This window comes from Microcoleus sp. M2_D5 (assembly GCF_036701935.1).
Lineage (GTDB): Bacteria > Cyanobacteriota > Cyanobacteriia > Cyanobacteriales > Microcoleaceae > Microcoleus.
In genome coordinates, this window is sequence record NZ_JAUBRP010000006.1 from 71526 (window position 1) to 161807 (window position 90282).

At 45.2% G+C, this 90282-nt stretch carries 84 protein-coding genes and 1 tRNA gene; 41 read left to right on the forward strand and 44 right to left on the reverse strand.

What is annotated here, in order from left to right; genetic code table 11:
• Positions 1-224 precede the first annotated feature (224 nt).
• Genes QUA50_RS04425 through QUA50_RS04435 form a run of 3 tightly spaced genes read left to right on the forward strand, consistent with a single transcriptional unit; the run spans position 225 to position 3750 of the window.
• The gene (locus QUA50_RS04425) at positions 225-1928 is read left to right on the forward strand and encodes a hypothetical protein (protein ID WP_333260471.1); all 1704 of its coding nucleotides are present in this window, start codon (positions 225-227) and stop codon (positions 1926-1928) included.
• A 3-nt stretch (positions 1929-1931) separates the two neighbouring features.
• Entirely contained in the window at positions 1932-2693 is a 762-nt protein-coding gene (locus QUA50_RS04430; RefSeq protein WP_333260468.1) for a glycosyltransferase family 2 protein, read from the forward strand.
• On the forward strand, positions 2686-3750 hold the full coding sequence (locus tag QUA50_RS04435) for an NAD-dependent epimerase/dehydratase family protein (protein ID WP_333260466.1): 1065 nt from the start codon (positions 2686-2688) through the stop codon (positions 3748-3750). Before QUA50_RS04430 ends, QUA50_RS04435 begins: the two co-directional genes overlap by 8 nt.
• Before the next feature lie 84 nt (positions 3751-3834).
• Here QUA50_RS04435 and QUA50_RS04440 read toward each other — a convergent pair whose 3' ends face one another.
• Entirely contained in the window at positions 3835-4524 is a 690-nt protein-coding gene (locus tag QUA50_RS04440; protein WP_333260463.1) for a methyltransferase domain-containing protein, read from the reverse strand.
• A 49-nt stretch (positions 4525-4573) separates the two neighbouring features.
• On the opposite strand from QUA50_RS04440, the gene rfbC reads away from it, so the two are divergent.
• The 4 genes from rfbC (at position 4574) to QUA50_RS04460 (ending at position 8990) form a co-directional block, all read left to right on the forward strand.
• Entirely contained in the window at positions 4574-5119 is a 546-nt protein-coding gene (gene rfbC / locus QUA50_RS04445) for a dTDP-4-dehydrorhamnose 3,5-epimerase (RefSeq protein ID WP_333260460.1), read from the forward strand.
• 2 nt (positions 5120-5121) lie between these two features.
• On the forward strand, positions 5122-5994 hold the full coding sequence (rfbD, locus tag QUA50_RS04450) for a dTDP-4-dehydrorhamnose reductase (RefSeq protein WP_333260456.1): 873 nt from the start codon (positions 5122-5124) through the stop codon (positions 5992-5994).
• Between the two features lie 146 nt (positions 5995-6140).
• Positions 6141-7922: a hypothetical protein gene (locus tag QUA50_RS04455; RefSeq protein ID WP_333260453.1), complete on the forward strand. Its 1782-nt coding sequence runs from the start codon at positions 6141-6143 to the stop codon at positions 7920-7922.
• Positions 7923-8015: 93 nt separating this feature from the next.
• Positions 8016-8990, forward strand: a complete 975-nt coding sequence (locus QUA50_RS04460) for a glycosyltransferase family 2 protein (protein ID WP_333260450.1) — start codon at positions 8016-8018, stop codon at positions 8988-8990.
• 279 nt (positions 8991-9269) lie between these two features.
• Here QUA50_RS04460 and QUA50_RS04465 read toward each other — a convergent pair whose 3' ends face one another.
• The 6 genes from QUA50_RS04465 to smc form a co-directional block, all read right to left on the reverse strand.
• Positions 9270-11102 (reverse strand): DUF6798 domain-containing protein, encoded by a 1833-nt coding sequence (locus tag QUA50_RS04465; RefSeq protein ID WP_333260448.1) that lies wholly within the window; start codon positions 11100-11102, stop codon positions 9270-9272.
• A 12-nt stretch (positions 11103-11114) separates the two neighbouring features.
• Positions 11115-13346 (reverse strand): hypothetical protein, encoded by a 2232-nt coding sequence (locus QUA50_RS04470; RefSeq protein ID WP_333260446.1) that lies wholly within the window; start codon positions 13344-13346, stop codon positions 11115-11117.
• A gap of 256 nt (positions 13347-13602) precedes the next feature.
• Entirely contained in the window at positions 13603-14628 is a 1026-nt protein-coding gene (locus tag QUA50_RS04475) for an SGNH/GDSL hydrolase family protein (protein WP_333260442.1), read from the reverse strand.
• 107 nt (positions 14629-14735) lie between these two features.
• Complete coding sequence (locus QUA50_RS04480; protein WP_333298506.1) at positions 14736-14900, reverse strand: hypothetical protein; 165 nt, start codon at positions 14898-14900, stop codon at positions 14736-14738.
• A gap of 291 nt (positions 14901-15191) precedes the next feature.
• Positions 15192-16220, reverse strand: coding sequence for a PRC-barrel domain-containing protein (locus QUA50_RS04485; RefSeq protein WP_333260440.1), 1029 nt, complete (start codon positions 16218-16220; stop codon positions 15192-15194).
• 68 nt (positions 16221-16288) lie between these two features.
• Positions 16289-20131 (reverse strand): chromosome segregation protein SMC, encoded by a 3843-nt coding sequence (gene smc, locus QUA50_RS04490; RefSeq protein WP_333260437.1) that lies wholly within the window; start codon positions 20129-20131, stop codon positions 16289-16291.
• 365 nt (positions 20132-20496) lie between these two features.
• Here smc and murA point away from each other — a divergent pair, with 365 nt between their 5' ends.
• From murA to QUA50_RS04530, 8 genes are all read left to right on the forward strand, one after another.
• On the forward strand, positions 20497-21912 hold the full coding sequence (gene murA / locus QUA50_RS04495; RefSeq protein ID WP_333260435.1) for a UDP-N-acetylglucosamine 1-carboxyvinyltransferase: 1416 nt from the start codon (positions 20497-20499) through the stop codon (positions 21910-21912).
• 122 nt (positions 21913-22034) lie between these two features.
• Entirely contained in the window at positions 22035-22904 is an 870-nt protein-coding gene (locus tag QUA50_RS04500; RefSeq protein ID WP_333260626.1) for a M48 family metallopeptidase, read from the forward strand.
• A tRNA-Leu gene (locus QUA50_RS04505) sits at positions 22883-22964 on the forward strand. The genes QUA50_RS04500 and QUA50_RS04505 overlap by 22 nt, the downstream gene beginning before the upstream one ends.
• Before the next feature lie 279 nt (positions 22965-23243).
• Positions 23244-23486 carry a hypothetical protein gene (locus QUA50_RS04510; protein WP_333298505.1) on the forward strand — a complete coding sequence of 81 codons (243 nt, stop codon included), beginning with the start codon at positions 23244-23246 and terminating at the stop codon, positions 23484-23486.
• Positions 23487-23870: 384 nt separating this feature from the next.
• Positions 23871-24023: a hypothetical protein gene (locus QUA50_RS04515; protein ID WP_333260432.1), complete on the forward strand. Its 153-nt coding sequence runs from the start codon at positions 23871-23873 to the stop codon at positions 24021-24023.
• Positions 24016-27363: a hypothetical protein gene (locus QUA50_RS04520; RefSeq protein WP_333260430.1), complete on the forward strand. Its 3348-nt coding sequence runs from the start codon at positions 24016-24018 to the stop codon at positions 27361-27363. The genes QUA50_RS04515 and QUA50_RS04520 overlap by 8 nt, the downstream gene beginning before the upstream one ends.
• A gap of 292 nt (positions 27364-27655) precedes the next feature.
• The gene (locus tag QUA50_RS04525; protein WP_333260427.1) at positions 27656-28531 is read left to right on the forward strand and encodes a DMT family transporter; all 876 of its coding nucleotides are present in this window, start codon (positions 27656-27658) and stop codon (positions 28529-28531) included.
• Entirely contained in the window at positions 28528-28770 is a 243-nt protein-coding gene (locus tag QUA50_RS04530; protein ID WP_333298504.1) for a hypothetical protein, read from the forward strand. The genes QUA50_RS04525 and QUA50_RS04530 overlap by 4 nt, the downstream gene beginning before the upstream one ends.
• Before the next feature lie 164 nt (positions 28771-28934).
• Here the strand turns inward: QUA50_RS04530 and QUA50_RS04535 are convergent, their stop codons facing one another.
• The 5 genes from QUA50_RS04535 to cysC all read right to left on the reverse strand — a co-directional run bounded on the left by QUA50_RS04535 (position 28935) and on the right by cysC (position 37346).
• Complete coding sequence (locus QUA50_RS04535; protein ID WP_333260421.1) at positions 28935-30572, reverse strand: acetolactate synthase large subunit; 1638 nt, start codon at positions 30570-30572, stop codon at positions 28935-28937.
• Positions 30573-30726: 154 nt separating this feature from the next.
• The gene (locus QUA50_RS04540) at positions 30727-32094 is read right to left on the reverse strand and encodes an NAD-dependent succinate-semialdehyde dehydrogenase (RefSeq protein WP_333260418.1); all 1368 of its coding nucleotides are present in this window, start codon (positions 32092-32094) and stop codon (positions 30727-30729) included.
• A 491-nt stretch (positions 32095-32585) separates the two neighbouring features.
• A complete protein-coding gene (locus QUA50_RS04545; RefSeq protein WP_333260415.1) occupies positions 32586-34910 on the reverse strand; it encodes a polysaccharide biosynthesis tyrosine autokinase in 2325 nt (774 codons plus the stop codon).
• A 143-nt stretch (positions 34911-35053) separates the two neighbouring features.
• The gene (locus QUA50_RS04550; RefSeq protein WP_333260411.1) at positions 35054-36784 is read right to left on the reverse strand and encodes an SLBB domain-containing protein; all 1731 of its coding nucleotides are present in this window, start codon (positions 36782-36784) and stop codon (positions 35054-35056) included.
• A 37-nt stretch (positions 36785-36821) separates the two neighbouring features.
• Positions 36822-37346: an adenylyl-sulfate kinase gene (cysC, locus tag QUA50_RS04555; protein WP_333224077.1), complete on the reverse strand. Its 525-nt coding sequence runs from the start codon at positions 37344-37346 to the stop codon at positions 36822-36824.
• Positions 37347-37674: 328 nt separating this feature from the next.
• Here cysC and QUA50_RS04560 point away from each other — a divergent pair, with 328 nt between their 5' ends.
• From QUA50_RS04560 to hetR, 4 genes are all read left to right on the forward strand, one after another.
• Entirely contained in the window at positions 37675-39465 is a 1791-nt protein-coding gene (locus QUA50_RS04560; RefSeq protein ID WP_333260408.1) for an FAD-dependent oxidoreductase, read from the forward strand.
• Positions 39466-39573: 108 nt separating this feature from the next.
• Complete coding sequence (gene patX, locus QUA50_RS04565; protein WP_333260405.1) at positions 39574-39801, forward strand: heterocyst-inhibiting protein PatX; 228 nt, start codon at positions 39574-39576, stop codon at positions 39799-39801.
• 603 nt (positions 39802-40404) lie between these two features.
• Complete coding sequence (locus tag QUA50_RS04570; RefSeq protein ID WP_333260402.1) at positions 40405-40632, forward strand: hypothetical protein; 228 nt, start codon at positions 40405-40407, stop codon at positions 40630-40632.
• Positions 40633-41492: 860 nt separating this feature from the next.
• The gene (hetR, locus tag QUA50_RS04575) at positions 41493-42398 is read left to right on the forward strand and encodes a heterocyst differentiation master regulator HetR (RefSeq protein ID WP_333034952.1); all 906 of its coding nucleotides are present in this window, start codon (positions 41493-41495) and stop codon (positions 42396-42398) included.
• Between the two features lie 306 nt (positions 42399-42704).
• Here hetR and QUA50_RS04580 read toward each other — a convergent pair whose 3' ends face one another.
• Positions 42705-43586, reverse strand: coding sequence for a TIGR00297 family protein (locus tag QUA50_RS04580; protein WP_333260399.1), 882 nt, complete (start codon positions 43584-43586; stop codon positions 42705-42707).
• Positions 43587-43623: 37 nt separating this feature from the next.
• Positions 43624-44829 carry an RNA-guided endonuclease TnpB family protein gene (locus QUA50_RS04585; protein ID WP_333260396.1) on the reverse strand — a complete coding sequence of 402 codons (1206 nt, stop codon included), beginning with the start codon at positions 44827-44829 and terminating at the stop codon, positions 43624-43626.
• Positions 44830-44897: 68 nt separating this feature from the next.
• On the opposite strand from QUA50_RS04585, the gene QUA50_RS04590 reads away from it, so the two are divergent.
• Entirely contained in the window at positions 44898-45329 is a 432-nt protein-coding gene (locus tag QUA50_RS04590) for a VOC family protein (protein WP_333098932.1), read from the forward strand.
• 256 nt (positions 45330-45585) lie between these two features.
• Here QUA50_RS04590 and QUA50_RS04595 read toward each other — a convergent pair whose 3' ends face one another.
• Both QUA50_RS04595 and QUA50_RS04600 read right to left on the reverse strand, forming a co-directional pair.
• The gene (locus QUA50_RS04595; protein ID WP_333260392.1) at positions 45586-46197 is read right to left on the reverse strand and encodes an alpha/beta fold hydrolase; all 612 of its coding nucleotides are present in this window, start codon (positions 46195-46197) and stop codon (positions 45586-45588) included.
• Between the two features lie 2 nt (positions 46198-46199).
• A complete protein-coding gene (locus QUA50_RS04600; protein WP_333260389.1) occupies positions 46200-46817 on the reverse strand; it encodes an alpha/beta fold hydrolase in 618 nt (205 codons plus the stop codon).
• 316 nt (positions 46818-47133) lie between these two features.
• On the opposite strand from QUA50_RS04600, the gene QUA50_RS04605 reads away from it, so the two are divergent.
• Positions 47134-47595, forward strand: coding sequence for a hypothetical protein (locus QUA50_RS04605; protein WP_333260386.1), 462 nt, complete (start codon positions 47134-47136; stop codon positions 47593-47595).
• Between the two features lie 104 nt (positions 47596-47699).
• Here QUA50_RS04605 and QUA50_RS04610 read toward each other — a convergent pair whose 3' ends face one another.
• The 6 genes from QUA50_RS04610 to sir all read right to left on the reverse strand — a co-directional run bounded on the left by QUA50_RS04610 (position 47700) and on the right by sir (position 53893).
• Complete coding sequence (locus QUA50_RS04610; RefSeq protein WP_333260383.1) at positions 47700-48860, reverse strand: tetratricopeptide repeat protein; 1161 nt, start codon at positions 48858-48860, stop codon at positions 47700-47702.
• Between the two features lie 201 nt (positions 48861-49061).
• Entirely contained in the window at positions 49062-49814 is a 753-nt protein-coding gene (locus QUA50_RS04615) for a hypothetical protein (protein ID WP_333260380.1), read from the reverse strand.
• Positions 49815-49867: 53 nt separating this feature from the next.
• Positions 49868-50308 carry a lysozyme inhibitor LprI family protein gene (locus tag QUA50_RS04620; RefSeq protein WP_333260378.1) on the reverse strand — a complete coding sequence of 147 codons (441 nt, stop codon included), beginning with the start codon at positions 50306-50308 and terminating at the stop codon, positions 49868-49870.
• 95 nt (positions 50309-50403) lie between these two features.
• Positions 50404-50634 (reverse strand): hypothetical protein, encoded by a 231-nt coding sequence (locus QUA50_RS04625; protein WP_333260375.1) that lies wholly within the window; start codon positions 50632-50634, stop codon positions 50404-50406.
• 252 nt (positions 50635-50886) lie between these two features.
• A complete protein-coding gene (locus tag QUA50_RS04630) occupies positions 50887-51660 on the reverse strand; it encodes a 16S rRNA (uracil(1498)-N(3))-methyltransferase (RefSeq protein ID WP_333260372.1) in 774 nt (257 codons plus the stop codon).
• A 241-nt stretch (positions 51661-51901) separates the two neighbouring features.
• The gene (sir, locus tag QUA50_RS04635) at positions 51902-53893 is read right to left on the reverse strand and encodes a sulfite reductase, ferredoxin dependent (RefSeq protein WP_333260369.1); all 1992 of its coding nucleotides are present in this window, start codon (positions 53891-53893) and stop codon (positions 51902-51904) included.
• Positions 53894-54179: 286 nt separating this feature from the next.
• Between sir and QUA50_RS04640 the strand changes: the two genes are divergently transcribed.
• Positions 54180-54428, forward strand: a complete 249-nt coding sequence (locus QUA50_RS04640) for a chlororespiratory reduction protein 7 (protein ID WP_333260367.1) — start codon at positions 54180-54182, stop codon at positions 54426-54428.
• Between the two features lie 298 nt (positions 54429-54726).
• Here the strand turns inward: QUA50_RS04640 and QUA50_RS04645 are convergent, their stop codons facing one another.
• A complete protein-coding gene (locus QUA50_RS04645; protein WP_333260364.1) occupies positions 54727-55107 on the reverse strand; it encodes a hypothetical protein in 381 nt (126 codons plus the stop codon).
• Positions 55108-55350: 243 nt separating this feature from the next.
• Entirely contained in the window at positions 55351-56754 is a 1404-nt protein-coding gene (locus tag QUA50_RS04650) for a glycosyltransferase family 4 protein (RefSeq protein ID WP_333260361.1), read from the reverse strand.
• Between the two features lie 540 nt (positions 56755-57294).
• Between QUA50_RS04650 and serS the strand changes: the two genes are divergently transcribed.
• Positions 57295-58575 carry a serine--tRNA ligase gene (gene serS, locus QUA50_RS04655; protein WP_333260358.1) on the forward strand — a complete coding sequence of 427 codons (1281 nt, stop codon included), beginning with the start codon at positions 57295-57297 and terminating at the stop codon, positions 58573-58575.
• Between the two features lie 202 nt (positions 58576-58777).
• Here serS and QUA50_RS04660 read toward each other — a convergent pair whose 3' ends face one another.
• Both QUA50_RS04660 and QUA50_RS04665 read right to left on the reverse strand, forming a co-directional pair.
• Positions 58778-59794 carry a hypothetical protein gene (locus tag QUA50_RS04660; RefSeq protein WP_333260355.1) on the reverse strand — a complete coding sequence of 339 codons (1017 nt, stop codon included), beginning with the start codon at positions 59792-59794 and terminating at the stop codon, positions 58778-58780.
• Between the two features lie 914 nt (positions 59795-60708).
• The gene (locus QUA50_RS04665) at positions 60709-60846 is read right to left on the reverse strand and encodes a hypothetical protein (RefSeq protein WP_333053409.1); all 138 of its coding nucleotides are present in this window, start codon (positions 60844-60846) and stop codon (positions 60709-60711) included.
• A gap of 318 nt (positions 60847-61164) precedes the next feature.
• On the opposite strand from QUA50_RS04665, the gene msrA reads away from it, so the two are divergent.
• The 4 genes from msrA (at position 61165) to QUA50_RS04685 (ending at position 63353) form a co-directional block, all read left to right on the forward strand.
• Positions 61165-61818: a peptide-methionine (S)-S-oxide reductase MsrA gene (msrA, locus tag QUA50_RS04670; protein ID WP_333260623.1), complete on the forward strand. Its 654-nt coding sequence runs from the start codon at positions 61165-61167 to the stop codon at positions 61816-61818.
• Between the two features lie 129 nt (positions 61819-61947).
• Positions 61948-62271, forward strand: a complete 324-nt coding sequence (locus QUA50_RS04675) for a hypothetical protein (RefSeq protein ID WP_333260352.1) — start codon at positions 61948-61950, stop codon at positions 62269-62271.
• A 121-nt stretch (positions 62272-62392) separates the two neighbouring features.
• Positions 62393-62734 carry a YtxH domain-containing protein gene (locus QUA50_RS04680; protein WP_333260349.1) on the forward strand — a complete coding sequence of 114 codons (342 nt, stop codon included), beginning with the start codon at positions 62393-62395 and terminating at the stop codon, positions 62732-62734.
• A gap of 37 nt (positions 62735-62771) precedes the next feature.
• Positions 62772-63353 (forward strand): DUF948 domain-containing protein, encoded by a 582-nt coding sequence (locus tag QUA50_RS04685; RefSeq protein WP_333260346.1) that lies wholly within the window; start codon positions 62772-62774, stop codon positions 63351-63353.
• A 17-nt stretch (positions 63354-63370) separates the two neighbouring features.
• Here the strand turns inward: QUA50_RS04685 and QUA50_RS04690 are convergent, their stop codons facing one another.
• The gene (locus tag QUA50_RS04690; RefSeq protein ID WP_445243137.1) at positions 63371-65116 is read right to left on the reverse strand and encodes a cellulose-binding protein; all 1746 of its coding nucleotides are present in this window, start codon (positions 65114-65116) and stop codon (positions 63371-63373) included.
• Between the two features lie 217 nt (positions 65117-65333).
• Positions 65334-65819 carry a DNA-binding response regulator gene (locus tag QUA50_RS04695; RefSeq protein WP_333260341.1) on the reverse strand — a complete coding sequence of 162 codons (486 nt, stop codon included), beginning with the start codon at positions 65817-65819 and terminating at the stop codon, positions 65334-65336.
• A gap of 2 nt (positions 65820-65821) precedes the next feature.
• Between QUA50_RS04695 and QUA50_RS04700 the strand changes: the two genes are divergently transcribed.
• The 3 genes from QUA50_RS04700 to QUA50_RS04710 are packed head-to-tail and all read left to right on the forward strand — an operon-like array spanning position 65822 to position 66600.
• The gene (locus QUA50_RS04700; protein WP_333260338.1) at positions 65822-65947 is read left to right on the forward strand and encodes a hypothetical protein; all 126 of its coding nucleotides are present in this window, start codon (positions 65822-65824) and stop codon (positions 65945-65947) included.
• A gap of 60 nt (positions 65948-66007) precedes the next feature.
• Complete coding sequence (locus QUA50_RS04705) at positions 66008-66232, forward strand: DUF433 domain-containing protein (RefSeq protein ID WP_333260335.1); 225 nt, start codon at positions 66008-66010, stop codon at positions 66230-66232.
• Entirely contained in the window at positions 66232-66600 is a 369-nt protein-coding gene (locus QUA50_RS04710; protein ID WP_333260333.1) for a DUF5615 family PIN-like protein, read from the forward strand. Before QUA50_RS04705 ends, QUA50_RS04710 begins: the two co-directional genes overlap by 1 nt.
• A gap of 97 nt (positions 66601-66697) precedes the next feature.
• On the opposite strand, the gene QUA50_RS04715 is transcribed toward QUA50_RS04710, so the two are convergent.
• The 3 genes from QUA50_RS04715 to QUA50_RS04725 form a co-directional block, all read right to left on the reverse strand.
• Positions 66698-67042 carry a DUF5615 family PIN-like protein gene (locus QUA50_RS04715; RefSeq protein ID WP_333260331.1) on the reverse strand — a complete coding sequence of 115 codons (345 nt, stop codon included), beginning with the start codon at positions 67040-67042 and terminating at the stop codon, positions 66698-66700.
• Positions 67039-67332, reverse strand: a complete 294-nt coding sequence (locus QUA50_RS04720) for a DUF433 domain-containing protein (protein WP_096828231.1) — start codon at positions 67330-67332, stop codon at positions 67039-67041. Before QUA50_RS04720 ends, QUA50_RS04715 begins: the two co-directional genes overlap by 4 nt.
• 78 nt (positions 67333-67410) lie before the next feature.
• On the reverse strand, positions 67411-67584 hold the full coding sequence (locus QUA50_RS04725) for a type II toxin-antitoxin system VapB family antitoxin (RefSeq protein ID WP_333260325.1): 174 nt from the start codon (positions 67582-67584) through the stop codon (positions 67411-67413).
• 484 nt (positions 67585-68068) lie between these two features.
• On the opposite strand from QUA50_RS04725, the gene QUA50_RS04730 reads away from it, so the two are divergent.
• The 4 genes from QUA50_RS04730 to QUA50_RS04745 all read left to right on the forward strand — a co-directional run bounded on the left by QUA50_RS04730 (position 68069) and on the right by QUA50_RS04745 (position 70818).
• Complete coding sequence (locus tag QUA50_RS04730; protein WP_333260321.1) at positions 68069-68407, forward strand: hypothetical protein; 339 nt, start codon at positions 68069-68071, stop codon at positions 68405-68407.
• Complete coding sequence (locus tag QUA50_RS04735; RefSeq protein WP_333260318.1) at positions 68404-68592, forward strand: PIN domain-containing protein; 189 nt, start codon at positions 68404-68406, stop codon at positions 68590-68592. The genes QUA50_RS04730 and QUA50_RS04735 overlap by 4 nt, the downstream gene beginning before the upstream one ends.
• Before the next feature lie 12 nt (positions 68593-68604).
• Positions 68605-68793: a hypothetical protein gene (locus tag QUA50_RS04740; RefSeq protein WP_333260315.1), complete on the forward strand. Its 189-nt coding sequence runs from the start codon at positions 68605-68607 to the stop codon at positions 68791-68793.
• A gap of 1101 nt (positions 68794-69894) precedes the next feature.
• Positions 69895-70818 (forward strand): fused MFS/spermidine synthase, encoded by a 924-nt coding sequence (locus QUA50_RS04745; RefSeq protein WP_333260313.1) that lies wholly within the window; start codon positions 69895-69897, stop codon positions 70816-70818.
• Positions 70819-71126: 308 nt separating this feature from the next.
• Here the strand turns inward: QUA50_RS04745 and QUA50_RS04750 are convergent, their stop codons facing one another.
• The 4 genes from QUA50_RS04750 to QUA50_RS04765 form a co-directional block, all read right to left on the reverse strand.
• Positions 71127-71288 (reverse strand): hypothetical protein, encoded by a 162-nt coding sequence (locus QUA50_RS04750; RefSeq protein ID WP_333380119.1) that lies wholly within the window; start codon positions 71286-71288, stop codon positions 71127-71129.
• Positions 71264-71692 carry a heavy metal-responsive transcriptional regulator gene (locus tag QUA50_RS04755; protein WP_333260310.1) on the reverse strand — a complete coding sequence of 143 codons (429 nt, stop codon included), beginning with the start codon at positions 71690-71692 and terminating at the stop codon, positions 71264-71266. The genes QUA50_RS04750 and QUA50_RS04755 overlap by 25 nt, the downstream gene beginning before the upstream one ends.
• Before the next feature lie 103 nt (positions 71693-71795).
• Complete coding sequence (locus QUA50_RS04760) at positions 71796-72089, reverse strand: hypothetical protein (RefSeq protein WP_333260307.1); 294 nt, start codon at positions 72087-72089, stop codon at positions 71796-71798.
• 763 nt (positions 72090-72852) lie between these two features.
• The gene (locus QUA50_RS04765) at positions 72853-73023 is read right to left on the reverse strand and encodes a hypothetical protein (RefSeq protein ID WP_172186391.1); all 171 of its coding nucleotides are present in this window, start codon (positions 73021-73023) and stop codon (positions 72853-72855) included.
• A gap of 167 nt (positions 73024-73190) precedes the next feature.
• On the opposite strand from QUA50_RS04765, the gene QUA50_RS04770 reads away from it, so the two are divergent.
• From QUA50_RS04770 to speA, 3 genes are all read left to right on the forward strand, one after another.
• A complete protein-coding gene (locus QUA50_RS04770; protein ID WP_333053430.1) occupies positions 73191-73781 on the forward strand; it encodes a DUF3611 family protein in 591 nt (196 codons plus the stop codon).
• A 134-nt stretch (positions 73782-73915) separates the two neighbouring features.
• Entirely contained in the window at positions 73916-75067 is a 1152-nt protein-coding gene (locus QUA50_RS04775; protein WP_333260304.1) for a helix-turn-helix domain-containing protein, read from the forward strand.
• Positions 75068-75379: 312 nt separating this feature from the next.
• Positions 75380-77389, forward strand: a complete 2010-nt coding sequence (speA, locus tag QUA50_RS04780) for a biosynthetic arginine decarboxylase (RefSeq protein ID WP_333260301.1) — start codon at positions 75380-75382, stop codon at positions 77387-77389.
• 253 nt (positions 77390-77642) lie between these two features.
• Here speA and QUA50_RS04785 read toward each other — a convergent pair whose 3' ends face one another.
• The 8 genes from QUA50_RS04785 to QUA50_RS04820 form a co-directional block, all read right to left on the reverse strand.
• The gene (locus QUA50_RS04785) at positions 77643-78806 is read right to left on the reverse strand and encodes an NDP-sugar synthase (RefSeq protein WP_333260298.1); all 1164 of its coding nucleotides are present in this window, start codon (positions 78804-78806) and stop codon (positions 77643-77645) included.
• 317 nt (positions 78807-79123) lie between these two features.
• Positions 79124-79939, reverse strand: coding sequence for a segregation/condensation protein A (locus QUA50_RS04790; RefSeq protein WP_333260294.1), 816 nt, complete (start codon positions 79937-79939; stop codon positions 79124-79126).
• A gap of 87 nt (positions 79940-80026) precedes the next feature.
• Entirely contained in the window at positions 80027-80416 is a 390-nt protein-coding gene (locus QUA50_RS04795) for a lipopolysaccharide assembly protein LapA domain-containing protein (RefSeq protein ID WP_333260292.1), read from the reverse strand.
• 201 nt (positions 80417-80617) lie between these two features.
• Complete coding sequence (locus QUA50_RS04800) at positions 80618-81442, reverse strand: DUF3153 domain-containing protein (protein WP_333260289.1); 825 nt, start codon at positions 81440-81442, stop codon at positions 80618-80620.
• Positions 81443-81591: 149 nt separating this feature from the next.
• On the reverse strand, positions 81592-82896 hold the full coding sequence (locus tag QUA50_RS04805; RefSeq protein WP_333260286.1) for a TldD/PmbA family protein: 1305 nt from the start codon (positions 82894-82896) through the stop codon (positions 81592-81594).
• A 347-nt stretch (positions 82897-83243) separates the two neighbouring features.
• Positions 83244-83849, reverse strand: a complete 606-nt coding sequence (locus QUA50_RS04810; protein ID WP_333260284.1) for a hypothetical protein — start codon at positions 83847-83849, stop codon at positions 83244-83246.
• Between the two features lie 175 nt (positions 83850-84024).
• Entirely contained in the window at positions 84025-84546 is a 522-nt protein-coding gene (locus QUA50_RS04815; RefSeq protein ID WP_333260621.1) for a tetratricopeptide repeat protein, read from the reverse strand.
• Between the two features lie 47 nt (positions 84547-84593).
• Positions 84594-84953, reverse strand: coding sequence for a single-stranded DNA-binding protein (locus tag QUA50_RS04820; protein ID WP_333260282.1), 360 nt, complete (start codon positions 84951-84953; stop codon positions 84594-84596).
• A gap of 330 nt (positions 84954-85283) precedes the next feature.
• Here QUA50_RS04820 and QUA50_RS04825 point away from each other — a divergent pair, with 330 nt between their 5' ends.
• The 3 genes from QUA50_RS04825 (at position 85284) to mreD (ending at position 87752) form a co-directional block, all read left to right on the forward strand.
• Positions 85284-86291, forward strand: a complete 1008-nt coding sequence (locus tag QUA50_RS04825) for a rod shape-determining protein (RefSeq protein ID WP_333260279.1) — start codon at positions 85284-85286, stop codon at positions 86289-86291.
• 91 nt (positions 86292-86382) lie between these two features.
• Complete coding sequence (mreC, locus tag QUA50_RS04830; RefSeq protein WP_333260276.1) at positions 86383-87189, forward strand: rod shape-determining protein MreC; 807 nt, start codon at positions 86383-86385, stop codon at positions 87187-87189.
• Positions 87186-87752 (forward strand): rod shape-determining protein MreD, encoded by a 567-nt coding sequence (gene mreD, locus QUA50_RS04835; RefSeq protein WP_333260273.1) that lies wholly within the window; start codon positions 87186-87188, stop codon positions 87750-87752. Before mreC ends, mreD begins: the two co-directional genes overlap by 4 nt.
• Before the next feature lie 251 nt (positions 87753-88003).
• Here the strand turns inward: mreD and QUA50_RS04840 are convergent, their stop codons facing one another.
• Complete coding sequence (locus tag QUA50_RS04840) at positions 88004-88792, reverse strand: HAD family hydrolase (protein ID WP_333260270.1); 789 nt, start codon at positions 88790-88792, stop codon at positions 88004-88006.
• A 246-nt stretch (positions 88793-89038) separates the two neighbouring features.
• Between QUA50_RS04840 and argB the strand changes: the two genes are divergently transcribed.
• Positions 89039-89950: an acetylglutamate kinase gene (argB, locus tag QUA50_RS04845; protein WP_333070242.1), complete on the forward strand. Its 912-nt coding sequence runs from the start codon at positions 89039-89041 to the stop codon at positions 89948-89950.
• The last annotated feature ends 332 nt before the right edge of the window (positions 89951-90282 follow it).

The window sequence follows — 90282 nt, forward strand, 5'->3', positions numbered from 1 at the left end:
AACCGGGTTTTTCACCCAGATACGCGCCCCAAGCAGTCAATTTCAATAAAAACCCGGTTTCTTGAGTCTCAGAGTAGGGAACACCAGAAACCGGGTTTTTCACCCAGATACGCGCCCCAAGCAGTCAATTTCAATAAAAACCCGGTTTCTTGAGTCTCAGAGTAGAAAGTATTTAAGTCGGTTTGATATAAAATGGTGATGGCAATCGGTGCGATCGCACATTCATGAAAAAAATCATATTATTTACTTTATATCTAATTCCTGTCTTCTTATTAATCGGATTTGTAGCGAATTTTAGCGTTAACGTTCCCGTTGATGACGAGTGGAGGTTAGCTAGCCTTTTTGAAAAAATAGCTCAGGGAAATGTAACTTTTAACGATTTTTGGGCTTTGCACAGCAACCACCGCATACTTTTCCCTAAAATAATTATTGCGGTGCTGGCTTTTGCTTCCCGATGGAATATTAATTATCAGTTGTGTTTCAGCATAGGTTTGGCTGCGATAACTTTTATCGCTATGTACAAGTTATCCTCAATGCAAGTTAAGAATGTTGCGGATGATTTGTGGCATTTAGCTAATATTTTAACTTGTATTTTGCTTTTCTCTCTAGTTCAGCACGAAAACTGGCTTTGGGGATTTCAATTAGCGTGGTTTTTCGTAAATTTGTGTTTTGTCGCTGCGGTTTATGCGCTGGTTTTAAATCACAAATTATTGCCTAATATTAGAATCTCTATTGCTGCTGTATTCTGCTTTGTTGCGAGTTTTTCGCTGGCTCAAGGTTTGTTGTCTTGGTTGGCTGCGATTCCGGCTGTGGTGGCTTTGGAGGGAAATGCGGTACAAAAAAGAAAAAGATTGATTCTATGGATATTGCTGTTTGTAGCAACTTGTGCTGTTTACTCAATTGATTATCATCCGACTCGCAAAGCAAGTATTATTTCATTGTTGAATAAGCCGTTTGTGGTGATTGATTACTTTTTGAGTCTGTTGGGTTCGCCAATTGTGCGATCGCCGGGAATTTCAGCATTAGTTGGATTGCTAATATTTGCAACTTTCTTATTTCTGGGATTCCACTTTGGGAGAAAGATTACCGAGCATCGTGAGGCTTTACCTTGGCTGTCAATAGGTTTGTTTTCGGTTTTATCGGCTCTGTTTATTACGGCTGGTAGGGCAGAATTTGGGGCAATTCACGCGATCGAGTCGTCGAGATATACGACTAATTCGATTTTGCTGTTAATTGCTGTGGTTCAGCTAGGTCAATTGTTTGCCAGAGGCAAGAGTGCGGCGCTAAAGCGCAACTACAAACTTGTTTATCGGGTGTTGGCTGGGCTGTTAATTGGGATAATTATTGTTAACTCCCAGCAGGCGATCGCCCAAACTATATCTGCAATTATTTACAAACAAGGTGCTCAAGATTGTTTGCAGTTAATTAACTATCTGGAACCCTCGGATTTTTTTAATAATTCGCCGGAAAGCTGTTTGAGGGTGCTGAGCAAAAAAACTTGGCTGGTGAGAGAAGGCGCTGCAATTATTGACAAAATAGGTTGGAGAAAGTTCGCGAAAAATGTAGAGTTTATTTCTAATACGGAGAAAGTTTACGGTTATTTAGACAAACCTCAAACTAGCGATAAATCCTTGGCTGTTAAACCAAATGATGCTGTCAAGGCTGCTGGTTGGGCGGTTTGGCCAGAAAAATTGCAACAGCCGAACATTGTACTGCTATCTGTGGGCGACAAAAAATCTTTTTTTGCTAACGCTTATGTAAATTTGGACAGTCCCGACATCGCTAAGAGTTTAAAATCTGATTTGTACAACAATGCAAGGTGGGCTGTTGATTTGTCGGATAATAATTTGCCGATCGCCCAAACAGGAATTAAAGCTTGGGTGTATAATCCTGTTGACAACCAGTTTGTCCAGTTGCGCGGAGGATGAGGAGTGAAAATTTCTGTGATTATACCAGCCCACAATGAGGAGGGCTGTTTGTACGGTACTGTGCGGGCGATCGCCCAGACGCTGGATTTAGAAGGCATTCCGCACGAAATTTTGATTGTGAATGACAATAGTGTCGATCGAACTATTGATATTTGCCAGGAGTTGTCAGAGACTTTTGGCACAGTTAGATACATCAACAATCAACCTCCCAACGGTTTCGGATTTGCCGTGCGCCGGGGATTGGCGGAATTTGACGGAGATGCTGCGGCAATTGTGATGGCGGATGCTTCCGACGATCCGATGGATTTGGTAGCAGGATACCGCAAGTTGCAAGAAGGATATGATTGCGTTTTCGGTTCCCGCTTTATCAAAGGTGGCTTTATAGTTGATTATCCAATTCACAAGTTAGCAATTAACCGCTTAGCAAACTGGTTTGTCAAAAGTATTTTCGGCTTGCGGTACAGCGATGTCACCAATGCTTTTAAAATTTACCGCAGAGAAGTAATTGAAGGCGTACAACCGATTTTGAGCCATCATTTTAATTTGACAGTGGAACTGCCTTTAAAAGCAATTGTTCGGGGTTTTTCCTATACGGTAATTCCTCTGAGGTGGTACAATCGGACTGCTGGTATTTCTAAGCTTAAAATCAAAGAGATGGGCAGTCGATATTTGTTTATTGTCTTGTATGTATGGCTCGAAAAACATCTGTCTCGCGGCGACTACCACCGGACTAGAAAGATAGCAAAATTAAAAGTCAATGCCTGAGAGAATTTTAATTGTGGGCGGGGCGGGTTTTATCGGCAGTTGTTTGGCAATTGGCCTGAAGAAACTGCACCCGGAATGGCAAATAATTTGTTTAGATAACCTGCGTCGCCGGGGTTCAGAATTGAATCTGCCTCGGCTTAAAAGTTGGGGGATTCAGTTTGTTTACGGGGATATTCGCACAGCGGCAGATTTAGATCCAGTTGCACTGAATGCTGACTGCATTATAGATTGTGCTGCGGAGCCTTCTGTGCTGGCTGGTTTTAGTTCGCCTCAGTACGTTTTGCAGACGAATTTACTGGGCACTGTGAATGTTTTGGAGTTGGCGAGACAAACGGGTGCGAGTTTGCTGTTTTTGTCTACGAGTCGGGTTTATCCGATCGCCAGTGTCAAATCTGTTAAGCTGCTGGAATTGCCGAATAGATTTGCGATCGCCCCTGAGCAAACTTTACCCGGTATATCCGAGTTAGGCATATCAGAAGACTTCCCATTAAAAGGACACCGTTCGCTTTACGGAGCAACTAAATTAGCTTCGGAATTGCTGATTGAGGAATACAGGGAAGCATACAATGTACCCGCAATTATTAACCGCTGCGGGTTAATTACCGGTGCTTGGCAAATGGGTAAAGTCGATCAGGGAGTTTGCGGTTTGTGGGTGGCGGCTCACTATTTTCAAAAGTCGCTGAGTTATATCGGTTTTGGCGGCAGCGGGAAGCAAGTTAGGGATTTGCTGCACGTTGAAGATTTGTTGAGGTTAGTTAATTATCAGTTAGAAAATTTTGCTAAATTTGATGGCGAAGTTTTTAATGTAGGCGGCGGTTTTAGCAACAGTCTTTCTTTGGTTGAGACAACTGATTTGTGCCAAAAGATTACGGGTAAATCGATTTCAATTAATCCTGTTTTGGAGGAACGTGCGGGGGATATTCCGATTTTTATTACTGATTCTTCTAGGGTGATGGAGAAAACTGGATGGCAGCCTGTTATTGGGCCGGAAGCTGCTTTGCAGGATATATGTGATTGGATTGCTGCTAATGAGGTGGTGTTAAGTTCGATTTTGTAGGGATTTTTGAACCGCAGATGTAGGGAGATAAACGCGGATCAACGCAGATGTATCTCTCTGCCTGTATACGACTGGGAATGCCTCTCAAGAGTCTCTGCCTCTATTGTTTTGTTTCGATGCTTTAATAAACATTTGACCTCCCAAAAATAGCCACAAAAAAGGCAATTTCAAGTAAACTTTTAAAAGCCAGGGCGATGCTGGTCTGCCTTTGGTTGAAAATGGCAAAAATCTGGGTATAATTAGGTCAATTTCAAAGCCGACGGTTTGTAAAAGTTCTTGCAGCGATAAGTGGGTAATCGGTAATTGATGATCTATAAAGTCGTAATACTCTTTGAAAGAATATTTAAAATTGGGTTGGACAACTAACAGAGAACCCCCTGGCTTAAGCGCCTCAAAGCAAAATGAAATAATTTGGATGAGTTCTTCTTTATTGCGGAGATGTTCAAAAAAGTTAGAGATAAATATGCGGTCAAATTCTTCGCTAAAATCAGGTTTATCGCCACAATTAAACACATCAATATTAAGCACATTCACATCAGCGTTAGCAAACAACTTTGAATCGGGATTAAGATCAATTAAATATTTTTTTTTAGCCCGAATTTGATTTATAAACTCGCAGTAACCGCCGCCTATATCTAAAACCGCTGATTCGGGAGGAACATAATCTTGTAAGAAGTCGTCAATTAAAACTTTCCATAGTGCCACCTTGGCTTGCAGTTGTCGGGAATCAAATCGATTGGCATACAATTTTTTGAGATATGCGTCGGCTTTCATAGTAAAATAGCAAAGACTGAGTATGAGTTTATCACTTTGACAGCTAACTATGAATGTTATATCTACCGAAATACCGGAAGTTCTGATAATTGAGCCGAAAATTTTTGGAGACGAGCGCGGTTTCTTTTTTGAGAGTTTCAATCACAAAGCTTTTGTCGAAAAAACAGGCGTGACAGCCGAATTTGTGCAAGACAATCATTCCAAATCCTCTAAAAATGTGCTGCGAGGTTTGCACTACCAAATGCAGCAGCCTCAAGGGAAATTGCTGCGGGTAGTTGCTGGCGAAATATTTGATGTAGCAGTGGATATTAGAAAAAGTTCGCCGACTTTTGGGCAGTGGGTTGGGTGTTTGCTTAGTTCAGAAAATAAACGGCAATTTTGGGTGCCGGCGGGATTTGCTCACGGTTTTTTAGTGGTTTCCGAGACGGCTGAAGTTTTGTACAAAACTACAGATTATTACGCACCGGCACACGAGCGGTGTATCCTGTGGAATGACCCCGATTTGGCGATCGACTGGCCGCTAGATGGTGCCCAACCAATCTTATCAGCTAAAGACCAAGCTGGACAAACCTTCAAAAAAGCTGAAGTTTTTTAACAATGAAAATTTTACTCGCAGGTGGCAGCGGACAGCTAGCTCAAGAATTGCAGCCGATTTTATTATCTTCGGGAGAGGTAATTGCGGTCGATCGCACTCGCCTCGATTTATCCCAACCCGAAAGCATCCGTCAGGCAATGACTGAAATTCTACCGGATTTAGTCGTCAATGCGGGTGCTTACACTGCGGTAGACAAAGCGGAAAGCGAACCAGAATTAGCACACGCAGTCAACGGTATTGCACCCGGAATTCTTGCAGAAGAATGCGAAAAACAGGGAGCAACTTTGATTCACTTTTCCACTGATTATGTATTTGACGGCAGCCACGGTTCTGCTTATTTGGAAACAGATTCTACGAACCCGCTGGGAAGTTACGGCAAGTCGAAATTAGCAGGCGAGGAAGCAATTCGGAAAGCGGGGAACCGACATATTATTATTAGAACCGCGTGGGTTTACGGCAACGGTGGCAAAGGTAATTTTGTCAAAACCATGCTGAGGTTGGGAAAGGAAAGAGAAGAAATTCGAGTAGTAGCAGATCAGATCGGAAGTCCTACTTGGACTCTGGATTTAAGTGCGGCGACTTCGCAAATTATTCCTCTCCTCGGGCCAGAAACTTTTGGGACTTACCAGTACACTAATAGCGGTGTTTGTAGTTGGTACGATTTTGCGATCGCCATTTTTGAGGAAGCAGCCAAACTCGGCCTTCCCCTAAAAGTTCAGCGCGTAATTCCCATCACCACCGCCGAATATCCGACACCCGCAAAACGTCCGGCTTTTTCAGTTCTCTCTACGGTAAAAATATCAGCACTTCTGGGTACGCATCCTCCGCACTGGCGGCAAGGGCTCAGAAAAATGCTGGCAAGAGAAGTGAAATGAAAAATTGAGTGTAAAGTAGCCAGAAACCGGGTTTTTTCACAAACTACTTGGTTCAAACCCTCGATCGAGTAAAAAACCCGGTTTCTTTAATCCCAGCGCGTACAACTTAGCCCAAATCGATTAAAAATATCGCAATTTCCCAATCCATGAAAATCAAGCAACAATATATTTTAATTGCCGCCTCAGTTCTCGGCATCCTAATACCAGCTTCATATATTTTGTACTTGATATCGCAAGCGGGAGACTTGTCTAATTTTGATTATTGGTGGATGACGTGGAATTTTTATTCAGTAGACGGTTTCTCTACAAATCCTTTTAATTGGATATTTCGGGCCAACGAGCATTTTGTCTTGATTCCGGCAATTATTTATGGCTTGAATATAGCTGTCACCCAAGGTTCAAATATTGGTTTGTGTTTAGTTGCCTGGTTCTTGGCTTGGATTCAGTGCCACGTATTAATTGCTCTGCTGCCGTTAAATTTGAGGCGTTTTCCGCTGCAATTTATCTCGCTACTCCTTTGCATTTCTATTTTTAATTTTACTCCGGCCGCCGCTCACAATTGGATGCGGGGATTCAGCGGCGTTCACTGGATAATTGCTAATTTATTTGTGATTTGTTCGATATATTGTTTGCAATCCTATGTGACAGATTTATTAAAGAAAAGGGAGGCAGAGCCTGGTAACGAGTTGGTAGGGGCGGTGCCCCCGTGCCCGCCCCCGCATTTACAAAATAAGTGGGTAATTGGCAGCATTATTTTTGGCGTTTTAGGCTGTATTAGTTACAGCACTCCTTTAGGTTTGTGGCCGATATTGTGTGCTGCTGCGGTTGTGCTGCGGTTTCCCAGGCGAATAACTTATTTGTATTTCATTGCTTCGATTGCAGTGATGGGGATTTATTTTTTAACTTATAAAACTCCATCTCATCACCCTTCTTTAACTAAAATTAACCCGCTCAAAACTCTCGAATATATTCCCACTTATCTCGGCGGTATTTTTAGCGAAAATATTATTGTTGCTTCAATTATTGGTATAATTGGTTTGATTGCAGCGACGGGTTTTGTGGGTTATTGGCTATTTATAAAAAAGGTCGATCGCCCGGACTGGCTGCCTTGGCTATCAATCCAACTTTACACGCTGCAAACGGCGTTAATGGCCGCTGTCAGTCGATCGGGATTTGGAGTCGAACAGGCCACCGCTTCCCGCTACGCCACACTCCCAGCCTTGTTTTGGATGAGCACAATTGTCCTCACAGTGTTGTGGGTGCGGGAGTTGCAGCCAACACCCAGAATTCAACGGCGTTGGCTGACACCGCTGTTTGCAGTCGCCACAGTCGCGGTTATTTTAATGTACGGGGTGGGAGGCGAAACTGCAATGGCGATCGCCCGCAGAGCAACCTATCAACCGTTAGTAGCATTATCACTGCAACTAGGCATCACCGACGTAACCCTAATTAAAGACCGCGTAGGCAACAAACCCGCCGCTTTTGTCGGCTTAATCGACGCCTTAAAAACTAACAACTTAGTGCCATTTAACCGAGACATCAAAAAACACAATTTTTGTGCAGCATTAGACACAAAACTCGACGCAAATTTACTGTCCGCGCCCAAAGACGGAGTACCCGGATATTTTGATACAGTAACTAAACTCGCACCCGCCGCCTCCAGAGTAATTGGCTGGGTAGGAGACCCCGAAAACAATGTAAAATGTATTGCCATTCTCAACCAAGAAAATATCGTTCGAGGTTTTGCCATGTCAGGATTTCCCCGCCCAGATTTAGTTAAATTATTTGGCCCTTCCTACGAATTCGCAGCTTGGAGAGGATACATTCAAACATCACCAACAGATAAACTATTGACAGCCTATGCCTCCTTTAAAAACCGCAAAGGTTGGGTAGCCTTGCGAAACTCCCAAGTGATCGATAAAAACTAAAAAATCTCTCTTTCTCCTCCTCTGCGCCCTCTGCGCCCTCTGCGGTTAATAATAAAAATCTCATTAACAACAAAAATGAAATAGAATATCCCTATGCCAAAACACCTCAGCTTCGTAATCCCAGTTCACAACGAAGAAGCCACCCTAAAATTGCTGTTTGACAAAATCAAAATTGTCATGTTCCAAACAGAAATTGACAGTTACGAAGTCATCTTCATAGATGACGGTAGCCGCGATTATTCCTGGCAAGAAATCACAGATTTAGCCAGCAAACATCCCAAACTAATTAAAGCAATTAAAATGCGCCGCAACTTTGGCAAATCCGCCGCGCTTTCAGCAGGATTTCGCAATGCAGCAGGGACAATTATCTTTACTCTTGATGCCGATTTGCAGGACGACCCCGCTGAAATCCCCAAATTTTTACATCATTTAGAATCGGGATTTGATTTAGTTTCCGGTTGGCGAAAACAGCGGAACGACCCGCTTTCTAAAACTTTACCTTCCAAGCTGTTTAATGCCGTTGCGTGTTTGCTGACTGGCGTGAAAATGCACGATATGAATTGCGGTTTTAAAGCTTACCGTAGAGAAGTTTTGCAGTCGATTAAATTGTACGGGGAATTGCACCGATACATTCCAGCTTTAGCAAACAATTTAGGGTTTAGAATTGGCGAAGTAGTTGTCGAACATCATCCGCGCAAGCACGGAAAATCGAATTACGGCTGGGAACGTTATGCGCGGGGTTTTATTGATTTGTTGACGGTGTTAGCCACGACGCAGTATTTGCACAAGCCGGGTCATTTGTTTGGGGGTTTGGGATTGTGTTTTGGCTTAGTTGGAACTGTTTCGCTGAGTTATTTGATAGTTATTTGGTTTCTGAATTTGGCGGGGATGAATTTTGGGCCGATCGGCAATCGACCTTTGTTATTTTTTGGGATTTTGTGTACAATTCTGTCGGTGCAGTTGATTTCTTTGGGAATTTTAGCTGAGTTGATGGCGCGGAATGTGGATGCTGATTATGTGGACAAGCAAATTAGCGAAATTATTGATGATTCTGGTTTTGATATTTAACCGCAGATTAAGGCGGATCAACGCTGACTAACGCAGATAAATCGGATGTTGAAATTGCTTATAGACAAGCAAAGTCTGTGTCGGCCGACTAAGATAAAAGTCATATTTGGATTTAACAAGTTTTACCAATTACCTATTAGCAATTACCTATTATATCATGTCCGGTCGAGCGACCGCGATTTTTGTAGGGGCCCGTGAGCCCACAATATCTGCCCACAATCTCCCATCTCAAAAACCCGCCCCGACCGGGATATTATGGTTAATCGTGAGGACATGATATTACCTAATTTTATACAGTATCCATTTGCCTTGTTTGTCGGCGATTTCCCCTTGAATATTTGGATGCCAGTCAGTACGAGTCAGGATATAATCGGCATGATAGTTTTTGGCTACTTTGACTAAATCCGCACTGCTGCGGCGGATGAAAAAGTCATTTCCTCCCCAAATCATTTGCGGGTTTAAGGGAACCCCTAAAACAGCTTCCATGCGATTTTGCCATTCTTTGATGCCTTTTTCGGTAAAGGGGAAGTTTTTGAAGTTGACGACAATCGCCCTTTCGGAGAAAAACTGGAAGCTGGTAACTGAGGGTGGAATTAATACGAGTGAATCGGGGCTGCTACTTTGCGAAAATCGCACAGCTAATTTGCTTAAGTCGTCTCTGGGAACGGCATTGATATTAACTCTTGTTTGAAATACATTTAATATAGGTTTGGGCAGAATTCCTGCTACTCCAAAAACTAAGGTGGCGGTAGTTATTAAGGCTAATGTGTGAGTTACAGTCTGTTTGATAGATGTAGCTAGGGATGTTTTTTCTAAAATGAATGGGAAGGCGAGGATTGAGAAAAAGATTGGGATGCTAATTATTCGATCGCCAATTATTTCCCATGAATCAGCCAGCGGATATATCAAGCTGAAAATTACCGTTAGTGCTGCTAAAATCCACAACAATATATTATATCGTTTGGGAAATAAGTAATTTTTTGTCTGCCAAACTGATAATCCTAAAAAAAGGATGCCCCTAAAAGGTAAAGTTAGTACAGCTAACAGCAACAAGCTAATAGGTATTTGTTTTTCTCGGTAAAGTTGCTCGACAGTCAAAGCAACAGCAATAAATATAATTAGTTGAGCAAAAGGTACAGTTCTTGCTAACTGTAGTTTGGCGATAAAAGCCACAGGATAAACTTCGACAAATACGAAATTGAGAAATAGTCCAAAAATTGATGTGCCAACAATTACCGAAAAATTAATCTTGTCTTCTTTTGGCAATAAATCGGAGTTTTTGATGCACAGCAAGCCACCAATTATGAAACATATAAAGTTGAACCAATTCCCGACATCCCAATTTGACGGGAGGATGTGGTGGGGGTTGCGGACTTTTGCGTGAATGTAGACAAAATCGGCGTTGTCGATAGTGTGAGTGCTGGTAGTACCTGTTAATAGCATCGGTACGTAAACGATACTTGCCATTGCTGCTAAAAGTGCGATCGCCAAAATCAATGTTTTGAACTTCCGCTGTTTTACAGATTGAATTACCAAAACGGGAACCATCATCAATCCCGGCAACAAACCAACTAAAAATTGCAGCAAACAACCCAGCCCAAAAAAGAAATATCCCGTCAGCCATTTCTGGCGCAAACTAAAGTAAATTCCCCAGATTGCGAAACCCATTGCGAAGGTACTGGGTACTGATTTGGTGGAAAATATCAGCGTGTTACCAACATCTGTAAATGAAGCGGCTATACATAAAAAAGCCATCGCTGCGGCAGGCAGTTTTGAATTAGTATAAATATTGATAATTGCGTAGCAAGCTAGGATAAATGAACCGAAGGCTAGGAATTGATAAATAAAGTGCGCTATGGGAATGCTGGTTCCTATTTGGGCGAGTAAATAGATGATATAATAATAGTAATATCTCGGATTAAACTTAACCATTTCCTGAACGTAATAGTCATTTTTATATAGTTCAGGATTTAACATAAATTGAATTGGTGGCACTTCCGGGAAATTGCCTCCAATGGGGAAAATATAGCCAGTGGCCATCAGGGAGCCGATGATGGCAAAAGTATATAGAGATAGATTAAAATACCAGTGGGATTTTTGATGTTTCTGCATTGACGGTTCAATTTACCTACTGACACCTAAATTGTTAATCTCCAGTTGGCATTGGTTTGTTAAATCCTGTTTGCTGCTACTCAATACCTCAAGCAGCAGATAAATCGGATTTTTGCCCTCAACTAATAGATTTAAGGCGAGATCACTTTTGTGACCGTAAGCCATCTCTGCTGAGTCTATTAATTTACCTTGCTTGTCCCACAAAGTCAAGCGCAGGGCAACTCCCGGACATTGTTTGTTAGGTAAATTGAGTTTGCCGGTAACTTTTACTTTGTCTGAGATGGAACCTAAATACAGAAAAGATGTATCTAGTTTATTGCTGTTTTTAATTGGATGAGTTACAATATTATATAGGTTATCCGATTCTTGACTGACTGAATAATTGGCACTTGTGTAGATTGATTGATGCAAACTAATCCAATCTAACTGCGTGCCCGGTCGATCGACTATTTGCCGCTGCATCGCCTCCAGAGTCCTAACTGCCGTTGCTGTATCAGTCGGCCGCATCCTCCGGTAAACGCTGACAGTCACGCCGTTTTCTAGTTTAAACTGTTCAGGTAGCAATTGGAAATCGCGGGCAATTTCCCAGTTTTGAGTAAAGGCATCGTACACAACTTTAACAACATCTTGTTCGTGCGATCGCAAAACTTGTTCGTCAGTCGGTAACACCTGCTGAAAAGGTACAGCAACCACCGCATATTGTGCCTGCAACAACTCCGGTAGCGGGTAAGTATCGCGCGAGTCAATTTGCGGCCTCCCGATTGTATTTAATCTCCACCAACCCTCCGGCGGGTTTAATTTTCGGTTGGCTTGTCTGAGGATATTAGCATTAAAACTGTTAGAAGCACCGGCAATAAAAATTGGTTCTTCATTGGGTGCTAATTTTCGCAGAAACTCTACTAATTTTACAACTTCGTAGTAGTCCGATCGCACTAACGGCGGAAAATTACCCACAAACAGTCTTGGCAAATCAACCTTGAGAGGAATTAACCCGACTGCGGCATTCAAAACCAGGTACAAACCCGCCGCGCCCAGCATGAAATACCGGATTTTTCCCTTGAGTGTCAGCCAAGTTGTCCAGAAAAATGTGGATAGTCCCAAAAGTGCGATCGGTGTAATATGAATTGTATAGTGCAAGTAGCCGTAACGCAACACTAACAGCCATTCAATCAGCGACAAAACCCCAAACAACGAAACAAAAATAGCCGCCGCCGGAACCAGGATTCGGGTGAGAATTCCCGCCGAAAAACCAATCAGTACCAGCAGCCAAGTTCCCAAACCGTAAAAATCCGCATAACGAGTTAAAATATCATTTACAGGCAAACTCCAAGCAACATACAAATTGCGGTAGTCAACCGTCAGAGCACTGCGAGTAAAATCCCCCGCTACCAACATTAAAATAATCAAGCTAGTTACAGCTATCAAGCCCAATTTTACAGCGGATTCAAACAAATTTTTCCAACCTTTGTTTTGAATACTTTGAAATAGCAATCCTAAATGAGTTGTGGGATGGGCTTCTAGCCCGTCCCGGCTAAAAGCCGGAACCATGTTGATAACTGATTTGGGATTGCTATACTGTACTATAAACTCGATGAAAGCCTGTAAAGTTGCAGCACCAAAAAATGCGATCGCACTATAAGCAAAATGGCGCCGCAACAGAATCGCCGCCGCCAGCAAAAACCCAATTAACGGGATTTTCCACCAAGATTTCAGCTTAACATCCTGCAAATAAACCAAAATTGCCAAAGCTACAAACACACAGCCACCAGTATCCAAATATCCCCGCAGAGTCGGTATCCAACTCATCGGAATTAATAAACTCAGCAGCACAGTTGACCAAAACACCCGGCGGGGATAAACTGGAATTAGCTTTGCAGAAATTGCCCCCAGCAACAGGCGAAACGGCAGCACGTAAATCAGGGATACGCTGAGAATGTAACTCAGCCGAGACTCGCCAAATAACAAAATAAATGGCACTAACGGCAGAGAAATTAACAGGTTTTTTTCTTTAGATAGCGATTCTATAACTCCGCGCCATGCTTTATCTGGCGAGTCTCGAAATAAATTTGCCGTGTTGACTGTAGCGGTGTTGTAGCCCGCGTAATCCCACCAATAAAAAGTATGTTCGCTGGATACATAGATTGATGTTACTGCAACTGTTACGAGAACAAGTAAAAACAGAAAAAAACCATCAATTAGAAATTTTCGAGGCAACTTAAAAGAAACAAACTCAAATAATTCCATCAGTCTAGCAACCCTAAATCAATTGTATAGTCCTGGACGCACGGGTAGTCAGAAACCGGGTTTTTTTGCCAAAATATTGCATCAAAGCCTTTAATTTCGGTAAAAACCCGGTTTCTTTGGTATGGATGCGCGTCCAAGATTGTTACCTTGACGCACGGGTACTCAGAAACCGGGTTTTTTTGCCAAAATCTTGCATCAAAACTTTTAATTTCGGTAAAAACCCGGTTTCTTTGGTATTGATGCGCGTCCAAGATTGTTACCTTAAAACAGTACCTTGCAAAAAACCTTCCAACTTTTCTGCATATTGCAGATTGGCGATCGCACTTGGATGAAGGTCATGAGGTAAATTATTATTGGCAGGTATTTTCAAATCAACAGAAATATCCGCCGTAGCAATTCCCTCCTGACTTAACTCCTGCAACATCTTAGCAGAACCCGCATTAATTCCCGCCACCACTAACTTAACACCGTTAGCCTCAGCCACACGGTTAAATTCTTTAATAATTGCCTTAGAAACATCGTGACTTTTGTACAATCCCTCTTCAAATTGATTGTAATTCACCTCCAAAAAATGGCTTAATGCAGAAACCCGCATCAGCGGGAACTCGCGATATTCAAGTTTTGCCATTTTGTAGGTAAAATTATTTTCTCCATTCAGCCTAGCATCGGGCTGGAATAAAATACCGAGTTTATTCCAAGCAGCCATTTGCTTTCGTCTCGCCCTTAACAAAGTATTGCGGCGGTCGTGAAATCCCGCATAAGCAATCACCGCAATTTTGGGTTTATTTCGTTGTTTGAGTGCTGCTTTAAATTGAATCAACGAGTGCAGAGTGCCGTAGCCGTTAACGCCAAAATTAACTATTTCATACTTGGGTAATTTCTCTTGCAGCAACCAAGCATAAGTTTCGCTGTCATTCAATGACCAACCGTAGGTAAAGGAACAGCCAAAGAGCCAAATTTCCGGTTTTTTTGAGGATAAATTGTAAGTATTGAGGGGATGTGTTATTCTGAGACTATTATTGAGATGAGTTGCATTAAATGAGTAATTGCCGTTAAGTGTCACCTTGAATTTACCCGGCAAATGCTTGTAGCCGAGTTCCGAGTCTTTGGTAAAAAAGTTACCTTTGGGTTCGACGGCAACATCAACATTTTCTATTTGCCAGGGTTTGTATCCCGCAACTCGCAAGACAATTTCAGCGGTGGTGGTGGATAAAAAAATTGGAAAAATTAGATATGTTATTAATCTGAAAGCAACATTTTTAGCAATATTTTTTTCGCTCATTAACATAATATGAAACGTCAGCAAAAGTATAGTAAACTGCCATGCCAGTATTATCTAGTTCATGGCTCTAATTTAATTAGATTGAGCGCACCAATATCAGCAACGGGCTAGAAGCCCGTTCCACAAGAAATAAACTTGATTGTGGAACGGGCATCTAGCCCGTTAAGCGAGAATAGTGCCACATCTGAGTTTAAACCCACATCTTGCACCAATATCAGCAACGGGCTAGAAGCCCGTTCCACAAGAAATAAACTTGATTGTGGAACGGGCATCTTGCCCGTTAAGTGAGAATGGTATAGCATCTCAGTTTAAACTCACATCTTGCATAACTATCAGCAACGGGCTTGAAGCCCGTTCCACAAGAAACAAACTTGATTGTGGAACGGGCATCTTGCCCGTTAAGTGAGAATGGTATAGCATCTCAGTTTAAACTCATATCTTGCATAACTATCAGCAACGGGCTTGAAGCCCGTTCCACAAGAAAATCTACTCTTTGTGGAACGGGCTTCTAGCCCGTTCTTAAGAAGAGTGCAAAATATTGGTTTGAACTAATTGATTAATTCCTAATAATTCGCTTCCTCCTCGTACTCAGGAGTCTTAGTCTTCTCAGGGATATTCACCCGAGGAGCCTGGTAAGGCTTCGGTGCCTCATCGTCAGCCCAAGCATCAGCCTCCACATCATCTTCGTACTCCACCACCGGCTGCTTCGGGCGAGAAATCTCGGCGCGAGTGTATTGCGGCTTCTCCTCGTACTCTTCCTCCTCATAATCGTCCTCCTCGCCGCCCCAATTATCCTCTTCGTAATCCTCGTAATCCTCGTAATCCTCGACTGGCTGCTGCTGTACTTGCACCGCGCGCATAGGCGGCTGGCGAACCGCAGGCCGATTCCACTCTAAATCCTCATCCCAAGGAACTTCTTCCACCGCAGGCGCAGCTACGCGGCTCCGCATTTCCGGTGCAGGTATCCGCACGCCCGGGCCCAATTGATTTCCCGTAGCCACGGGTTTCGGATAATAACCTGCCTCGTCCTCTTCTCGTTCCCAAGGTGCTTGGCCCAAACCGACGCGCTCCAGCAAACCGACACTAAGCTGTCTGAGCCTTTCCTCGGAACCTTCAAACACAATTAAGCGATTCGGGCCGCTGCTGACAATTTCTTCAATCCCCAACTCGTAAGTGCTGAGAACTTGGTCGGGGATTTGGGGGATTCCCAGGGAAGCGATAATTATAGAAACTAACTTACCGTCTTCGGGGTCGAACCTAAAGCCCCGCACCCTACCTAAAAGTTCGCCGGTTTCGGTAATAACTTCGCTGTTAATCAAAATGCTGTAGACTTCAACATCAACATCATCTTCGATCGCGCTCTCATCTTCCACCAACAGCACGTCGCCGATTTCGCTGACATTGCTGAGGAACATAAACCTCGGCATTCCAGCGACCGCAAATATATTATCACGCAGACCGATCGCCACAACTTCCCGCCGATCGATGTCCACCCACAATTGACTAACCACCCCCAAGCGTTTACCTCTGTCGCGGGTGATGACCTGAGTGCCTAGAATATCGGAGCGTTGGCAGATTTGTTCGGATGTCATTCTAACTTTAATCCTGATTTATTAAGTACATATATCACTCAACACGAGCGTTAACATAAACTCCGGGACTACAACTTCAGCCCTATGACTTGAGTATAAGCTCCCCGCGCTTGAGTAACGCCAATTGTACGCTCAGCCGATTGAATCATAGGTCGCCGCAAACTCACAACAATAAACTGGGCTTGTTCAGACTGTCGTTTTATCATTCTAGCTAATCGCTCCACATTTGCCCCATCCAGAAACATATCCACTTCATCAAAAGCGTAGAACGTAGACGGGCGGTAGCGTTGCAGCGCAAAAATAAAACTCAGCGCCGTCAGCGACTTTTCGCCTCCAGACATGGAAGCCAGCCGCTGTACGGGTTTGCCCTTCGGGTGAGCCACCAAATTCAAGCCGCTGCTGAAGGGGTCTTCCTGGTCATCTAGCTGGAGATAGCCATCGCCTTCGGAAAGTTCCGCAAAGATAGTCTGGAAGTTCTCGTTAACCGCGTCGAAAGCTTCTTTAAAAGCGCGCCGCCTGAGTGTGGTAAAATTTTCGATTCTCAACAGCAGTTCAGTGCGTTCTCCTTCCAATGTCGTCAATTTTTGACTTAATTCTTGAAGGCGTTCTTGAGTGCGGTTGTACTCTTCCAAGGCTAGCATATTGACAGGTTCTAAAGCTTGAATGCGTTTGGCGATCGCCTTTACTTCCTGCTGCAATTCCGTCAAATTGGCTTTCTCGACATTTTCAGGAATCGACGGCACCGGGTCGGGCATTTCCGCCCGCTGCGTTTCCAATAGAGTGCGGACTGCGGCTAATTGTTCCCGGCGTTCTTGCTGAGTTTCGTGCAGTTTTTGCAACTGCCACTGTAACTGTTGTTTGGCTAAATGCTGTTCTCGCAGTTGAGATTCTGCCCGATCGCGCTCTTCCTTTTCCACGCCCAATTTTTCCTCAATTTCCCCCAAAGCTGCTTTAGCTTCCGCAATTTGCCGGTCGAGTTCTAACTGCTGCGAAACAATGCGATCGATCGCCTCCGCCCCCGCGTTTTGCTGCACTTGCCAATCCTGCAATTTCTCGCTGCCTTCCTTAATTTTGTCTTCCAAACGCCCGAATTGATTTTCCAAGTCTACAAGGCGCTGCTGGACGTTTCTGTGAGCCAATTCTCGCTCTTGCAGTTGCGCTTCCAGAGCGCGCAAACCCGATTGCATTTGCTGCCATTCGCTGTGACTGTTCGACTCTTCCAACTGCGCCAAAGTTTGGCGGTACTGCTGCAATTGAGTTTCCTGTGCGGGCAATTCTCTCTCCAGCAACTGCAATCTCGATCGCGAATCAGTTAATTCCTGTGTATTTTTCGCAATTTGCGATCGCACTTGTTCCTGTTGCGCGTGCAAATTCTTAATTTCTGAATCCAACTGTTCCAACCGCAACTGATGTTCGCGCAAATTTTGTTTCGCTTCCATCAATTCTTGGCTGCGAGTTTTGACTGCAACAGACGCGCGATCGATCGCAATTTTGCACCGTTCCAAAATCCGCTCAATTTCCTCCAACCTTTCTTGTAAAAAGGCGATCGTCCTGGCTTCACTAGCAGCCTCGCTAGCCTCAACCGTGCCAAAATGCAAGGTAGATCTATTAGTAGAACTTCCCCCAGTCATCGCCCCGCTAGTTTCCAAAATTTCCCCGTCCAAAGTGACAATCCGGTACTGTCCCAAATAGCGGCGGGCGTCGCTGAGGTTGCTAAACACAACCGTACTGCCAAAAACGTAAGCAAAAATTTCCTGATACCGCGAATCGCAGTCAATTAAATTAACAGCCGCATCCACAAACCCAGCCGCGCGCCGCAAATTTTCATTCACCGAATACCTGCCGCCCCTAATCTTATTCAAAGGCAAAAACGTCATCCTTCCCGCCCGTTTTTGCTTCAACAATTCGATCGCAGCAGCAGCCACGCTGTCATCTTCCACCACCATATTTCCCATGCGCCCGCCCGCCGCAATTTCCAGGGCCAACTGATAGCGCGGTTCTACCCTGCCGAGTTGAGCCACCAAGCCGCAAACTCCGCCAATTCCGCTTTGCGCGACAATTTTTGCAGTAAACGTTCCCGTCGCTTCTTGCAGTGCTTGAAACTGCACTTCTAGCTTGTCTAATTTGCGCTGTCTTTCCCGCTGTTCTTCCAACAAACGAGTTTGAGTTTCCTGTTGCAGTTGCAATTCTTGTTCGGCTTCGACTAAAATTTGATTCAGCGATTCTACTTGCAAAGATGCAACGCCTTTGGTTTCCACAAGGCGAGATTGCTGCTCTTTTTTCGCTGCAATTTCCTGTTCCAATACTTGCAGCGATTGGTTTTGTTCTTGAATTTGACTTTGCAGGCGATCGGCTCTTTCTCCGATAGTAGCTTGTTCTGTACGCTGCGGTTCCAAAGTTTGTTGAATTGTTTCAATTTGGCGGTGCAGTTCCGTTTGCTGCTGTACCCAAGCTTCGGCCGTCGAGGCGATCGCATTTGCAACTTCCCGACTTTCATCTAAACTTTGCTTGGCTGCATCCCGCTGTTCCTGAAAACTCGCCTGCTGAGACTTAACATAAGATATTTCAATCTCAATTTGCTCCAAACTTTGCTTAAATTGCCGAACTTCTGACTCGGTTTGTGCTATATTAGCCGCGATTTGTCCAGCAGTTTTTTCCAAATCCTGTTTGCGGTTTTGCACTTGCCGCCGTTCCGCTTCCTGAGTGGCAATCGTCGCTTGCAAAGCCAACAGTTCCGACTCTCCCAAAGCTTTAACGCGGGCATTCAGCGCGTCAAGTTCGGCGGTTGCTGCTTGAATTTGGGTGCTAATTGCTTGCAGTTGTTCGGTGAGAGATGCCGAAGTGCGATCGCCCGTTTCGATTTGTTCGCGCAGTTTCCATTCTTGCTTTTGCAACTGGCGGAATTTTAGGACAATTTCCCACTGCGACTTTTCTTGAAATTCCGCCCGCAATTTTTGATATTTTTCCGCTTTTGTGCGATCGGAAGCAAGTCTATCGCGCTGAGAAATCAGCTCTTTTTCCACAATCCGGCTGCGTTCTTCCACCTCTTTAACTTCATCCAACTTCTGCCTAGCTAAAGAGATTTTGCGATCGAACTGAGCGACACCAGCCAATTCGTCAATGATTTCTCTGCGTTCCTTAGAATTCATCGAAATAATGCTGGTAACGTCTCCTTGCAGGACGACGTTATAGCCTTCGGGATAAATTCGCAAGCGGTTGAGTTGTTCGTGAAGTTGAGTCAGCGTGCAAGGTTGGCCGTTAATGTAATAAGTTGAAGTGTAAGTACCTTGGCGAGTTACCCGAAGTTTGCGGGTTACACTCCACTCATCCGGTTTTGGATTTTGGATTTTGGATTTTTTATTAGTAGCGAGTAGTTGTCCGTTATTGTCTTGAGTTGCGGCGATTTCAATCTCTTCTACGTCTTCAACAGATAACTCTTCCGATTTTGGATTTTGGATTTTGGATTTTCGATTGGATGATTGTCCGTTGTTGTCTTCAGTTTCTGTAATTTCGATTGCTTCTACGTCTTCTGCTTCCACAGATAACTCAGCCGATTGTGGATTAGCAGCAGATAGTTGTTCGTTACTCTCTTGAGTTTCTGAGATTTCCTCCTCATCTTCATCCTGGGCGAACCATTCCTCCCCCACATCTTCCAGCGCAAAAGTCGCAGTCACGCTAGCTTCGATCGTACCGCGTTTGTTTTGGGCGCTGTTCACCAAATCCGGCAAACGTTCAGCCCGCATTCCCTTAGAACTCGAAAGCCCCAGACAAAACAGCAAAGCGTCGAGGATGTTGGACTTCCCAGAACCGTTGGGCCCGGAAACCACAGTAAAACCGGGCAGCACGGGAATGGCCGTCGTGCCGCCAAAAGATTTAAAGTTAGTCAGTTCGATCCGTTTAATGTGAACCATGTGCTAGGAGTAGCTTTGGCTCTAGGTTGTTGTCACAGGGTAGCACAGGCAATGGGGCGATCGACAATGTGTGAACTTTCTGGCATTGTCGATCGAACCGATATATTACACCTTTGTCAACCACCCCGCCGACTTTTACTTAAAAAGTTGGTTGACAAACGTACAACATCTGCATTCCGAGCGACCGCAACAAATAAACGTAAATTTTGATACAGATAATTTCATGAGACTCGATCGGGATTATTTGTGCGATTAAACCTAAAAGCCTTGTCCCTATTGAATTTCAGTAAATACAAGGCAGAAAATTCTTCATGTTACCCCTAGACATATAAAAACTTTCCGGTAAAATCGAACCAAAATTAATAATGTATAAAGTAACGAAGCGCATTATGGAGGGCAAACCCATTACACCAGCTCAGAACTCATCTAACCTGCCAGCTTCACCTGAAAGCGACCAACAAGTATTGCAAATTTGGGGTCGCGAACCCCTTAAAGGACACGTCAAAATCAGCGGCGCCAAAAACTCGGCCTTAGTAGTCATGGCAGGAGCCCTGCTATGCCCAGAGGATTGCCGTCTCCGCAACGTTCCCGGTCTAGTCGATGTCGCCCGCATGGGGCAAATTCTCTCGGCTGTAGGAGTCAAATTACAGCAGAACGGCGACGTTTTAGACATCAACGCCAGCAACCTCATAGACGCTCAAGCCCCCTACGAATTAGTCAGCCAACTGCGGGCGAGCTTCTTCATCATCGGCCCGCTGCTAGCGCGTTTGGGATTTGCCAAAGTGCCCTTGCCCGGTGGGTGCGCCATCGGTGCCCGACCCGTTGAACTCCACGTTCGCGGTCTGCAAGCCCTCGGTGCCGAAGTCCACATCGACCACGGCACCGTTCACGCTTACGTCAAAGGGCCAAACCGCCGCCTGAAAGGAGCCAAAATTTATTTGGACTACCCTAGCGTCGGCGCAACTGAAACTTTGATGATGGCGGCGACTCTGGCTGAAGGAGAAACCGTGATTGAAAATGCGGCTCAAGAGCCGGAAGTCGCAGATTTGGCGAATTTCTGCCGCGCTATGGGAGCAAAAATTCAAGGCGCTGGCACGAATACGATCGTCATTTCGGGAGTTCCCAAGCTGCACGCGGTAGACTATTCAATTATTCCCGATCGCATTGAAGCCGGAACATTTTTAGTAGCAGGAGCCATCACTCACTCCGAAATCAGTTTGTCGCCGGTAATTCCCGACCACCTGACCGCAGTCATCGCCAAATTGCAGACAATTGGGGCGAAAATTATTGCAGAATCCCCCGATATTTTGCGGATAGTTCCCGGCCAAACTCACTCGGCCACCGACATCGAAACTCTGCCTTATCCCGGTTTCCCCACAGATATGCAAGCTCAGTTTATGGCTTTGCTGACACTGAGCGAAGGCGACAGCTTGATCAAAGAAACCGTGTTTGAAAATCGCTTGCGCCACGTAGCAGAACTCAACCGCATGGGCGCCGACATTCGCCTTAAAGGCAATGTCGCGATTGTGCGCGGAGTGTCTCAACTGTCGGGTGCGCCGGTAGTGGCCACAGATTTGCGGGCTTCGGCGGCGTTAGTGCTAGCGGGACTTGCAGCCGATGGTGTCACCACCATCAGCAGCTTGCAGCACTTAGACCGCGGCTACGAGCAGTTAGAGGTGAAACTGCAAAAATTGGGAGCGAATTTGCGACGCGTCAAAGAGGGTACAGACCCGGCGACTGCTGAGGCTCCTGTCAATCCCGTGCGATCGGGTTTAAAGTAGTCAGAAGGAAGAAGGAAGAAGGAAGAGGAAAAAAGGAAGAAGCAAAAGAATTCCCCATGTCCCATTCCCCATGCCCAATTCCCAATTCCCAATTCCCAATTCCCAATTCCCAACTGACTAAAATGTCGAACATACCGCTCATCGGTTTGAAAGCAGACCAGTTTCGCCACCCGCTAGACTTGGAAGCCACCAACACTCTCAAACAACTGCCCGGCCTGGATTTGATGGTGCGGCAGTTGCTGGGACAACTGGGCGAACAGTTTTTTATGCTGGAAAATCTGGCTTCCAGCGTCCAAGTCGGCGAAAATCAATTGCCCCACCTGCATCAATTGCTGTTGGATGCCTGCAAAACTCTTGATTTGGAACCGCCGCAGCTTTATGTCCGCCAGCATCCGATGCCAAATGCTTACACCTTTGCGATGCGGGGAAAACAGCCTTTTGTGGTGATGCACACTTCTCTGATTGATTTGCTCACAGACGAGGAGGTTAAGGCAGTAATCGCTCACGAGTTGGGGCATTTGAAGTGCGAGCACGGAGTTTACCTGACTCTGGCTAATTTAATTGTGTTGGCGGCCGGTCAATTTTCGCCTGTGGGAACCGTGCTCGCGCAGGGTTTGCAGGCGCAAATGTTGGAATGGTTGCGGTGTGCGGAATTTACGTGCGATCGTGCCGCCTTGCTCGCCACTCAAGACCCAAAAGTGGTAGCATCGCTGTTGATGAAACTGGCCGGAGGTTCGCCGACTTTAGCTCCGAAACTGAATGTCGATGCGTTTTTGGCGCAGGCGCGGGCCTACGATGACCTCAGCAGCACTCAACTGGGAGAAATGCTCAAACAAGCTCAAACGGCTCAGTTGTCCCATCCTGTACCAGTATTGCGCGCCAGAGAGATCGATCGCTGGGCAAGTTCAAAAGATTATGAATCTTTGCTTGCAAAAAATCGATCGGTGTGTTATGATGGTGAAACGAAAAAGGGCGGGTGGCGAAATTGGTAGACGCATCAGACTCAAAATCTGACACCGAAAGGTATGAGAGTTCGATTCTCTCCCCGCCCACTGCTAAAAAAGCTAGTGATGTATTAATAAACAACTGTGTGCTAGGTAGCCCAGTAGCTCCAAGTGCATATCTCATCACTTGATATCCCCCTTCCTGGTGGCTGTCGTTGCTAGCCGAGTATTTTCCCAAATCCAGTTGAAATAACTGGTGAGCAACCGCACTATTACTTTTGTCTGCTTTATGTAATAAAAACAGAAAAAATGAGTAAGCTGTTGCGCGTTTAAATTGCATATTCGGGACGGGCTCGCGTGCCCATCCCACAATAATTTGAGTGATTTTTGATACACAATTTAAATGGAGAACAGCTTAATCAGGCCAGCAATATACCTTCTGGGGATTTAGCTATGGTTCCAGGGACAGTGTATATCCAAGATTGTGTCTCAAATCAGTTAAGTAAACTGTATACTCTTGATTTAGCCACAGGTAAAGCAACATTCATCGGTGAGATCATTACAGAAGTTTATGATATTGCCTCTGTTGATTCACAACTCTATGGCATGGAGCGAGTACGAGCTCGATAAAATGCTCGTTGCTGCTGACTTCGCACCACTGAAAGATGAGAAAGATATATGCGCTCAATAATTCGGGGCGGACTACCACTCATGAACGATTTTGCGTCATTTGAGGTGCATCGTTGAGCGATTTACTCCGGATTATTGAGCGGATACAGCAAGATGTTACGCTTTATTACGAAAAAAAAAATTATCTACCGCTCTAGATAGACTAATAGTCATTCCCGGAGCGGTCAAACTTGCGACCAATTTTAGCAGATGCTGAGTTTATCAGCACTAAGGGAAATAGCGTCATCAGCAACCTCGATTATGATTTCTTAACTGTTTGGCAAAACAAGTCTAATAGCAGATATCACATTAAGTGATTACCAAAAACTGAATGTAGACGAGTTTTTGGCGCAGGCGCGAGCCTACGAGGATCTCAGCACGACTCAACTCGGAGAAATGCTCAAACAAGCTCAGACGGCTCAGTTGTCCCATCCTGTACCAGTATTGCGGGCCAGAGAGATCGATCGCTGGGCAAGTTCAAAAGATAAAGATGAGTAATCCGGCAAGCAATATATCTTCTTTGGATTTAGCTATGGTTCCAGGGACAGTGTATATCCAAGATTGTGTCTCAAATCAGTTAAGTAAACTGTATACTCTTGATTTAGCCATAGGTAAAGCAACATTCATCGGTGAGATCATTACAGAAGTTTATGATATTGCCTTTGTTGATTCACAGCTCTATGGCATCGATCGAGAAGGCGATACAACGCAGCTCGTAAAAATTGACATCAAAACGGGCGATACGGCTGTCATTGGGGATACGGGCTTTGCTACAGCCGGATTGGCTTATAATGCCCAACGTCAAACCCTTTATGCCACCACAGCTAAACAACTGATTGCCCTCGATCTCAAAACAGGAAAAGGTACACCAGTAGCTACCGTAGCTAATAAAGACTACAACTGTGGCGAAGTTGCCTTTGATAGCAATGGCATAGCATATATCACATTAATTGGTTACGAAAAGAAGAAATTACTTGCTAGATGCAATCTCGCTACTAGCGAAGTTAAAACGATTGGTGATACCGGATTTCCTGGTATTGGCAGTATGGAATTTGTTGGAAATGTCCTTTATGGCGTTACTGGCAGATTTTTTAACTTAGGAAAAGACGGTCAATTAATCCGCATTAATACCAAAACAGGTAAAGGCACATTAGTGGCTCAAACCAAGCCTAGCGGTCGTTGGGCAGGAATTGCGGTTTATCAACCAGCAGCAGAAGTGAGCGCAACCGTTACTTCAAAAGTTAAGACTGAAGGTACACAAGCTGCACAAACAACTACTACAACGAGTGAGGAAACTATGCAACTGTTAACGATTGATACCAAAGAAAACTGTTACGTTATCAATACCGCTCAGATGAATAGCTTGCAACAAAATGTTGCTAAGTCTCTGACATTAGACAAAGGAACTTTTGACATCCAAATTACCAGTGGTAGCTACAGTTATAGTGCCGACAATACCGTCGGTGAGCCTTTTGTTTTTCTATGGGTTTATGGACTTGATGGCAGTACATTTATCAACACAAAGACAGGTGTTGAGACAGGTGGAACTTGGGCAACTTTAAACGGCTATAACGACAAATTGCAGTTAGACATCAAAGAAAAAGCTGTAGTCTGTGCTTTGTTCTTTGATACCTATAGTGGTGACAATCAAGGACAAGTCACTGTTTCAATCACTGGCAATCAACAGTTTAATCCCCAAACTTTAACCGTTGATAGCAAGGAAAACTGCTATTCGCTTGATGGCAATTATCTCTCCACTCTTAAAAAAGCCAATGCTAATTCTATCGAGTTAGCCCCAGGGAACTATCGCGTCAAGATTCGGGAAAGTAATGCCACTTATGGAGCAGAAGCAAAAAATTTCCAATTAGAACCTTGGGCCTTACTGTTGATTCAAGGGGGAAAATTTATCTCCAAGCTGACAGGAATTGAACTTAGCGAAAGTTGGTGTTCCTTAAATGGCTTCAAAGATGACGTTATTTTTGAAGTCAAACAAAAAACCACCATCTCCGGCTTCTTTTTTGATACATACATAGAAGATAACGAAGGGCAAGTTGTTTTAGAAATCAACAACATCAGCGATCTAGAAGTAGCTCAAGAATATGCACAGTCATCAGTAAAACCTGGTACGGGCAGCAGCGGAAGCACTGGTAGTACGGGCAGCAGCGGAAGCACTGTTAGTGTAGTGGGTGGTGGTAGCACAACTAGCTCTGGTAGTACAACTAGCTCTAGTAGTACAGTAGTTACCACTGGTGGTACAACTAGCTCTAGTAGTACAGCAGTTACCACTGGTGGTACAACTAGCTCGGGGACTCAAGATATCGATATTAGCAGTGGATTTAACTTCAGTTTTGACCAAGATCAGATGGAACAAATGTGGCAGCAAATGGCAGCCCAAATCAATAGTTCCATCACAGTAACAGGAGACCCGAACGAGAAAAAAGAAGCTTATTGGGACAATTTGGAAAAATGGCTGCTTAAAGGCTATCAAACTCAAGCTAAAGACTTAGGGATGAAGGTAGCACGGCTTGAGTTTATGCTTAAGACTCTTACCCAACAAATGGAAGTTAGTTTTAATCAGAATTTCCACAATTGGTCGGGGTACTTCAACAAAAATCTCAACGACTTATTTATTTCCCGAATCCCCCGCATTGTTAGTGAGCAGGTGAATTTAAGAATCTCTGAACAAACCCAAGAGATTAAAAACTTAGTGCTGCAACAAATGCAAACCGAACTCAATGAGCGTGTTGAGTCCGTCGTTAATCTCAAAGTGTCTAATCAGACTCAAGAAGTTAAGAACCTAGTAGTTCAGCAAATGCAAACTGAACTTGAGCAACGGATTGAGAATGTAGTTAATATCAAAATTGCCAATCAGTCTACAGAGATTAATACCCAAGTAATTAATCAAATGTCGGCTGATATTGATGAGCGCATTAGTAACTCCGTTAATGTCAAAATCGCCAATCAATCTCAAGAGATCACTAATCAGGTAATTCAGCAACTCCAACATACTATCGATCAGCGTGTTGAGAATGTGGTGAGCATCAAGATTTCCGATCAAACCCAGAATGTGAAGAATCTGGTGATTCAGCAAATGCAAACTTACATCGATCAACGCATCGATAATGTTGTGAACCTCAAAGTGTCTAATCTCTCTCAAGATATTAACACTCAAATTGTTCAACAAATTCAACACGACATAGATCAGCGGATTAATGCGGTAGTTAATCTCAGAATTGCTGACCAAACCCAAAACATTAAAAATCTTGTCATTCAGCAGATTGAAGCTAACATGGATCAACGCATCAATACGGTTGTTAATCAATCTAGCAATCACAACGTGCAGTTAGTGACTAATAATATTGTCAACGATCTTGACAATCGCATTAATACTAGCTTGGATAACAAGATTCTCAACTTCCGTAATGATGTCTCTGCTATCGTCAATAATGAGCTGAACCAAAACTTTACGCAGAACCTCAAAAATACGATTTTTGCAGAATTGAAACAGCAACAATTCTACCTGGATATGAACTTGATCAAGTCAGAAGTTGAGAACTTCTACTCTAATCTGGCACAGTTTGAGAATCAGTTCTATTTACGGATTGAACAAGGAGACACTCAACTGTATAACTGGACGCTGGAACAACTTATTGCTCTCCAAGGTTGCTTAACAGATCGTCAGGCTTTAGTGGATATGTTTGAATCTTTCGCCAATAAACTCAAAGACGAATTAGAGAATGCTGAATGCGTTCGTCCCGATCGTTTTAGTTCTTGGGTAAGAACAGATATGCGGTCACAATTTCAACCTACGCAATCTCCGGGATTACCACAAGGTTAATCAGTAGGTAGACATATATCTTGGGTGCCCGAAGAAAGGAACGAAGCAACCCCAAACTGCAAGGGAATTGCTTTGTTCATCTATTCGGACATGATGGTATTGATTTATGTTCACCGTCCACTGCTAAAAAAGCTTAATAAATCTAGGGTTCCAGGTATGCCACCGGGAACCCTAATTTATATGGCACGGGCAATCGGGCATGGGGCATCGGGCATCGGGAATTGGTAACAACAGTCATTAGTCATTAGTCAGTCAACATTCAACAGTCAACCGTTAACAGTCAACAGATTTTATGGGTGAAATCGCCGCTTTAGGCGCTGCATTTGTCTGGGCTCTATCTTCCACAATCTGGCAGCGAGTGGGACAGCAAATCCCCGCAGTGGTGCTAAATTTGCTCAAAGGTGCGATCGCCCTTTTCATGCTCCTTGCCACTGTACAAATTTTAGGTAAACCTTTACCCGCAATCAACCCTAATATTTTAGCAATGCTGCTGATCGGCGGCGCCCTAGGAATTGGCGTCGGAGACACCGCTTTCTTTATCGTCTTAAAATATTTAGGCGCGAGGCGAACGCTGCTTTTAGAAACCCTATCTCCCCCTTTAACAGCTTTATTGGGCTTAATATTTTTGCAAGAATACTTATCCCCAATTGCTTGTACTGGCATTCTTTTAACAATCTGTGGGGTAGCGTGGGTAATTGCAGAACGAACAGCCGAAACAACCTTACCATCAAAACATCTTTGGCAGGGATTAGCCATTAGTTTATTAGGACAAACAAGCCACGCCATCGGAGCTATTTTATCCCGCGCCGCCTTCACTCAAATAGATATCGATCCCCTGTGGACTGCGGCTTTGCGTTTGAGCGGCGGCATGGCAGTCATGCTATGTTTTTTGAACCCCGAAAAACTTGACAGTTTCAAACAATTAAAAGCACCCAAACTATTAGGTGCAATAACTCTAGCAGCTTTTTTAGGAACCTATCTCGGAATTTTCCTGCAACAGATTTCGCTGAAATATGCACCTGCAGCAATCGCTCAAGCACTCAGTTCTACCAGTCCCCTGTTTATACTGCCTTTAGCCGTGCTGGCGGGCGAAAAAGTGAGCATTCGGGCTGTTTTGGGGGTGGTTGGTGCGATCGGCGGAATCGCCTTATTATTGGGTTTGAAGTGATTAGATTTGATATCAATTCCGGTGCCACCGGAATGACTGTTGACTGTTGTCTGTTGACTCGATTAGGCACGGCGCCGTGTCGAAAGCAGTGGGTAATACTAATTCCGATGCTACCGGATTTGATATCACAACTCCGACAAGTGGAAACAAAACTCTACGGAGAGATTGAGAAGCAAATTTCAAACGCTCGCCAGAAGGAAGAGGAAGTTATTTATGCTTCTCATGCTTGGGTAAAATAATTGGCAGAAGTACATTGCCGAATGTCTAGAAGTGCCCACAGTTGACCAAGGCGAAACCATAGAATAAGCGATCGCCAATCTTAAACAAGCTACAAAACTCTATCTCGAATAATGTCCATTATTAGAACCCCGACTTATTAAAAAAGTCGGGGCTCTAGCTACTCTTACAAATTGCAACTCATATCCCCAGATAATTGACTGAAACGCGCATTTTCCCGATAGTCTACCGGACAGTCAATCACGCAAGGGACATCTTGAGCAAGGGCTTCTTTCAGAATCGGAATGAAATCCGTTGCAGATTCCACTCGATATCCTTTTAAACCCATACTTTCGGCAAATTTCACAAAGTCGGGATTGCCAAATTTGACGAAATCGGAATGACCAAAATAATCTTGCTGCTTCCATTCAATTAACCCGTAACCGCCGTCATTAAATATCAGCGTCACAAAATTAGTACCGACTCGCAAAGCAGTTTCTAACTCTTGGCAATTCATCATAAAACCGCCGTCGCCGGTGGCTGCTATTACTTTGCGATCGGGATAAACGAGTTTTGCAGCTACCGCACCCGGAATTGCAATTCCCATCGCCGCAAATCCGTTGGAAATCAAACAGGTATTGGGGCGATCGCAATGATAGTGCCGCGCGATCCACATTTTGTGAGCTCCCACATCAGATATAAGAATATCTTCCGGGTCCAGAACTTGCCGCAAATCGTAAATGAGTTTTTGTGGCTTGATCGGGAAACCGTTGTCGGCTGCATATTGTTCGTACCCAGCGCGAATATCCGCCCGCAATTGCTTAGCAAAAGGGTCTACTTTCTCCATGCGATCGGCACGCTGCAAAATTTCATTTAGGGAATCAGAAATATCCCCCACAACTTCTATAATAGGAATATAACTGCTGTCAATTTCTGCTGGCAAAGATCCAATGTGAATAATCGGAATTTTTCCTTCGGGATTCCACTTCTTCGGGGAATATTCAATCAAATCGTAGCCAACAGCAATCACTAAATCCGTTTCTTCAAAAGCACAGCTAATGTAATCCCGTTTTTGCAATCCCGTCGTCCAAAGCGCCAAAGGATGAGTGTAAGGAATCACACCTTTGCCCATGAAAGTATTAGCTACAGGAATATTCAATCGAGTAGCAAATTGGGTCAAAGCATCGCTGGCGTTAGCGCGGATCGCGCCGTTTCCTACTAAAAGCAGAGGACTTTTTGCCTTGGAAATTGCCACAGCGGCTTTGTTCAAGCTTTGGTAAGCGCCAAAAGTTTTTTCGCGGTTGTCTTTGGCGAGCGGCTGTCCTTCTGCAGGCATTGCTGCAATGTTTTCAGGTAAGTCAATGTGAACTGATCCCGGCTTTTCACTTTGAGCTACTTTAAAAGCTTTGCGGACAATTTCTGCCGTCGTGCTGGGGCGAACAATTTGAGCATTCCACTTAGTAACTGGCGCAAACATGGCAACCAAATCTAAATATTGGTGCGATTCTATGTGCATCCTGTCTGTGCCCACTTGTCCGGTAATTGCTATTAAAGGAGCGCCGTCTAAGTTGGCGTCAGCAACTCCTGTCATTAAGTTAGTTGCGCCTGGGCCCAAGGTGGACAAGCAAACGCCGGCTTTGCCGGTGAGACGACCGTAAACGTCTGCCATGAATGCGGCGCCTTGTTCGTGGCGAGTAGTAATAAATTTAATTGAAGAGTTTCTCAGGGCTTCTAGAACTTCTAAATTTTCTTCTCCGGGAAGTCCGAAGACGTATTCGACGCCTTCATTTTCTAAACATTTTACCAATAGTTGAGCTGTGTTCATTTCCGTTTCTCTCCTCGGTTAATGGTTTGTTTTGGTCTTTTTCAACCGATCGCAAAAATACTAAATGGGAATTTTTAACCGCAGATAAACGCAGATAAACGCAGATAAACGCAGACTGATATAGATTTGTGCGAGCGGTTGATAGAGTGGGAGCTTATTTCACCCACACTGTTTTTATGTTAACAAATTCGTGCATTCCCTGGATGCTCAATTCGCGTCCGTAACCGGAGCGTTTGATGCCGCCGAAGGGCAATCTAGGGTCGGATTTTACTAAACCGTTGATGAATACCGCGCCCGCCTCTAGTTCGGAAATAAATCGATCGCTCTCTGAGTTTACTGTAGTCCAAGCTGACGCACCCAAGCCAAAAGATGTGCTGTTTGCCAGGGCGATCGCCTCATCGATGCCTGCAACTCGGAATACTAAAGCTACGGGCCCGAAAAATTCTTCTTGACGGGCAGAGGCATTCGGCGGAATATCTGCCAAAATAGTTGGCAAGTAGAAATTGCCGGCATTCTCTGACAGTGGGCGGCCTCCTGTCAGAAGTTTCGCTCCCGATTGGATGCAAGTTTGCACTTGATTGTCCAACTCTTTGAGGATGGCTGGAGTAGCTAAAGGGCCGATATCGGTTTCTGGCAACATCGGATCGCCTACTTTTAATTGCTCGAATTTTTCGACAAATCCTGTGATGAATTCGTCGGCAATCTCTTCGGCTAAAATAAAGCGTTTGGCGGCGATGCAAGATTGACCGTTATTGAGCATCCGGGATGTCACAGCAGTTGATAAAGCTGCTGCTACATCGGCGCTGGACATCACAATAAAGGGGTCGCTTCCTCCCAATTCCAGCACTACTTTTTTCAAATTTTTGCCCGCATTTGCTGCCAAACTTTCACCCGCTGGTTCGCTACCGGTGAGAGTTGCTGCTTTTATGCGATCGTCCGCAACGATATCGGCTACTTTGTCGGCGCCGACTAACAAAGTTTGGAAAACTCCTTCGGGAAAGCCAGCTTCCCTGAAAATTTCTTCGATTTTCAAAGCGCACTGAGGCACGTTGGAAGCGTGTTTGAGCAAGCCCACATTGCCTGCCATCAGCGCCGGCGCGGCAAACCGAAAAACTTGCCAAAATGGGAAATTCCACGGCATGACGGCTAAAATAGCGCCCAGCGGTTGGTAGCGGACAAAGCTGCTAGTAGCGTCGGTGGTTGCCGGTACGTCTGCCATAAATTGAGCGGCATTTTTGGCGTAATACCGACAAACTAAGGCGCATTTTTCCACTTCGCCGATCGCAGATTTGAGCGTTTTACCCATTTCCAGAGTCATCATTTCAGCGTAAATTTCGCGATCGCGCTCCAAGATGTCCGCAGCTTTCTGCATCCACAGAGCTCGCTGCTCAAACGGCAGTTGGCGGTATTTTTTAAAAGCTTGCTGTGCTAATTCCAGCTTAGCTTCGATTACCTCATCCGTTATTGGATCGAAAGTTTGCAGCGTTTCTCCCGTTGCCGGGTTGATAGTAGCAATAGCCATTGTTTCATCTCCTGTGTGAAAAACACAAAACTCCCTGCTAGTTTTGAGCCGAGGCAGGGAGTTGTATCAATGTATTACAAAATAGGAATTTACCAGCCACGTTTTCTTTCAGATATTGTTAAGTTGCAAGTGCCGCGATTTGTTTAAATTTCTCTACTTTTTATTATACTTCAGAGTCTCGATCGCAAATCTTAAGAAAATTTGTCTTTATCTTGCTTGGAGCCGTAGGGTGCGTCGCCATCAAAAATCCTCAAAAAAAGCGAAAATCTCGCAGCGACGCACCTTACTAAATATTTGTGCCCGTAAAGTTTGCCGTCTCAACCACAAAAACCGTAGGGTGCGTCGCCATCAAAAATCCTCAAAAAAAGCGAAAATCTCGCAGCGACGCACCTTGCAAGAATTTGGCACAAGGTGCGTCGCCATCAAAACTTCCCAAAAAAAGCGAAAATCTCGCAGCGACGCACCCTATGATAATTAGCGATTCCCCTACCTCAAACAGACTGTTCCTGGACGTAATCCTGCACGTAAGACTGATAGTAATACCTGCTGCCTTTATCGTTATTCGCCACCATTCCCAACAGCGGAATTCCCGCCATTTTTAAATCTTCAAAAGCCAACAACAGCGCCTCCCGCTCAGTTTGATGCAGCCCCACTACCAGCATCAATCCGTTAGTGTGAGCCGCCAACAAATTCGCATCCGCCAAACCTAAAAGCGGCGCAGTATCGTAAATAACTAAGTCAAAATGACTTGACAAAGCTGCCATTAAATGCTGCATTTTTCTCGAAGAAAGCACCTTTGTGGGATCGAAAGGAACCGGGCCGGAAGTTAACACAAACAAATTTTCATCGCGGGGCGATCGCAAAATCAACTGTTGCACATCCACATCATCCGCGATCGCATTGTGCAAGCCTTGCCAATTCGGTAAACCCAGCATTTCGTGCACCTGCGGACGCCGCAAATCCCCATCCACCAACAGCACTTGCTGGCCCATTGCAGCCGCCGCCCGCGCCAGATTTACTGCTACCGTAGACTTGCCGTCACCTACTTGACAAGAAGTAATTACGCAAGAATTGATCGGAGTATCAACGTTTAGTAAGCGAATATTAGCATTGAGCGATCGAAAAGCTTCCTGAAAAGCATCCGTCGGCATCGGCGAAATTGCCACATCCACCGGGCTTGTCTCAGCAGGAGGAAGTCTCAAAATTTTATCGCTAGCAGGAATTACCCCCAACAAAGGCAGGCGAATCGACTGTTTGACATCCTCTGGAGTTTGGAACACCGTTTTATTTTTAAACCGTTCCGCCAACTGCGCCGCCAGCATACCAAACAGCAAACCAGTCAATCCCCCCAAAGCCAAATTCAAAGGCATAATCGGAGCAACAGCCCTCAACTCGCCATTTTTGTAACGCGGAATTTCCGGCTTAGCAATAACTTCCCAAGCCACCTCTTTTTTGCCCACAGCTTCAAGCTGCAAAGCTTGCTGTTTTGCCAGCAAACCATTCAGCGTATTGTTAGTCAAATCCAACTCGCGCTGCAAATCCGAATAGCGCCGCAAAATCACCGGAAATTTTTGAGAGTATTGATTCAACTGCTTAGCAGCTTGTTCCAAAACTTGATTCCGCACGCCCAGCACCTGAATTAAATTAGCAGTACCGATAAACTGCTCGATCAACTTAATCCGCACCGGATCTTGAAAAGCCAGCACTTGTGAATTTACCTTAGCCAAATCAGTTCCCAGAACCTCTTGGGCTTCTTTCTGCAATAAAGGAATTAGGTTTTTGCGCTGTTCTCGCAACAATTGCATTTGCGGAGTTTCGTCTGTAAACGTAGCCGAGTTAATCGCTATTTGCCCTTCTAATTGCTGCAATTGAGTCAGCATCCCTTGATAGCGGGGAGCTTGACTCAGAGCCGAGGCCATCAGCGCTTGCTTCTGGTTTAATCCAAGCTGATTTTGCAGATTGGAATAGAGCAATCTCTGCTGATTGAGCTGCGTTTGCGCTTCCAATCTTTGCGTTTGAAGTTCACTGATTTGCTGCGCGAGTTGTTGCGTTTGAATTTGCGGGTCGATGAAATTGTACTGCTGCCGCAACTTTTGAATTTCTGTTTGCAGAGCTTGTTGGCGTTTTTGCTGATTGGGAATTTTCGATTTTACAAAATCCAGAGTCTGACTAATTTGAGTGGTGGTATCTTGCACGCTGTAGTTGCGGTAGCCTAGCGCAACTTTTTCCAAAACAAACTGAATTTTTTTCGGATCGTAATCCCGATATCTAACTTCGATAATCTTGGTATTTTTGAAGCGATTAATTGACAACCTAGTTTCCTGAGAAAACGGCAAATTATCTGCTTTTTGGTTCAAGAGGTAGTTGTAATTTATGTCAGGATACTTAGCCTGCAACTGTTTAATAATTGGCGCCATTACTTGCGGGCTTTGCAAAACTTGAATTTGGGATTCGTAGTCAAAACCGGCATTTTCTGTCGTCGCGGGCGCCGCTGGTTGCAGTTTCAGCTCACCAGAATAGATTTTGGCTAAAGTATTTTGCGTAACTGCTGGTTCTACTAATAATTGAAAGCGTCCTTCGTACTCGCTTTTTTGATTCAGTGTCCAGGCGAAAACTCCGGTAGTCACTGCCGCTGCTACGCCGATGACTAAGATGGAGCGACTGCGGCAAACTTCCCAAAAACTTAACTCTTCTGTCTCGGTTTTGTTGCTGCCTAAAAATTGATCTTCTCCATAAAGCCCAGAAGACATTTTTTGCAAATCAGCGGCTTTTTTATGATTAAACAGTGCTACTTGAGATTGTTTCCCTGGTTTCATTTGATTTCTACAACTTATTAGTTTAAACGTCTGTATTGGTGGCGGAGTTTCAGGAAATCGGTTGATTCCTCGATATTTCATTACCCAACCGCAATTTTTTCTATAAAGCGGGTTTCTGAGGTCTTAATGCCAGTCTATTCAAATCACCTAAAAATATCGAACAACCGAAATATTCCTAATAGGGGGCTCAGAGGAGCGAGAGTCCCACCTACATTATCCGAGAACGTAGCGCGACCCGATCGCCTTACCATAATTACATCATTATTTTGCAGTTTGGGATTAGTTTCCTCATTGGCAGTTGCAGAAAAATTAACCTTAACAGTTAGCTGGGAAACAGTGCCGTTAGGATTGAGGCGAATTAAATTCACCGAATCCATTTCTGCCCGCGCTTTATTAAAACCTCCCGCTGCTACCAGCGCTTGATTTAAAGTAGTGTTGGGCAGCACCGCAATCGCTCCCGGTTTCACGACTTCGCCCACAATGTTCACCTTAATCGTATCAGGTGAAAAATTAGAATTAGCAACTTGTTCGTCTTGGGTTGCATCGAGGTTTTCGGCTTTGGGAACGATTACCGTATCTCCCTGTTGCAGCGCTAAATCTTGGGATACATCTCCCCCTTCCAAAAGTTGCCACAAATTTACATTAATAATTTGTTCTGTACCCGCCCGCGTCAGGCGGCGAACTTGGATTTGTCTGATATCAGCTACAGGCGTAATGCCGCCCGCCATTTTAATTGCCCTCGTTACAGTTTGCTGCAAAATAGTTTCCCCGCCGTTTGTTTCGCTAGCAGCAAACAAACCCGAATTTTCACCCATTTCATTCTCTTGTACCCTACTTTGAGCCTCTTTTGCCAAAGTATAAGTACCGGGGCGAGTTACTTCGCCCACCACAGCAATATTAATTGGTTGAGTGCTTTGTCCGGTAATGTTAGCTACTGCTAAAGTCGGTGCTTCTTGGCGGTTGAGGCTAGTTACAGTGGGAATAAATATAGTATCGCCGTCGCGCAAAGTCATATCAGCCCGCAAATCGCCGTTTTGCAATAATTCCCACAAATCCACACTAATAATTTGTTCCGGTGCGTTGCGCTGGGGGCGGCGGATTTTGATTTGCCGCACGTCTGCTGACTGGGTAATTCCACCGGCCATTCGCAGAGCCCGCGATATTGTCGGCATTTGAGTTCCCATTTGCTCTGCTGTGCCTCCGGGGCCTGCTGCTGAGGATATTGTATAGGCTCCGGGGCGGTTGATTTCGCCCGCGATCGCAATTTGCAAAGGACGCGGCGCCAGCAGTTTGAGGGTAATCCAAGGACGTTTGAGGTATTTGCCGTATTTGTCTTTAACAGCATTAGAAGCTTGTTCTAAAGTCATCCCGTACACCGAAACGCTGCCAATTAACGGCAAACTCAGGGAACCGTCTGCCTGTACTTGGTGTTGACCGTTGGGGCCGCTGTATTCCGGGACGTTGAAGATGTCCATTTGAATGCGATCGCCCGCGCCTAAAGTGTAAACTTCCGATCGTACACTTGAAGGTTCACTTGCCGGAAATCCCGGAAATCCCGGCGCTGCGGGTACTGGTACAGGAACAGGAGAACCCGCATCAGGAGGAGGAGGAGGAGGAGGCATAAACTGGGCCGCAGCAGGAGATGAACCCACCGCCGCCAGCACTGACACTGTTAAACTTTGAATCATTAAACTTTTGACAGCATTGCTTGCCCAATAACCCAGCTTGCAGCTTTTGCTGGAAACCTCTCCCTGAGCCCCTCTCCTTGCAGCAGCAAAGGGGAGAAATTCTTCACCTTCCCTCTGTGCGAAGGGAACACAAGGGTGAGCTTTTTTCTCAAGTTGCACATCGCGCGAATAACTTTTCACCACCATCGCTTTTTGCCCCTATCCTCATCCAACCCCGCCAACATCAAATGTAACCCAACTGTTCTAACTTGGTCAGAACTTTTTTAACACTCTCTTCCACACTTTCTCGCTCTGTGTAACAAATAATCTCAGGATTAAGCGGTTCTTCATAAGGATCGTCAATTCCCGTAAAACCCTTAATTTCTCCGGCTCTCGCCTTAGCGTACAGCCCCTTGACATCGCGACCTTCGCACACTTCTAACGGCGCTGTGATATATACTTCAACAAAATTGGGCTCCATTGCTCTAATTTCGTCGCGAATTGCTCTGTAGGGGCTAATAGCTGCGGTCATTACGGCTACTCCATTACGGCTCAGCAGGTGAGCTACAAATCCAATCCGCCGAATATTAGTATCTCTGTCTTCTTGGCTAAATCCCAAACCTTTTGACAAGTTGGTGCGAACGACATCTCCATCTAATATTTCAACTTTGCAACCTCTTGCCTTCAATTCAGGTTCGAGAGCTTTGGTGATAGTTGTCTTGCCGGAACCGCTCAGCCCGGTGAACCACAAAATAAAACCTTTTTCCATTTTCAATTGTTTCGTTAGTAGTGAATAGTGGGGAATTTACGCGACGTATGACTTTAGCGTCCCGGTTCCCCATTTGCCGACTCTCACCATAACTAATTTTTTTTATTAACCGCAGAGGACGCAGAGGACACAGAGGAAGAGGGAAGAGGAGAAATAAATAGGTAATCTTAAAATCCGTAGGGTGCTCTTGGGCAGTGTACCTTACATTCAATGGGCGATCGCCAACGCCGAACATCTATCCTCTGGCTGCTTGTGGTCGCACCTTACATGATGAATGAGCCTCTTGCAATCTAAAATCTAAAATCTAAAATCTAAAATCCTATTCCCCATGTCCCCAACCTTAAAAGCAGATGTTTTGGTAGTCGGTGGCGGCACTGGCGGCACTGCCGCAGCCGTGCAAGCAGCCCGCCGAGGTGCCAAAACTATTTTAGTCAGCGAATTCCCCTGGCTGGGAGGAATGCTGACTTCGGCTGGCGTTTGTGCCCCCGATGGCAATGAATTAGCAGCTTTTCAAACTGGTTTGTGGGGCGCGTTTCTCCGGGAACTCCAGCAGCGACAGCCGGGAGGTTTGGATTGGGGCTGGGTAAGTTTTTTTACTTACGATCCCCGCATCGGTGCTGAAATTTTTGCTGATTGGGTTAAATGTTTGCCGAACTTACAGTGGATTTGTGGACAAAAAGCTCAAGATGTGCTAGTGGAAGAATCTCGCATTTCTGGCGTTCGGTTTGCAGATTTTACGGTTTCGGCCAAAATCACTTTGGATGCCACGGAATTGGGAGATTTGCTGGCTTTAGCGGATGTTGGGCACCGCTGGGGTTGGGAATTCCAAGCCGAGTGGGGAGAACCCAGCGCGCCGGCTGCCTCTAATGCTCTCACAGAGCGCTATTCGGTGCAAGCTCCGACTTGGGTGGCAATTATGCAGGATTTTGGTAAAGGTGCGGTGGCGCCAGAAATTCCCGCGCCGCCTGTTGACAATCCCGATCGATTTACTGGTGCTTGGGACGGTTACACTCCCGAACAATTTCTCAATTACGGCAGGCTTCCGGGTGGATTGTTGATGATTAATTGGCCGATTCGAGGTAATGATTATGGTGAAGGAGTCGATCGACTCATTAAATCCGAAGCATCTCGACAAGAATTTCTCCAAGAAAGTCTGTGGCACACTCAAAGTTTCGCCCGCTTCATTCAAACGCAACTCGGCCCCCGCTACGGCTTAGCAAAGAACATTTTCCCGATTTCAAAGATCGAAAATCAACAAAATTCTTCCCTTCTTCCTTCCTTTGCCTTACATCCTTACTACCGAGAAAGTCGGCGCTTGCGAGGGATAAGTACAGTCACAGAACAAGATATTTTGCCTGTTGTCGGTGGCAGAGTCGCGAAGTTGCCGATAAATTCTGAGGGCATTTGTGAAACAATTGCGATCGGGAACTATGCCAACGATCACCACTACCCCAGTGGCGACATTCCCTTGCAGCCAAAATCTATCCGCTGGGGCGGCCGCTGGACGGGAACTCCGTTTACCATTCCTTACAGCGCGCTAATTCCTGGGAGTACAGACGGTTTGCTAGTCTGCGAAAAAAATATTTCCGTCTCTCACATCGCTAACGGTGCAACTCGCTTGCAACCGACGGTAATGAATATTGGACAGGCGGCGGGGATGGCGGCGGCTTTGTGCGCGGAATCTGAATGTCAGCCGCGGGAGTTGCCGGTGAGAGTTTTGCAGGAAGCTTTGCTGCAAGATTCCGAGGCGAGTGCGGCGGTTATTCCTTTATTTAATTTGACACCGGATCGATCGGATTGGCTCGATTGGCAGCGCTATTATCTCGATCGACCCCAAGCATATCCCGCCAGCGGCGAATGTCAGGAGTCAGTAGAAAAACCAAGCAGTCAAACAGCAAATAGCCACAGCCAATTTTCGGGCATTTTCCGCCGCCTCGGCGAACAAGACTGGACACTAACGCTGACAAGCCCCGCATCTGTAGCCGGTCAAACTTGGCAACTCGTGACTTTGGACTCGGAAACCGACAGATTTTTACAGCAGTGCGAAACCGAAAAGCCTCTGACAGTATGGGGCAGGCTGAATTCGGCCGGTGCTTGGCTGCTGGCGGTAGCAGTATAATTGAAGAGGTAAGGTTTTTTGCAGAGATCCGAAAAATTCACAGAAATTTATCCTGATCGATCGGGGAGAGCCCGTATCAGTTAATAGACACTGACACGGATACTACCCATGCAAACTTACACACCAATTGCTTTACTGAGTCTTTTGGACGTTACTTTGAGCGCCACTGTCGTTCTAGTCTTGGAATCCCTCGTCGGACTGCTGGAAGTTGCCACCGCTTCATACATTTTATCCGCCCAAACCGAACAAAGGGGCGATCGTTCTCCTGAAAGAGGCAGCGGACGCCGAGAGTTCATTAAGCCTAATCTTTACACTCATCAACTACAAGTATTTTAATGACATTGGACGAAAGCGATTTCCGTTATTGAGTTAGTTTCTGCCGCCCGTGTCGAGCGCTCAATCTGATTTCCTGGGATGATAGTTTTCCAGGTTTCCAAGGCAACTGCATTTCTTGTTTACAGTCATTAGGATATTCTTTTATGTGATGGTAGCATATAAACCTTAAACCGCCATCTATCGAGAGATTGAAGCTCGTATTTGGCGGTTTTGTATATTATTGCAACCTTCTGGGTAGTGCAATTAGGATTTTTTTTATTACTGAAGCAAGAGATTTTATTTCATTTTACATCGACTTCTGGCTGCTCTCATAGATCAGGTGCTACGCATCTAAAGTGTCTGTTGCTTCGGAGGGGGAGAGGGTGAGAAAGGGAAAGGTAAAGATAATTTTCCACTTTTTCTACAATGATTTTAGGAGACACTTTAAAGGCGCGATAGCTTAACTAAAGCCTTTTTCCTTCTTCCTTTTTCTTTCTTCCTTATGATTCCTGATTCCTGATTCCTGATTCCTAATTCTATAGTTTGATAATTTCAGGGAAATTCATCCTGATAGGCCTGGGTAAATGTCGTATCTCTAAATAGATACTGAGACGAATACTACCCATGAAAACCTACACTGCAATTGCTTTACTGAGCCTGTTGGGCATTACCTTGAGTGCCAGCGCCGCTCAAGCTTTTGAATCTTCACTCCCCATGCTCGAAACTGCCACCGCTCAATATATGTTGTCAGCCCAAACTCAACAAAGGGGCAATCGCCCTCCTAAGAGGGAGCGCATACGCAGGAATTTTACTGAGCCTAATGTTTACACTCATCCGCTACAAGATTTCTAATGGCACTGGAGGCAAGTGATTACCACAAGTGAGTTGCTTTGGGCCGTTCATTCGATCGCGCGATCGGATTTTCTGGGATTCTAGTTTTTCAGGTTAAGCGACAACTGCACTTTTTGTGGACACTTCTTAGGAGATTCTTTTTAGTGTAATAAATGTCAGTATATAAACGTGGAACCGCCATCTACCTAGAGAGAGATTCTAGTATGTGGCGGTTTTGTATTGAAAGCGCTTCAATTAAACAGGAACTAACCACAGGCCTCTGAGCATCTGGGTTTTTCAACCGATATCCCTCGCCCTCCACGCCTTATTGTGGCATTGCACAATTTGATGAGGATTCTTGTGGAGTGTCCCGCCTGCTGTAAAAATACAGCGGACGGGCAACGAGATCCCATCCCACAAAACTATCAAAATCTTCCCGCAATTATGCAACAGCCTTATTTTACTTGATAAAACCGGGTTTCGGCATCCATGACTATTCAAGAATTAGGGGTTCGGAGTCGCCTCAAATTCCTGGCATCGCAACAGTTATTTACCTTCTCCCCCCCACAGGTAGGGTTTAATTTTCAACCGCTGCACTATAATAAACGTGCGATAACTAACTTATATATAGGTTATAGGTAAACTGTCAGCGCAGAGGGTGCAGCAATCTACTTAAATTGGCCACCAATAAGAACCACTTATGCGGTGTTGATAGCCTTTAAGCCCATGCCCCTGTTACCTCAGGGAAATTAACTAACCTGAATATTAGGGTAGCTGGCAAGCTTTCCGGCGACTGTCGGCTATGCTTGATTCGGCGCTCTCGCAATAATTTAATGGAGGATGACAAAATGCCTCCTAATTTGGCTATTTCGGGGATAGTGATGAAAAATGACTCTTTGGATCTGGTCAAAAGCCTCAGCCCTAGTGCAATGGATCAGATCATGCTATATCTGGCGTTTAGCGCCATGAGAACCAGTGGGCACAGGCACGGGGCGTTTCTAGACGCAGCCGCAACGGCGGCTAAGTGTGCCATTTATATGACTTATATGGAGCAGGACAACAACCTGCGGATGACTGGACACTTGCATCACATTGAGCCTAAACGGGTGAAGGTGATTGTTGAAGAAGTCCGGGAAGCTCTGACTCAGGGAAAATTGCTGAAAATGTTGGGTTCGCAAGAACCTAGATATTTGATTCAGTTTCCTTATGTCTGGCTGGAACAGTATGGTTGGATGCCGGGACGCCCTCGCATTCCGGGAAACAATTTGACTGTAGATGAAAAAAAATATCTCGAAGGCAAAATTCCTCCGAATCCGCCAGACGCTCAACTGATCAATTCTTTTCAGTTTATGGAGTTGATCGAGTTTCTGCACAGGCGATCGCAAGAAGATATGTCTCCAGAAAGGCGAATGCCTTTGAGCGAAGCTCTAGCAGAACACATTAAGCGGCGCTTGATCTATTCTGGGACAGTGACTCGCATTGATTCTCCTTGGGGAATGCCGTTTTATGCCCTCACTCGCGCTACTTACTCTCCCGCAGAGCAGGAAGAGCGAACGTTTACTATGGTTGAGGATACGGCTAGATATTTCCGGCTGATGAAGGATTGGGCGGAAAAACAACCGAAGGTGATGCGAATTATGGAGACTTTGGATATTCCGCCGGAACGGCTCGACCAAGCCCTTGAGGAATTAGATGAAATTATTCGCAATTGGGCCGATCGCTATCACAAGCGGGGCGAACCGACGATGATTTTACAAATGGTTTTTGGGCCGCAAGACGACGCTTAGTTTGATTAACTATTAATCATTAGTCATCAGTTTAGGACTAAGGGCAACTGTCACACGACCCTCGACTGGTAGGGTGCGTCAGACTCCGTTATTGAACGATTATCAAAGATTTCGGATCTGACGCACCTTACTATATATGCCACTTTCGTCCAAGACTGCCGTTGATTGCTTGAGACTAATGACTAATTGTTAATAACTAATCGATCTGGAGGCAGAAACCGGGTTTTTATCTAAAAATACTGCGTTAAGGTCTTGAATTCTCGTAAGAAACCAGGTTTATTGGGTCGCGAATGCGTCCAGGATTAACTAAGCTAAAAAAGCTTTCCAGGTTGCAGCTAAAACGATCGCTGCGATCGCTCCTATGAGTGTATTGAAAAAATTTACTACCTCGTTCGTCAGCCACTCAAACTTTGATTGCACAGTCGCCCCAATCACGCTCTCGATGTTAGTGGCAATAAAAGCTGCAATAACACAAAAAACAATTCCTGTCAAGTCAATTAAACCGACGGCCCAACTTAAAAGCGCGATCAAAATTGAGCCGACAATACCTGCGATCGTTCCTTCCAAACTTACGGCCCCTTCGGTACCCCTAGGTACAGGCTGCAAGCTAGTAATCAAAAAAGTCCGCGAACCGTAAGCTTTGCCGATTTCGCTGGCGCAGGTATCGGAAAGTTTGGTGCAAAAACTCGCCGCGTAACCCAGCAATAACAGGGAAATAGCACCTTGTGGGACAGGCATCTTGCCTGTCTCTCCTAAAATATTGCCTGTCTCTCCTAAAATATTGCCTGTCTCTCCTAAAATAGACATCTCGCCTGTATTTCCTAAAATAGATAACGCCAAAACTCCCAAAGCGCTCATAGTAGCCGTTAAAGCAGAACCCCAGACATTTTCCGGGCCTCTGGCGCCTGAACGCTTTTCGGCTATGCCTTCTGCTTCTTTTTGGGCTTTGCCGATGCGGGTAACTCCCGATCCGACAAGAAAGTAAAACATCACCACAGCATAGCCTCGCCATCCCAAACAGCCCCAGATGAGGACACCCAATACCCAGCCGTGAAATTGGCCGGCGGGGGTGAGCAATTTTTTAGGAGCAATGGTGGCGATCGCGAGTAAAAATGTATTTAGGGCGATCGCCACCAACCAAGGATTAGACCAAGATAAATAATTAAAGAACAATTCTGAATTCTGCATTTAGTACCTCCTTGACATCCACCCCGCCCTATAAGGGCTAGAATTCCCAAACCTCACGATTTAGGTTTCTGCTTCTGTCCCCGATACGGGTTTTTCGCAACTGCCTTTTAGAGGAGTCTCTATCTGGTCTTACGTTCGCTCCACAGACTGCAACGGCAAGCCCTGCCGCCAAAATATTCTTAGCCGCGTTCAAATCTCGGTCATGGTTCATCCCACAATTAGGACACTCCCACTCCCTGACACTCAACGGCATTTTCTCAACAATATGCCCGCAGTTTTCGCATCTTTTAGAGCTGGGAAACCAGCGGTCAATTTTTACCAGTTTCCGCCCGTACCACTGGCATTTATAGGTAAGTTGTCGGGTCAGTTCACCCCAACTAGCGTCAGAAATAGCTTGTGCCAGTTTGCGGTTCAAGACCATATTTTTGACAGCCAAATCCTCAACTATTATCGTTTGGTTTTCGCGCACGAGTTGAGTTGTCAGCTTGTGCAAAAAATCTTTGCGAGCATCGGCTATCTGCCCGTGTATTTTGGCTGCTTTAAGTCGCGCCTTGTGCCTGTTGTTGCTTCCTTTCTGTTTCCGAGACAAGGCTTTTTGCGCCCGCATCAGCTTCTTGTGCAGCCGCTTAAAGTGTTTGGGGTTAGCAATCTTATTGCCGTCACTGGTAGCAATCAGACTGGCGATCCCAACGTCCAAACCAACTGCTTTATCGGTTTTGATCTGCGGTTTGACGGTAGGGTCATCTACCAGCAAGGAGACAAACCATCGTCCTTGTGCATCCAGTTTGACCGTAATAGTGGATGGATTGCATCCAGGAGGGATTTGCCTGCTCCACCTAATCGGCAAAGGTTCGCAGCATTTAGCCAGAAATACTTGAGAGTCTTTCCACCGGAAAGCAGACTTAGTAAATTCAGCGCTACCGCCGTGATGCTTTTTCTGAAAGTTGGGATATTTAGCACGACCGGCCCAGAAGTTAGCAAACGCCTTTTGCAAATGTCTGAGTCCCTGTTGCAGAGGGACACAGCTCACCTCCGAAAGAAAATCAAGCTCTGGCTCTTTTTTCCAACTTGTCAGCATGGAGGAGGTTTGAAGGTAATCAACTCGTTCTTGACGAGAGTACCAAGCCTCTGTACGGGCAGCCAGCGCTTTGTTGTATACCAGTCGAACGCAGCCCAAAGTCCGTCGCAAAAGTGATTCTTGCTCGGTGGTGGGATAGAAGCGGTAGCGATAGGCTTTTTCCATGCCGGACATTTTACCACGTTCCCTGTAAAGCCGTCCTGTAAGGACGGGGTTTCAAACCCATTTTTCTGATGAACCAAGTCTTATTTCATCTTGCCTTCCCAGTGACCGATATTGCCCAAACCAAAGCGTTCTATGTAGACGGGCTGGGCTGCGAACTAGGTCGCGAATCGCCTAATTCTGCAATTATGGGTCTGTGCGGGCATCAAATTGTCGCCCACGTCAGCCGCGAACCTTTGACGCCTCAGCGAGGCATCTACCCCCGGCATTTTGGGTTAATTTTTACTTCCGAAGCTGACTGGGAAGCGTTGCTAGAAAAAGCCCAGCAAAACAACTTAAATTTCTATCAAGAACCGAGACGGCGATTTGTCGGTTTGCCTACAGAACACCGTACTTTCTTCTTAGAAGACCCTTTCCACAATATACTGGAGTTCAAGTATTATTGTGAAGCTGAAGCAATTTTTGGTCGCAGCGAATACGCTGAAGTTGGCGATGCTGTTTGATATTTAGTCCGGTAGCGATTTGCCGTGTTCGTGGGGGCGGGTTTACGAGATTGTTGGTTTTAACTCAGATATTGCACCATTGTCAAGAACAGGCAAGATGCCTGTTCCACAAGAAAAATCATCTCTTGTGGAACAGGCAAGATGCCTGTTCCTAAATAAGTAATTGAGAATGGTGCAATATCTCAGTTTTAAGCAATTATTGTAGGTGAAACCCGCCCCTACAAAATTTGACGTTATACAAGAATGAATCAAACGGTTAATTATGAACTTTTAAGGGTTCTGAAAGTGCTTCAGCGACTGCTTTTAAACTGCTGGAATGCCTCGCCATCATGGCATGGGCGAATACGGACAATTTTACTTCTTTTGCAGCAGATATTTGGGAACTAGAAGCAGGTACGATGATGAAATCCCAATCAGTCCAAATCGAAGTAAAATTGAGCTTTTCCAACAAAGCAGCATCTCGATTTAAATCTTCCAGAAAAGCACTGCCGGGACGCATTTGGATGCAGCCTTTTCCCCAGAGAGTGTAAGCCATCCAAGTACCGCTGTGAGGAGAAGATATGGCAATAAAGCGCTGCACTCGGTTAATGCCGCCTAACCTTTGCAGGTAGTAGCGAGTTACTAAACCGCCCATGCTCAATCCTACTATATCTAAATGCTGTTCTGGCACAAAGGTTTTGTCTATATAATCGGCTATTTGTTGGGCTAATTCGTCTATGCTGGCGTTGCCCCAATGGGGCGAAAGATTGAGGGTGTAGACTGACCATCCCAGTTGGGTCAGGTAGGCAGACATTTTGTGAAAAATTCCCGATTTTCTGAATATTCCGTGAATTAGCAAGACTGGGTTGCGGCTGAAATTGCTATTCATCTTTAAGTGGGAATTTTATTTTCTATAGGTGCTTTCAGTTCTTCAACTAATGCGTTAATACTTAGGGTTTCTGTCACCATTTGGCGGTGCAGCAAAACGTTGACTTTAACTTCTTTACCTACTGGCATTTGGGAGCTATTCGCCGGTACAATCATTATGTCAAATGGCGTCCACATTGATGTAAAGTTTATGCGTTTGAGCATTGTCACATCTTGATTTAAATCGCGCAGCAAGCCGCTATCGGGGCGCATATCCAGGTATCCTGGTAGGCGTAGGGAATAGGCGGTGAGGGTGCCGCGGTGGGGGGATGATAGGGTGATGAAACGCTGTACGCGGTTGATTCCTCCGAGTCGCTGGACGTAGTAGCGGCTGACGATGCCGCCCATGCTGTAGCCTACTATGTCTAAAGGCTGTTCTGGCTCGAAGGTTTCAGAGATGTAGTCTGCGAGTTGCTTGGCGAGTAAGTCGAGGCCGAGGCTGCCGTCGTTGGGGGTGAGGTTGAGGCTGTGGACTGACCATCCAAGTTGGGTGAGACGGGCGGACATTGTGTTGAAAATCATCTTGGTGTCCCAGATGCCGTGTATGAGGATGACGGGATTGCGATCGAGCGAACTGTTCATTTGAAAAGAAAATTGCTTGCTGATTAAAGGATAAATCACTCCCCTAGGGAGTGTGACCCATACTAGGACAGCTAGGGAATCGGATCGAGGTACGATCGGCAATTAGTGGGAACCGTTAACAATTATGAGATACTTGTAAATAAGTGCAAAGGCGTGGTGGTATTTATACCTAAAATTTGCTTGGATGAGCTAGCTTAAATACAGCAAAATGTAAATTTTGATTAAGAAATGTAGACAAAAGTTGCCTAACCTCGTAGTCTAATTTTGTTGACAAGCTTGTACAAATTTCTCTAAAAGAACAAAAGGAGTAAGTCTAATGTTTGGTTTTATCAAAAATTTCTTGGGCGGTATTTTCGGCTTTTTCGGCAGACTGTTGGGCTTGAAAAAGTCTGAATATTTCCTAGATTTGGGCGAATCGGGAGCGAAGGAACCAGCAAAAGTTGCGCCTGCGAAGGCTGAGCCTGTTGCGATCGCACCGGCAAAAGTTGAGCCTGTTAAGTCTGAAAAGTCTGAGAAGTCTGAACCTGCTAAGAAGGCTAAGGTAGAGAAAAAGTCGAAGAAAGAAAAGGAACCAGTTGCTAGCGTTCCTGCTAATACTCCCGAACCTGCGAAGGTACCTGCGGTTGCAGCAACTAACGGCAAAGTGCCGAGTCAAGCTGAACCGAATCGGACTTTTGCTCCTAATAATTTAATGCCGACACCAAATGGAAGTCGTCGGAGCCCTGGCCCCAGCATGAACAATTTCCGGGAAATGGCTCGTCAGGTGAAAACGAAGTAGGAAATTGGGAATTGATAATAGGGAATTGGGCATTGGATAATTCCCAATGCTGGCGTTAACAAATTAAAAATGAGCAATCTCATTTTTAATTTTAACTATTTGTTCTATTCCCTATTTTCTGGGTTTTTGAGGAAGGCTAATCCGCTGTATAGCTGAAAAGCTGAGTCCCAAGGAGTTTCGGATTTGCGATCGACTTCTATATGAGATTGGATCTTGCTCAACATATTAGTGTAATCGAGGACTGTCTCGGCAAATGGCGTAAATTCTGACCAAAGTGTAACGTCAAGCTGGCGATCGAATATTTCCAGTAAGTTATTCCAGTTAATTCGGGTGGTACTTTGAGGAATTTGTTGAGAGTTTTTGACTCTCGATGTTTTGTTTTTATGGTTCGGTGAAGTGGGAAGAAGTTCGGCTGAAGCTTTGGTGAAGTCAACTCCTTGTTGAAATTCGTAGCTTTGGTCGCAAATTCGCAGAATGCAGTTTCTGCTGGGAATGTGCAAGTCACAGATTTGAGCGTAATCTTGCCTGATTTCTCTGTGGCGAAATTGCTCCTTTCTTCGGTTGGGTGAGTAGTCCATGACTTCGATGAACATCGGCAACAAGCCTTCTACTCTTTGGGTAACTTCTGACCAGCTAAACTCGATCGCACCGAGTCGTGAGAGTCGATCTTTGCAAACAACCGCTGGAGAAGAGAGAGACTGGAAGTGTTGCACTCGGAAAATTTGGATTTTTTGAATATCGGCTAGGGTTGCCCAAAATACGGGAATCCCGGCGTTGAGGAGTTCTTGACCGTAAATTCGGAGTTCGGCGATGGGGCCTGTTTTGTAAAGTCTCCAGCCGCGGCTTTGGATTTGCATCCGGGTTGTGTATGCGTCGATTTTAAATATTCTGCTGATATTTTGTACGGCTGCGGCTTTGTTTTCGGGACTTACGGGTTCGAGGATGAGGAGTCCCGGTTCGAGGTTGCTGGGGTCGTTTTTGGCGGTTTCTATGGCTTGTTGGCGGAGGTTTTGTTGTGCGGTTTCAATCCGTTGAATAGCTTGGCGGGTCTGGGAGACGATTTTGGCGTTGGTGATATCGCGGAGTATTTGTTTGTAGGTTGTTTGGGCTTTTTCGAGGTTGTTGGTGAGTTCGTAGTAGCGGGCGATATAGTATTGTACCCACGGATTTTCGGGGGAGTCTTTTTGTAGTTTTTTGATGAGTTGGGCAGCTTGTTTGTATTCTTTACCATCGAGGGCGGCTGCTATTTGGTTGATGTCTGTCATGGCGGTTGCGGGAATGGCGTTGTTTCTATCTTGGCTGATGTTTGGTTGGTTCGGCTACTGGTTAACAAGTTTCGCTTTTTTTTGTTTGGAATTTTGGGTTGTTGGGAACAATTAAGATGTGGATTTTTTAACCGCAGATGAATGCGGATGAACGCGGATGTGTAGAGAGGGATGTTTAGTGGATGCGAAAATAAATATAAGTTACAGTTGATTGGAATTAATGCTTAAGCTGTAGGAACCTTTGCTTGTAAGATCGCCTCCTTTAACAACTATTTTATAACTGCCGTTACTAGGCAATTTTATCGTGAGTTGAGACTCGCGGCGATTCTGGGAGTTGCCTGTTTTTTCGGCAATAGTTTTGCCGCTGGTGTCGAACAGTGTTATGTTGTGGTCGAATGCTCTGCTTTTGAGGTTGATCGTAATAGATTGACCTGCCCGTCCTTGAAATGTGTGTTCACTGGGCTCGCCGTCTTTGAGGGTTCCCCGCTGCTGTAGGATGGAAAGGGAGGTGAGTTTTGGGCGATCGACATTGCTCAATTCTAAGGCGTAATTAGTCATGGGTACATCGAGGCCATTTCCTTCTCTGACTACGATGATAAAAGCTGTTTTGTTGTTGGGATCTCGGACTATTTTGTCAATAAATTGGGATTGTATTTGTTTTGCTGTTAGAGGTTTAGGTTGGTTGAAGTTGGGTTGTGAGGTACAGAAAAGCACGGCTCCATCTAGATAGCGGGCGGCGTACAACCAATAGTTTTGACGGTTAGTTGTAAATTCGTTTCTGCTAAAGATAGTGAATCTTTCAAATTGCGGTAGTTGCTGATTGCGCTGGCAATTTTTATCAATGTATATTTCGTTGGCTGATGGCTGTCGCTGGGCGAAAACTGCTGGTACAGTCGTGCTTACAATTGCTGAAATGAGAGTGAGGGTGAAGGTGAAGGGCGAGCGGGTTTTCATAAATACTGATTTCTATTTATTGTTGTCAGGTTTTGTACGCTGTACTTCCTATTTTATCTCTGTTTTAAATACTGTTCTAGTTCCGCAGTGCGCTGTTTTGTCATGCGATCCAAACATTCATTGAGGAAACCTCGATAACCGGTACCGCCACGACTTTTATAAACTTCAAATTCACAGGTTTTATCTCTTAACTGAATCCACCCTAATTGTGCTTCCGCAAGTAGCGCTTTCTCTTCCTTGCTCAACTTAGCAATTAATTGTTTGTAAACGTCATTCAGTTGTTTGTCTGCAATTTCATACCTCAACCGAATACAGGCTCTGACTTCTACATCTCCTTGCGGGCGATCGCAATTAATCTGTTGAGCAATGGGAAAGCTCGGAGATTTTGCAGAAACTGATGTTGTACCGAAAATTGCCAAAAGCGCGTGAAGCGAAGCTATCCCGCAGGGAATCGACAAAAAGAGCGATCGACCTTTCCTCAACTCTATTTTCATTGTGTATCAACCCGATATATCATATAATTTTAATTAACACAAAACCAAGTATATTTGATTTACTTAATTTTTTTTATATTTACTAAATGCGATGATTATAAGGCATCGTAAGCATCCATCTCCGGTAGTTCCCAATCAGGAGCAAATCTACTCAACCGAACCCGTAAATCTGCCACTTGTTCCTGGTTGATACCGCGAGATTGCAAGTTTACTAACCCTACTTTTGACATAAAAGTAACAATAACTTGCGCTTCTTCTATGTCGGCGGGCATTTCAAATAACTCAATTTTGCCATTTCGGTATATCCCCTCTACTGACTGTAACATATTACTCCTCTGATAATTATCTATTTATAGCCTTTCTCAAAAAGATGAGGTATGATTGACAGCTTGTATAACCACTTAAACGTATAGGGCTGGCATCCCAACTACGTCCGCGAATCTTTGGCTCGAACCGCTATACATTTTAGCGGCGATCGAACCAAAGAAACCGGGTTTTTTGCCTTGGCTGTCGGTTTTCACCAAATATTCTGGTAAAAAACCCGGTTTCTGACTACCCCTGCGTCCAGGACTATGATATTAGCACTTCTCAAAAGCTGCTCCAACTAAAGACAAAGCCACAATCGGTGCTGTCACCGCCCTCAGAATTCTACTGCCCAAAGAAACAGCTTCAAAACCCAATTCGATCGCCCTTTCCACCTCACCCTCAGTCCATCCACCCTCCGGGCCCGTTGCTATTACTATCGATAATTCTCCCCCAGGGGGCGGGCACGGGGGCACCGCCCCTACAAAGGGGGGATCGAAACTACCAATCAAACAATCCCACAAATGCCGATTGTCCCCGCGAGCCACACAAATATATCGATTTTTTCGAGCGCAATTTTTCACAGCAAAATCAAACGAAATAGGCTCTAAAATCGTCGGCACAATTTGACGTTCCGACTGTTCCGCCGCCTCCGCAGCAATTCTCCTCCACCGATCGACTTTTTGATCGCTTGGTTTGAGCAAAGTTCGATCGCTCGTTACCGGCACAATACTTGCCACACCCAACTCCGCCGCCTGCCTCACAACCTCGTCAAAGCCGTTTCCCTTGGGCAATGCCGCCATCAAAGTTACTTCCACCGGTAGCTCCCTGTTCGCCGCAATCTCCTCTGCTATGGAGGCAAATAACCCGGTTTCCCGTAGTTCTAGGACGGCAGACCACCAATGTCCTCGGCCGTCCATTGCAATAAATCGATCGCCCGCTTGCAAACGCAGCACTCGATTTAAATAATGCTGCTGTTCTCTAGTTAAGTCGATTTGGCGATCGCAAATTTGAGCTGCTGTAACTGCTAATCTTTGTAGTTGAGGCATTGAATTGGGGATTGTTCGTTTTCTATTAGAGATTTTTTTTATTTAACCGCAGAGAACGCAGAGAACGCAGAGGAAGAGAGAATGAGAGGAGATAGGCTGGCGCGGTTTCAACTGTTCAAAAAACTCTAAAGGCAAAGCATCTACAACCGGAATTATTTTACAAATTCAAGTTTTTTTCTGCAAATGCTCTGCCTTTATATTACTGTTGCCAGAAGTCTATTTAATACAATCGAAAATCGGCTTATCCTTCCTCCTTAATCTTCTTTAAATAAGTGGAAATCGCTTCTGTAGCTAGCTGCGTGATCGGCTTGCCCTGACGGGCTGCTTCTTCCTTGAGCTCGTTGTAGATTTCATCGCGGACGCTAATTCGACGGCGGACTTTGCCACCGACAGCAGTGGCAGTCTCGTTTTCCTCGCCGTTACTAGACGTAACTTCTAATTCATTAATCTCAGTTGTCATCGAGTCAGCAGATTGGTAGTTGGTTACAAATTGACGGATAGATTCTAACCCGACGCGATCGCAAAAATTGCCAAAACTCTCGCTCAGTTGCCGTTTTTGCTTGAAATAAACAAAAATCGGCTCCAGAAAAGCTTCAAAATCCTTGACGTGCAGCTTTTCCTCAATTGGTTTTGCCAGCCGCGTTTGGTCGGGAGAACCGCCCAGCCAAATCTGGTAGGATTCTGGGGAACTCCCGACAAACCCCAATTCTGCCATATAAGGACGGGCGCATCCATTTGGGCAACCAGTCATCCGCACCACAAAATGCTCGTCTGCCAAGCCAACTTTGGTCAAAAGTGCCCGAATTCGCTCTAAAATGCTGGGAATCACGCGCTCCGACTCGGTAATCGCCAGCCCGCAAGTCGGCATTGCCGGACAAGCCATCCCATAGCGCACTAGGGGGTCGAGATCAGTTTCTCGCTGAATGCCGCATCGATGGAGTATTCCCTGAATTTCTTCTTTAACCTCCGGCGAAATATCGTAAATCAGCACGTTTTGGTGTGGCGTCGCCAGTATCGGCAAGTTGTACTTCTGCACGATTTCCCGCAAAGCTGTTTTTAGCTGAAATGAACCTTCATCCTTGATCCGGCCATTGTCCACGGAAATGCCGACAAACAGTTTGCCGTCTCCTTGTTCGTGCCAGCCCAAGAAATCCAAATACTTCCACTCAGGCAGCGGTTTAAAGGCTTCTAGCGGCTTGCCAAAATATTCGGCTACTTTTTCGCGGAACCACTGTACGCCTTTGTCGTTAATCAGGTATTTCAGCCGCGCGTGCCGTCTGTCCGTGCGATCGCCGTAATCTCTCTGGGTTGCTACAATTGCCTTGACCAAATCGTAAACATCGTCCTTGGCCACATAGCAAATCTCATCCGCAACCCGCGCAAAAGTCTCTTCTTTGTTGTGAGTACGGCCCAAACCGCCGCCAGCAAACACGTCAAAACCTTGCAATTCGCCAGCTTCATTGGTAATTACCACCAAGCTCAAATCCTGAGAGTACAAGTCAATTGAATTGTCTCCGGGCACGGTAACGGAGCACTTGAACTTGCGCGGCATATAATGGCTGCCGTAAATCGGTTCTTCTTTGTCGTCGCTAAAGATTGTGCCGTTGCCGTTTTTCTGTCTGGCGGCCTTCACTGCTGGGTCTTCCTCGGCCGAAACAGCCTTTTCGCCGTCCAACCAAATTTCGTAATAAGCACCGGTTTGCGGTGTCAGCAAATCGGCGACATTGTTGGCGTATTGCAGCGCATACTGGTATTCTGGGCGATTTTTGTACGGTGCTGGCGGTGCCATGACGTTGCGGTTCAAGTCGCCGCAAGCTCCCAAGGTTGACCCCATATTTTTAATAATTGAGGAAAACACTGCTTTAAGATTTTTTTTCAACACCCCGTGCAGTTGGAAACCTTGGCGCGTTGTAACGCGGAGCGTGTGGTTGCCGTATTCTTCAGATAGCTTGTCTAAGGCTAAGTATAATTGCGGCGGAGTGAACCCGCCGGGATTGCGGGTGCGGAGCATGAACTGATAGTCTTTTTCTTGTCCTTTAACTCGATTGTCGCGGTTGTCTTGCTGGTACGAGCCGTGAAATTTGAGAATCTGAATCCCCTCTTCGGTGAAGTGGGTAGTTTCTTGTAACAGTTCAGTCGCAACGGGTTCTCGCAAATAGTTGCTGCGTTCTTTGAGACCTTCTGATTTAGAGGGCTTGCGCGCAACAGGGGTTGAAGTGGAAGATGTGATCATGGGAATGTATAGTGCCAGTTATAATTAGATACAGCCGATCGAATATTTCTTGACAATTTGACACTTGACAAATTTGCACTTGACAAATCTCCTCAGAAATGCTGTGTCGGATCTGTTGACAACTCGGTTAATAACTAAGTTAATAACGGTAATCCGGTAGGAATTCTGATGTTGTTCAATTGTAACACGATCGAGCCGGGGCTGAAAAATTGTAATTAAGAGTTTATATTTTCGATCGCTTAAGTGTACGAAACTTTAGAAATAATTAACCTCAACCTTTGAAACTATGTCACTGTATGACGAAGACACTTTTGTGGTCTTAGAAACAAACCAGCCAGAGCAGTTTTTGAATGCGGCGGAACTGTTAGAAAAGCTGAAAGCGGTCTTAGCTGAGGAACACGAAGATTTGCCGCAGGAGGTGAATAAAATATCGGGTTTGGAAGCTCAAGCTAAGTATTTAATTGATACTTATTGTGAATTAGATGTCGGGCAGGGAAAATATTTGCAGTGGTACGCAGTGCGCTTGGAAAAGTAATTTTGGGAATTTTGGGAATTTTGGGAATTTGGAATTGGTAACAGTCAACACTCAACAATTATTCAATCCAAAATCTACAGCATATTTCATGTATATGTGGTACACACAAGAAGAGCCATCGCCCGCTGTAGGGTGCGTCGCCCACGGGATATCTGCAAGTTTTATCAAATATGAAGCAGATCCGCACCCTACAGATTAACACCACATAATATAGCTGCTACTGTACTTCATGAACCACCGAATATACTGTAAAATTGCGAAGCATTGTTCGCGATCGCGCGGCAACCTCTAAAATCGATTAGTCTTCCAACTGTTGCACCGATGATACTTCTACTGCGGTAACATCGATCGTACCGGGCGGTGTCAAACGGCTAAAATGACCTTCCTCTATTTTCAGAGGTTCGCCGCAGTTGGCACACTGAAGCTGAGTTTGATTTAAAGCTGTAAATTCGTATTGACAAACTGGACAATTGTCCGTAATTAAATTGCGTTTCAGCCACCACTGAAGCGCGAAAAATGCAACCACAGGCGTCAGCAACAAAAAAGCTACTAAAATCAACACTGATTTAACTATCCAACCCAAACCGATTGACACCAACAAATACGCGATGCCCAGCATTATCAGCCAATTACTAATACGGGGTAGCTTGAAAGATATTTTGGGGGTGCCTTGGTTCACGGTAGTCTCCTTGGGTGTCTTTGCAGGTAGGCATAACTCTATCCTACTCAGAAATTCAGGCGGTCGATCGAGTTAATTTTCCCATTGTACACGGAGAAACCGCTCTCTACGTTATAAGTTAATCAGAGTCAGCCGATTTTAGATTTTAGATTTTAGATTTTAGATTTACTTCCAGCATTGAATCTGGAAGCTTGAACTAAAGTCTAAAATTTTAGGAGCTCCACTTAAGTGCGTCGGGGGCTTTTACCCGTTTTTGGGCGTGTCAGAGGGTTGAAAAATTTCTAGTAAGGATTGACAAAGGGATTCAAAACTAAATCTTGCCAGGGTTTGTTCCCTCAACCAGCGGCGATCGCACCTTTTATCCTCTCCTCGCAGCATTTCCACACAAGCAACCGCTACTGCTGCTGCATCTCGGTGGGGAACTCGCCATCCCAGTTTACCATCTTGCAGCGGATCGGCTGACCCGTCCGCGTCCCCCGCGAGTACGGGTACTCCGCAAGCCAGCGCTTCCAAATAAACTATACCGAACCCTTCCTGGGAGGGCATTACATAAGCATCGGCTAACTGGTAATGGGCTGGTAAATTTTCTGTCGGTACAAAACCCGCAAATATTACTCTTTCGCTAACTCCCAAATCATCAGCGAGTTTGGCTAATCTAGATCGATCGTCTCCTCTGCCAATAACTAAGTATTTCACATTCGGAAAAGTTTTGGCTATTTGCGGCAAAGCTTGAATTGTGACATCAACGCCTTTGTAAATATCTGTCGATCGCAATCTGGCTACAGTCATCAATATTTTAGCATCAACTAAATTGTACTGCTCTAATAAATCCTGTGGCTTCGGCCCAGTGGTAAATATATTTTCATCTACCGTACAAGGCACTATTTGGAATTTTTCGGGATTTAAGTTGTTAATTTCGCAAGTACGCGCGGCGAAGCTATCCCGTAGGGAATCGCGCGTGTACCTGCTAATAGTCCAAATACTGTCAGCTTTGCTCATTGCTATTTGATATTTGGGAGCAAGCGGTTCCCAAACTTCCTTGCCGTAAGTTAAAATTGTGTAGGGAATTCCCAGCGGCTGGCATAAAGTTTGAATCAGCGGTGCGAGTTTGATGTGACCGCAGAAAACCCGTTCCGGTCTTTTGTGCAGTAAGTTAGTTAGTATTTGGGCTGCAAACTTAAGACGGCCAAACCAAGCGGGATGAGTTTTTAGGTAATAAAATTTCAGATTTTCAGTTTGGGTGCAGAAACCGGGGTTTTTTAGGGAAATACTTGCTTTTTTTCGAGTACCATGCTCTGATTGGGTTCGCTCGCGGGACGATCGTACTGTGGTATCATTCCGAGCTAACGGGATTTGATATAGCAATCCTAAATGACTTGTGGGATGGGCATCTTGCCCGTCCAAGCTAAAAGCCTGAACGACGTTCGTAACTGACTTGGGATTGGTATATAAGTCCTGATTTTTTGACTCGAAGGGGTTGTTGCAGTTTGGGGAATCTCGCAATAGCAAAACTTCTGCTTGGGGCGGAAAGTTGTTTGCTGCGGTTAGTGACAGGTAAGCTTTCAGGATGTCTTGAACGTAGGATTGAATGCCACCTTCGCTGGAAAATATTTCTAGGAAACAGAATAGGTGATTTGTCGATCGCATTTTTCGATCCAATTAAAACTGTCGCCAGATTTCGATGATGCTGGGAATTCTTCGCGCACCATAGCCTATATATAGCCTGTTGTCGAAGTAGTGCGCGCGCGATCGACTAATTTTCCGATGCGGGCGCAGCATTGGGTCGAGGCAAACCATCCCCGCGCGCCACATCCGGGTAGCAAACCCCTTCTGGGGCTTTCTTTTCGGTGCGACAACAAAAAACCCCTGCCATCGCTGGCTGGGGTAGAAAATTATCAGGGTGCATCTACTAATGTGCTGAGTATAGCATGATTTGTGGGGTGTCACCCCTGATGGGTGACACCAACGAAGAATATTTAATGACAATAACTTATAATCAAGGCTGTAAATGATTAACAAAGCTTGTACTTTAGACCGTATTGTCCCTGTTAATCTAAGATAGGACAGGCGCAGGAATCCTCAGAAACCCCGTTGATTCCTAGATTTATCCTTGCCAAAGCCAATATTTTCCCAGAAACCGGGTTTCTGAGCGCAAGTCCGATAAAATTTAAGATTTAGAATAAATCTGTGCTAGACCTCAAATTAATCCGAGAAAACCCGCAAGCCGTGCAAGAAAGCCTCAACCTGCGCGGAGGTAACTATGAAATCGAGCCGATTTTGGAATTAGACAAACAGCAGCGGGAGTTGGAAGGCAAGCGATCGCAACTGCAAGCCCGCAGCAACGAAATTGCCAAACTCATCGGTCAAAAAAGAAAATCGGGTTTACCTCTCGAATCTCCCGAAATTCAGGAACTGCAGGCAGAAGGGAACGCAGTCGGCACCGAGTCGAACGAACTGCAAGCACAGGAAAAAGACCTAAAAGCTCAAATAGAAGCTTTATTGCTACCGCTGCCAAACTTGCCCGGTTCCTCAACGCCGATCGGCAAAAATGAAGAGGAAAACGTGGAAATCCGGCGCTGGGGAGAGGAATACATACCCCAAAATTCAGGTATTTTACCGCACTGGGAAATCGGCGAAAAATTAGGAATTATCAACTTTGAACGGGCAGTAAAAATTGCTCAGCCCCGCTTTGTCAGCTTAATGGGAGCGGGTGCAGCCCTGGAAAGAGCGATTATTCAATTCATGCTCGACCGCCACACAAAAGCCGGTTATGTAGAAGTAATTCCCCCATTTTTAGTTAATACTGAATCCCTCACTGCTACTGGTCAATTACCCAAATTTGCTGAAGAAAGTTTCAAGTGCGACCAAGATGATTTGTGGCTGATTCCTACTTCGGAAGTTCCGGTGGTCAATTTGTACAGAGGTGAAATATTAACAGCAGAACAGTTGCCAATTTATCACTGTTCTTATACTCCTTGTTTTCGGCGCGAAGCTGGCAGTTACGGCAAAGATACGCGGGGATTAATTCGATTGCACCAATTTAATAAAGTTGAATTGGTAAAACTCGTGCATCCGAGTACCTCCGAGGCAGAGCACGAAAAGTTAGTGCAGGATGCTGAAGGAGTTTTGCAGGCGTTGAAATTGCCTTATCGGGCGATCGCGCTGTGTACCGGCGACTTGGGTTTCGCGGCCGCCAAAACCTACGATTTAGAGGTGTGGCTGCCATCTGCAGGCAAATACCGCGAGATTTCCAGTTGTTCCAACGTCGCAGATTTTCAGGCGCGGCGGGCCAATATTCGCTTTAAAGAAGCGGGTAAAAAAGGCACTCAATTCGTTCACGCGCTGAACGGTTCCGGTTTAGCTGTGGGCCGGACAATGGCGGCAATTTTGGAGAATTACCAGCAGCCAGACGGGACTGTAAAAGTGCCGGAAGCTTTACAACCCTATTTGGGACGGGAAGTTTTATAGACAGTTGATTCGGCGATTAACTGGTTGCCCAGGCTCTGCCTGGGAACCGATGTCGAGAGGCTCTGCCTCGCTTGCTTGCGAAAATTGGAGGCAGAGCCTCTGGATCTGCGTTACCAGGCAGAGCCTGGTAACGAGTAACGAGTAAAACTCTTGTGGTATACGCCTCCTGCCTGCCCTTGACTGGCTATTTACCAGATGTCTATTACAGTTGGAGCAACGCTTCTTTGATATCCAGCGCTAAAAATCTATCCAATGCTAGATACATCCAATAAACAGATAACTGACTATCGCTGCTAGTCTTCTGAAATCCCAAAGCCAGGGACTGTTTTTCGTACATGGGGTGGATCATTAGGGTGTACAAGTCGCAAATATTGGGAAAATCTGTTTGCATTTCGCCTAAAACTTTTTGTGAGTCTTCGAGAAAAGCAATGCGGTATTCTGACAAATACTGCGGATCGATCATCCAACTGCGGACAAATACTGACTGGCAATTTTGATCTCCTGGTAATGCCATTTTGAAAGGATCGATATCGGAAATTGAGCTTAAATGAAGCCCTTTACTAGGAGCATTAAAAAAATTAACTTCCGATTCGCTAGCTGTGGGATAAAGTAAGTAAAAGCCGACTGGATTTAGATTATCTGAGCGGCGCAAAACTCGCATTCCATTTGAGTATTGATGGGCAAGAAGCCGGAGGATTTTAGCAATTTTGTGGGGAACTGTGTTAGTGTTGCGGTTCATCCAGTTGTAATTGGTGGCTAATAAATTGGCAACGATAATTGCGTCGCACCGAGGGTTGAAATCATCTAATTGGAGTTGTACAGGCTTTTGAGGTTCGGCGGTTTCTAAAATTTCTGAAACTGGCTGAATTTTAATTGCCGTAGCGTTACCATCAAAGTGTTTTGCGATTAATCCGAGTGCTGCTAATTTATCTAACATCATTCCGGCGGCGCGATCGCTCCCGCGATCGGAATCGCAGTAAAATAGTTCGGCGGCTTCCCGGTGAGTGCACTGCACTTCTGTTGCGGGTACTTCCAGTTTCGCCAGCGGTGGTTTGAGACGGGGCTGGCTTTCCTGAAGCTGTTTCACCGATAAGTAAACCCAAAGCCTGATAAAGCATTCAGCCCTAGTGCGAGTTACGCCTACTCGTTTCATCAATAGCGAAACAGCCGTGCGGCGTTGAGAAGGAGAATACCAAGTATCTAGTTTTGCAATATCCATTTCAGTCGGGAAGCTGCGAAGGAACTCTAGTTACATATTGGCTCAATTACATAAAACTTCACCCCGCTTCAGGTTACTTGTTGTCGCTGTTGCTCAACTTGCCTGATTTCCGGCGACTCTACAAGATAGCTGCTTGCTCGTTGCAAGTTCACAAATCACAAAGCACCATCAATTTTAGATATTTTATGACCAGACTAAATTAGCAACTTTAGAGGTTTACGTCATGTACAGTGCTGATACCAATTTAATATGAAGCTGCATAGAATAAAGCTTCAAGAATGAAATTGTAAGAATATAGCGAACTGCGACAGTTCAGGTGTGATTTGTTGCAGAACAAGATTAAGTCGTTCATGCAATAGGGTTCTTGGAGTTTCTATCGATATTTGGAACTGCAAAAAGAGATGAGGAATGTTTAAAAGTATGGTGCTACTTATAGCAATCTTTGCAGGAGTCCTAAATTTTTTACCCCACCCCAACCCTCCCCGAAATCGCTCTGAGGGAGTAAGAAATTCACAAATGATTTAGGATGGCTATAAGCTGTTGTGCATTTAAATTGTATATTTCGATTCCCGATCAAAAATCGTCAAGTCCTCTCCCCCGATCCCCATCGAACCCTCTCCCTCTCTAATACCATAGGCAATCTAGATGCAACACAGCTTATGTAGGGTGCAACCTAAGCACCTTACGACTATTTAATGACTGCCAACAATCTAGATAAACCCGCCCCCACACAATGAATAATCTACATCAACGCTGTCTGTGAACGAATCGAAAAAATGTACATTTGGATTGTTCGTCTTGGGAGGGCGGGTTTGTCAGATTATTCGTTTCCGACATAGATGGTTGGTAAAAGCCGCCCCTAGGCACTAGGAAATTCTAGTTAATTTTTCAGGTATAAAATTAAGAGGAAAAACTCAAGCTGCTGCTAGCTGTGCTTGTTCTGCTGCTTGGGGCAAAGTCTGATTTACCACAATCCACTTGCCTGTAATTGGGTCGCGGTAAGTAATAAAGGGATTAGATTTTAAAGGTTGACTGCAAGGTTTAGCGCCCATCTCTACACACTCCCTATAAATGGCATTGAATAACTACTACAACACCATACCTTTAATAATCGGCTATTTTGTCTAAAATCCGCGTGATTTTTACCTCAACAATAGGTGATATTTTAGATGTGTTTTGGTGACATAGAACACGGCATAATGTGATTTAAAACTGCGTGGGCAGTGAGCAGTATCACCAAAAACCTTCCGTAAAAAAAATCTGCCTTGTGGTTTTTACCTTCTACCTTTAAGCAGACCACTATTTTCAGTATACATCTGATATTATTAAGTAAGGTAAAGATGTTTATCAAAGATCCCCCTTACAAACTTATGGTGCTATTTGGATTTGGCAAAAAGTCGAGCCTGCCCTCTCCCCAAGAGGCATTACCGGGACGGGCAGAGTCGATGTCGGTACCGGCAAGTCACTTTGTTAACGGCAATCCGCTCAAACCTCCCTTTCCAAACGGCATGGAGACTGCATTGTTTGGCCTGGGCTGTTTTTGGGGAGCGGAACGCAAATTTTGGCAGCAAAATGGAGTTTTTTCGACGGCTGTTGGCTACGCGGCTGGGATTACTCCGAATCCTACTTACAATGAAGTTTGCAGCGGGATGACGGGACACAATGAAGTAGTTCTGGTTGTGTTCGATCCGAAAGTAATTAGTTACGAAACGCTGCTTAAAGTTTTTTGGGAAAGTCACAATCCTACTCAAGGAATGCGTCAGGGCAATGATTCTGGTACTCAGTACCGATCGGGCATTTACACGTATTCAGCCAGCCAAAAGCAGCTAGCTGAATCTTCGCGCGATGCTTACCAGCAGGCTTTGACGGCGGCCGGTTACGGCAAGATTACTACTGAAATTATTGATGCTCCTGAGTTTTATTACGCAGAAAGCTATCACCAGCAGTATCTTGCTAAAAACCCGAACGGTTATTGCGGTTTGGGCGGTACTAAGGTTTGTTTGCCTGCTATGTCTCAGGCTTAAAACTTTTACAAGGGTTATTTTGGGGCTGTTGCAATAGTCCGGCAGTCGGGCAGGGGTTTAAACCCCTGCCTCAAAGCTTAAGTCGTCTTCAGACGACTGAAAGGTTATTGAGATGGTAAAAGGGATTAGTTGAAAGCAGGTAAAATAATGCTGGCGGGTGTGGTAATTATCAATTTAATGATATCTCTGGTCTGTTTTTATATCGCTGCGAAGGTGGGGAAAATCAGGCGGACGATCGCACGTTTGGAACTTCGGATCGCAGGAATCGAAGGCTGTAGCAGCAATGTCCTGAGTATGTCGCCGGATTTCCTTGGTAAAAGGCAGCAAGGTACTCGCCAACTGCGACGGCGTTATCAACAACTAGAATTGCAACTGCAACAGGTTCAGCAACTTTTGGGATTGCTGGGTTTGGGACGGATGCTTTGGCCCAGGCGCGATCGACGTTTGAGGTAAGCTATCCTAAAATTGCCGCCCGTGCTGACTCCCTAGGGTTTTCAACAATATTTCTACCTTTGTAAAGGGCTGCGATCGGGCAAACGCCCCTAAAATTGGTGTATGGAGAGAAGTTATAAAAATGTCAACTAAACGTTCAGGATTATTTATTGGCGGTTTGCTTGTGGGTTCTGCGATCGGGGCCGTGACTGGCTTGTTGATGGCACCGCGACCGGGCAAGGAGACGCGGCAGATATTGAAAAAATCAGCCGATGCAATGCCTGCGTTGGCGGAGGATTTATCGACTAGCGTGCAGTTGCAGGCCGATCGACTTTCTGAAACTGCCATCCGAAATTGGGACGAAACTTTGATTAGACTCAAAGAGGCGATCGCGGCCGGTTTGGAAGCGACTCAGCGGGAACGCCAAACCCTGGCGGAAACTGAAGCTGAAGTGAGTCCCTCCTCGCGCCCTCCCATCCGCTAAATGGCATGAAATTCTCAACCCCCAATCCCAGATTCAAGTGAGCGATCCTATATTTTGGCTAGGACTTTCGATTTTGCTAGTGGCAGTTAGCCTGACTGCTGTTTTAGTGACTTTAATACCTGCAGTGCAAGCGCTGGCGCGGGCGGCCCGCAGCGTGGAAAAGCTCGCTGACACGCTTTCTCGCGAATTTCCGCCTACTTTGGAGGCGATTCGGTTGACGGGGCTGGAAATTAGCGAGTTGACGGATGATGTCAGCGAGGGGGTGCAAAGTGCGGGGGAGGTTGTCAAACAGGTCGATCGAAGTATTGGTAGTGCTAAAAAGCAGGCGCAAAACGTGCAGGTAACAACTCGCAGCGTGGTGACAGGGATTAAGGCTGCTTGGAAAACTTTAACTCGCAAGCCGCCGATTTCTGGGACAAGTCGCCGATCGACAGATAGATTGTCGCCGAGTCAAAGAAGTGCGCTGTCGCTGAGGGATTCGGGTTTGGAGGGCAGGCATTCTGGGGTTTACGGTGCCGGTGCTAGTAATGGGGAATCGCCCAGGTTGAGGAGTAGCGATGGTTCGGGTTTGCCGGGGGATGCTGAAGAGTTTGAGGAAGTGCGATCGAACGATTCTTGATTGCACCCAATTCCCGATCATCCCTCCACAGCACACCCATCCCACCAGCAAGGATTTTTATCAATAAAATCCATCAAAGCATCATACTTAGGCGAACCCTTTTGTTCCACATATTCCAAAGCGCCCCAACTTCCCCACTTACTAAATCCACCCACGTCCACAAAGTGCATGAAAAGACTGCCTCCAGCTTGTTTCCAACTATTCAGTAATTGAGTGTAGATATCATACATTTCAGGACGCCTATTTAATTCCATAAAAAACTCAGTCAGTTTTTCGTTATTCTCCACTCCTTCAGTACCTACAATATGTTGACCGCCCTCGTAAACAAATAACTTGAGACCTTTTTTTTGAGCCACATCTAAAAAATACTTAAAGTCATTATCAACATCGGGCAAACTATCTTTGAACCCCGGCAGTAACCCGCCCTCTCTTAATTGCTTAAAAGCTTTGCCAAACCCGCCATCTGCGTCATTCAACCAAGACTCTACTGTGCTGACACTTTCTTTCCCGCCCAAGTTGCCGCTAAAATATCCAGCTATGGCTACGGCATCAATACCGTGTTGATAACAAGGTTTATTGCCCTCAGCTACCCAATAGGAACACTCTAAAGCATAAGTTTCTAAATCTCTCCAGCCTCTTTGAGTTCCTAACACGCAGACAACTCGATTCTTTTGATCCTCAAAAACACCTTTCCAGATATCGCACATTTGAGCAGTACGCATTCCGTACCATTGCATAAAAGCATCGCCTTTATCTCCCCACTTCGCTTTACCTTGTTCCAAAGCATAATGCGATTGTGGAAATGACCAATTCCAAACCTCATTAGAATACTCTACATAAACTTTCAGCTTTGGATCTACACTATCTTTTACCCTGTTAGCAAAGTTAGTCATATATTCATCAGTAGCCTGATGCGGCATATTAAACCAGGGTTCTTCTTGGACTTTGTTAGCTAACTTCACCATAACTTCTATGGGAACATTTCCTCTGTAAGCATAGGATGCGCTCTCTGGTTTAGGTCGGTTTGACCAGTCTTTTTGTTCCGAACCATTTGTCCCCATCCAGTCCATAAAACGCAAAACTCTAAATTTTTTAATCTTGTCTATAAACAGCGGATTAAATATTTCACCGCTTTGATAAAGCTGTTCATCTTGGGCACGAACAACTTTAATATTGCGGATATAGTTCCCTGTTTTATTGGGATCGGTAGCAGTAATTGTCATCATTATGCCTCCGCCTTGTGTGGCATCGACATTAATGATATCCCTCCCTGGTTTCGACGCAGCCTCATCTTTTTTTGCATCGTAGGTATATTCGATCGCACCCTCACCCTCATAACTAACAATATATTGCCCTGAAGGATAGCGATTGGGGATTTCCCTAAGTAATAGCGTACTTACCCTAGTATATTTAGGAGCATCTTCGAGTGATGGGAGAGACTTCACCCACCCATTTTCATCAAGATTTAAAAGATTATACTCCTCTGTATCCCATTCACCTTTACAGTTTGGTTGTCCGCTGACGCATTGAGTTATCCATTTTCTAGAAGATTTGAAAACATCTAAAAAGGGTAATTGTGTGGAGTAGTCAGCAATACCGTTAAGCCCAACTCCTAAAGAAGAGCGAGAATTTGATGTATTTTGTACATCTGCACGCACCGCTACTGTGTTATTTACTTGCCGTACTGGTGTAGGAGGAGCAATATTAGTTGTTAAAGCCCAACATCCGGGAATAAAAATGACAAAAATTAATAAACCCAGCACAAAGCCCAGAGCTTTTTTGTTCGATCTGATACTTAATCGAGACATAAATTTGACTAATTTGATTTTTTTTAGGTAAAATCGTAGCGGGTGAAGCAGTTTTAATTGTGATATTTTATCAAAAAGTTCCTTCTCAAACTATCAGCTATAAGATTATTAACATTTTGGCCTCTCTGTGGAGGGGCGAGATCCCTTTCTGTCCCCAAGTGCGATCGCCCATCTAACCGTCTTTATCCAAATCTTCTTTTTTCGGAGTTTCCGCAGTTGAGGGGAATTCTAGTCGAATGTTAATATCAATTGATACTGTACTTTCTTGAAAACCTATATTAACTATTTTTACTAATGCTTCTGTAGGTACAGAATTATGTATTTTAAATTCAGGAGAAGACTGAGTTTTATATCCGGCTTTTTGTAGCCGATCGCAAATATTGCGCCAATTTCCTACAGGTTCGTTAGGTACATCTGCGAGTTTTTTAACATATTGGTATAAAGTTTTACATAAATAAACCTCTGCACTTTTGGAACTCTGAAACAGTTGGCGGGCGATTTCGGCGGGGCTGCAACCGGAAAGCAATCCTCGGAGGTAAAGTTTTTCTGTTTCTGTTAGTCCCCGGCGCGATCGGGGTGAGATTTGCCGTTTAGCTTCTGCAAAAGCTAGGGCGAGGGTCTTTTTCCCACAGTGTGATACTACTTTCAGTGTCGGCATCTATGAGGACTCGTCAAAGTGCGATCGCCCTTATTGTCCGAAAGTGCGATCGCCCTTTTCCCCCAAATAACCAAAAGGGCGATCGCCTTTCCCATCCCGAATCCCAAAGGGCGATCGCCATTCCTTAAGTTAAAATATAACTTGTCAGATTAGATAATATAACTTATCAGATTCAGAAAGGACAAGTTATGCCTGTAAACTGGAGAGAACATATCGTTAGTACCCCCGACGTACTTCGAGGTAAACCAAGAATCAAAGGGACTAGAATTCCCGTTAGCCTGATTTTAGGATATTTAGCATCAAATAACACTGTAGAACAAATCATCGACGAGTTTCCAGATATCACCAAAGAACAGATAGCTGCTTGTCTTGATTATGCTCGCGATTTGTCGGATTTTGAAACAGTTGCCTAATGAGTTTAAGATTGTTCATCGATCAATGCGTTCCTAAGTCTATTATTCAAATCCTTCGTGATACCGAGCATGAAGTTTTTGTATTGGGAGATTACATTGCAATTGAATCTCCAGATATTATTGTCATTGCCAAAGCTCAGGAATTAAATGCCATACTTGTTTCTATCAATGGAGACTTCGCAGATATTGTGACTTATCCGCCAAGTTCATATCAAGGAATCATTTCTATTCAACTGAGAAATCACCCTGAAATTATTCCTCAGTTGATGGCAAGGCTGACAGAATACTTATCATTGCACGATAGTGAGGAGCATTATCGAGGTAAATTACTACTGGTAGAAGTTTACAGAATTCGCATTCGAGAGTAAAAATTGATAGCGAGATCCCTTTTCCCCAAAATAACCAAAAGTACGATCGCCCTTTTTTCCCAAAGTGCGATCGCTAATCTTTCAATAGACGCTCAATTTACACATATAAAAGCTGATTGGCGATTTCATCAGCCGTTAACGTATTCAACAGAATAGCAACCCGTTGGACAATTTCATAGGCGTTCTTTTGAGGAGTCACAATTATCCCAGAATGTTCCCGTCCTTCTGTCATATATTCTAGGTGTAATCGCTCAAAATCCACGCGATTATGAGTGAGCAAACATCTATCAACAGATGCAGCATAAGCCAATTGTTGGGTATCAAATTGACTCAACATTCCCTGTTCGCTCGTTGTCGTCACATCAAAACCCCTAGCCCGAAGCAAAGTAGCTACCAGCCTAGAAACATCTTCATCTGTATGAATAGTTGCAAATAGTTTCACGGTTTTTTCATGGCAGCTTTAACAGCAGGATGAATCAATTCTTCAGGAATTCGATTCCGCTCAATATAAGTATTTATTTCTTCTTGGTTATCCAAATAAAAGCTCAGTGCGTCAAAAATTTGAGCTAATTTCAGATGAGGTAAGTGCATCGGGATTTCTTCAGGAGTGATACCCAAACGCCACAATTCCACGATCGCACGAACGGAAGTTCTCGTTCCTGCGATAATTGGTTCCCCTTGCAAGATTTCAGGGTGACGTGCGACATAACGTGAAGCAGATTGTGTAGTCATGATAGATTAACCGGACACATCGATCTTGATTATAACTTACCCTAAAACTCGGTTTTGTTGATGACACTTTAACATCACCTACTTTTCATTATCGTAGTTAATAGTACCAAACAATTCCATTACTTTTAGTTGTTTGCGACGTTGGATGTACTCGCGTAAAGCCGCTTCGATTAATGTAGTAGGTGTTGGATGGTTACTCAAATCAAGGGCTTCTTGAAGGATAGTTTTGTCAATTTCGAGCGTAGTTACCATATATTTTCCTCGTGCAAGTAGGGTATCACGCAATTGCCACCGAACAATGCTGTAATTTTAGTGTAGCACTGAAACTCTATCAATGGGCGATCGCTTTTTGCATTAAGTTCGCGGGAGAATGAAAAGCCTGTTTAGCTTGCGTAAGTCAGGCAAGTCTTTATGAGGACTTCTCAAATCTCGATCGCGATTTGAAAGTTTTGATTGCAGTCGGCATCCCGCGTCATTTATTTAAAATACTGACTGACAACGATGACATCGATTTAAAGTCTGTAACGCAATATCTCAAAGCAGTCTGATAATGTCTTGAGTCTAGCGCAATTGTTCTTTTTCCCAAAGTACGCGCGTGCGTAGCTATCCCGTAGGGAATCGCCCTTTTTTCCAAAAGTGCGATCGCCCTATAATTTCAGCATGGCAACCACTGTCAACTTCAACAGAGCGATCGGTATAATTAAAAAATCAACATCAAATACAGTCAATTAATGCCATGATTGCTAATTTGCCCATCAAGCTGCCTAACTTACCCAACAGCTTGCCCAGCGAAGGTTCTGTCCGCATTGAGTTGGTCAACGGACTCTTAATATTTAGCGCTTCTATTCAAACCCAGGAACGAATTCAAACTTTAACAGCTCAACAACAAGCATCAAATCTCACTCTCGAAGAACAAACAGAATTGGATGGATATCGAGAATTGATTAGCTATCTAAATTTGGTAAATGAAACCATGAAAAATACTTTTCTATATCCTTTGCGAGGCACTGTCATTGGCTATGATGAGCCGTTTGAACCTGCGGTTTTCTTGGAAGATTGGGAAGTGTTACAATGATTGTACTAGATACTCATATATGGGTTTGGTGGGTTGACGATAACACACGACTGACTCAGAAACATCGGGACTGGATACAACAATATCAATCTCAAGGTTTAGGAATCAGCATCATTTCTTGTTGGGAGGTTGCTAAATTAGTAGAAATGGGAAGACTTACGTTGTCCGTTACAGTTGATGAGTAGTTAAAACAAGCTTTGGCTTATCCCGGAGTGCAGCTACTCGAACTCACCATTCCCATCATTGTCGAGTCAACTAAACTCACAGGTTTTCACCGCGATCCAGCAGATCGAATCATTGTGGCAACTGCGAGGATTTGTGGGTGTCCCTTACTAACTGCTGATGCAAAAATTCTGGCATATCCTGATGTACAGACTCTTCAGTGACAGGTAAAAAATGCCTTAAGACGAATCTTTCGGTTGCGTTAGTCAGGCAAGTCGGCATCTACGAAGACTCGTCAAAGCCCGATCGCCCTCTCGAAGCTTTGATTGTGGCCGACATCCCTTGTCGTCTATTTAATAGGACTTACCCATGAGGCCCAGAAACCGGGTTTTTTATCAAAATACTTCGTTGTAGCCTGCAAATTCGGTAAAAAACCCGGTTTCTTTAGTCGGAGTGCATCAGTCTTGTCGGATAATGTTTTGGGTGTAACGCAATTGTTCTTTTCCCCAAAGGGCGTGAAGCGGAGCTATCCCGTAGGGAATCGCCCTTACATCCCCAATTGTCAAAAAGTGCATGAAGCGGAGCTATCCCGTAGGGAATCGCCCCTACATGAATTATTCAAACTAACTCCGACACACTCAGCCGCCCTTCGACGGATTCCTACTCATCTAGCTCATTAAATTTTTTATCCACTTTTTTCCCTTAAAACTAATTGATGAGTTGAAGACCATGCAGTGAATATATATAGCGCTTTTTGCTGCTCATTTCTGTCATAAGATAGTTTCATTGTTTTGCCATCAATGAAGGGCAATCGCGTTTAGTTCTAATTCCCAGACGATCGCATTTACCCAACTCAAAAAACATTCTTGAAACTGCTGCGGTTCAATTCGGGCAAATAAGGAGACTAAACCTGTCATGAGATGGTATATTCGGTAATTCTAGAAAGCTTTTGAACCATTCATATTTGGCGTTCCCATAGGCTTATCTTGCCACCCATCCGTCGGCACCGCGTCTGGATACCTAGAATCGCGATCGATCTAATATCTTTGAGCAAATCTTCTTTACTTTTTTCTATTCTTAGGTCGTTCAATGTGGAAAAACTAAAAAAAAATGGTATTTAAAATATACACTTTTGGCAATGAATTTATGTGTTTGTTTTTGTTGCCAAGTTACAGCTTTACTAAAACCTCTTGCCCTCCATCACAATCCTGAACTACAATAAAGTACATAAAAAATTAGTCGGATATAACTGTAGCATATTTTGGGTTAAAGTTAAGATTAGTTTACCCTGAATCTAAAATCTAAAATCTAAAATCTAAAATCGTATGACTGATTATAAAGGCGACCGACAAACTAGCAATTTAGCAGCTATTAACCAACAAATCAATTGGCTTCAGCAACAGCCAGACGGCTTCCTATTTCAACAAAACTCCGGCGCCAACTGCATCGCCGTAAAAAAAATAAACTCAGTCCTCTTACTGCTGTTAGCAGACAGAGAAACCTTAATCACAAATGTAGCTCAATCAATCCTAGACCTCAACAATCCACTAAATTTAATCTTTCCCTATTCCCGATCCGTGCTGCTAGCATTAGTCTGGAAAACTCACCCAAAAAGAATCTATGTAATTGGATTTGGTGGCGGCACCCTCCCCAGAATTTTCCACCACTATTTCCCTAACGCGATAGTCGAATGTACAGATATTGACCAAAAAATAGTCGAAGTAGCTCAAAAATTTTTTGCCATTCAATTCGACGACAGACTCAAAGTAGCCATTCAAGACGGGCGCGAATATCTAGCCCAACAAGATTCCACAGTAAAAAACGATATAATTATCGTGGATGCTGGTTTTGGCAGCGGCTATATGCCCTATAAATTGGTGACACAAGAATTTTACCAACTGTGCAAAACTCGCTTGTCAAGCGCAGGTGTTCTAGTTGTCCACCTGTTCCACAAACAAGAGTTTAATGCGGCAGCGGTGAAAACAATTCAAACTGTGTTCGCACAAGTTTATATATCCAATTTAGAAACCGGCAACAGCGTTGTCATTGCGACTAATGCTCCCGATTTAGCTAAAAATGAAATTTTCTTGAAAGCAGAACTTATTCAAGATTTCCACAATTTAGGATTTTCCTTAATAGAAATGTCGCTCCAGCTAAAAAAAGTAGCCCAATTGCCGGAATGGGTGAAAATTTGGGAAACGCTGCCAATTTTTACAGATGCTGAAATACCCGCCGGATATTTGGACTGATAAATATACACAATTAGGGCTGTTAAGGGAATCCCACAAAAAACTCTAATTGTAGGGTGTTTATGGGGGCACGATCGGGCTGTAGAGTGTTTAGGGGCGCACCATCGCTATGCCTTTAGCAAATCCCAATCACTCAACAGTTGATACTAGGAAACATCCCTCTCAAAAATACTTGACAGTGAAAATCTGGCGGTGTATTATAGAAGTAGTGCAAACAAGTAAAACCATGAGACTAAAAAGTTGGGAGTCTCCCCGCAGCGAGGGTAGAAACTCCAAAGGTAAAGGCGGCTCAGCCAGGGCTCGGCAACTCAAAAAGCAACAGCAAACTCTGCGAAAACAGTTAAAAGCTCAACACGATCGACAAAATCACCCACAAAACCACCAACAAAACCATCAAGGGAAGGAAACCCATAATTCCTTCCCTTTTTTTGTATCTTTCCGCTGCTCAATCCCGCTGAATGTTCGGACAAATCGTGCTAGTAATGCTCGCCTGCGAGGGTTGCTCTTGCCAGCACTTGAGAATGCCTTGCAACTCCCTCTTCAAAGTTTCTAAGGCTGCAATTTGCACGGAAATTTCCTCTACTTTAGCCGTTAGATGCTGCTTCGCTTCAGAACAAGGCAACTCTCCCCGATCGCGAACTTGTAAAATATCCTTAATCTCATGAAGGCTCAAACCCAGAGCCTGAGAGCGTTTAATAAACGCCAACCTGTTGAATACCGTTTCGCCAAACAAGCGATAACCCGCGGGCGATCGCTCCACAGCAGGAGACAGCAAGCCCATCTCCTCATAGTAGCGAACAGTTTTCACCGACAAACCACTACAGGCAGCTACAGAGCCAATTTTGTACAGTTTCTCGGCAACAGAAATATTCATAAACTCAGCATCTAAGATCGAAAGACTTTCTTGCCCTCTCTTTTAGTGCCTCAGATCCAGGGAGTCGATCGGCACATCGCCCAGTCACCATTGCCCGGTAATCTTAATAAGGAGGATTTTTTTTAGACACATTAAGCACGGGCAACTGAGGTCTAGAAGACTGAGGAGGAAGATAGTATTCGGGAGCAGGTGCGGGTTGTTCGGCTCCAGAGCGGTAAATTTGCCACCAGCGGAGAGCCATCGCCACCCCAGCGGTGCCAAGCCCAAAAGCCAATAAAGAGCCGCTCGCACCCATGCTGCCGATGGCTGCATCGACAACGCCCACTGTCACAACAAAGCTGGTAATTGGCTCTTTACGGTAAGCTGACCTCAAAAGTCGCGTCCACGAAGCATTCATTTGGTTTTACTCTGTTCTATATTTATTTACAATCTGCTATACAAAACTTGGCTAAACTTATCTCAGTTTCACCATTCAACTAGAAGTATTTTCTAGAGGGTCTGATTCCTGCTTCTGCCAAGGGAGTCGGCTCCTACTTGTCCACAGGCGTAAATTCGGGTGTAGCCCACCCTATTTTTTTAGTCAGTACAACTATTCTTTTTGAAGCTTTTAGCCATTGTTGAACCATTATTTTCAACCCATTTAACGAATCGTGGTATCCCGTTCGACCTTGTTATAGGCTGGTCAGTCTTAAATCGACCGTGGTTTACAAACCAGAAAATTTTTGCCTTGGTTTTCGGCATTATCCTGAGAATCTTACATAAAACGGAGCGCCTGTCAATATGGTCGCCATAATTCGCTTGAGGGCAAGTTTAATAAAGCATTAAGCGATTAGATCCATCTCTAAAACTTAGAGTTGGCGGAACGATCGGGATTTCTAGCTCAAAGACTAGCTTCACCTAAATTAATCTTCTCGCCTGTGGGGAATTGTACGGGAGCGAGGCAAAATTGCCAAGCTTGTCAAATCAAAATTCCACCCCATATATACCTCCAAAAGCCAGCTATTGCATTCGGGAACAGAACTCTCTCGGCAGAAAAGTCGCTGGGCTTGTTTGTAATTAATATTTTAATCAATTCCCGAATTTGTCGCGGTCAGCAGAAGTGACACCCGCTGCCGTTCGAGTCAAGACAAAGTGTGAGGCTGACCGCGCCATTGCTAAAATTAGTTGAGACCCAACCAGGACAGCAAGCCCTGGCCTGTGACATACTCGATAATTAAAGTTAGAGAAAAACCGATCATCGCGGCTCGACCGTTAAGGCGTTCCGCGTAGCTGTTGAAGCCAAACTTTGGCTGTTCCAGTTTGGGAGTGACGGTGGGTTGTAGTTGTGTCATTGCTTTGGGTACCTGGCGATCGACGCTATTCAAATGTGAAATCCAATGTTAGTTACAAATCTTAAACATTGCTACTTCTATTATAAAGAGGGTTAACCGCCGTCAACCGTCCCCGAAGAGAAAAAACTGCTGCCAACTAATGCCAATTAATTATACCCGCTCAAAATATGACTAATCAGTTAGATAACGATAAGCTTCCTGTCGCCGTACAGCGAGTAGCCTTTGCCCTTCGTACAACAGGCTGGGTTTGCTTCTGGGTACAGTTAGTGCTAGCGGTGGTAGCGGGGATCATTTTGCTCTTTGCCATCCCCTTCGCCCTCCCCAGCACTACCGTCGCTGGGCGTTCAACCAGTGCCGGCACCGGCGGGGGCGTATTTTTTGCCATTTGCGGGCTAGCCGTACTCGCTTACAGCGTATATCGCTCTTTCCGCTTCACCCGTTTGTCGAGACAACTGCGATCGCCCGGTAACGCAGCCCGCCCCAAAAAAGCAGACACCATCAAAGAGGTGCGGCTGGCACTGATGAGCAACTTGTCAGGAATGATCCTGACGCTGATCGGCGCAGAAGCCATCAGCGGCACGCTTTTAGCCAAATCTCTAGCTCAGCCGCAAGCCTTGTTCGGTGCCGCAGTCGATGTGGGCAGATTTATTCAGCCCCTAGATATATTTGTGGTACTCGCCAATACTCACGCCACTGTTGCCCATTTTGTCGGGATTTTCGGGGCTCTTTGGTTGCTCGATCGCATCCACAAGCAATAGACAATTGGTAAGTGGGAATTGCGCCTCTCCCACTCTCCCTCACACTCCCACTCTCTCCCAACCGACATCCGGAATCACTGCCAACCTGTCGAAGAACGTACTCAGATACCTTCTACCACGACAACACGAACATCATGGCACTGAAACCCGAAGCTTATTTTGGGGTGACAGATCACCCAACTATTGAAATTTCTCAAGAAAGTTTTCGTTCTGTCCTAGGTCAAATAGAAGCTGAGCTCCTCTGTAGCGACACCTACAGCCACGCTCTAGCTAGCCTGCAAACAATGTTGGGCGAAGCAGCGTCGGCTGCCGAAATTTTAATTAGAGCAGTTAGCAGAGAAGCCGTCAAGCTCGCATTCGATCGATTTCCCAAACAGAACAAAATTGAAGCGCAAGTAGCTCAAGAGAGCGTTACTGCTGTAAGTCCCGCTATTGAGACGGTGACAGAAATTCAAGAATTGGAGCCACCAGTAACTGCTCCTGTCTTCTATTGGCGCAGCGCTACTGCGGAAGCGCCCCCCCAAACCGAGTCCGACACAGAAGAAAATTCCGATCGAGACTATAACACTGAAGACAGCAAACAAGCGCCCCAAGACGAAATTAAAGTCGAGTCAGGTTCACCGGCAACTGTCGCCGTCCCCGGAAAATCCTTCCCAGGGTTCGGTTTTCCCAAAAAGCCGAAAAAACTCACCAAGGAAGAAGCAGCAGCTTTAGCCGTTCAACAGCGAGAAGAGTGCCTGCGGGAGTTGGGTAAAGAATTGCGTAAGGGACGGCAAATTCGCTCCCTATCCCTGCTGCAACTCCACAGTCAAACTCTCGTGCCGCTGCACCACATCGAATCGATCGAAAATGGGGAAATCGACAAACTGCCCCAAGATATTTACGTTAGAGGTTTTATCCGCAGACTTGGCGACGCCTTGGGACTAGACGGTAGCGCTATGGCGAATGCTTTGCCCAAACCCGCTCCGACTCCAATTCCCAGTATGTATGTGTCTGTTTCCGATTCCGACTCAGGCGAAGGCTTTCAAATGCGTCCGGTGCATTTGTACATCGGCTACACCGCTTTGATGGCTGGGGCTGTAGGGGGTTTGGGTTGGCTGTCGCAGCAACCCGTGGTGCCAGGAGCACAGGCAGTACCTCCAACGCAGGTGACACCGCCAGCCTCAGTTGCACCCGCTCAGAAGACTTCAGAAAAAGCACCTCAACCGGGCTTGAAGAAGTCTCAGAGTCACGGCGGAATGATTGTGGGGGCTGACATGGCGCCGCCGGAGGTGATTTTTGGTTAGTGTGTGTCGGGCGAGCGCTCTCGTCCGACAACTCTCTTGGCGCAGGTGAACTCGGAAACCGGGTTTCCGAGTTCACCTGCATGCGGATACTTGCTTGAAGAAATAAGTCAAGAAGAGCAATTACGGTTGAGATTTTAGTTCAATCCCCGCTTTTCATCCATCTGTAGAGTCTATTCTAAAATCTAAAATCTAAAATCTAAAATCTAAAATCGCCCGCCCGTGTACCCAAAGTGATTTTTCAACTGCATCAGGAAACCCGATATGTGCGATAAACTATCTATTTGACCACTCCTAAAAGAGGTTGCCAATAAGATGAGTTCCCCAGCCACCGCTGCTTTCTCCGATCTCGATCCGCTATCGACTCACTCGCCAACAGTCACGAGTTTGGCGGCACCAGACAGTGCTTTGGTAACGGCGGCTCAACTGCCACAAGCATCTTGGACAATAGAAGATAGTGAGAAACTCTACCGAATTCAAGGTTGGGGCGAACCGTATTTTTCGATCAATGCAGCCGGTCACGTTACAGTCTCTCCCAAGGGCGATCGCGGCGGTTCCCTCGATTTGTGCGAACTGGTAGAATCCCTGAAACAGCGAAATTTGGCTTTGCCGCTGCTGATTCGATTTTCTGATATTTTGGAAGACAGGATCGAGCGCTTAAATTCGTGTTTTGCCAGAGCGATCGCTCGCTACAATTACAAAAATGTCTATCGCGGTGTCTTTCCAGTAAAATGCAACCAGCACCGACAATTAATTGAAGATTTGGTGCGTTTCGGTCAACCCCATCACTTCGGACTGGAAGCCGGATCGAAACCGGAATTAATGATAGCTTTGGCGACCTTAAAAAACCCAGGCGCTTTATTAATTTGCAACGGTTACAAAGACCGCGAATACATCGAAACTGCTATTTTGGCGCAGCGGCTAGGGCAAACTTCCGTAATTGTGTTAGAGCAAATAGAGGAAGTAGAACTCGCAATCGCCGCGAGCAAAGCATTAGGAATTCAACCGATTTTGGGAGTGCGAGCAAAACTAACTACCACAGGCGTTGGCCGCTGGGGAGGTTCCACGGGCGATCGGGCAAAATTTGGCTTGACAATTCCTGAAATTATCCGTGCAGTCGGCGAACTAGAAAAAGCTGGAATGCTTGATTGTTTGCAGTTACTGCACTTCCACATCGGCTCTCAAATTTCCTCAATTAGTGTCATCAAAGATGCCATTCGAGAAGCCAGCCACATTTATGTAGAATTAGCTAAATTGGGAGCTAATATGAACTACTTGGACGTAGGCGGTGGACTCGGCGTTGACTACGACGGGTCTAAAACAAACTTCCACGCTTCCAAAAACTACAATATGCAAAACTACGCTAACGACGTAGTAGCGGGAGTGAAAGATGCCTGCGACGAGCGCAAAATCCCGGTTCCAATTATCATTAGCGAAAGCGGGCGGGCGATCGCTTCTCACCAATCAGTGTTAGTGTTTGACGTACTCGGTACTAGCGATGTCCCCAGAGAAGTACCAGAACCAGTAGATGAAAACGCGCACCAAATTCCGCGCAATCTCTACGAAATTTACCAATCTATCAGTCCCGAAAATTACCAAGAAGTTTATCACGATGCTATCCAATTCAAAGAAGAAGCAGTCAGTTTATTTAACTTAGGCTATTTGGGAATTGCGGAACGGGCAAAAACCGAACAGTTGTACTGGGCTTGCTGCGATAAAATACAGGCGATCGCGCGGAAAAAAGAATATGTATCTGATGATTTGGAAGACTTAGAAAAGGTGATGGCGTCCATTTATTACATCAACTTATCTGTTTTCCAGTCAGTACCGGACAGTTGGGCAATTAACCAATTGTTCCCAATTATGCCAATTAACCGACTCGACGAAGAACCAACTCAACGCGGTATTTTAGCCGATCTTACCTGCGACAGCGACGGCAAAATCGACCAATTCATCGATTTGCGAGATGTGAAATCGGTTTTGGAACTGCATACTCTCAAACCTGGAGAACCTTACTATTTGGCGCTATTTTTGGGAGGTGCTTATCAAGAAATTATGGGCAACCTTCACAACTTATTCGGCGATGCTAATGCAGTTCACATTCAGCTAACACCTTCTGGCTATCATATCGAACACGTTGTGAAAGGAGACACTATGAAAGAAGTTCTCAGCTACGTACAGTACGATTCAGAAAATTTGGTTGAAAGCATCCGCCGTCAGACAGAAGCAGCTTTGCAGCAAAATAAGATTACTCTTTCCGAAGCCCAACTTTTGCTGCAAAATTACGAGCGGAGTCTCAGCCAATATACTTATCTTCAGTCTTAAAATGTAGGGTGCAACTGAGATGTTGCACCACTGTCAATAAGCCTTTTATGAACAGGCTTTTCGGCCTGTGAAGCGAGAAAATCTACTTTTTGTGGAACAGGCCGGAAAGCCTGTTCTTGAGAATAGTGGAAGATGTGAGGTGCAACCTAAGCAGATTACCCGAATTGAAAGCTGAGATCGTAAATGTAAAAGTAGGGTGCGCCTAGCGCACCTTACCTTGAGTAATTAGCAATTGCCAATTAGCAATTAGCAATTATGCACCATGACCGAGAATTTCAGATATCGCCCGCCGCTCTTCTCCGTGTTGAGTGGGTAAAACTTGGCGAGCGTCAGTAATCAGCCAATCGAGAGCCGCCGCTTGCAAATCGATCGCAGCCCCGGTTTTATCAACGCAATAGCGCCCGAACACCAGTTTGTCAACCAACCGCACCTCCGGGCCCAAACGGGAATACTCAAAAATCACGCTGTTTTCCACAGTGGCACCACTGCAAAGCCAGCAATTTGGGCCGATCATTGTCGGCCCGACAATTTTTGCTCCATCCTCAACAATCGTCATCCCCCCTATGTAAACAGGCCCAGTAATATCAACTTTATCCCAGTTAACAGCTACATTCAAACCAGCGTAAATGCCGGGGCGCACTTCAATTCCCGGAATCGAAACATTTTTAACTTGTCCCAGCAGCACGCTCTGAATTGCCCGCCAATAGTCAGGAACTTTGCCGATATCCACCCACTCAAAGTCCATGCTAATCCCGTAAAAAGGCGCGCCTTCTGCTACTAGCTTGGGAAATAACTGCGAACCGATATCGTATTCCTGGCCCGAAGGGATGTATTTGAATATTTCCGGTTCAAAAATATAAATACCAGTGTTAATGTCGGTACTCAGAGCTTCCTCTACAGAAGGTTTTTCTTGGAAATCTTTAATTTTGCCAGACTCGTCTGTTACCACCACTCCATAACTGGGAACTTCCTCGCGGGGAACCGATTTCATAACAATAGTAGCGATCGCCCCTTTTTCCCGGTGCCACTTCACAGCAGCAGTCAAGTCCAAGTCAATCAAAGCGTCGCCGCACAGCACCACAAAAGTATCGTCAAAAAACGGCGAGAAGTCCTGAATTCGTTTCATGCCACCAGCCGAACCGACAGCCTCTCCAATCATTTCTCCGTCCTCAATTCGCCCTTCAAAAGAATAGGCAATTTGTACCCCAAACTTTTGACCGTCGCGGAAGTAGTTTTCAATCACGTCTGCCAGGTGGGAAACATTAACCATAATCTGGTCAAATCCGTGCTGGCGGAGCAATTCAACCAAAAACTCCATCACTGGCTTTTGCAGGATGGGAATCATCGGTTTGGGTATTGTCTGAGTAATAGGACGGACGCGAGTGCCTTTACCGGCCGCCAGAATCATCGCTTTCATTATTAACTTCCTCAACCCTCTGTTAACTGATATCAACTGAACAATTAGATGCTAGCGGTTGCGATCGTCGAATCGATCGATCGCAGCAAAATCCTGACCTGTTTATAGGCGGCATCGTACCAGGCTATAAATCATTTATTCCGAATTTACCTGGATTTAAGAAACCAGGTATCGGGAACCAGCAATAATTTCACACTCCCGCTTTCCGCATTCGGGACTCAGCAACAGAATGCCAGATAGCGAGATTCTGCCTAGAATCTTAACCGACGCAGTAGCATAGTTATTAGTTTCCCCCGACAACCTAATACCCTGCAAGCTCAAAGCGCGCGGATTTTGAGGTCTTGGTAAAACTCCTCTTGAAGCAACTCTACTTTAGACTGAGCCGATAGCAGCAACAACGCCCAAAAAATACCTACGCGGTCATGATTTGGCAAGTGAACTTCGCCAGTCGATACCGGGTGTTCTGGGTTGACAGAGGAGTGCAAATCCTTATGATGCCAGAGCTCTAGCAAGTTGTCCAAGTCCAGCCAACCCTCGTCAATTTCAGCGCCCCGCTGAGCCAGAAACCGTTCGAGTTCACTAGCAGTTTCTACGAGATTTTCTTGGTGAGCTAGCTCAAAGATAGCTTGGGCTGCTTGCGATCGCATTTTTGAGGTAGGGCGGCGCCGGGGGGTAACTGTCTGCTGCTCCATTGCTGCTTTCATTAGCTGCAACTGCTCAATCAGTTCTGGGAGAGTCACCGGGCGTTTTTGCGGTAGTTGAGCTACACCGCGACGGCGCAATTGCCGTTCTAAATGCTGCGGCAAGTGTCGCCCGCCTGAGTGTTCTGCGTCTTCTACTGCCGGCTCGTCGGCGTCGGGATTCGCGGGGGGTTCTGAGAGAACGATACTTTCTGCTTTGAGCAACACCAGCATTGAAGCGTACAAAAACGCTTGGCCGGAGTGGGACAAATCGGAGAAATCCTTACTCTGATCTGCATCGCAGGCGTTCGTAAGCTTGCTCAGACATCGATCGAACACTTCAATTACCTTAACGTCCCAAGGATCGATTTCTCCCCGTTCGGCTAAGTCAATTAAAATTGCGATCCCCTCGGAAATCGTTTCTAAGCCATCTTGGTCTCGGGAAACGGCCATTCTATTTTAGATTTTAGATTTTAGATTTTAGATTCTAGATTTTAGATTTTAGATTTTGCCTCTGGGAAAACGAGAGAGCATATCAAGTTAATTGGCGGTTATTTCAGCAGTTGTGCCCTCTATGGCAGCTATTTCTAAACCTATCGGTTCTGCACTTTCTAACAAAGGTTGTTTGGCTTCTACTTCGGCTTTATAGCGTTCAAGATTTTGTTCTAATTCCTGAATCCGCTGCTCTTTTTCGCGAACTTGGCGGACTTGCTGGCGCAACGCGAGGGTTCGCTGCATTCTCGACCACAGACTGAACAGCCACGCTAGTGTTGCCCCTAATCCAGTCGCTACAATTAGTTCTACGCACAGCGGAGCTTTAACTTGGACGCCTTGGATAACTTGAATCGCGACTGGCTGTGTATTTTCAATGCTGAATAATACTAGAGCCAAGCAAATCAGAAAGATGAAGAAGAAATTTAGCGATCGCATTTTCTCTGTTCCTAATTCTCACTTCAGGTTAAGCAAATTATTTACCATTTGTCAACTGTTTTTTGACAGATATTATCACTTTTTTTTGATAAGATAAAATCGGGTCAATTAACCATAATATCCGGGGAGGGGCGGGTTTATTGGAGTTTTGAGAGTTGAGTGAAGATATTGGTTAACCCGCCCCTGCACGAGATATCCTGTTTAGGTTTGACCGATGTTTTGTGCTTTCTTGCCGCTTAAGAGTGCTGGCAATATTCGATATTTCAAAGCAAGGCCCGCGGCTACAAATAAGGCAATAATCAGCGCCCCAATTCCTACGGGACTGGGAATCCAGAACATCGCCTCCAAATAGTTAACTTCTCCGGGTTTGAGCTTCCAAACTAACTGCTTTCCCTGCTGATAGCTTTCGGGAACCAGCGCACCGGCGACAGTTTCAATACTTTCGGCACCCCAAGGCGTGTTCAAGCTAAAGTCTAGCTCCAAAAGTCCCCCCGGACTCAGCAGCAGACTGCCATTAGAAGAAAGCAGTGAAAGAGAGCGCAAATCCAATTCCAAACTCAACCGATTTCGCAGCACCAATAACAAATTATTCTGCTTGACACTAAGGTGAGATTCAAACTTCGGCAAATCGGTTTCTAGCGGACTTGCAACCCGAGATTTTGCGGTTGGTGCGATCGGATTGTAAAATTGGTTGAACTTGTCTTGCAACTCGGCTCCATTATTGAAAGGAATCCTCACTAGAACTTCTGTGGGGGAAACCCGTTTAGTTTTTCCGTCCAGCAACCTCACCCGGCGTTCTACGCTTTTCAACCATTCTGCAACAGTTTCGCTGCTGAAGCTCGTTAACCTTTCCCCCAGTTTAATGTGCTGCACGATTTCGCCGCGAGTTTGACTCTCAAAGTTGACCCCGACATCGTACTGAACGCATCCAGTCACTAGAGTTAAAAGGCAAAAAACCAAAGGTAAAAGAAACAAGAAGTGCTTTCTTCTTTTCCCAATTTCATCCTTGACAATTTCCTGTTTCATATTACCTTTTTTTCCTATTTTTACCTATTTAGCTGGTTAACTTATTTAGTCGTGGAGGCAGAAACCGGGTTTTTTACAAAAATACTGAATTTGAGCCTTTAACACTGGTAAAAAACCCGGTTTCTTTGGTACTTATGCGTCCAGGATTATTATTGCCTCGAAGCTACACCCAAATGTTGAAAGAGCATACTCGGCAAATAGGCTGCACCGCCTACCCATTCGGCTTCGCTGCTCAAATCTGCCAAATTTTTAAAGGCTTCAAAAATGCTGCCTGCCACCATTGTATTCTTGACGCGACCCACAATTTTGCCTTTTTCTACTTTATAGCCTAAGTCCAAATTGACCGAAAATTCGCCAGCTAACTGATTGGACTGACCGGCACCTAAAACCTGCTCTACTATTAGACCTTCGTCCATGCTAGCAATCAAGTCTTGAGTGGCGGTATTTCCTGGGGAAATGCAAAAGTTAGTCAAATCAGGGCCGGGGCGAGACAATCCGCCACGAAAACCGTTGCCAGTCGATCGTACACCAGCGCGAGCCGCCCACCTGCGATCCCAATAAAATCCGGTGACAGTACCTTTGTCTATCAAGACTTTGCGGGCGGTGGGCGTACCTTCGTCGTCAAAGGGACAAGCAGAAGGGCCTAAAGTGGGGTCTTCAAAAAAGGTAAAGCGTTCGTCAAATAAGGTTTCGCCGATTTTGTCGGCTAGGGGAGAGGCTTTTTGAACTACTGTTTGACCTGAAAGGATGGTATCAAAGAGGCTGCCGAGGGTGCTAGCGGCGGCTCTGGGGGTAAATAATACTGGGTAGGAACCGCTGGTGATGGTGGCTGGATGTTCGGCGAGGCGGTATTTTTCGAGGAGTGATTGGAGGATGCTGTCGGTGTCCAGGGGACGATCGCGCGCTACGTCGTAACTGTATGCTTGCATAAAGTCTTCTCCCTTTACCAAATTGCCAGCAATAGTGCCGCTGACTATTTGGCTGCTTCTTTCAGCATAAACGTCTCGCGTCGTGGCAATTTTCACTCTGCCGCTGCGGACGTGGAAGCCGACATCTACCATAATATCGGGATTGTAGGCGTGAACTTGCTCGATCAGGTTTTTGCCGTTTTCGACTAATTCTTGAGTTGTGGGCGGAGTGTAGGTGGTTTCCGGGCCTTTTAGGTGGAAGTCGGAGGCGAGTTCAAATTCTGCGGGGTCGCCGATTTCGGCTGTTTGAATCGCTGCATCTACTAAATCGTCTATCCGCGTTAAGTCTGTGGAACTAGCAAAACCGATTTTGCCATTGTAAATCAGCCGGAGTGCTACGCCTTGCAGTGCTTTGGTTTGCAGGGATTTGAGGCGATTGTTTTCAAATTCGATGGGGGTGTCTTGACTCGACAGGTAGTATACTTCAGCGGCATCCGCGCGTTGAGATGCCAATTTTAATATCTGTTCTATGGTTGAATCGCTCACAAGAATCGCCTTTTTGGTTTGGTCTTTTCTTTATTTTAGCGATTTAGGGTGTGGCCAGAAACCGGGTTTTTTCCCAGAATATCGATACACCACCGAAAAGCTGCGAAAAACCCGGTTTCTTTAGTCGAAGTGCATCCATCAATCCCCAGCCATCTGCTGAACCATAGCAATAATTTCTCTCACTGTCTCCGCGTCGGGCGATCGCAAATGCTGTAAAATCTCCAAAGATTGCTGTAAATAATTAAACTTAGAAACCGGGTTTTTTCGTGAATCTGCCGGCTACAGCGAAGTATTTCCATAAAAACCCGGTTTCTCGACACCCGCGCCTAAAACTGAAGAGCATTCCTCTATAATTGTAATTCACACTGTTTGAAAACATAGTTAACTGCTGCAAACAGTCGCTCTAAGTCCTGAATTGTATAGAAAATTTTATTTTGAGTAAACCTTTCTAATTTGAGCTTGCCAAACTGCCATATTGCCCCATTAGAAACAATACCAAAGATAGTTTGTTCGGGTTCATTGTTGAGTCGCTGCACGGCGATCATTTCTGCCAAACACTGCCCCCATCCTTCATCAAAGTCGCTCTCTTTCTTGGCTTCAACTAATATGAAATAGGGCTTGTCAAAAACTACTGTGCCGAGGGGTGAGCGCTTCGCCAATATATAATCTGGAATTCCGGACAGATTCTCATTATAGACTAAAGTTTGGTGACTCCAGAGGAGAAAATTACTGCGATAATTTTTCCAAACTTCTTTTAATACAGGATAAATGATATTTTCACAAATGGCGATTTCCGAGTTGTCAAATACTCCCTCATTGAAAATCAATTCTAATTCATTCCGAAAAACTTCGCTGACTGGAAATTCTGTTTCGACAATGAAATTATCCCGCAGGTAATTAATTTGGAATTCTTTGGCGACCGCGCTGATACTTTTATAATTGCTAAAAGGCATTGCTTAACTTCTCTCAGGGCTTATGCAAACAATGGTTTGATATCATGTCGGATCGATTGACTATAATATAGCGACCAGGGCGGGTTTTTGAGATTGTCAATTATTGGCGAGTATTGTTGGTGAACTCGCCCCTACCATATTAGGTAATCGACCGCATATGAAATTAAAAAAATGATTAATAACTAAGAAATAAGCCGCCTAAAATTAGCCCGATCGCAATTAACGCCACCCAGATAAACCTATTATCTTTCGTATTAACCTGACTCAAATCTACAGGCTCTGGTACGACTGGCTTGGGTTTAGCGTACTTGATATCAGCGTTCGGATTGGATTGAAAACTGATTGATTGATTTTCATCTAAAGCTGCCAAATCAGGGATTTTCACCATCCATTCAGGAGGGATAGTGAGTTTGGGAGCTTCGAGAATGAACAGCAAGCGCTTTGCTTGTTGGCGGGTTTCTTGGCGGGGATGGCGGGTGAGCTTGCGGCAAAGCTCGATCGCCCTTTCTGTATTGCCAGAGGCTTCGTAGGCTGTCACTAGCCACATCTGCACCTCACCGCCCAACCGGGAATTTCGATCGACTAAACCGGTAGCTGTTTCTAAACTCTGCACAGCTTGAGCATACCGGCCGCTCTCAAAAGCTACTCTGCCAGCTTGGTACTCAGTTTGAACAATTTCTAACTTTTCTGAACTCACCAGCCGCCACCCAATTGACAAATATTAGTTCCCAAATTCCCCAAACACTAAAATTCGCTGTTGTGTTGCGACATACCCGACTCGTTGTCGCGCTTGGAACCCAGCAATTCTAACTGGTCTACTCTAATTACAGGCTTCGAGCGATTTGCTCCCGTATTCCGGTCTTGCCAGCGCTCGAACCTCAAAGAGCCTGTTACTCCTATTTGAGCGCCTTTGCGAACGTAGTCAGCAGCGACTTGTGCTGTTTTGCCCCAGATTTCCAGATTGAACCAGTCTGGTTGATCGCTGTTTTTGGTTCTGCGATTCACTGCCAGCGTCAACTTGCACAGAACTGTACCCGACTCAAAATACTTCACGTCCGGGTCGCCGCCGACGCGGCCTACTAAAGTCACAACATTAAGACTCATAAACTTTTTTGGGAATGTGGTCGATCGGTGATGTAGTTAAACAGTCCACACGCGCATTAGCCTCCAAACTGAACTTGGAACAACGCTTGTGAGGCTTCATCCTGATTGTACACCCAGTTAGGAGAACATATTGATGGTGGATGATTGGCAAGTCTACGCTCAACCTGAGCTCGACAATGTACATTTCTGACTAGACTCAGGATGAAAAACGTAATAGAATCCACCTCGGTTACACTTTTGTAACAACATTATTGCACACAATAGTATTTTAGTTTTTGGGGGGGGTACGAATCAGTGGGTCTTCTCAATCGATTTTCGTTATCTAGAGATATGGGTATCGACCTCGGTACTGCTAACACGCTCGTTTATGTATCGGGCAAAGGTATTGTTCTGCAGGAACCTTCTGTAGTAGCGATCGACCAAGAGTTAAAAATACCGCTGGCTGTTGGAGAAGAAGCTAAAAAAATGCTCGGCCGCACGCCAGGAAATGTCATAGCACTGCGCCCGCTTCGCGACGGGGTAATCGCAGACTTCGATACGGCAGAACTGATGCTCAAGACTTTTATCCGCAGGGTTCACGAAGGCCGAAGCTTAGTTTCGCCGCGGATCATTATTGGCATCCCCAGCGGTGTCACCGGAGTCGAGAGGCGTGCTGTCATTGAGGCGGCGACTCAGGCCGGTGCTAGAGAAGTACGGTTAATTGATGAACCCATCGCGGCGGCGATCGGGGCTGGACTGCCTGTTGCTGAGGCGACTGGCAATATGATTATAGATATAGGTGGAGGTACGACGGAAGTTGCGGTATTGAGTTTGCAAGGTACGGTGATCAGTGAGTCTGTGCGGGTAGCCGGCGATGAACTCAATGAGGCGATCGTCCAATACATGAAAAAAGTTCACAATTTGGTCATCGGCGAACGCACTGCTGAAGAAATTAAGATTCAGGTAGGTTCTGCATATCCAACTCCAGAGGATGACGATGTAATCATGGAAGTGCGGGGCTTGCACTTACTGTCGGGTTTGCCGCGAACTGTTACTATCAAAGGCCCAGAAATTCGCGAAAGTATGTCGGAACCGCTTTCAGTAATTGTGGAAGCTGTCAAGCGTACTTTGGAACGCACCCCGCCGGAATTAGCAGCAGATATTATTGACAGGGGAATTATGCTGGCTGGTGGTGGCGCGCTGATGAAAGGTTTAGATACTCTGATCAGTCACGAAACAGGAATTGTCACTCACGTGGCAGCCGATCCGCTGTCCTGCGTGGTTTTGGGAACTGGTAGAGTATTGGAAAACAAACAGTTGGAACGAGTTTTCAGCGGGCAGTCGTCGCGTAATATGTAGTTAACAAATTTGGGATTGTGGATTTAGAAATAAATACGGCTGCAATCTCAAATCTAAAATCCTGACTTAACAATTTTAGATTAGTGAAATTATGCTAAAAAATACATTCCGAAAGTGGTGGGATCTGCGGCTGCAAATTGCTCTTTTAGGTTTAGCTGTAACTGCCGCTTGGGGAGTTCGACAAACACAAGGTGCGACAGTATTTGAAGTATACAATTGGGTGACTCGTCCGTTTCACGCCAACGGCTCTGGACAAGAGGAACTCATCTCGGCGCGAACTCAAGAATTGCAAGCCCAACTATTAGAAGCAGAGACTCAAAATCAAAAGCTAAAAGAGCTTTTAGGTTACGTTTCTGCTAAGAAACCTAAAGGGATTGTAGCTCCTATTGTCGGTCGCAGCGCCGACCACTGGTGGCAGCAAGTAACCTTGGGGCGCGGCAGTAACGATGGCATTAAAACAGATTTTACTGTGATGAGCCCGGGCGGTTTAGTAGGCAGAGTTGTCAGCGTTACTCCTAATACTAGCTTGGTGCTGTTAGTCAGCGACGCTACGAGTCAATTGGGTGTGGGAATTACCCGCAGTCGCCACATGGGTTTTATGCGCGGGAAAGGCGGAAATCAGGCGGTGATGGAGTTTTTTGAGAATGTTCCCAATGTCAAGCCTGGGGATGTGGTTTCAACTTCTTCTTACAGTCAGTTGTTCCCTCCTGGTTTGCCGGTGGGAAAAGTGGTTTCGGTGGATATGAATAAAACTCCGGCTCCAGAAGCTGTGGTGGAATTTTCTGCACCGATGAATGCTCTGGAGTGGGCGGTGGTTTACCCCCACTCTAAGCAAGCCGAACCGAAGGATTCCCAGAGTCAATCTTCAGCAGAATCTGAGGGAACACAGCAACAATGAAAGCTTTATCTCGGATGTCTTCGCGATCGCGCCAATTTCTTAACTTCGCAGTTACATTTCTATCTGTGATGCTGTGCATACTGATATTGCCTACTCGGATGCCGGGAATGGAATTGCTGGGAATTGGACCTAACTGGCTGTTAATTTGGTTGGTAGCTTGGAGTATTAAGCGGAAACGTACAGTTTGGGGAGCTGCTAGCATGGGCTTGGTTTTGGGGTTTCTTCAAGATGCGATGACGGCTCCTCATCCAACCCATGCTGTAAGTCTAGTTGTTGTAGGAGTCTTAACAGTTGTTTTGCAGAAAACCTGGTCGATTCCGGCAGATATTGTTGAGAGAGATCCGATTCCGATCGCGTTAATTGTGTTTGGGATGGCGGTGGTAGCGGAAACGGTTATGGGGCTGCAATTTTTTTCTATGGGCGATCGGGCTTTACTGGAAATTTGGAGCTATCACCAGCGAGTGGCTTTGTGTTCTGCTATTCTTAGCAGTCTTTGGGCTCCGGTGATTTATTTTCCGCTCAATCGCTTGTGGGAAATGACCAGGAATGTAGAAAAACCTTAGTCAGTCATTAGTCATTAAACCCGCCCCAGCCAATGTCTCTAGGGGCGGGTTTTACCAACAATATCTAACTAGCCCCAACAATCTATATAAACCCGCCCCCACACAACGGATAACCTACATCAACCTTGACTTTTATCAAATACAAAAAATGTACATTGTGATTTTTGGTTGGGTGGGGGCGGGTGCAAGCAGATTGTTAATTTCAGGCGTGGATGGTTGGTAAAATCCGCCCCTACGGTAGCTATTCCTCACTATAATATCGCCTGTTGCGGCGAACCTAATAAGTGATGAACGGCAATAATCAAGTCGCTGAGAATGAAATTAGGCTGATGCTTTTGCAGTTGATAGCGGCTGCGAATTCCGCAGGTAACGGCAATTGTAGGTATTCCCAATGCTTTTCCTGCGAGGATGTCTGCTTCTGTATCTCCGATCATCCAAGCCGAACCCAGCGATGACTCAAATTCTTCTGCCACTTCAGCCAACAATTCAGTTTTTAAGGCTGTATAGTTGTGATAGGCCGCATCCGCCATCTGAGTTCCCCGAATGCTGGTAAACAGTCTGGCTAAACCGTAATTTTGTAACAGTTGAACGGCTTGATTTCTCGGCCGCAGAGTGACTAAAATCAGCCGCACGCCGCGGGAGTGCAGAAGTCCGATCGCCCATTGCACTCCCGGCTGGATGCGATCTAAGTGCAACAAGTCTGGCTGATTGACAATTTGACTGACGCATCCGAGAAAAACTTGAATTTCTTCTCCCGACAAGCCGGAACTTTTGGCTATTTCAGCATCGGGCACTCGGTTTTGTTTCATTTGCCAAAACTGCTGTTTGCTGAGGATTTGGAGGTTGAGGTTGATTCCCCGATCGAGATAAGCTGCTTGAGTATCGGCCAATCCCTGTTGATAGGTGGCATAGTAGCGATCGGAAACATCGACTATGGGCCCGTCTAAATCGCAAAATACCGTCATCCAGGGGGACGAGTCAGCCTCTGAGGGTAGGTTGTACTGAAGGTTTTCCGAGTCTGGGGCGACAGCAGTTAACATAAAACGTTAAGTAAATCTAGGGAGTTATACATTTCTTGACTGTAGCAAAAAATGTATAAGTTATAATACATAAATTTTAATATTTTTATTAAAAAAACCTATGAGTTTTTTGAGGATGGGGTTCGATAAAGGCGATCGAGCCTGCGCGTCGATAAAATTCAGAGAAAAAGTAATTTTTGTGGCTGTTAATATGTGCTTTAGCCATTAAAGTTTAGAATTAAGTTTTTAGTCTTCTGTAATTTACCCATGCTCAAACAAAGCGATTTTGTTAGGAATTCGGACACTAATCGAGTAGAGGTGCTGTCCGAAGCACTGCCTTACATTCAACACTTTGCCGGTCGCACCATAGTGGTCAAATATGGCGGTGCGGCGATGAAAGATAGCAATCTCAAAGACAAGGTGGTTCGGGATATTGTGCTGCTAGCTTGCGTGGGGATGCGTCCGGTTGTGGTTCACGGCGGCGGCCCGGAAATTAATATTTGGCTGGAAAAATTGGGAATTGAGCCGCAATTTAAGGATGGTTTGCGGGTGACTGATGCGGCGACAATGGAAGTTGTAGAAATGGTTTTGGTGGGTAAAGTAAATAAGGAAATTGTTTCGTTAATCAACCAAGCTGGCGGCAAAGCAGTGGGATTGTGCGGCAAGGATGCCAATCTGATTCAAGCTCGTCCTGACGGGCGGGAAGGAATTGGGTTTGTGGGTGAAGTCAGCGGCGTGAAAATTCAGATTTTGGAGTCTTTGGTGAACAGCGGTTATATTCCGGTGGTGTCGAGCGTGGCAGCCGATGAAAACGGTCAATCTTACAACATTAATGCTGACACGGTAGCTGGGGAAATTGCCGCTGGTTTGGGAGCGGAAAAGTTGATTTTGATGACCGATACTGCGGGAATTTTAGAGGATTATCACAAGCCGGAGAGTCTGATTGCTAAGTTAGATATTCAGGAAGCAAGAGAGTTGGTTGAGTCGGGAGTTGTTTCTGGTGGGATGATTCCGAAAGTTAATTGTTGTGTGCGGAGTTTGGCTCAGGGTGTGAAGGGTGCTCACATTATTGACGGTCGAATTCCTCATGCTTTGCTGCAAGAAATATTTACGGATGCGGGGATTGGGTCGATGATTGTAGCTTCAGAGTTTAGCAGCGCGAACTTAAGGCTTAAGTAAGGGGTAAATCCTAGGGCGGGGAGGGCGGGTGCGTGAAAGGAGCAAACTCGCTGCTATCGCGTATATCCTAACTAAACCTGCCCCTAAAAACCTTGAGAAGGTACTTCTCGGAAAATACTTCAACTAATTCTAACCGTTGTTCGATTTCAGCTTTTATTAAACTACGATCGAACACTTTAGAGTTTTGGATTATGTGGCGATTCTCAAGCCGAGTTCAAATACGCGATTAGCGCTAGTGGAACCTGAATACGCATCTATAGCAATCGCCAAGGCGGTTATGGCATAAACTATAAGTAGCCCCAATTGCTCGCGTGCGATCGTACAACTCATGC

Excerpts from the sequence above, each read along its gene's own strand:
- speA (WP_333260301.1), top strand. The coding sequence starts at position 75,380 with ATGAGTTCCCCAGCCACCGCTGCTTTCTCCGATCTCGATCCGCTATCG.
- QUA50_RS04455 (WP_333260453.1), top strand. The coding sequence starts at position 6,141 with ATGAAAATCAAGCAACAATATATTTTAATTGCCGCCTCAGTTCTCGGC.
- QUA50_RS04485 (WP_333260440.1), bottom strand. The coding sequence starts at position 16,220 with ATGACATCCGAACAAATCTGCCAACGCTCCGATATTCTAGGCACTCAG.
- QUA50_RS04785 (WP_333260298.1), bottom strand. The coding sequence starts at position 78,806 with ATGAAAGCGATGATTCTGGCGGCCGGTAAAGGCACTCGCGTCCGTCCT.
- QUA50_RS04790 (WP_333260294.1), bottom strand. The coding sequence starts at position 79,939 with ATGGCCGTTTCCCGAGACCAAGATGGCTTAGAAACGATTTCCGAGGGG.
- QUA50_RS04605 (WP_333260386.1), top strand. The coding sequence starts at position 47,134 with ATGTTTGGTTTTATCAAAAATTTCTTGGGCGGTATTTTCGGCTTTTTC.
- argB (WP_333070242.1), top strand. The coding sequence starts at position 89,039 with ATGCTCAAACAAAGCGATTTTGTTAGGAATTCGGACACTAATCGAGTA.
- QUA50_RS04660 (WP_333260355.1), bottom strand. The coding sequence starts at position 59,794 with ATGGATATTGCAAAACTAGATACTTGGTATTCTCCTTCTCAACGCCGC.
- QUA50_RS04620 (WP_333260378.1), bottom strand. The coding sequence starts at position 50,308 with ATGAAAATAGAGTTGAGGAAAGGTCGATCGCTCTTTTTGTCGATTCCC.
- QUA50_RS04580 (WP_333260399.1), bottom strand. The coding sequence starts at position 43,586 with ATGCAGAATTCAGAATTGTTCTTTAATTATTTATCTTGGTCTAATCCT.
- QUA50_RS04440 (WP_333260463.1), bottom strand. The coding sequence starts at position 4,524 with ATGAAAGCCGACGCATATCTCAAAAAATTGTATGCCAATCGATTTGAT.
- QUA50_RS04665 (WP_333053409.1), bottom strand. The coding sequence starts at position 60,846 with ATGGGCGCTAAACCTTGCAGTCAACCTTTAAAATCTAATCCCTTTATT.
- rfbC (WP_333260460.1), top strand. The coding sequence starts at position 4,574 with ATGAATGTTATATCTACCGAAATACCGGAAGTTCTGATAATTGAGCCG.
- QUA50_RS04705 (WP_333260335.1), top strand. The coding sequence starts at position 66,008 with ATGCCTGTAAACTGGAGAGAACATATCGTTAGTACCCCCGACGTACTT.
- murA (WP_333260435.1), top strand. The coding sequence starts at position 20,497 with ATGTATAAAGTAACGAAGCGCATTATGGAGGGCAAACCCATTACACCA.
- QUA50_RS04795 (WP_333260292.1), bottom strand. The coding sequence starts at position 80,416 with ATGCGATCGCTAAATTTCTTCTTCATCTTTCTGATTTGCTTGGCTCTA.
- QUA50_RS04610 (WP_333260383.1), bottom strand. The coding sequence starts at position 48,860 with ATGACAGACATCAACCAAATAGCAGCCGCCCTCGATGGTAAAGAATAC.
- QUA50_RS04840 (WP_333260270.1), bottom strand. The coding sequence starts at position 88,792 with ATGTTAACTGCTGTCGCCCCAGACTCGGAAAACCTTCAGTACAACCTA.
- QUA50_RS04535 (WP_333260421.1), bottom strand. The coding sequence starts at position 30,572 with ATGAACACAGCTCAACTATTGGTAAAATGTTTAGAAAATGAAGGCGTC.
- QUA50_RS04560 (WP_333260408.1), top strand. The coding sequence starts at position 37,675 with ATGTCCCCAACCTTAAAAGCAGATGTTTTGGTAGTCGGTGGCGGCACT.
- QUA50_RS04585 (WP_333260396.1), bottom strand. The coding sequence starts at position 44,829 with ATGGAAAAAGCCTATCGCTACCGCTTCTATCCCACCACCGAGCAAGAA.
- QUA50_RS04480 (WP_333298506.1), bottom strand. The coding sequence starts at position 14,900 with ATGCCCGTTCCACAATCAAGTTTATTTCTTGTGGAACGGGCTTCTAGC.
- QUA50_RS04595 (WP_333260392.1), bottom strand. The coding sequence starts at position 46,197 with ATGAATAGCAATTTCAGCCGCAACCCAGTCTTGCTAATTCACGGAATA.
- QUA50_RS04745 (WP_333260313.1), top strand. The coding sequence starts at position 69,895 with ATGACTGATTATAAAGGCGACCGACAAACTAGCAATTTAGCAGCTATT.
- QUA50_RS04725 (WP_333260325.1), bottom strand. The coding sequence starts at position 67,584 with ATGGTAACTACGCTCGAAATTGACAAAACTATCCTTCAAGAAGCCCTT.
- QUA50_RS04500 (WP_333260626.1), top strand. The coding sequence starts at position 22,035 with ATGTCGAACATACCGCTCATCGGTTTGAAAGCAGACCAGTTTCGCCAC.
- QUA50_RS04770 (WP_333053430.1), top strand. The coding sequence starts at position 73,191 with ATGACTAATCAGTTAGATAACGATAAGCTTCCTGTCGCCGTACAGCGA.
- QUA50_RS04570 (WP_333260402.1), top strand. The coding sequence starts at position 40,405 with ATGAAAACCTACACTGCAATTGCTTTACTGAGCCTGTTGGGCATTACC.
- QUA50_RS04695 (WP_333260341.1), bottom strand. The coding sequence starts at position 65,819 with ATGCCGACACTGAAAGTAGTATCACACTGTGGGAAAAAGACCCTCGCC.
- QUA50_RS04755 (WP_333260310.1), bottom strand. The coding sequence starts at position 71,692 with ATGAATATTTCTGTTGCCGAGAAACTGTACAAAATTGGCTCTGTAGCT.
- QUA50_RS04765 (WP_172186391.1), bottom strand. The coding sequence starts at position 73,023 with ATGACACAACTACAACCCACCGTCACTCCCAAACTGGAACAGCCAAAG.
- QUA50_RS04735 (WP_333260318.1), top strand. The coding sequence starts at position 68,404 with ATGATTGTACTAGATACTCATATATGGGTTTGGTGGGTTGACGATAAC.
- mreD (WP_333260273.1), top strand. The coding sequence starts at position 87,186 with ATGAAAGCTTTATCTCGGATGTCTTCGCGATCGCGCCAATTTCTTAAC.
- QUA50_RS04525 (WP_333260427.1), top strand. The coding sequence starts at position 27,656 with ATGGGTGAAATCGCCGCTTTAGGCGCTGCATTTGTCTGGGCTCTATCT.
- QUA50_RS04460 (WP_333260450.1), top strand. The coding sequence starts at position 8,016 with ATGCCAAAACACCTCAGCTTCGTAATCCCAGTTCACAACGAAGAAGCC.
- patX (WP_333260405.1), top strand. The coding sequence starts at position 39,574 with ATGCAAACTTACACACCAATTGCTTTACTGAGTCTTTTGGACGTTACT.
- QUA50_RS04760 (WP_333260307.1), bottom strand. The coding sequence starts at position 72,089 with ATGAATGCTTCGTGGACGCGACTTTTGAGGTCAGCTTACCGTAAAGAG.
- QUA50_RS04800 (WP_333260289.1), bottom strand. The coding sequence starts at position 81,442 with ATGAAACAGGAAATTGTCAAGGATGAAATTGGGAAAAGAAGAAAGCAC.
- QUA50_RS04520 (WP_333260430.1), top strand. The coding sequence starts at position 24,016 with ATGAGTAATCCGGCAAGCAATATATCTTCTTTGGATTTAGCTATGGTT.
- QUA50_RS04550 (WP_333260411.1), bottom strand. The coding sequence starts at position 36,784 with ATGGTGGTGAAAAGTTATTCGCGCGATGTGCAACTTGAGAAAAAAGCT.
- QUA50_RS04810 (WP_333260284.1), bottom strand. The coding sequence starts at position 83,849 with ATGCCTTTTAGCAATTATAAAAGTATCAGCGCGGTCGCCAAAGAATTC.
- QUA50_RS04820 (WP_333260282.1), bottom strand. The coding sequence starts at position 84,953 with ATGAGTCTTAATGTTGTGACTTTAGTAGGCCGCGTCGGCGGCGACCCG.
- smc (WP_333260437.1), bottom strand. The coding sequence starts at position 20,131 with ATGGTTCACATTAAACGGATCGAACTGACTAACTTTAAATCTTTTGGC.
- QUA50_RS04720 (WP_096828231.1), bottom strand. The coding sequence starts at position 67,332 with ATGACTACACAATCTGCTTCACGTTATGTCGCACGTCACCCTGAAATC.
- QUA50_RS04625 (WP_333260375.1), bottom strand. The coding sequence starts at position 50,634 with ATGTTACAGTCAGTAGAGGGGATATACCGAAATGGCAAAATTGAGTTA.
- QUA50_RS04615 (WP_333260380.1), bottom strand. The coding sequence starts at position 49,814 with ATGAAAACCCGCTCGCCCTTCACCTTCACCCTCACTCTCATTTCAGCA.
- QUA50_RS04680 (WP_333260349.1), top strand. The coding sequence starts at position 62,393 with ATGTCAACTAAACGTTCAGGATTATTTATTGGCGGTTTGCTTGTGGGT.
- msrA (WP_333260623.1), top strand. The coding sequence starts at position 61,165 with ATGGTGCTATTTGGATTTGGCAAAAAGTCGAGCCTGCCCTCTCCCCAA.
- mreC (WP_333260276.1), top strand. The coding sequence starts at position 86,383 with ATGCTAAAAAATACATTCCGAAAGTGGTGGGATCTGCGGCTGCAAATT.
- QUA50_RS04545 (WP_333260415.1), bottom strand. The coding sequence starts at position 34,910 with ATGAAACCAGGGAAACAATCTCAAGTAGCACTGTTTAATCATAAAAAA.
- QUA50_RS04600 (WP_333260389.1), bottom strand. The coding sequence starts at position 46,817 with ATGAACAGTTCGCTCGATCGCAATCCCGTCATCCTCATACACGGCATC.
- QUA50_RS04470 (WP_333260446.1), bottom strand. The coding sequence starts at position 13,346 with ATGGAATTATTTGAGTTTGTTTCTTTTAAGTTGCCTCGAAAATTTCTA.
- QUA50_RS04775 (WP_333260304.1), top strand. The coding sequence starts at position 73,916 with ATGGCACTGAAACCCGAAGCTTATTTTGGGGTGACAGATCACCCAACT.
- QUA50_RS04465 (WP_333260448.1), bottom strand. The coding sequence starts at position 11,102 with ATGCAGAAACATCAAAAATCCCACTGGTATTTTAATCTATCTCTATAT.
- hetR (WP_333034952.1), top strand. The coding sequence starts at position 41,493 with ATGAAAAATGACTCTTTGGATCTGGTCAAAAGCCTCAGCCCTAGTGCA.
- QUA50_RS04700 (WP_333260338.1), top strand. The coding sequence starts at position 65,822 with ATGAGGACTCGTCAAAGTGCGATCGCCCTTATTGTCCGAAAGTGCGAT.
- QUA50_RS04825 (WP_333260279.1), top strand. The coding sequence starts at position 85,284 with ATGGGTATCGACCTCGGTACTGCTAACACGCTCGTTTATGTATCGGGC.
- QUA50_RS04540 (WP_333260418.1), bottom strand. The coding sequence starts at position 32,094 with ATGGCTATTGCTACTATCAACCCGGCAACGGGAGAAACGCTGCAAACT.
- rfbD (WP_333260456.1), top strand. The coding sequence starts at position 5,122 with ATGAAAATTTTACTCGCAGGTGGCAGCGGACAGCTAGCTCAAGAATTG.
- QUA50_RS04435 (WP_333260466.1), top strand. The coding sequence starts at position 2,686 with ATGCCTGAGAGAATTTTAATTGTGGGCGGGGCGGGTTTTATCGGCAGT.
- QUA50_RS04425 (WP_333260471.1), top strand. The coding sequence starts at position 225 with ATGAAAAAAATCATATTATTTACTTTATATCTAATTCCTGTCTTCTTA.
- QUA50_RS04710 (WP_333260333.1), top strand. The coding sequence starts at position 66,232 with ATGAGTTTAAGATTGTTCATCGATCAATGCGTTCCTAAGTCTATTATT.
- QUA50_RS04640 (WP_333260367.1), top strand. The coding sequence starts at position 54,180 with ATGTCACTGTATGACGAAGACACTTTTGTGGTCTTAGAAACAAACCAG.
- QUA50_RS04590 (WP_333098932.1), top strand. The coding sequence starts at position 44,898 with ATGAACCAAGTCTTATTTCATCTTGCCTTCCCAGTGACCGATATTGCC.
- QUA50_RS04630 (WP_333260372.1), bottom strand. The coding sequence starts at position 51,660 with ATGCCTCAACTACAAAGATTAGCAGTTACAGCAGCTCAAATTTGCGAT.
- sir (WP_333260369.1), bottom strand. The coding sequence starts at position 53,893 with ATGATCACATCTTCCACTTCAACCCCTGTTGCGCGCAAGCCCTCTAAA.
- QUA50_RS04650 (WP_333260361.1), bottom strand. The coding sequence starts at position 56,754 with ATGCGATCGACAAATCACCTATTCTGTTTCCTAGAAATATTTTCCAGC.
- QUA50_RS04730 (WP_333260321.1), top strand. The coding sequence starts at position 68,069 with ATGATTGCTAATTTGCCCATCAAGCTGCCTAACTTACCCAACAGCTTG.
- cysC (WP_333224077.1), bottom strand. The coding sequence starts at position 37,346 with ATGGAAAAAGGTTTTATTTTGTGGTTCACCGGGCTGAGCGGTTCCGGC.
- QUA50_RS04475 (WP_333260442.1), bottom strand. The coding sequence starts at position 14,628 with ATGAGCGAAAAAAATATTGCTAAAAATGTTGCTTTCAGATTAATAACA.